Source organism: Shewanella sp. 125m-1, from assembly GCF_052977065.1.
The window spans coordinates 1-92,840 of sequence record NZ_JBRILT010000015.1 but is presented as its reverse complement, the minus strand read 5'-3'; the positions used below and the strand labels follow the sequence as shown (position 1 = coordinate 92,840).

Here is a 92,840-nt window from a genome sequence, read left to right as displayed (position 1 = left end):
CCACTGCAAACTGCCGGTATTCCACATATCAAGTATGAGCCACTGCAAACTGCCGGTATTCCACATATCAAGTATGAACCACTGCAAACTGCTGGTTTCCCACATATCAAGTACATCAACCAAGCAACGGCTTAATTGAGGATATGACTATGTTTGATTCAATCAAAAAGGCACTTGGTTTTGATAAACCTATTCGTAAAAAAGTACAGTTGCCTGAGGGCTTAAGCCATTTAGAAGTGATCCCAGCTAAAGGTTGGTGGAACTAAGCAAGCGGATAAAAATATTGAGGAGTATGATTATGTTTGATTCACTGATGAAAGCACTTGGATTAGCAAAACCTGCTCGTAAAAAGGTTCAACTGCCGGAAGGACTGAACCATTTAGAAGTTATCCCAGCTAAAGGTTGGTGGAACTAAGCAGCTTAGCTAAGTAACTTACTATGTGCTTTACTAAGTACCTCTTAGCAGAAAGGGCTGATTAGTTAAATGACAGAAAAAGGAGCATATGCTCCTTTTTTGTTATCTCAATAAACGTTAACGTCTCAATCTGAGCGCTCACAAAGCGATTGAGGTACCCTGCTTGCCCATAGCTTTACGGTATGCAAGCTGTTTATGAGAGTTAAACAGAGGATAGGCTGCGGGCCCTAATAATGCACCAGCAAACGCCCAACGCCTAACCGGAAGACCAGCTTTAAATGCTGAGTTACCTAAGAAATAGCCCGAACAGATTAATATCAATACCATAGCCAATAGCACTTATCTACACCCCACTACCAATAAGCTCGCCCTTAAAAGGCTGACAACCGATTGCCCATTATATAGACTAAATTAAACGAATGAGAGTGTTTTTTAGGCTATTTGAGTTAAGGCCTGCTTGGGGGCACTAGCTTGAGAACTCAAAATTGAAAGTTCTAAATTAAGAGTACTAAATTGATAGTGCTAAATTGATAGTGCTCTACATTACGATCTCTAGGTTGAGAGCAACGACTCGAAACAATTGACCAAAAATAGACTAGTAGAAAATATAAAAGCGGCGCACTTCTCCTTGTAACAGGGATAGTGGCCGCTTTGTAAGGCTATTATGGGGTGTAGCGCTTCAGCCTAACTGAAGAAGCGCGTTCCCTCCTGCGCCATCTGCTTCAGTTTAACAGAGGGCTCAAAACGACTACCATATCTAGACTGGTAATTTTCTAAGATCTTAACTAAGTTAGCAGCGCCTAGCGTATCAATATAATGGAAAGGTCCGCCGAGGAAAGGTGGGAAACCTATACCAAAAATCGCACCAATATCACCATCTCTTGGGCAAGCAATAATGTTCTCCTCTAAGCATCGTACCGCTTCATTTAGCATCTGTACCACACAGCGCTGCGCGACCTCAGTCGCTTCAGTATCAACGCCAGGCTTTAATCCTAGAACCGTATAAACACTTTCATCAACTTGTTTCGCTTTTTTCTTTCCACCATAGAGATAGAAACCTTTACCGTTCTTACGGCCCTTTCTATCGTCGGCTAAAAGCTTATCGAATGCTGCTGGTGCTTTAAATCGTTCACCTAGCTCTTTTTCAAGAATCGGTGAGATTTTAGCACCAACATCAATACCGACTTCATCTAAGAGCGTCATTGGTCCAACGGGGAAACCAAACTTCACTAATGCTTTATCGAGGTGCTCAACGCTCTGTCCTTCTAACAACAGCTGAGCGGCTTCGTTCATATAAAGCGCAAGAATACGGTTTACATAAAAGCCTGCGCCATCTTGAACCACAATCGGTGTTTTACCTTGCTTTTTAGCAAATGCTACTGTGGTCGCAATCGTTTCTGCCGACGTTTTCTCATGGGCAATCACTTCGACTAACGGCATTTTCTCAACCGGCGAGAAATAGTGTAGACCAATAACATTTTCTGGACGGCTAGCCGCCTCAGCAATTTGGCCAATTGGCAAAGAGGAGGTATTTGAAGCAAAAATAGTATGTTCACCACACTCACGCTCTACATTTTTAACCATTTGATGCTTCAGCGCTAAGTCTTCAAAAACAGCCTCGACAACAATATCCGCATCTTTAATGCCTTTATATTCTGTCGTGGTTGTCATCAACGCCATCAAATTATCGCGAACGGCAGGTGTCATATGGCGGCGTTTAACACCTTTGTCTAGCAGTTTGTACGCATATGCCAATGCGTTACTCAGCCCTGTTTCGCTGATATCTTTAACTCGAGCAGGGATCTTAGCCTTAGTTGTCGTCACCGAGGCAATTCCACCACCCATTAGTCCACCACCAAGTACCATGGCCTTATTGACTTGCTTAGGCTCTACATCACCGGCGCCAGTCTCTTTTTTCATCTCAGTGGTCGCAAAAAAGATACTACGCAGCGCTTCCGATTCTTTCGACATCACAAGTTCGGCAAAATGACTCGCTTCAACTTCAAGCCCTTTGACCATGCCCTTAGCCATGCCTTGGCGCACACAGTCAATTATTTTTGCCGGAGCGGGATAATTACCTTGGGTCTTTTTCGCGACTTGCTTTGCGGCTTGATCGAAAATAATGTTACGACCAGCACTTGTCCCTTCAAGCATTTTATTCATCAATGACTGTTGCTTTTTCTTCGCAGGGAGTTTGCCCGCTAAAGCCATTTCTACAGCTGTACGCAGTAAAATTGAATCAGGCACCGCATCATCCACCAAGCCCATTTTTAATGCTTGTTTAGGGCGAAGTTGCTTACCGGTTAACATCATATCAAGCGCAGTGGTTACGCCAACCAAACGCGGTAAACGCTGGGTACCGCCGCCGCCAGGAAGTAAACCTAATTGAACTTCAGGTACGCCCATCATGGTTTTTGGGTTAAGTGAACATACTCGCTTATGACAAGCTAAAGCGAGCTCTAAGCCACCACCTAAGCAAGCGCCGTTAATAGCAGCTACAACTGGGATCGATAAACTTTCAAGTTCATTAAATACCACATGGCCCTGCTGAGATAACTGCTTTGCATCTGCTGCAGTTTCACAAGCATCAAGCATAGAAATATCGGCACCAGCAACAAACGAGTCCTTTTTACCCGAGACTAATACCAAGCCTTTAATGTTAACATCAGCTTTGATTTCAGCGAGTACATCACTGATTTCAGGTCCAAATTCACTGCGCAGGGTATTCATGGTTTCGCCTGGTACATCCATAGTTAAAATGGCAATACCGTCATCGCGACGCGTTAAATTAAATGTCTTTTCCATGTGATTAATCCACCTCTACTATCATTGCTGCACCTAAGCCACCCGCAGCACATGCTGTTGCGAGACCCGTTCCACCACCACGTCGTTTAAGCTCATGACAAACTTGAGTCACCAAACGTGTGCCAGTAGCGGCAAATGGATGACCATAAGCTAACGAGCCACCAAGCACGTTAAACTTACTCATGTCGATGTCACCAATCGCACGGTTGCGCCCCAGTTTTTCTGCAGCAAATTTCTTCGAACCGAACATCTGCATATTGGCTAGCGTCTGCGCCGCAAACGCTTCATGCATCTCAATCAAGGTTAAATCTTCAAGTTCCATCCCCGCACGTTTAAGCGCGAGTGGTGTTGCATATGAAGGTCCCATTAGCATGTCTTGCCAAACATCGATGGCTGTAAAAGCATAACTCTTGATATAGCCAATCGGTGTGTAACCTAACGCTTTAGCGCGGCCTTCACTCATCAGCAATACCGCTGATGCGCCGTCTGTTAATGGTGTACTGTTAGCTGCTGTCACTGAGCCGTGTTTACGGTCAAAAGCAGGACGCAGCTTAGCGTAAGACTCAAGGGTTGAGTTCTCACGAATATTATTATCACGGTCGATAAATGACTTATAAGGCGGGACATGTGCTGCCATCACTTCTTCAGCCAATTTACCTGCATTCCAAGTTTCCGTTGCAAGTGTATGTGAACGGTGAGCTAATGCATCTTGGTCGGCGCGGCTGATATTGTAAGTCTTTGCCATTTGCTCTGCAGTTTGCCCCATAGACAAGCCAGTCGAATACTCGGCAACTGCCGGTGGCACTGGTAGTAAATCTTTGAGGCCTAAGCGGCGAAAAATAGCGAGTTTTTGGCCAAAACTGCGTGCTTTATTTAGATCAACTAAAGCGTGAGCCAGTCTTTTTGAGACGCCTATTGGTACTACAGAAGAAGAGTCTGCCCCACCAGCAATACCGATATCCATATTACCCGTCATGATCGACTCGGCCACGTTGACGGTGGATTGAAAACTGGTCGCACAAGCACGTGTGACACTATAAGCATCAGTACTGACATCCATACCGGTGCCTAGCACAATTTCACGAGCAATATTGGGCGCAGCTGGCATTAGCACAACTTGCCCATAAACAAGCTGCTGGATCTCTTTAGGATTAAGCTCTGAACGAGAAAGCAGTTCGTTAACCACCATCTTGCCCATATCTAACGCAGACACCCCATGAAAAGCCGTAGCTTGTTTTGCAAATGGTGTACGTAAACCCGAAACAATCGCGATTCTCTCGCCTCGCGCATTCGTCACCTGTTGTCTATCACTCATTTTTCGCCCTCTTATTCTGCTTGCTAACCTATGGCTGCACGCTTTCTTATATCCTTGAGAAACCTATTTGCCTTCAATTAAACAGGTCTGACCATTTAAAGTGTGATCTGATTCTAACTTCTTACTGAAAAGTTTTAAACACTTGTTTGTTTTTTTGCCTTAAATATATCCAAAACTTTTTAATTAACAAATATTAATGGATAAAAACTCAATAACTGTTGTCTATGTTTTTACTCATTAACGATTAAATGTAGCAAAAAAGGACGTTCTTAAAGGGGACTTTGGTCATGCCAATATGATGACTTATCAGCCTAACGGTAAATTGGCACTAGCCAAACCCTTAAGGAATTTTCTACTATGTCGTTGGTCTATATCTAACTAACTTTAAATAAACCGAGTAGCATCATGCCTTTGAGTCGATTTCACGCGTTACGCGAATACTTAAATACTGTCATTCTAGGACAGCCTATTCTCACCGAGAATCTACTAATTGCATTAATTGCCGATGGGCACCTATTGGTCGAAGGCCCACCAGGCCTTGCCAAGACCCGCGCAGTAAAAGCACTGTGTGATGGCGTCGAAGGGGATTTTCACCGTATTCAATTTACCCCGGATTTGTTACCAGCGGATTTAACCGGTACCGATATTTACCGTGCTCAAACGGCAACCTTTGAATTTGAAGCGGGCCCAATTTTTCATAACCTTATCTTGGCCGATGAGATTAACCGTGCGCCAGCCAAAGTACAGTCAGCTTTATTAGAAGCAATGGCTGAAGGGCAAGTCACAGTGGGTAAGCACAGCTATCAACTGCCAGAACTTTTTTTAGTGATGGCGACACAAAACCCACTAGAAAACGAAGGTACCTATCCGTTACCTGAGGCACAACTAGACCGATTCTTAATGCATTTGAATCTAGATTACCCAAGCGCAGAAACTGAATTTGAGATCATGCGTATGTCTCGTAATGAGGCGCTTAAACAAGAAATGCCCCGCGTTGAGCCCATTATTCAAGCTGATATTTTTGCCGCCAGAGAGCACGCATTACAAATTTATCTCGCTGAGCCACTAGAGAAATACATCGTCGATATCATTATGGCGACACGCAAGCCTGAGGCTTATAGCCAGGAACTTGCCAGCTGGCTTGAATACGGCGTGAGCCCTCGTGCAACCTTATCAATTGAGCGCTGCGCGCGAGCACGTGCCTACCTGTACGAACGAGACTTTGTTTCACCCGAAGATATTCAAGCCGTTGCGCCTAACGTGCTGCGCCACCGCCTGCTATTGAGCTATCAAGCACAAGCTGATGGCGTCAGTGCCGACGATGTGATCAATCATATTCTTTCTCAAGTCGCGGTCCCTTAATGGTCAATACACAGCTGCCATTGTTTAGCGATGGCATTAATATTACTGAAAAAGAGTTACTTGCTTGCCAAAGTCTAGCGAAAGCTTTGCCAGAAAAACGCTCAAAAGCCAAAGCCAGTCTATCAGGCCATCGCGCCAGCTTGATTAAGGGCCGAGGCATGGAGTTTGCGGAGGTGCGTCACTACCAAAGCGGTGATGACGTTCGCACCATTGATTGGCGTGTCACGGCAAGGACTGGCAAAGCGCACACCAAGTTATTTGTTGAAGAGCGCGAACGCCCTGTTCTGCTATTGCTCGATCTTAGCCATAGTCTCTATTTTGGCTCGAGCTTAATGTTGCAATCTGTGCAAGCCGCTCACCTTGCCACGACACTTGGTTGGAGCGCGATATTACACGGTGACCGCTTAGGAGCATTAATTGCCACCGAAGAGGAGCATATCGAGCTTAAACCAAGAAGTCGCCAACAAGGCATATTGCAAGTTATCTCTGCCATAAAAAAACTGCATGAAAATCAACTGAGAAATATTGCTGAGCAAGAACCAGAGCCCGATCATTTAGCTAAAGCTTGTCAAAGATTACGTCGGCTTGCCAAACCAGGTTCATTAATCTGGATAATCTCCGACGGTAGTCATTTTACGCCCGGATGCTTAGCTGCCCTATCGGACTTAAAACGTCACTGTGATATGGGGGCCTTTTTAGTCACCGATCCACTACGTCAAGGCCAATTGTCACTGCCTAAGCACTTTCAGCTGCCTGTGAGAGAGGGTTCAAAAGAGCTCATTATTGACAGAAACAGTTACGAGCAATGGCTAGCTAATCAACAAAATTTACAAAACCAATTTATTGAAATGATGCAAAAGCTTAATGTTGAAACCCGTATTATCGATGCAGGGCAACGCCTTAATCAGCAATTAGGGACGCTTAGATAAATGACCAATCCTGTTAATCCCGCACTTGCCTCGATGCAAGATATTCAAACACCTGTCGAAATAGGCCTCTGGCCATTAGCATACGGTTATTGGCTTGCACTGTTTAGCATCTTGGTGCTTGTTATGCTTGCCTGTGTCTGGCTAATAAAGCGTCGTCAACACCGTGCAGCAAAACGTGCTGCATTGGCTGAACTGGCCACACTCGATATTCACAATCAGCAATATGCCTCAGAGGTTAGCAGCTTGCTAAAGCGGGCCGCCATGAGCTATTGGGCTCGTAGCCAAGTTGCCCAACTCAGTGGTGATGATTGGTATCAGTGGCTTAACGCGCAAGTGACGACTCCTCAAGATGAACTGTGCCGATTACTAGCGACGCGTTTTCAGCCATCAAGCCTCAGCGATAAAGACAAGCAAGCGCTTAAGTTACATGCTCAAAACTGGTTAAAAGCCGCCTTACCGCTTACCAATAAGCAAGGTAAAACACACAATGAAATTAACAACGAGGTAAGCCCATGTTAACGCTTGCCTGGCCATTACTATTGCTACTGTTACCTCTACCGCTCATTTTTAGAAAGAAGCAGCAGACACAACAGCTTGGCGGCCATTTAATTTTGCCCGGTGCCAGCTTACCTAATCAAGTCGCTGCGAGCGAAAAAAGCCAGGGTACTCGTAAACGCTATTGGATTGTATGGTGCTTACTCGTGTTAGCCTGCGCCCGCCCTTTATGGGTTGGTGAAGCCATTGAGCTACCCAGTAAAGGCCGTGATCTAATGTTATCGGTCGATCTCTCTGGCAGTATGCAAATAGAGGATATGGTGCTGGACGGTAAAGCCGTTGACCGTTTTACCCTTATTCAACATGTGATCAGTGACTTTATTGAACGTAGAAAAGGTGACCGAATAGGGCTTATCCTGTTTGCTGACCATGCATATTTGCAATCTCCGTTAACCCAAGATAGACGCACCGTTGCGCAATACTTAAAAGAAGCGCAAATAGGCTTAGTCGGTAAGCAAACCGCTATAGGCGAAGCCATCGCACTTGGGGTGAAACGCTTTGACAAAGTCCTGCAGAGTAATCGCGTCTTAATCTTACTGACTGATGGCTCAAACAACGCTGGAGCAATTTCTCCCGAGCAAGCGACGCAAATCGCCGAGAAAAGAGGGATCACTATTTACACCATAGGAGTGGGTGCAGATGTCATGGAGCGCCGAACCCTATTTGGTAAAGAGAGGGTCAATCCATCAATGGATTTAGACGAATCTCAATTACAGAAAATTGCTAAAACAACCGGTGGCCAATATTTTAGAGCACGCAATACCCAAGAGCTTGAGCAGATCTATCAAGTGATAGATACCCTTGAACCCGTGACTCGAGATCAATTAAGTTATCGACCACAAGCAGAACTATTTTACTGGCCGCTATGTCTGGCGCTGTTAACCTCGATTTTCATATCACTGAGTCAGGTCTCATTGTTTCGAACAAAATCGATTAGAACCAAGTCTAACCCAATCAAAGGAGGACGTTAACCATGCATTTTTTACGTCCTGAATGGTTCCTTGCGCTGATCCCATTAGGCTTGCTACTGCTGTTTTTATATAGAAGTAAAACCGCAAGCTCTAGCTGGAACCATTATATTGCACCACATCTGGCTAAAGTACTGGTTGGTGGTTCGATTAAGAAAAAACACAATAACATTACTTATTTGGCTATCGCATGGCTTATCGCAGTATTTGCATTATCCGGCCCCGCCTTTGAGAAAAAAGCACTGCCGGTATTTGAGTCAGCTCAAGGGCGAGTTATCGTTATGGATATGTCACTGTCGATGTATGCTAATGACCTAGCTCCTAACCGCTTAACTCAAGCAAAGTATAGAGCAACGGATCTTATCGATGAATTGCCTGACGGTGAAACAGGTTTAATTGCCTATGCAGGTGACGCATTTACCATTAGCCCACTAACGCGAGATAAAGCGACCCTGCTTAACCTTTTACCCACACTAACCCCTAGCATTATGCCAATTAAGGGGTCAAACCTTGAAGCAGCTATCACTCAGGCGCAATCTTTATTAAGTCAGGGTGGGCATGTTCGAGGTGATATTATTTTATTTACTGACGGGATCACTAGTACTCAATTTAAGCGCGCCGAGTCGGTACTAAAAGGCAGTCCATATCGGCTAGCGATTATTGCGTTTGGTAGCCAACAGGGCTCACCGATAAAGCTACCCGATGGTCAGCTATTACGTGATAACGCCAATCAAATTGTTGTCGCTAAAACAGATTATGCCCTGCTAAAAGAGTTAGCGACCGACGCTAATGGCATACTAGTGCCAAGCCGAGCTGACGGTTCGGGGATCACTCAAATAAAGCAATGGCTCGCCACGACACAAGACACCAAAGCCAGTGATCTTGAAGGCGAAACATGGCAGGACTTAGGGCCCTATTTTGCGCTACTACTGCTATTACCTGCCCTACTGAGTTTTAGAAACGGTATGATTGCCACCTTTGCCCTTCTTCTGCTTATCCAGCCCAGTGAGCAAGCCTATGCCAGTGCATGGGACGACCTGTGGCAAACCCAAGATCAGCAAGCCATGCAGGCTTACCAAGCTGATGACTATCAAACTGCTGCAGCGCAATTTGTCGACCCACAATGGCAAGCGAGTGCGCTTTATAAGGCGGGCGAATACGAGCAAGCACTCAGCGCATTTGAGCAAGATAGCTCAGCCAATGGTTTATATAATCAAGGCAATGTCTTAATGCAACTGGGCCAATACGAGCAAGCGCAGCAGCGCTACCAGTCAGCCTTAGATAAGAAACCGCAGTTTGATGCAGCGCAGAGTAACTTAGCGTTAGCTAAAAAGCTCCAACAGCAACAAGAACAACAAAATAGTGATCAGTCTGAGCAGCAACCAAAAGATGACCAGTCGCAACAAGACCCATCTCAACAAGACAAGTCACAAGATGGCCAATCAGACAGTGAGCAATCCAAAGATGAGCAATCCAAAGATGAGCAATCCAAAGATGAGCAATCTAGTGATAATCAACCACAAGACAGCCAATCTCAAGAGCAACAGTCACAGCAGTCTGAGGATAAAGGTGAGCAAAGTTCACCTTCTCAACAAGAACAAGATCAGCAAGCGTCTGAACAACAAACCTCGAATCAAACTAAGGCTGATAACGATGCTGAGATGCAGGCTGAGGCTGAGGCAGACTCAATAACACAAAACGCTGAGGCAGATAAAGAGCAAGAGCAACAAGATCAATCAGCAAAAGCAGAGGCACAGGCCAATCAAGACGCTGGCCAGCCAGAAGCAGGATCGGAGCAAGCAGTTGCAAGCACAATCGTAACGGATGAGCCTTTACCACCAGAAATGGAACGAGCTCTTCGTGCAATCGCTGATGATCCCCAAGTCTTACTGCGTAATAAAATGCAACTTGAATACCAGAAACGTCGCCAACAAGGCATCAATTCTAAGGAAATCGAACAGTGGTAATACGGCATATTTTTCTTTTAGCGATCATCGCCATTACAACCGCTTTTCCAGCGAGCGCGATAACCCAACTGCAAGCCTCTGTTGACCGTAATCCGGTGATGGAAGGAGAGACCTTGGTACTGACTGTAACTGCTGATGACGATCTCAACAGTGGCAAACTCGATACCTCATCACTGCTGAAAGACTTTATTGTTGGCCGAACCAGTATCAGCCGCAGTAAAAAAATCATGAACTTTGATGCCAGTAACGAAACGCGTTGGCAGGTACTGCTTTCACCTAAAAACAGCGGAAACCTAGTCATTCCTGCATTTAATATCGAGGGTATTAGCTCTAACCCCATCTCTTTATCTGTATTGAAAACAGGCTCTCAGCCCCAACAGATGCAAGATATCTTTATGCGAGCAAATATCTCTAGCGATGAGGCCTATGTAGGCCAAATGCTAACGTATAAGGTGAAGCTCTATTTAGCGCTAGAGCTACAACGTGGCGTGCTAAATGCCCCTGATCTTGAAGGTGCACAAATAAAGCAGCTTGGAGAAGATAAAGACAGCACTGAAATTGTTAATGGTCGTCGTTATCGGGTGATTGAACGCTATTATGCCATTATTGCCGACCAACCTGGTGAGCTGACCATTACAGGCGCCAGTTTCTCGGGTGATGTACTAGTCCAATCAAGACAGAGCGGTGCCATGTTCTCATTTAATGAAAGCCGACCAACACAAACTCAAGCACCTAAAATGACGGTGCTGATCAACCCTATGCCAGCGGATTATCATGGTGAATGGTTGGTCTCTGATCTCGTGGTATTAAAAGAGGATTGGCCTGAGACTGCAACTGAATATAATGTTGGTGAACCAATTACTCGCACCATCACCTTGCTCGCATCAAATACCGATGAAACGAGTTTACCTGACATTGTCATGCTAACCCCGAAGGCACTGAAAACCTACCCAGAAAAAGCGCAGCGCAATACGTTCCTTCGCGACAACCAAATGGTGTCTCAACTCACTCAGACCACTGCGATTGTAGCGACAAGTCCAGGTACTTACACCCTGCCTGAAATTACAGTGCCATGGTGGAATCCACACCTCAACAAACAGCAGTTTGCCACCTTGCCTGCCCGCACGATTGTCGTAAAAGGTGATACTGCTATGGCGCCTATTGAGCAGCAAGTGATACAAACGCCGACCAATAATAGCAGTAGTGGGTTTTGGCCTTGGTTATCTCTAGCCTTAGGTACCCTTTGGCTTATAACACTTGCACTGTGGCTTAACGCCCGTAAAAATCGGAGCGAACATGCCGACACAGACGCTAAGCCAATCATCGCGAAACCAAGCAATACCTTATCTGCTCTGCAAGCAGCCTGCCGCGCAAAAGATGCCACTCAAGTCCTAAACGGCCTTACTCGCTATTACACTGAGTTATATCGACAGCCAATGTCTCTAAGTCAAATTTCGATGACTGACTCTGTGATAGCTAACGCGATTGAACAAATGCAGCGAGCTGCATACAGCCCGAGCAAACTCACTAACAATATCGATTTTGCCCAGCTGTTATCCGTTGTCAGAAAAGCAGCAGCACCGAATACTCAAGCTAAATCATCGGCGTTAGTCAAGCTCAACCCCAGTTAAATCGATTGGGTAACTGACTCCTTAAAAAGACGCTTATATATAAGCGTCTTATTGTTTTTAGCCCTAATGCTATGTCCTCATAGCTTGCTTTTACACCGTTACACATAACCATTTACACCGCTAAACTTAACCATTGGTATTCCAACTTGAACGAGGTTAAGCTGTGTTTTATTGATCCAGTTAGAAAAAATAAAAATGTTTGAGAGTTGGCGAAACAAAAAGTCGAAGTCCACGGTCTCTTCAGACATGGTTAGTAAACAACGACGATACGATAGCCTTGTCAGGGCACTTCATGCCGATATTTACCGTTTCGCCTACTGGCTATGCGGCGATAAACATATCGCAGAAGATATCACCCAAGAAACGTTTCTCCGTGCTTGGCGCTCTCTTGACTCTTTAAAAGATGAGAAAGCCGCTAAAGCTTGGTTGATCACTATTTTACGTCGAGAAAATGCTCGCCGTTTTGAGCGTAAGCAGTTTAATTACTCCGATATAGAACAAGAATTTATTGAAGATACTTTTTCGGGCAGTACCGAAGAACATGTAGAACAACATTTAATACAGCGACAAATTTCTAAGTTAGAACTTGAATATCGAGAACCACTATTACTGCAAGTTATTGGTGGCTTTAGTGGTGAGGAGATCGCAAAAATCCTCGACTTGAATAGAAATACCGTTATGACACGTTTATTTAGAGCGAGAAATCAGCTGAAAGATGTACTTGAACAACCAAAACACAGGGGTCAATCCAATGGATGAGCTTACGTTTCGTCGCCAGGCCTACAGTGAACCCAATAACCAAGATCCTGACTTTCTCGATGCTGCGATGGAGTCAGTAGAAAGGGAGGCCTTTTTAAACGATCTAAAAGGGTTAGACAATAAAATCGAGCGAGCATTAAGCATCGATGTTCCCGATGATCTAGCGGCAAAGTTACTGTTAAGACAACAGCTACAACATCATCACTCACAGCGCCGCAAAACCGGTTTTGCCTTTGCACTGGTGGCTTCGGTCGCATTTTTAGCTGGCATGACTTTTACGTTAATGAGAATGGGGCCCGTAGATCTTAGTCAACACGCCTTAGCGCATGTGCATCATGAAGATAAAGCCCTGCGTATTGATCAAAATGTACAGTTTCAAGATGTAAACTTTCAACTTGCTTCTCTTGGCGGGCAAAACGATATGAGGTTTACCCAGCAACCGGGTAAAGTCTTTTACAGCACTTACTGTGACTTTCAAGGTGTACAAAGCCTTCATTTAGTCATGCAAGGTGAACAAGGTAAAGTGACCCTGTTTATCGTACCGCTAGAAGATCGCATGGTGCTTGAAGAAGCCTTTGCAGATAACAAATACAAAGGGATGGGCTTTGCGACAGACAACGCATACATGTTACTCGTCGGTGAACAAAGCCAAGATCTTAATTACGTTAAGAACGAAATTAAGCAAACTTTCATCTAAATCTCTTCACAACCAATGATGCTCAAAGTGCATCATTGGTTAGATCTTCATCACATATCCCTCCTTTATTGAGCCTTAGCTCATAAATCTGCTAGCATAGCGCCCACATAAATAGAAAAGAAAAGAAGCGTGAACCACACATGACAATTGAATTACCCGTTTTAATTACTTTTATCGCCTATCTCGCTTTGATGATGGGCATAGGTTTATGGGCTTATAAAGCAACAGATTCTGTAGACGATTATATTTTAGGTGGTCGCGGTATGGGCCCTGCTGTAACTGCACTCAGTGTGGGTGCATCCGATATGTCTGGCTGGCTACTTCTTGGCTTACCTGGCGCGGTCTATCTAGGCGGATTAGGGGAAGCCTGGATTGGCATCGGTTTAGTTTTTGGTGCTTGGCTCAATTGGCTATTTGTCGCGAGACGTTTGCGTGTTTATACGCAATTTACTGATAACGCCCTCACGCTACCTGACTTTTTTGAAAAACGTTTCGAAGATAAGCAAGGCACATTAAAGCTGGTTTCAGCTATTACTATCTTAGTATTCTTTACCTTCTATGCTTCATCAGGCATGGTTGGCGGCGCCATTTTATTTGAAAAAGTATTTGGGCTCGATTACACCTTAGCGCTGCTGATCGGCTCTACCATTATCGTAAGCTATACCTTCATTGGTGGATTTTTAGCCGTTAGCTGGACTGACTTTGCCCAGGGCTGCTTAATGCTGGTTGCGCTCCTAATCGTTCCGGTGGCCATTTTTAGCCTTCCTGAAACACAAGTTGGTCTAGAGAACATCGATCCCGCTATGTTGTCTTTGTTTAATGAAAATACCACTTTTATTGGCTTTATATCGCTAATAGCATGGGGACTTGGCTATTTTGGTCAACCACATATTCTTTCGCGCTTTATGGCTATCGCGTCGCCTGATGATATTCCTGTATCGCGCCGCATCGCAATGAGCTGGATGCTACTAGCATTATTAGGTGCTTTAGCAACTGGTATTGCAGGTAGTCTTTACTTTGCGGCCGAGCCATTATCAAATCCTGAAACGGTATTCATTCACCTCGCGCACGCCGCCTTTAACCCATGGATTGGTGGTTTACTTATTGCCGCTATCTTGTCGGCGATTATGAGTACTATCGACTCACAGCTTCTAGTGTGCTCTAGTGTTGTCACTGAAGATTTCTATAAAAAATGGTTACGTCCTCAAGCGCAAAGCAAAGAGCTTATGTTAGTCGGTCGTATTGGCGTATTGGCCATTGCTGTTATTGCAGGTATTGTTGCCCTTAATCCAGACAGTAGCGTGCTTGGTCTTGTGAGCTATGCATGGGCCGGTTTTGGAGCCGCATTTGGTCCTGTTGTATTACTTTCACTATTTTGGCGTAACTATAGCCGCAATGGCGCTATCGCTACCATCATTGTTGGCGCGCTTACCGTTGTGATTTGGAAGCAACTCACTGGCAGCATTTTCGACATCTATGAAATTCTACCTGGATTTATTTTAGCCACACTTGCAGGTGTACTCGTCAGTAAAATGCAAAGCCCTTCAGAGGCTATTAAACAGCAGTTCGATAGCTTCGAAGCTAAGCTATAGCAGCAATAGCGAACTAAAGCAGATAAAAAGCGTACACTTGTACGCTTTTTTTATTTTAATCAACAACCTCCTAAACACCCCACCCGTTACATTCCATTAACGCACAATCAAACCAACTCATATGCCCAAGCCTATGCTAGCTATACTTTCTATAGCCAGTTTCAATTGCGCTGTTAATTTAACCGCCATAAAAACGCGCAACAATTAACTAATAATCAACAATAAAACGATTCTGGTCGGAGTTGTTAGCTTGCTCACATCTCCCTACTATGCACTGGTTTAATAAGTGGATCTTGCCGCTAATCATGAATTAGCCCCCAATAAGCAAGACCAAAATATAATAGAGATGATAATAATGAAGAATTTCAACAAGACTCTTATTGCTGTATCAGTAGCTCTAGTAAGCACGCAAACAATGGCTGCGGGCTTCCAAATTAACGCCCAATCGGCAACAGGTGTTGGCCGTGCATTCGCCGGTGACGCAGTGATAGCCGATAACGCATCAGTACTTTCACGTAACCCAGCAGCTATGGCATTGTTTGATGAGAAACAACTTTCAATGGGCTTAACTTATGCTGACGTACAAGTTGAAGTTCAAGATGTTGCTTTGGGTGATGTCCACTACGGCAGCGTAGACGATGGTGCCGAAGCGAAAATAATTCCGAACTTTTACTATGTTAGCCCAGTAAACGATAAATTCGCTTACGGTGTTGCTATGTTCAGTAACTTCGGTACAGGTACCGATACAACTGAGCTTTCAAACAACATCATTGGCGGTGTTGTACCTGCTCCAATCGACCTACTTGGTAAGACTGAAGTCACAACAATCAACTTCAATCTAAGCGCATCATACCGCTTTAACGACCATTTCAGCGTAGGTGCCGGACTTGATGTGATCTATGGCTCTGGCACGTTAACGCGTGGTGGTGCAATGCCAACACCTGAAGGACCACAACATGTAGATCTCGTTGATGTTGATGCCGATGGCGTCGCATTTGGTGGCATCCTCGGCGCTGTATATGAAATCAATGCTGACCACCGTTTTGGTATGAGCTACCGCTTCAGCCCTGATTTCAAAGCAAATGGTGATATCAGCATGACCGATCCTCAAGCAGGCCCAGTCATGTTTGATGAAATCAATATACCATTACCGGATATTTTCCAGGTTGCCGGTTTCCATCAGCTAACAGAAAAATTTGCATTGCATTACACAGCCCAGATGACAACTTGGGGTGATTTCCATGAGATTACTTTAACAGATGGCACCATTGGTGGAATTTCTGTTGCTCCAGAAGCAAGTCTAAAGACTTACGCTTGGGATGACTCTTGGTTATTCAGTGTAGGTGGTACTTATGCCCTTAATGACAGCTGGACACTGCGCGCAGGCTACATGTTTGATCAAGGTGTAGTCGGTGAAGTCAGCTCTATCTCTATTCCAGATTCAGACCGTCAGTGGTACACAATGGGTGCGACTTACAACCTCTCTAAAAACACCAGCCTAGACTTTGGTATCGCATTCGTCCGCGGTGAGGAAACACATCTTACAGAACAGAGTATTCTAGGTTTGGTCGATGCGACAACTACATCAAACGCAACGTACTACTCAATGCAATACAACTACAAGTTCTAAGCTAAACACTTAACAGTAAAACTGCTTGTGTTTTAAAAGCCGCATATTAATGCGGCTTTTTTATTGCCTTTAGTCTATCGCCCTGAGTTCTGATGAATCCCATATACTGATGAAAACTTATTCATTGTCTTAACCAGCTATTCCCTGCTAACTTAACAGTACTGGCAATCACTCTGAGTACTTTATGTCTAAGCACAACGCCCTACCCGCCCTTATTCTTGGTGGTTTACTCTGCTTTGGCCTGATAATGTCAGCGAGTACCGTTGGCGATAAACTGATTAAGATGAAAGCGATGGATCGAACGGTCACCGTAAAAGGCTTAGCCGAAAAAGAGGTGCGAGCAAACATTGCTATTTGGCCAATTCGATTCAGTGAGGTCGATAACAATCTCAATGACCTTTACCAGACAGTACAGAGCAAAACGAACAAGGTCGTCGAATTCTTACAGCAGCAAGGCTTTAGTGACAGTGAAATAACCGTTGCGTTACCTGCAATTGAAGACAGACAAGCCCAAGGTTATGTCGATCCAAATGTTAAATACCGTTACGCCGCTAAAATATCTATTTCTTTATATACTGACAAAGTCGATTTACTGCTTAAAACCCGCACTAATATGTTGAGCCTAGTTAAAGACGGCATTGCCATTTCCGATCAAGACTACAATAGTAAAGCGCAGTTTTTGTTTACAGAGCTAAACAGAGTCAAACCAGAAATGATTCAATCTGCCACTCAAAATGCACGCCAAGTCGCAGAAAAATTTGCCAAGGACTCTAATTCCAAGCTAGGTAAAATTAAAAAAGCGACGCAAGGACAATTTAGTATTAACGACAGAGACAGCAATACTCCCTACATCAAAAAAATCCGTATCGTGTCAACATTGACCTACTACCTTAACGATTAAGTTAGCAAGTTGAAAAACATCCATCGCATTTTTCTAATGAATAGTTATTGCAGTTAGCCACCTCTTCCATTAGAATTATTGCATGGATTGATTTTGACGTATAATAATTATGAAAAAAACACTAGTGGGTTATCTCTTATTAGGCTCTATCCCCTTCATCAGCATCCCTGCAGCAGCTGAAAGTAAGCAGCTCGAGTCTATAACGGTGGCTGCAAAGAGCTATGCTAATTGGGTATCTCTTGACGCAATTGTGGAGCCAACTCAATCCGCGACCGTCTCAGCCCAAACTTCTGGTCGAATTATCAATCTTAACTATGATATTAATGATTTCGTACCTGAAGGCGCGGCTTTACTCGAGATCACCAATAAAGAGCAAGGTGCACAACTTGCTGCTGCCGAAGCTGATTACGCCAAAGCCAATGCACTTAACACAGAAGCTCAACTGCAGCTTGAACGCTATCAACAGCTATTCCCCAAAGGCGCCATTTCAAAAGGGGAAATGGATGAAGCAGAGGCCAATGCCAAATCAACCAAACAGGCGGTTAGCGCGGCTAAAGCACAAATAACTCAAGCAACAGAGTCGTTAAAATACACGATTGTTAGCGCACCTTTTTCAGGCGTTGTAACCCAAAGACATGTAGAGCAAGGTGAAACCGTCAGTCCTGGACAGCCACTCTACTCTGGCTACTCAGTCAACCAAATGCGCGCCGTCACCCAAGTTCCTCAACGTTATATCGAAGCACTAAAACAGCAGCCCGTGTTCAAGTTAACCTTAGATAGCGGCCAACAGTTCGACGTAGATACCCCGACTCTGTTCAGTTTTGTTGACCCTCAAAGTCGCAGCTACAAAGTGCGTATACCACTGCCTCAAAACACTCAGGGCGCATTCCCAGGAAGCCTTATCAAAGCGCAGTTTATCAGTGGCAGTCGACAGGCTATTTTTATTCCTCAATCGGCATTACTGACCATGAATGAGCTCAGTGCCGTTTATATTCAGCAAAATGACACCTGGGTACTCAATCAAGTGAGGTTGGGCCAGACCGATAACGTAATGGTTGAGATCCTTGCGGGCTTATCCGATGGCGATATTGTCGCAAAAGATGCCTATCAGGCACTACTAATGCTTAAGCAAAGTCATAAACCATAAAACCTAATCGAATCTAGCCGAAGAGCTTTAAGGAAGACCTGTCATGCAAACTCAAACTAAATTAGGTATTTCTGGACGCATTGCTAGCGCTTTTCAATCCAGTGCTATCACGCCATTATTAGCGCTGCTGGGCTTATTGTTTGGACTTTTTGCAGTCTTAGTCACGCCCAAAGAGGAAGAACCCCAAATCGATGTGACCTTTGCCGATGTGTTTGTGCCTTTCCCCGGCGCAACACCACGCGAAGTCGAGAGCCTGGTTACTTTGCCAATCGAACAGGTGATCTCAGAAATTAAAGGTATCGATACCCTCTATTCGTTTTCACAGCCCGACGGCGCACTGTTTATTGTGGTATTTGAAGTCGGAATTGAGCGTAATGACGCCATTGTGAAATTGTACAATCAACTCCACTCTAACCTCGACAAATTCCCCCTAAAGGCGGGTGTCGGCGAGCCACAAATTAAGCCTCGTGGAATTGATGATGTGCCCATTGTCAGCCTCACGCTATGGTCCAAACAGCCTCAAGTCTCTGCTGAGCAACTCACTCATATTGCCAACGGCTTAGAAACTGAAATTAAACGTATTGCAGGCACCAGAGAGATTAACTCGGTAGGCGAGCATCAGCTGACACTAAACGTCAGAATTGACCCGCTGAAGATGAACTATTACGGTGTCTCTTTTGATGAAATAAACCAAAGTCTCAGTAGCAACAACCACATTTCGATGCCAGCCTCTCTCGTACAAGGAAACCAAGAAATTAAGGTACAGGCAGGCCAATTCTTACAAAATATTGAAGATGTAAAACAGCTAGTCGTTGCGGTTAAACAAGATAGCGGCGGTCAAGCGGCTCCTGTTTATCTTGCCGATCTGGCGGATATCACCCTTAAATCAAACATTCCGCTAAAAAGTGCCTGGCATGGCGATAAGCAAAATATTTACCCCGCGGTGACCATCGCCATCGGTAAACAGCCAGGCAAAAATGCGGTCGATGTTGCCAACGCAATTTTAGATCGCGTCAATCAAGTTGAAAATGTCCTGCTCCCTGATGGCGTAGAGATCAGCGTATCGCGCAATTATGGAGAAACCGCAGGCGACAAAGCCAATACCCTAATTTTAAAGCTACTTTTTGCTACAGCGGCTGTCGTCATCCTAGTGTTGATAACCATGGGCGTCAGAGAAGCGATGGTCGTCGGCATTGCCATTATCATCACACTAGCACTGACCTTGTTTGCTTCTTGGGCCTGGGGGTTTACCCTCAATCGCATATCGCTATTCGCGTTGATTTTCTCTATCGGGATTTTAGTCGATGACGCTATCGTGGTGGTTGAAAATATTCATCGGCATATGGCAATGGGTAAGCGTTCTTTTGCAGAGCTTATCCCTGTTGCCGTTGATGAGGTCGGAGGCCCCACCATCTTGGCCACATTTACCGTTATTGCAGCGCTACTGCCAATGGCCTTTGTATCTGGATTAATGGGGCCCTATATGAGCCCTATTCCCATCAATGCCAGTATGGGCATGCTGATCTCTCTTGCCGTCGCATTTATGATCACTCCTTGGCTCAGTAAAAAACTGCTTAAACACAAGCATACCGACCCCAATATGCCACAGCCAAGTGAAAACAGCGGTGCGATGTTTACCCTGTTTAACCGCCTTATTGGCCCATTTGTGCTAGGTAACAATGCCCGCAAAGCCCGTTTTGGCTTAGCCGCGGCCATATTTGTGCTTATCGGGGCGGCTATTGCGCTCCCCATTGGCAAACTCGTGGTGTTAAAAATGCTACCGTTTGACAATAAGTCAGAGTTTCAAGTCATGGTCGACCTGCCAGAAGGCACGCCCGTTGAACAAACCCAAAAAGCCTTGAAAGAACTCGGCCGCTACCTCAATCAAGTTGAAGAGGTGGCAAGCTATCAGCTCTATGCAGGTACAAGTGCCCCCATGAACTTTAACGGACTTGTGCGTCACTACTTCCTACGTCAAACCCAAGAGCTAGGTGATATCCAAGTGAATTTGGTCGATAAGAAACACCGCGACCGCGATAGCCACAGTATTGCCTTATCAGTGCGAGAGCCACTGCAAGCCATTGGCGCTAAATATAACGCCAATATTAAAGTGGTTGAAGTGCCACCAGGCCCACCGGTATGGTCGCCTATTCTTGCAGAAGTTTATGGTCCTAGTGAAGCGATACGTGAGCAAGCTGCAAACGAGCTGCTCGGCGTATTTAAACAGACCAAAGATGTGGTCGATATCGATATTTATCTGCCTGAGTCCGCCGCTAAATGGCAAGTCATCATCGACAGAACAAAAGCGAGTTTACTCGGCGTACCTTACAGCCACATTGTTGATTTAGTTGCTACGGCTGTTGGTGGTAAAGATATCAGCTATTTACATAAAGCGGATCAAAAGCGTCCCGTCCCAATCAACATCCAGCTACAAGAAGCTACCAAAGTTGATTTGGATCAAGTGCTTAATTTAACGTTGCGCGGCCATAAAAATCAAGCTATCGCGTTATCAGAACTGGTCCGCATCGACAAAGGTAATATTGATAGTCCTATTATCCATAAAAATATGATCCCAATGATCATGGTCGTCGCTGATATGGCGGGACCACTCGACAGCCCTTTGTACGGTATGTTTGATATGGTGGGCCAAATCAACGATGAGCAAGGCTTAGGCTTTGAGCAGCACTATGTAACCCAGCCAAATGGACTCGATAGCGTCGCGATTCTTTGGGATGGTGAGTGGAAGATCACCTACGAAACGTTCAGAGATATGGGGATTGCCTATGCCGTTGGAATGATCGCCATCTATTTCTTGGTGGTCGCCCAATTTAAATCATACATTGTACCGTTAATTATTATGGCGCCTATTCCATTGACCATTATAGGTGTCATGCCTGGGCATGCATTACTTGGTGCACAATTTACTGCAACATCAATGATAGGCATGATTGCGCTGGCAGGAATTATTGTACGTAACTCGATATTACTGGTTGATTTCATTCACCAAGAAACCGCCGCTGGCGTGCCATTTCAGCAAGCCGTTATCCACTCTGGCGCGGTAAGAGCAAAACCTATCATGCTAACCGCATTAGCAGCCATGATAGGTGCACTGTTTATTATCGATGACCCCATATTCAATGGTCTTGCGATAAGCCTTATCTTTGGAATTTTAATCTCAACCTTATTAACACTGGTTGTGATCCCCGTGCTGTATTACGCGGTGATGAAAAAGCGATACTTAAAATAGTACTAAGATGTCATTCAACGTTAGATATTGGCGCTAACAATGCGCCAATGTCCTTATCAAAATCGATAACCGCTTAGCTGGTTCTAAAAAGGAGTTTCTATGTCTATTGAACGCGCCATTATGGCATTTGCAGGGTTTATGGTTTTAGTATCTTTAGCCTTAACTGTTTGGATTAACAATAATTTTATCTGGCTCACGGTTTTTGTAGGAGCTAATTTATTTCAAAGCGCCTATACTGGATTTTGTCCGGCAGCGATGATATTGCGTAAGTTTGGCTTCAAATCAGAAGCAGAGTTAGCGACTGCCAATCAAGATTAAATAATGATAAATAAAGGTATATTGATGAGTAACGCTTTTAATTTGCAGCAAAAACAACCAAAAACAATGACATGGTTGCTAGGCCTAAGCTTACTGCTAATCATGTTTAGCACGTTGACCATGGCCGCAGACCAAGACCCTAAGGTCACTTGGCAAAAAATTGAAGCCGGCGCCTTAGTGGTGGACGTTCGTACCCCTGAAGAGTTTGCTCAAGGCCACCTACCAAACGCCATCAATATTCCTTATCAGCAAATCGATAGCGCATTTGCAAAACAACAGATCGCCAAAGATCGCTCAGTCGTTGTCTATTGCCGTAGCGGTAACCGCAGTGGCATCGCTAATAAAATGTTAGTGAGCGAAGGTTATACCAATGTCTATAATGGCGGCGGTTATCAAATGCTGATGAGTAAACAGCATTAGTTTCTAATAAATCGAAAATAACCGTTAAAGAGAGCCTTATGGCTCTCTTTTTATTGCTTAAGGATATTGTCAATTCAATCCCTAAAGATCTACCACAAATAAACTGATATAATTAGTTCATTCTAGTAAGTACGAACAAGACGGCTCCAACAAGACTATGACCCAAGCAAACAACCCACTTCACGGCATAAAGCTCGAAGATTTATTAACAGATCTTGTCGACCATTATGGTTGGGAAGAGTTAGGCAGCCGTATTGATATCCGCTGCTTTAATCATGATCCAAGCATTAAATCGAGTTTAAAGTTTTTGCGTAAAACGCAATGGGCAAGAGATAAAGTAGAATATCTTTATCTAAAAATGAATAACTTACCTTTGCCTCCACCTAGGGACTATGACGCTGTGATCTCTGTTACTAAGCCAAAGAAGTCGCAAGAGCCACTGCCTGAAGCGAATGCCAAGATTTGGGGCAAGTAACCTGTGTAACATGCAGTACAATATATCGGTTTAGTGATTAAACCGATATATTTCAATTCATAGTCCAAGCTAAGCCAAAGTCATTTGAATTTATAGCCTTAAGCCTCTATCTCTTAAATACTCTAGCCATTCCATTCGAGTGCGCTGCGCTTATCATAAGCCGCTATCTAAATGGGGAACTCAAAGATTAAGCGCCAAACCTCTATCCCATCGCCCTTACGATAACTCAAGCCAAAACGTTTAATATTAATCAGATCCCAACCTACCGGTTTAGAAAAAGCCAGAGTGGCACCAACTTCAAAACTATTCGCCACCAGCACGTCTTCTTCAAACGGGGTGGTAAACTTCAATTTATCAAAGTACCAATAGCCAGCAACAAAGAACCGCGGTTCAACCTCAACACCTTTGACTTGAAAGTAGTAGTTAGTGCCAATATCAATGCCTGACTGCACCGCAGAATATGACTCACTCGCGCCATCATGCAAGGTGTTATAACCCGCAAAGAATACCCGATTAACCCATTGTGGATGGGTATTGCCCAGCTCAAAATCAAGCAGACTCGACATCCCAGCCGAATAGATGACCACATCATTACTATTGGTAAAGTTAGTACCAAAACCGAGATCGGCATAGGTCTGGAATTCATGAGTTTCAGACGTTTTAATCCGATACTCCAGCCCAGGGGTTACGGTCAAGGTTCCCACGCTTGATGGCAACTCGCCATCAGGCAAATCACTCCAGGTAAAGTTAAAAAAACCCATGGAAACCGGCGTTCTGAGCACTAAGGACTCAGTCTCTGAGCGCTGTAGATCAAAACTAATAGGAATGTTAGCCACAGTAGCATTTTGCCCGGACGTTCGATAAAGACCGCTGCCTAGATAATTAGCGAATGCGTAATGACTGTAATCAGTCTCTGCCTGAGCAGGCACTATAATCAAAAGAGGTAGAATTGAAAGGTAACGCAAACGGGCCATAAATTGATTTTAAACTTAATTAAACTCTAATCGATAGCCCGAATATAGCGGTATAGCAGAGTAAAGCCAAGAAAATAAAGACTTTACTAAAAGGTATTAATCTTGTTTTGCTTCAGGATCCACTTCAGTAAAGTGGTACTCAGACATCATGTGACCCAACTCGGTCGACTTTGTCTTGAGGTAACCTTCGTTATAGCGGTTTTTACCCACTTGCAGTGGCACTCGCTCAACGACCTCTAAGCCAAAACTTTGCATCGCTTTCACTTTTCGAGGGTTATTGGTCATTAGACGTACTTTTGCGACACCAATTTTTTCCATCATAGGAATGATCATGTCGTATTTACGCATATCGGCTTCAAAACCTAAGCGTTCGTTCGCTTCAACCGTATTAGCACCTTGATCTTGCAGCTCATAGGCACGGATTTTATTCAGTAAACCAATACCACGCCCTTCTTGGCGTAGATAAAGAATAAAACCTTGGCCTTCTTCAGCCACGTTTTGCATCGCCGTTTGTAGCTGAAAACCACAATCGCAACGCAAACTAAATAGCGCATCACCGGTTAGACATTCTGAATGAATACGCCCGAGGATTGGCGCGTCTGGAGAAAATGTACCAAAGGTAAGCGCGACGTGCTCTTTACCTGTCTCACTATCTTCAAAACCATGCATTTCGAAAACACCCCAAGGGGTGGGTAATTTTGAAGACGCGATGTATTTAATCGACATGAAAAAACCTTAACGACAACTCTCATTCCATGAGACTGCAAACGTCCTGATAAAGAAAATAAATGCTTGAGACGATACTCTTGCTAGCTCAAATATTCAATCAGTCTATGGCTTAAAGCATTCTCTAATCGGCCATAGACTTAACTTGAGCAAGCATAAGCCCAGTGCTTAAAGATAACCTTGAAGCGGCTCACTAAATCAATAACTAAACGCGCTTAAAACTCTTTTGGCGCAAAGCCTGTGACTTGCTTAATACCCATTTCACGACCTAAAGCCGTCATTGGGTGAACCACAACCAAACCTTTAACAGACTTTTTCAACTTACCCATGTCTGCCTGCTCGGCTTTAGTTAATACACGGCTAAACTGAAGACCCGTAACCGTGCCGCCTTGCTTGCTTAACTCGCGTGTTTGCTGAGCTTTAACAGCGCTGATCCGTTTAGTCATAGCTGCAATTTCTTGCTTAAACTGTATGATAACAGTCGGATCGGTACGCTTTTCAGCTGCTGCTAGCTTACGACGAAATTTGTCTAACTTATCGTTGAGCGTTTGCAGCTCCTGCTTTAAATTCATTTACAGACCTTAAATTCAAATCTAATTTACACGTTTAGAAACAAAAACAGCCTCAGTTAACTGACGCTGTTTTGTCATTATTGCCACATTATAACAGTATATAAGCCAATTTAACCTAGGTTTATAGCTAAACAACTGACAAGTTACGTCAGTAATATGCTCAATCTACCTGAGATAATGGATCTCTTGGTTACTACTGCCCTTAAAAACTAAGCTGGGGTCGGCAAGTGACTGCTCAAACTTACCATCAATCACGACATTGACTAAGTCGACAATTTCCTGCTGCTGAGCCGTTAAACTGCCTAAAGTGTAGCCAGTCCATAGCCAAATATCTTTACCAGGGCATTGCTCCCTCACCTGCTTAACTAGCGACAAAATTGCTGTCAGGTTTGCAGGAAACAGAGGGTCGCCACCGGATAACGATAATCCACGGCGTTTAATACGTTCATCATTTAAGTCATCAATAATACGCTGTTGCATCTGTTCATCAAAAAGGTGACCAGAACAAGGGTTCCAGGTGGATTGGTTATAACAACCACGACATTGGTGCTCGCACCCCGACACGAAAAGGGTCGCACGAGTACCGGGGCCATTAATTACATCTGTCTGATAGTATTGATGATAATTCATATTAAACTCGTTTCAGCTAGAATTTTGCTTTAACTAGAAAACAAAAAGGTGCTGAACACAGCACCTTTTATGTACACAAACCCAATATCTACAGGCTAAGCCATTTGCATGCTAAGCCCCTAGTATTTTTATTATAAATGCTTAACGCGGCGCTTAACTTCTTCTTGCTTACCATAGTTAAACGGTCTTGCATCTGGGCTACCTAAGTAACCACATACACGACGCGTCACAGACACACGGCTTGGTTCATGGTTGCCACACTTAGGGCACGTAAAACCTTTACTGGTACAGCTAAACTCACCGGTATAGCCACAGTCGTAACACTCATCGATTGGGGTGTTAGTGCCGTAATATGGCACTCTGCTAAAACTGTAATCCCATACGTTCTCTAACGCTTCTACGTTATTTTGCATGTTAGGGAATTCGCCATAACAGATGAAACCACCGTTCGCTATCTCTGGGTATGGCTGTTCAAAATCAATCTTATCGTAAGGGTTCACTTGTTTTTCAACGTCCAAATGGAAGCTGTTTGTGTAGTAACCCTTTGCGGTAACGCCATCAACCACACCAAATATCTTGGTATCAAGTGCACAGAAGCGGCTACACAAGTTCTCACTTGGCGTGCTGTACAGGCTGAATGCGTAACCAGACTCTGCTTTCCAGCTGTCGGTGGCTTGTTTCATGTACTTAATAACCGCAATGGCTTTTTCACGTAGCAGTTCGCTGTCGTAAACATGCTCGTCTGTGCCATAAAGCGCATTAATAGTTTCATGCAGACCAATATAGCCTAATGAAATTGATGCACGACCATTTTTGAAGATCTCAGAAACATCATCATCAGCTTTTAGACGCACACCACACGCACCTTCCATATATAGGATAGGGGCAACGCGCGCTTTAACACCTTCAAGGCGAGAGATACGAGTGTCCAAGGCCTTACGAGACATGGCTAAACGCGCATCTAAAATACGGTAGAACTCTGCTTCATCACCTTTTGCTTCAAGCGCAATACGTGGCAAATTCAAACTCACAACACCTAAATTGTTGCGGCCTTCATGCACAAGCTCACCATCTTGCTCAAAGGTTCCTAAGAAACTACGGCAACCCATCGGCGTCTTAAATGACCCTGTCACCTTCTCAACTTGTTCATAGTTAAGAATATCTGGGTACATACGCGTGGTAGCGCATTTTAATGCCAACTGCTTAATGTCGTAGTTACAATCGCCGGTTTTATGGTTAATGCCATCGCGAATAGCAAAAACAAGTTTTGGGAATACCGCTGTTTTACGATTTTTACCTAAACCTGCAATACGCACTGTCATCATAGACTGCTGAATTAAGCGTGATTCCCAAGAGGTACCTAAACCGAAACCAAAAGTCACAAATGGGGTTTGACCATTTGCAGTATGTAGCGTGTTAACTTCATACTCTAATGACTGAAATGCATCGTGACACTCTTTTTCAGTTTGCGCAGTGGCAAACGCTTTTGCGTCGGTAATGCCCCAATTAAGCGCTACCTGGTAGTGCTTGTCGTAACTCTTCGCCACAAAGGGTGCCAATACTTCATCGATACGGTTAATCGTTGTACCGCCATAGATGTGGCTTGCCACTTGCGCAATAATTTGTGCGGTCACTGCAGTCGCGGTAGAAATTGACTTCGGGGTTTCAATTTCAGCATTACCCATCTTAAAGCCCTGAGTTAACATGCCGCTAAGATCAATAAGCATACAGTTAAACATCGGGAAGAATGGCGCGTAATCTAAATCGTGGTAGTGGATCTCACCAGACTCATGTGCGGCAACGACATCTTTAGGCAAAATGTGGCATTTTGCATAGTGCTTAGCCACGATACCCGCAAGCAGATCGCGTTGAGTTGGGATCACTTTAGAGTCTTTATTAGCGTTCTCATTCAACAAAGCCGCATTGCTTTGCTCAACTAAACCACGGATCTCTTTATTCAAGCGGCTGCTAACTTCACGATTGATATCTCTATCGTGACGGTATTCGATGTAAACGCGCGCCAAAGATTTATACGGCCCTTCCATGAGCAAGTTTTCAACGGTGTCTTGCAGATCATGGATATTAACTTCTGCTAACTGCGAAACACTTTCTCTCACATTTTCCGCAATCTGTTGTGCATATTCAGCGCACTCAATACCTGCCGAGTTAGCAGCTGCTATCACGGCGTCTTTAATCCTTGTTTCGTCAAAAGGCGTACGGTAACCATCCCGTTTAATAACCACTGGCATTGTATAAATCCTCTTCAGCTCGCTCATCAAAGCAACACTATATATAGTGCTACTTTTTCAATAAATCACAATATGTGGCGCATTAAGCTATAAAATAACGATAAGTACTTTGATCCAGATCATCATTTTAAAAGAGGAAGACAATAAGAAAACAGTTCTGTCTACAAAGCCACTGATCTCAAATTATGGCCTTGACGAACTCATGGAAGCGGGCTAGTGACAGTATAATTTAGGTATAAATTGTGGATAAAAATAGGCAGGTAAAATTCTTTATTCATTACGTGTGCCGCAACTTATTGGAAGCTTTAAAAAAGGGCGAGCGACAAGTAGCAATTGATCCTTCTCTTGCAGAAAGAATCCAGCTCAAAATGTATTCTCAACTACAAAAGTAAAATCACACATAGACAAATACTAATGCCTTTTGGCTAATGCAAGGTAGCTATTGAGCTGACCATTTTCTTGCTGATGTTCGCCAGTCATTGCAGCGAGCTGCATCAACGATTTCAACCCTTGATACTGGTTCTGTTGCACTTCCGTCAATGGCCTTTCAGATTGTAACAAGTCAGTAATTTGGCTCGAAACCCGGTTAGCCTTTTGTGCAACTAAAGGAGATTGCGATACATCCATTGCCCCCATGACCCACTTCGCGTTGTCTAGCAGCTCGGCAAGCTCTCGGTCTTGTTCGCTATTGGTTAACGTACTGCGCTGTTCATCAATAAAGTCAGATAAAGGCTGCACTTCTGCTGGCGGGATGTCGAAACCGCTATTAGATAATCGGTTGAGCTGGCCTTCGCTGAGAATGCCATCTTGATAAAGACGTTGAATAAGGGACGGTAATTGTGCCGAAGTAAATTGGCCTCCTTTGAAGAAATCGTTAGCCATCGCCTCGATTTTCTGTGCTCTTTCTGCACGGCCAGATAATACCAGCGTATTATCATTTTTTGTCAGCTCCGTCGTTTCAGCTTGAGGCGCTGTCGCTCCTAGTGCAGCGACAGCCCCTGCACCGCCAACATTTGACTGGCCACTATTAACGCCATAAGTGTCTGATACCTGAGCATTACTATTAATTGCATTGCTGATACTGCTGAGTGGATTCATCGTCAAAAAGCCGGCGTAAAGAGAGTATAGGGATCTCTAAAGCATTTAACGTGCCGACTTGTTAACTAGAAAATCAACTGGTCATTTTTGCGTCAACGCATGGGTTAAGGACAAACATAACGTTCTAAGTTGTTCAACTTGCTCCGGGTTCATATCAACCTTTGCTAACAAGGTTTGTTTGAGCGCCAAGGCTTCAAGCTTAAGGCTATGACCGGCATCGGTTAACGCTATCACCTTTTTACGCTCATCGGTTTCATCAGCCAGTCGCTTTAGAAAACCTTTAGTCTCAAGTCGCTTAACGATAGGGGTCAACGTCCCCATATCGAGCCGGGTCGATTGTGATACCAGCGTCAAGCTTACTCTGTCTTGTAGCCATAATGACTGCATGACTAAATATTGTGGGTATGTCAGCTCATATTGCTCCAATAACGGACGGTAAGCTCTCATTAAGGCGTTGTTAGCCGTATAGAGCGCAAAGCAGACGTTATCAGAAAGACAATTGTTAGACGTGTCGTTTGAGTCGTTGTTGGTCACTGCTACTACACTTAGGCAAGTCAAAATTTTACTAATTTTAACTCACATCAGGTGTCAAAACTAGCTTACACCACTTTTATTTGCGAGCAATTATTTTGCGCGCAAAGCATTTGCAATATGTGTAAAGCTTTACTATGATGCATTCAATTACTTTGCGCGCAAACAAAATAAAGGAAAGATATGAAATCTCAAATCATTCAACTTAAGTCTCGCCCTGAAGGCATGCCAACAACTGACAACTTTAACCAAGCAGAACTCACTCTAGCTGCTATTAAGCCCGGTGAATTTCTGGTGAAAAACCTTTGGATGTCTGTCGACCCCTATATGCGTGGACGCATGATTGACAGAAAGAGCTATATTGCACCTTTTGAGCTAGGTAAAGCATTAGAAGGGGGAGCGATTGGTGAGGTCATTGAATCACAACACCCTGACTTTCCTGTTGGCAGCAAAGTTAACAGCATGTTTGGCTGGCGCAGCCATTTTATCACCGACGGCACAGAGATAACTCGCCTGCCTGATACACCTATTTGTGAGTCGCATTTTCTTGGTGTCTTAGGCATGCCTGGTATGACAGCTTGGACGGGCCTTAATCGTATTGCAGCGCTAAAACAGGGTGAAACACTCTTCGTATCAGCTGCATCTGGCGCGGTAGGCAGCGTAGCGGTGCAAATAGGTAAACTGATGGGCGCACGTGTTGTTGCCTCTGTCGGTTCAGATGAAAAAGCCCAGTACCTTAAAAGCTTAGGTGTTGACGCTGTCATTAACTATAAAACCTGTGGTGATTTAGATGCCGCTCTTGGTCTGGCTGCACCTGAAGGAATTGACGTCTATTTTGAAAATGTGGGCGGTGAGCACCTCTTTGCAGCACTTAACCATATGAAAGATCATGGCCGAATTGCGGTATGCGGTATGATTGCCCAATACAATGATACAGTGCCGACACCAGGACCTAGTAACCTAGCGCAAATCATCATAAAGAAGCTAAAGATTGAAGGTTTTATCGTATTTGAGCACTGGGAGCACTACGGCGACTTCGCTGCGCAAATGGGTAAATGGCTAGCAGAAGGTAAGGTGCAAGCTGAGCAAACGATATATGAAGGTTTAGACAATGCGCCTGATGCCTTTATTGGCTTGTTTGAAGGCAAAAATCGCGGAAAAATGGTTGTTAAACTCGCTTAACGTTTTTGGTCAATAAAGCGAAATAAAACTGAGAACAAAGACTGATGAAAATGTCACAAAAAAGGCGCTAACAGCGCCTTTTTTATTTCTTTTACTTTAGCACCAAAGGCTATTAGCCCCCGTGCTGTACCAAAGCAGCTTCAATCAAATGGGCCACCTTTTCGACAGCAGCTTCACCAGCAGCAATCGCTTCTTCCGCTCGATGGAACTCCATGGTGCCTATGTTGCCCATATCTGGCACGATACAGATATCCGGTGGATCGCCCATCAAACGCGCTCGCTTATGACGCCCTTCTAAAATTTCCATCGATTGCTGCATGACTGCTAGCATACCAGGGTTAGGATTATGCGCTGCACCGCCCTTACTCCCTAATGAAAACTTATCGGTTAAGCCGGAGATATAACCACGCCCACGAGCTAACAGATCGGTAAAGCCTTTATCTTGATGCTGCTCCGCCTCTTGCTCTTCTTCCACTGTCGGCTTATTGCTTTTCATATTAATGGGTAAAACTTGCATACGACCACGGCGAAGCCCATGCAGATCGACTGCAATAACGAGATCTACGCCCATCGCGCGGCTCACCGAAACGGGCACGGGGTTGACAACAGCACCATCGACTAACCAACGTTCGCCAACTTTAACAGGAGGCAAAATACCCGGCATAGAACAAGATGCTCGAACGGCATGCCTTAAGTCCCCTTCTCTAAACCAAATTTCTTGACCAGAATAAAGGTCAGTTGCAACGGCAGCAAACGGCTTTTTTAAGTCTTCAATTTGCAGGTCGCCAATGCGCTGCTGCAACACATCAAACACACGCTCGCCACCAATAAGACCACCACGGCCCCAACTGATATCCATCAGCCCAAGTACATCCCAGCTGCTAAAACTGCGCACCCAGCTCTCAAGCTCTTCTAAATGGTCATTGGCGTAAGCTGCGCCAACTAAGGCTCCAATTGAGCAGCCTGCAATTTTATCGGGATAGATCCCCATTTTGGCTAGACCGTTAAGTACACCAATATGCGCCCAACCTTTTGCAGCTCCGCTACCTAACGCTAAACCTATTCGTACTGATTGTTTGTTTGTAGACACGTTAAAATAACTCCATAGGTCAGCTTGAAACTAGACGCTTCAACTCAATGCCAAAGCGCCTGCTATCAACTTGTAAACATCACTCGACGTCACTAAAATTTACGTCAAGCTAGATAAGTACTTAATCAATTTGTACTAGATAACACCCATCGTATAGTCAACTGAGAAAATGGTTAATCGGCGACACTAGACGAAGGTTATTCCTAGAAGGCTAAGCATTTTAGCAGAAATCTCTCCACTTGAAGAACAAAGTTGACGGGTATTCGTAGCGCATTGGTAAATCTGTAGGTTATAATGTGCGGTCGTATCATTTAAGGAGTACACCTTTGCAATTTACCGATTTCGCACTGGATCAACGTCTGTTACAAAGTCTTAAGCACATGGGCATTGACACCCCAACAGAGATCCAGGAGCAAGCCATTCCTGTCGCCCTTGCAGGCAAAGATTTAATGGCGTCGTCTAAAACAGGCTCAGGTAAAACATTAGCCTTTTTGTTGCCAGCGATGCAAAGACTGATTTCGTGTAAAGCATTGAGTAAACGTGATCCTCGCGTGGTCATTCTATTACCGACCCGAGAGCTTGCCACTCAAGTGTACAGCCAGCTGCGATTATTAGTTGCCAATACCCAGTTCAAGGCAACCAAAATCTTAGGTGGTGAGAACTTTAATGACCAAGCTAAAGCCTTAGCCCGTGATCCACATTTTGTTGTGGCAACACCAGGCCGTTTAGCTGACCACCTAAAACAACATCATCTTCACCTTAACGGCCTTGAACTGCTGATTTTAGATGAAGCTGACCGCATGCTAGATCTGGGCTTTGCTGAGCAGTTGAAGCAAATTAACAACGCGGCAGACCATAAGCGCCGTCAAACCCTAATGTTTTCTGCCACCTTAGATCACGGCGATGTAAACGACATTGCCAACGAGCTATTGAAGTTCCCAGAGCATGTCGCAATTGGTGCCAGTAACTTAGAACACAAAGATATTACTCAACGTATCTTCTTATGTGATCACTTAGATCATAAAGAAGCTATTTTGACTCGTATTCTAAAAGAAGAGCAGCAAAAGCAGATCATCATCTTTACTGCCACAAGACAAGATACTGACCGTTTAGCGACAAAGTTAGCGGCTGAAGGTTTTAAAACCGCATCGTTAAGCGGCGAGCTAAAACAAAACGCGCGTAACCAAATCATGGATGAGTTTAGCCGTGGCTTGCAGCAAATTTTGGTGACGACAGATGTAGCATCTCGTGGACTGGATCTATTAAACGTATCATTAGTGATTAACTTTGATATGCCTAAGTTTGCTGAAGAATATGTTCACCGTATTGGCCGTACTGGCCGTGCTGGCGCTAAAGGCGATGCTATTTCGCTTGTTGGACCTAAAGACTGGGTTAACTTTACTCAAGTACAAACCTTCCTAAATAAGACCTTTAGCTTCAGCGAGCTTGACGGCCTTAAAGCTAAGTTCAGTGGCTTAAAGGCTAAGGCAGTAAAAACGTCTAAAGCAAAGCCTGCTGCAACAGCGAAAAAGAAAGCCGCCACAGCTAAGAGAAAGTCGACAGCCAAAGCTGCAGCTAATCGCGATAGACGTTTTGCCACTGGCGTAGACATAGGCGATGCACCAATGCTTAGAAAACCAAAATCTAAGCTACAAGATACGCCTGAAGACTAAATTTGCTTATCTTGATGTTTAGCACTCTGATGGTGCTAAACCGTTCGCAATTCATTTAAGCTAAAAAAGCCGCATTGATGATTATCACTGCGGCTTTTTTGATCCAACATAGTCAATCCCGCCCTTCAACATCACGTTTAAAATAGCTGTTTTCAGCAAAGCACATTCTGTTCGCAATTCTGAGACCACTAGAGTGACTAAAAGTCATTTAATCGCAGCATAAACCTCATTAAAACGCTGACCGTTTCGATAAATAGCGCTACAATATGCCCAATATTGTTTTTTTAAGGTTTATCATGAGAGTTTGTGGCGTAGAGTTAAAAGGTGGCGAAGCCATCATCAGTTTATTAAGTTATGAAGGCGAAACGTATAACGTGCCGGATTGCCGTCAAAAGTCGTTCGCGATTTCAAACTCAGAAAATGCTGAAACCATGCGTGATTTTCACTTTGCTTTTGGTAAGTTGATTGAAGACTACAAAGTCGATGAAATCGTCATTATCGAACGTGAGCAAAAAGGCAAAGGCGCTGGCAGCGTAACTAGCTTTAAATTAGAAGCCCTTATTCAAATACTGCCAGTCAACGTGACATTAGTGTCACCTGTTGCTATCAAAGAGCAGTTAAAACGCAATCCACCTCAGGTAGATTTCGAAGGCCTTGAGCTTAAGCGTTTCCAAAAGAGTGCATTTGAAGCAGCTTATGCATTCCATAATATGACGATTTACAAGACTGACGAAGAATAAGCACTATCGAAGTCAATCCTAATGGGCGCACTCAGAGCGCCCTTTTTTTTATCTCCACAGTCTCGTCCTCGAATATAAGTAAAGCATGCAAAAACTAACTTACCTCGCAGGTTACTCAAGCGAAATCCAAGCTCAAGTAGGCCAATTACTTGCTCAAGATAAACTCGGTGAGTTCCTCCTTAAACGTCATCCAGCGATCCACTCGGTACGCACTGACAAAGCCCTGTATGACTATACTATTGCGATTAAGAACCAATATCTGCGTAAATCTCAGCCCTTATCGAAAGTTATCTTCGATGATAAAATCTCCCTAAGTCATCAAGCCCTAGGATTACATTCTTACGTCGCTCGTAAACAAGGGGCAAAAATAAAAGCTAAGAATGAAATTCGCATCTCTTCTCGGCTTAAAAAAGTACCAGAAGGCTTACTGCGAATGGTTGTTGTACATGAGCTTGCCCATTTAAAAGAGAAAGATCATAACAAAGCCTTTTATCAGCTTTGCTGCCATATGGACGGCGACTATCACCAACTTGAGTTTGAACTAAGATTGCTACTCACCTTAATCGACGCGAAGCAAAACCCCTACACTTAATGGCACACATCCACATAGCGTGAAACTAAATGAAAATCGTTAACGATAATGATTTTCATTTAACCAGAATTCAATTACACTCTAGTTAATCAAGTGCTTAAACATTTCTAATAGTTTGGCGAACCGTGATGAGAGACGAGAATGAGTGATGATTTAATCAACAAACAGCAGAAATGTCGCCGAAAACTGGCTAAATATCAGCTAAAGCTCAGCCATTACTCAAAGCTTAAAGACAGCGAGATCTCGCTAAAAAAACGTGCCGCAAAGCTTTGTAAAGCACGCTTAAAAATCATCAAGTACCAGCTAAAACTTAAGCGCATTGAAACAAGTATTAGCAAATTCGCCGTTTACACTAAGCTCACGCCAGCCAATGATGAATTGCTTATTGCGTCCATGCTGCCCAAGCTAAATACCCACCAGCAAGCTGTTACTCAAGCACACTTGTATCGCCCCCATAAGAGCAAGCCCTGTAAAAGTTGTCCTGCACTTCGCGGCAAAGCCTGCTTATGTGCGATTAAAGTCCAGCAACGTAAGCAAGCCTAGATATGCCCTTCGAATGAAGGCTGATTACATTTTTGTGTTGGCGTTACTAAGTAGCTCCTTTGAACAGGTAATTTAGCGGTTATCAATCGCCTGCAGCGGGCGCTGGACAGGACGTCCGAATCTCGTGATCGCATGGTCAATGATGTTCCCTACATCATAATGACATTTCCCATATCCCTATGGGTCAGATGTGAAGGAACGACCTTATGTGCAGATACTGCTGAGGCTCGCTACAAGTACAATCCCTGTACGCTCTGCGATGACAAACAACATCCATGTTTAAAGGCCAGTTCGGCATCCAGCCTCTCGTTCGAAAGCTTGATAACTTCGTTATCTCTCACCCTGTCATCGAAGCCCGCAGCTGTATCTACACGGATAATTGGTGCCTTCATTTGGGCCGTATAGCGGTTTGTTGTCTAACACGGAAATGCCACTTTGCTTGCTAGGGATACAGCTCACCAGTTAACCGCAACATTGCTTTTCTTATTGAAGCTAGGATCCTGCCCCCTGTTAAAAGGCGAAACGCTTGCGGATGACCGGCTAGGGATGCCAATTCGCCGATTTCAACTTACTGAATCATTTTCAGTCCATTTGGGTAATAAAGGTTTGCTCGTCATCCACAAAAGCCACAACGCCGCCGTGATAGATAAATACCCGACCACGCCCCTCAACTAGGCAGGCAAGCTGTGGGTTCAAATCTTCTTCGTTATCCTGGCTTTGAAAGGTGCCGGTATCGGTGATTACGCCGCTAAGTGTAGGCAAATATCCATAAGTGCGCTTGGCTTGATCAATCAGGTTCAATTCGCTGGCGGTAGAGAAGCAAAAGGGGAGCGTACCGGCTTCTTCGATAAATAAAGTTTTCAGTTCTTCAAAAGCTGTAATCACTAGCCAGTCGATGCCGTTAACATGATGGATATACATAGAGTTTCTCGGTAATTCTGATGCGGAGATTCTATCACTATCAGGGGTAGAACATAGTAGAGATTTAGTTGCTAAAGGCCGTGATTCTGTGCCATTTCCGGGCATTGACTAGGCCAACTTGAAACACGCTTTTGCCCCAAAACGAGTTTCAATCTATTGTTATAAGCATAATTAGATCTAATACATGCCACAGTTTGTTTACTTGAAAACATACAAAGCACAGGCCAGAATAACTATGCCACTTCAGGGTGAATATTCCCTAACGATTCTGAACGCAATAAAGGAGCAGGTAACCAATCTTCACTGAACATAAAAAAGAGGTTAAATACATTTAAATGTTAATTTAGCTACACCATTTACAATTAAATGAGATTCAGTTGTCTCTTCTAATATTTGTAATTTTTTTTCTTTCTTCTTACAAAAATTTTCGGCGTCCGTTTTAGCAACTTTCAATGCTCCCCCAATCCGACCAGCTAAGGGAGCGGCTTCAACTTCAATCTAATATTTATCATCGTCCAAATGCTTAACGGTACTTTCATATGTTGCTCCAACGATATTAACACCAACTTTATCTGGTTCAACGGCACATCCACATAAAGCGGATAATGCTGTAGAAATTAAAATGACGTTTTTCATATTATTCCTAATTGAGACAATTTTATTATTTTAAAAACCTTATTGGCTATTTTGCAATGCCGCTGACAAAAGTACCTATTTTTTCACCCATAGTTCTAGCTTCAACTTCTACCTGTGCCTTACTTCCTCCCCAGCCTATGCCATTTTCACAATGAGATAAAGTACCGACTACTTTACCTTGGGTATCTTTTAGTTTTCCTTCGACACATACTTCACTCTCGCCTGCGCCAAATCCTATCCATAAACGTAAATTCTGACTACCTGGATTCAATTTAGTGAAAGAGCCGACAAGACTCATGGAATTTTCCGCTGCTGCGCCTTTCGTTTCATCTAATGTAACGTTGGTAAAACCAGCATTACGCAAGGTGTAAACTATATCAGCGGCTAACAGATGTGGTGCCGATTTCGCCATAGTACGCGCGGTATCGGAGTCAAAATTTATTTGATTTGTACTGAAAAGATGAATATGAATATGGGTAGATTTAGGGATAGAAGATACACTCAGTTTACCGTGCTTTATTCCATGCTTCATGGAATGATGACTTTTTGAATTTGAATTTGAATTTTCATGGTTTGAGTTGCTTGAACATCCTGAAGCCATTAGTAGAGAGGTAGTTACTAAAAGAGCAACAATACTTTTTTTACTTTTATACATGATTAACATCCAGTTTATAATAAATAGTAGGTTAGAATTATTTTATAAAATAGCAAATGGGTCAAGTCGCTATGTTTTTTCATCCAAATAGAATGATGCTTTAAATTGTTCAACTCAATACATCAACGTCTGTACTGAGTTAACAGGTAAATTTATCTGTTATGAAGCGAAATGATTTCAAGGAATATTATAGTAATAAATGAAACGTTTATTTCTTTTTCAAATATTTCATATTCGAAGTATCAACATTCTTTACAGCATCTAAAGCAGTATGATTTAAATCACTTTTACGGTCATTATCCATTTTTTGCCATTCAATGTTCATTCTTGTTTGACGATCTAAAGCTTCTTGTTGTGTTTCACACTGTCTATATGAATCGCTCCAACCTTGAGCATATTCTTTATCTGAATTAAAACGTTTAACATCCTTCTTAAACTGATCAAAATAACTCCCACCAGCTTTACTTCCACTATGACAACCATCTTCAAAGCCATCAGCATATGATGCAGGATAACCCTCAGCTTTCATAGTTTCAGACGTAGTAGCACACCCTGCTAGCATTAAAGTACTAATAATTATTGACGTAGAAATACTAAATTTACGCATGGAGAATCCTTGTTTTATATTTTATACTGGTTTAATTATATACATAAAATTTAAAACCTGTAGTGGATGAGTAAATTTGGCCACCAGATTAGAGTTTTGCAATACCCTAGGTAATCCATGGGTTGCTAAGTAAGAAGAAGCACTGGCAAGCTTTTGTCCACTAACGAGTTAGAGCTCTATTCATAACGTTTGTGCTCACCAACAAATGAGTGGGTTAATGCGCAGAGCGGTCAAAGGGGGCTTCATAACGCCCCACAGAAGTAGTGACATGTGAGCTTACTACGAGCTGTTAACTTTCTTTGTGTCTTTTTTAGCACCAATAATTATTGGTCGACAATAAATATACCAAGCTGCTAAATTCAGATTTACCAAGGCTGTCATACCATTTGCTGCACCAGCAATTGGTTCACTTATTTAGAGGGACGTTATCAGCTAAAGGAGTTCAGTGTGATTTATAAGAATACACAGTTAGGGTCTACAATACTCACTATTATGGGGTTAGTAACAGGAGTATTAATATTTGCATCATATAGTAAACCAGAGGAATCAATCTGGTTTGCATTTATCATTGTTGGTGTCACAGCCCTTCTTTTCTCATCTTTGACGATAAAAGTTGATGGGGCCAGAATCTATTGGTTTTTTGGTCCAAAGTTTTGGCAAAAGTCGTTAGAGCTTTCAGAGATAGCATCGGTAAGAAAAATAAAGACTAAATGGTATTACGGATTTGGTATCCGTTTAATTTCAACGGGTTGGTTGTACAATGTTTCAGGTCTAACTGCCATCGAATTAAAGCTTAACGATGGAACTATGGTGAGCTTAGGCACTAATGACCCTGATAATTTAATTAACGCCATTGACATAATATGTCCAAACCCTCTAGTATAAAATACAGTCAACTAGGGATAGAGGGATATCATGGAACTTTGGACAAATTTTAGCGACTTGCTAGTACAGGCAATTGGCTTTCTAACAACGGAGGTAGGCGTAAGCCAAGGTGTTGCAATCATTCTGCTTACGCTTGTCGTGCGTTTACTATTCAGTCCACTCAGTTGTTCTGCAATGATTAATAGCTATAAAAATAAAAAGATGATGGCAGCAATAAAGCCTGAGTTAGATAAGCTAAAGTCGGTTTATAAAGATAAGCCAGACGAAATGGCGAAACAAACAATGGCGCTATATCGAAAGCACGATATAAAATTTGTTAGCAAAACCCTTGTCGCTAATGTTTCCAGCCAAGCTATATTCGGATTTGGGATGTTTCAGGTACTTCAAAAGGCTATTTTTAGCAGTAAATTCGCATGGATTTCTAATATCGCTAAGCCAGATATCGCATTAGCAATGCTTGTAGGAGCATTAACCTATTTATCTATGCTTATGATGCCTGGCAGTGCAGAACAAGCGAATACTTTGTTTTTGCTTATCCCGGCAATGGTCAGTGTTGCTGTTTTGGTTACAGCTCCTTCAGCCTTGGGCTTATACTGGGCGACGTCGAGTGCATTTGGGGCGCTGCAATCAGTGGTAATGCAAAAGTATTTTGAAAAACAGCACAGCAATGTGCCTCAGTCTCAAGCTTAAATGACTACTGAGTAATGACTGCGAAAAAATGGATATATCTACACCACGAAACGCTGCGCTTACACGAAGAACACGAAGGTAGAGATAACGGACTCCAATGGCTTGAGCGTTAGCCTTTCTTTGTGGCCTCGGTGTCCCAATAACATCCGTGTTTAACGGCCAGTTCGCTATCCCTAGCTCTCGCTTATTAGCACATGGCTTCGCCATATTCGCCGTGGTGAATAGCTTTCACCCAAAATGCTTTAGCTTAGACTTAAAACTATAAAAGCCATCCTAAGATGGCTTTTATAGTTTTAGTTTTACTTTTAGTTTTAGTTTTAGTTTTAGAAGCTTACTTTACAGGGCTTAATCTGACACGGGTTGAGTTTAAGCAATACCCATCATCATCTTTCTTATATTCACAATATGGCTAAATTCGCTCATCTCTTTAGAAGACAGTTTGCTTGCCATCGGGATCTTAGCTTTCATTGAGTCCACCGGACGACCATTGATATGGAACTCGTAATGCAAATGCGGGCCGGTTACTCGCCCTGTATTCCCTGATAGTGCGATAACCTGGCCCCGTGACACGCGCTGACCTTTATGCACCAGTGCCTTTGATAAGTGTAAATAGCGGGTACGGTACTTATTGCCGTGGTCTATCACCACGTATTTACCTGCAAATCGATGATCGGTAACCAAAGATACAATGCCATCTCCTGGTGCGACGATTTTAGTCCCTATGGGTAGCGCAAAATCAGTCCCGTTGTGTGGTGAATTTCTGCCCGTGACTGGGTGGTGACGATGAGGGTTGAATCGAGAACTTATACGATAATTTTTAGCCAGAGGAATACGCTGAAATGCACGCGCTAAACTTTGGCCTTGTTCATCATAAAAGTTACCGTCGGTATGCTGATAGGCATTAATACTGCTAGAGCCTCTATCGATGGTCACCCCCAAAACATGGCTATTACCCGTCGCTTCTCCGTCGATAAACTGATCGTTCATCAATACTGAGAACTTATCACCAGCGCGAAGATCGCGGGCGAAGTTGAGCTTCTCTTTTAGCAAGGATTCGACACGTTGGATCTCTGCGGCATTGAGTCCCATTTTTTTGGCTGAAACATAAAATGAGCCATGGATCTGGCCTGAGATGGCGCGATCTCGCCAAATACCTTCGATATTAATTTCGTCAACGTTAAATGAACCGTCATCGAAACGGGTAAAAATCACCTGCCTCGCGGCATTAAAATAAAGACTTAGTTTTTGCAGTTCACCGGCGTCATTTAACCAAAACTGAATGTTGTTACCAGGCATTAACGTATCTAACGCCAATACATTTAAGTCCGCTTCTAGTACACGGTACATGGTTTGTTGATCCACGCCGCCCTGCTCAAACAAGCCACTTAGTGTATCGCCTTTAACGATCTCTTTTTGGAATGCCGGTGCTGGTTCTAACAACTCGCTACTAGGCAGAGCCACGTTTTGAGAAAGAATCGACTCGATATCGAGCTGAACCGGAATGCGCTGAGGCAATAGCTCATGATTGCTTGGTATTAATGTGGCAGCGCCAATCACCAATACCGAACCTAAAAGGACTTTCCGATGTAAAACAGATAGCCCCGAGAAACGGTTTTTAGACATATTTGAAAAAGAAAATTTACTTGCGCGCAACCTGTGCCTCAACTTTCATTATTATGATTATCTATTTGCCCCAAAAACCCCTTCAAAACGAGGTTTGATGCCAAGTTATATCAAAAATAATTCAATTTACAAACTGTTCAACCGCACAAATTGATGACTACACCATGATAAGTTACAAACTGAGCGTGGTAAGCCTCTTGTATTTGTTCAATAAACATACCGACACAACAGGATTACGCCACTTCGCTCTAGAAGAGCTATAACTTGTGAATTAAGGCAGTACTATGCTCACTTCACTGCCGATAGCAGTCTTGTTGATATCGATACGCGTCGCTATCTGCTCCTTCATCTCAGACACATGAGAGATCACCCCTATCATGCGGCCCGATGATTGCAAATCCATCAAGGTCCGAATAGCAAGATCAAGCGAGTCTTGATCTAAACTACCAAAGCCTTCGTCGATAAATAACGTATCGAGTTTTATGCCACCAGCGTAAGCCTGTACAACATCGGACAGGCCTAGTGCCATAGACAAAGCCGCCATAAAGCTCTCACCACCACTTAAGGTCGCCACAGAGCGAACTTTTGAGGTATAGGCATCTTCGACTTCAAGTTCGAGTCCTGACGCCTTATTGCCCTTGGCGCGATCCTCTTTACGCAGCAATCGATAGCGTCCTTTACTCATCAGCTGTAGACGATGACTCGCCTCAAGCAACACATCATCAAGCAGCACGCTTAGAACGAAACGTTGTAAGCTAATTTTATTGCCCGTTTGACCATTGGCCACTTCGGATAAGGTACCGATCACCGCGTACTCATCTTCAAGCTTCTTAGCTTTGGCATCGGCATCTTTAAGCTGCTTTTGGGTTTGTTTGAGTTGCGTTACCCTACTCTGCACGTTTTGCCAGTTTGCTTCCGCCGCTTGCTGCTCAGCTTGAATGCTAGCCAAACTGGTCTCAACATCTCCAAGCTCTGGTTTAATCTGCTGTGATAACCGGTCACTCAATTGGCTCAGTGTCGTTTGATTAGCTATACAGTCTTGCTGATATGTACTGAGAGTATCGGCTATCTCTTTAAGTGCACCAGGAGATAACAAGGCCTGAATGAGCCCCTGTTGATCACTAAAGCCTGACATCGACAGTTGCTCATTTAACGCAGATAACGCCTTGTCACCTTGCTCCCTTGCCTGAGCCACATTAGTTTGAGCCCCGGCTAAAGCAGCAGTTTGAGCGGCATCATGCTCTAACGCTTGAGTATGAGACTGACGGACTGCATTGATGTTTTGTTGTAGCGTCGTCACCTGCGACTGAACGTGGTCAATCGCCTCATTGAGTGCATCTAAACTGCGATATTGCTCAGGAATGGCAGCGGATGCTTGTTCAAGCTGTCCGTGCAGGCCTGAAACGGAACTCTGTAGTTCAGAAAAGCGCTCTCGCTCAGCATCGAGTTGGGCTTGTAACTCCCTCAGCCTTGTTTGCCAGTCCTGTATTTGTTGTCTCAGTTGAGCTAATTGCTGAGCAGAGCTATTGGCTTGATTTAACTGCTGCTGTAACTGCTGCAAGTGTAACTGCAGCGCTTCGAGTGATTGATTACTGCTTTCACCCATTCTTTGCTGTAATTCAGCTAGCTGCTTCAACTGCTCTTGATGCTTAGTGTTTAAGCCGGAATATTCAGCTCTCGCTTGATTAAGCGCCTCATTTGCCGATTCCTCACGTTGCAGAGCCTGTTGTAGCTCCTCCTCTGTTGGCAATTGCTCTGCACTTTGGGCAGGATGTGGGTGCTCGGCGCTGCCACATACTGGACACGGCTGCCCCGGGGTTAACTGCAAGGCTAAACTTGCTGCTTGGCCGCGGTGCCAAACGAGCTGCAACTGTCGATGCTGAGTTTGCGCTTCGACAAAGTGCGAGCGAAGCTGTCCGCCCTTCTCTTTGGCGAGTGTTAACGCCTGTGCTGTGTTGCCAGCCTCAATGTTAGCCTGTTGCCACTGCAGGTAACGCTCAATCAAGTCACTTTGACTACTTACGGCTTGTTGAGCATTCACTTGCTCGCTAGCAGCGAGCTCTAATTGGGGAAGCTGTTGCTCTGCAAGCTGCTTTTGTGCTTCCAGCGCATCTAAAAGGCTCTTCTCTTTAATGCCCTTCTGTTTGGCTTGATCCCGCTCGAGACTTGCTTGATTGAAGCTTTTTTGCAGATGGTCTAGCCCTTGAAGTTGAGGCACCAACTGAGTTAATTTTTGCTGCTCATTCTGAGCTTGCTGCAGCTGGTCCTCCAGCTCGGGTAACGCGGCAAATTGGGTGTGACTTAAACTAAGCGCCTGTTCACTTTGCAGCTTGGCAGATTGTGCCTTTGTGACTGCAGCTTGTGCCTGTGTCACCTCGACGTCGCGGGCAAGTGACACATCTAACACAGGTTTGATTTGCTGTGCTTTTTGGCCGCTCTCAAGCCTTACTTTATCTTGCTCAATAGCGGGCTTTTGTTCATCGAGTAAGGCTGCTGTTTGTTTTAGTTTATCCAGTACATCAAAATCATTAACCAATAATTTAGCCGACTCAAACTGCTTATTGGCGTTAATCAGCGCAAGCTGGCTCTGCTCTTTAAGCACTAATGCTTGAGCAAGCTGTGGCTCGAGTGTCAGCAGTTCATCATTTAGCGCGTCATCGGACTCAAGTTCGATATTGTGCAGCATGCCATCACGTTTGTTACGGTGATCTCGCACTTCAGTTTTAATTGCTGCAGCCTGAAACTTTAATTTGTCTTCAATTTTACGATAAATCTGTGTTTGAAAGAGCTGGCTAAAAATCTTCTCTCTGTCTTTAGAGTCTGCCATTAACAGTTCGCGAAACTTGCCTTGTGGCAACACCATCACCTGACGGAACTGATCGGCATCAAGGCCGGTAAGGCTTTCTATTTCAGCGGTGGCCTCTGATACTTTACTCGCCACCAGCAAATGTTCACTACCATCGCTATCGATGCGGTACAGCTGAGCTTCTGGCTTTTGCACCGTGTATCCGTCGCCACTCTTTTTAGCCCGTTGCTGCTCTGGCACACGGCGGATGCGGTACTGTTTATCGCCCAAAGCAAAACTAAAGGTGACTTCGGTCAACAGGCTATCTGCTGCTAGGTCACAGCGCATCTGGCTGCCCTCGCGCTCATCGCCTGTGGTCTTGCCATATAGCGCAAAGCAGATTGCATCTAAAAGCGTGGTTTTGCCCGCCCCCGTTGGACCATTGATTAAAAATAACGGGTTAGAACCTAATGCGGAAAAGTCGGTCACTTGAGTCGACGCAAAGGGGCCGAACGCTGACATTTCTAAAGTAAGAGGTCTCATGAGGTACGCTCCATTTTATGTAACTCATCGATTGCACTGGTCATTGCCAGCTTTTGCGCCTCGGTCATTGGTTCACCTGACACTTGAGTAAAAAAGTCGGTAAACATGTCTAATTCGCCCTTCTTAATATGATCTCGGCTTAGCTCAACCTTGCTGCTATCGCTCATTAAGCCGGTACGCTCTAGGTGCAGTACATTCGGGTACACACTTCTGAGTTTACCCATGGCATCTAAAATGGCGGTTTTATCACTCAGTCTCACCATCAAATAATCGTCACGATTCACATCGGTTTTGCCTTGCTCTAATAAGTCTTGCAATAAGCCTTCGATAATTCGCACATCTCGCATGGCCGATAGCGGCAATAACTCAAAGCGAGCTTTGCCATCTGAATCTAATTCAACCAAGGTGACCGATTTATTTTGATGCTGCTCACTGAATGAGTACTTAAGCATTGAGCCCGAATACCTGACATGTTCAGCACCTTTATATTGCGGCCCATGTAGATGCCCCAGAGCAGTGTAATTAAAGTCATTAAACAGCTTTGGCGAGACTTTATCGGCGCCGCCAATGCTCAGTGGACGTTCAGACTCAGACTCATTGCCACCATCGAGAAAGCAGTGACTAATCACGACTTTGGGCAGTCCTTGGCTATCGTGTTCCTGCACCTGCTCAAGCAGTTTCACCATCGCCTCTTCATGAGTACTCACTTCACACTCAAACACATGACGAACAGTGGCCGGATCGGCATAAGGCAGACCATAAAACATGGCATTTCCCTGCTTACCTTTAAGCTCTATGGGCCTAATTTCTTGAGTTAGCGGGCCGACAATATGCAGGCCGCTATCGTTCATCTGCCTTGAAGCAAAACCCAAGCGTTCGTGACCATCATGGTTACCCGCTATCATAATCAGTGGGATCTCAAGCTCATTCACCAGACGATTCACGACCTCATCCAATAAAGCAACCGCTGCAGCTGGCGGAATAGATCTGTCATAGATATCACCCGCGACAACTACAGCATCAACATCATGGGTTTTAGCGAGTTCGACAATCTGGTTTAAAACAAAGCGCTGATCATCGAGCAAACTCTGGTTATGAAGTTGTCTGCCGATATGCCAGTCAGAAGTATGGATAAATTTCATGCGTTCTCGTTTAAAAATGAGGAGGATATGGGAGAGTGTCTGTGCAGACTTTCCGTTAATTTTCTGTTTAGCTTTCTACTTAGTTTTCAGCTTAGTTTTCAGCTTAGTTTTCAGCTTAGTTTTCTAAACAGTTTCAGTTTGGCTGTACGTTTTGATAATAGTAAGAAAACTGAACCATTTGCACAATAGCCTATACCTAACAGATAAGGCCTAGATCGCAGCGAATAGTGAAGTTCGGTGTATCAATAACACACCAACCCACAGGGCTCTTGTTTAAATTTAATCGAGCAATTGCACAAATAATTTACGATTTCCTCAGCAAAATATGACCTATGCCAAATTAGTCACTAAAAATTAAAAAAATGAGTGCGTTTTATTCTGAGTATTGTTACTACAGGCATACATAAGCAATAGTGGTACTAGATAGCATGCAGTTTTCAACGTTTGGTGAAAAATTTAATCGATACTCTGGCATAACTCAGTTAATGGATGATCTTAATGAGGGATTACGCACACCCGGCGCAATTATGCTCGGCGGTGGTAATCCGGCTTTTATTCCTGCCATGCAAGATTATTTTCACCAAGCGACGGCCGATATGCTGGCCAATGGCGAGCTCGTCGCGGCATTAGGTAACTACGATGGCCCTCAAGGAAAAGATACCTTCTTAAATGCCTTAGCATCGTTATTGCACGACACCTACGGCTGGGACATCAGCCCAAAGAATATCAGCCTGACCAATGGCAGCCAAAGCGCCTTCTTCTATCTGTTCAATTTGCTGGCAGGTAAGCAAACAGATGGCAGCCATAAGAAAATTTTATTACCACTGGCACCTGAATACATCGGCTACAACGATACCGGCTTAGATGATGATATTTTTGTTTCTTACCGCCCCGAGATTGAGATGCTAGAAAACCGCATGTTTAAGTACCATGTGGACTTTGAGCAGCTAGCCATCGACGACTCTGTCGCTGCGATATGCGTGTCTCGTCCAACGAATCCAACGGGTAACGTACTCACTGATGCTGAAGTAGCAAAGCTCGATGAACTAGCGCGTGCTAACGGGGTGCCGCTTATCATTGATAACGCCTATGGTACGCCTTTCCCTAATATTATTTTCGAAGACGTGACCCCGTTTTGGAACAGCAACACCATATTGTGTATGAGCCTATCTAAGCTTGGTCTACCGGGCGTTCGCTGTGGCATTGTGATAGCGAACGAAGAGATAACCCAAGCACTGTCTAACCTTAATGCCATCATTAGCCTAGCACCAGGTGGATTTGGCCCCGCTATCGCCAAGCATATGATTGAGTCTGGTGATTTGCTGCAGTTGAGCGAAAACGTCATCAAGCCTTTCTATCAACAAAAGTCTGAGTTTGCGGTCGCCTTATTGCAACAATCGATTACCGATAGCCGATTTAAAATTCATAAACCTGAAGGTGCTATGTTCCTCTGGCTCTGGTTTGATAAGTTACCTATCACCACCATGGAGCTGTATAGCCGACTAAAAGCGCGCGGTGTACTCATTGTCCCCGGCGAGTATTTTTTCTTTGGATTAGAGGAAGATTGGGAGCATGCTCATCAGTGCTTACGCATGAACTATGTGCAAGATGAAGCTAAAATGCGGGCTGGCATCGCCATTATTAGCGAAGAAGTAACAAAAGCTTACGCTGAAACCTCTCAAAACTGATCGAAAAAACGAGTCGATGGCATCTACTTATATAAAGCTGTTCATATCACAGCTTTATATAAGGCTTTCATATGACAACTTAAATATTTGGCTATTCACGCCACCATTTAAATAGATGCAGTAACGCAAAGGCGCCATGGGCAAAGAAATAAATCTGAATAAATGTCACACAGAGCTTATGAACTGACAGAAGTAATTCGCTTGGACCACTAATATTAACGACTAAAAACCACATTCCACCCGTTGTTAAAGCAAGCAGCAAAGCGAGCAGCCCTAATCCTTCTATGGTTGCAGCTAATCCTGCAGGCTTAGGCTCTGGAAGCCTTCCCTTTAACAAGCACTCAATATCTTCTTTAATCCCTTCGTAACGTCCAAAAAACCACGGATACAGATCGAGTAATTTACGCCGCATAATAACTTTTATGGCAAAAATAATGCTTAAGGGAAACAACACCAATCCGGCATAAATATGAATAAATGCAAGATCTGCAATATTATCCAGTTGGGTGTCACCATGTACATGCATTAGTGAACTAGAAATCAGCTGAAATAACACTCCAATCATGACAGCAAAGTGCAGGTACTTCTCTAGAAAAGGTAGCGACTTAAAAAGCACTTTAATCCCTTGTCTTAATTTCACATTCATTTCTATAAGCCCTCCCTCTAGCAATACTTATTAATAGATTAGTCATGAAATTCTCAAGCTGTTCGTAAAATTCGACATTTAGCTCATTTGTTTAACTGAATGTCAGTCCACTCCCCCATCGATGCTCACATACAAGTAATATATCGTATTGTTTTATGCTTAATTTCTTAAAACATCTGCCCAAAGCAATGGGTTAGCCTCACAAACAGTAACAAAAACGCCATTTAATTTAACCTATAAAATCAGTTAATTGCCACAAAAAACTATAGCTCAGTCTATTTTTTTGAGATAATAAATATTCCCTTACTTATCAATACCTCATCAACAGGCGAATCAACGAATCCATCAACTCCCCCACCAACGAGCTAACTAAATAGCGAATCAAATAACTAATCAAATAGTTAATTTTGATATTTTCCTGTCGCCTTAACCTGTAATCAATGACTCAACTTTTAAAGCCTAACAACCTTCGGGTAACACTCATACTCATCGTAAGGCCTCTTCTGTAAAACCTATTCATGGATAGATTTTACAGAAAGCAACTTTGCTTTTGGTTATGGGAAAATAAAATGAAAAAACTGATACTTGCTGTTGTTGTCAGCAATCTATTGGCAGGCTGTTTCGGCAGCGATAGCTCAAAAGACCCAAGCGTACCGAGTATTCCACCAAGCGATCTGATCCCGGCTAAAAAGACATATCAGGGTAGCTTATTACTCAGTGGCAAACGGTTATCAGGACAGGTAAGCTGTAATGGTCAACCCTTAGGTGACACTGGTATTTTCACATTTACAGATGGTGATAATGTCAGTTGCGCTTATGGCTCGATAGAGCTGCTCAATAAAGACATTCCTTTGCCAGAGGGGTGGAGCCGTGACAGTCATAACGCTATGGCATTAGACATGCAAAATGACTGGACTCATGCAATAAGCATTGCCGATGGCGCAAAGGTCATGACAAAAGTCAGTACCTGCCCCGCTATCACTAATGAGATCTGTTTAGATGAACTAGACAGCTTTGATATCGCTCCCCTTTTTTCAGGTGGCAATAGTACAGAAATTGAAGCGTTTTTAAACCCGCCTGCGGCAGAAGAAACCGATGAAATTGATAAAGCGCCTAGCTCACATGTCGACAACACGTTAACCCCAGAAGTCACTGCAGGCGCCAAACCAGATATCAATGCGGGTTTTGTGTCAGCGGCCGCTGAAGATGCCTACAGCTACAAGCCAAGTGAAGAAGGGCGCATTCTCACAGAAAGTGTGCTGTCTGATAAACAGGGAACGCCTCTTGCTGGAGTCAATTACTACAGCAAATCATCGCGCGGGATCACCGACTCAAGCGGAGTCATGTCTTACCTTTGGGGCGAGTCAATTACCCTAGGTTTAGATACCTTCACTTTCGGTTCCGTAAAAGGTAATCAAATTGAATATCAGCTGACTGATGTGTCTAATAGTGAAATCGTTAAACAAAATATTGATACATTAATAGCCCGTTATGCCACCGATAACGGTGACAGCGTTTCTTTTGGTGAGCATGTGCACCAAGTGTTTGCACAATACCCTAACGCCATTAATGAAATCATTAAACTCAATCTACCTAACGGCGCGCAAATCGAGGATACTCAGTATCGCGTGCCTAACGAATTTAACGCGCAGTTTGAAACTGGATTAGCACAAATCATTGATGCAGAGCTAAATCAGGCGCGAGCGTTAAACCATCTTGCTACGCCAGTTTTACGCAATAGCCAGTATGTGACTAAGACCTTGCAGCAACTCTATACTGACGTTGACCAGTTCCATGTTTTTCATGACAACTCGTCTTTTTATGGTGAGGTGGGTTATGCACGCTTTATGCGTTCAATGAACACATCAAATACTGCGTTTCCGGTACTGATGCCTCGCAACGATGTTAACTACTGGCTGCCATTTGGGTCAGAGCAAGCTTATCAACGTAACGATGGCTTCCCTTATGTGACTGACGCTAAAATTATTGATGCGAGCTCTAATGTGCTCCTCAAGCGACCTGAAATCGTAGGTGAAGACACCGCAACCTATAACTTGCCCGTTGTCACCGCTGGTGAAATTGGCCAAGGTAATGTCGTGTTTATGGGCAACAGCATGTACCCAAACATTTTAAGTCATCCGTCAAACTATTGGGCCGGTGGTGAAGAGGCGGGTAAAGACAACGGCAGCATGCCGCTATTTTTTAAAAACATGTTCACTTGGTTTGCCCATCAATATCAACATGGCAATACTTCAGTTAATGTCGGTTCAAACATTAATAAGGTTTGGAAATCGAACGTTAACTCTAACCAAACGTATGATTTCTTTATCGACGATTCATACAAATTAAATGTTGAGTCACTCGCTTCAGGCAGTTATGACGGACTTGAGCCACAGACTACGCCAATCTTAATTTTACAAGCCTATGAAACCGGCCTATTTGGTGATGGCATGAGCGTAAAAGTACTTGCCGACATCACTAAGCCATTACTTTCTGCGACAGATATTACGGCGTTGATTAAGTACATCAACGCAGGCGGAAATGTATTGTTCATGGACGGGATTGAGCAATTAAACCCTGAGCCCATTGCGCGCCTAGCTGATACTGCAGGGATCTCTTTAGGTGGCGCAAACCTTGCGCGCACAAGGCAAGGTTACTGCGGTGAAAGCTATTACTGTCAAGCCCCAAGCCCTAACCCACGTGCGAGCTTACAAGACACACTAGTCACTTATGAAAAGTTTGATGACATGTCAAAGTTTGTTGTTAACGCTGACGGTACGGTGACTTTTCCATCGCCTATCGATAAACCTCAGTTCGGCATTGCTCAATACAAAACCCAGGATGTTAATGGAGAAGAGCGCAATAACTTCGCATTTTTCAGCGTTAAAACTGAAGAGCAACGTTTGGCTGCCGTGGCGACAATCCAAACCGCTTTCCCAAAAGTCAAAGAGTGCACTGATGCGAGTTATGACTATGAAATAGGCTGTATCGAAACCCGTCAAGGGCATGGCTATACCACAGGAGGCACGTATTTCAGACCACGATTTACCCGTTATGAGATTAGCCCTGATGTGGTAAATACTATGGTTAAAGCCGCTAACCTTGGGGCTAACGTTGAAAAACTCTATCAACACGAAATTTACTACCGCAGTAAAGGCAGTCAAGGTACCCGTCTATCATTAAATGAGTTGAATCAAACATATGACAACTTATCCGTCTGGCTGTGGAATGACGAGCAATACTCCTATAACGCTGAAGTGCAAGATGAGCTAGGTTTTAAGAAGGCGACTGAATTCTTAAACTGTTACACCTCAAACCAGCATCAGCCTGATAATGCCTGTGCCACTGAAACCGAGGCTAAACTAAAAAGCTACCACATGCTAACGGATAGTGGTGAGCTAAACCCAAGCTACCCATTAAACTATCAAGAAAAACCACTCACCAGGATCATGCTTGGCCGTTCATATTGGGACAATGAGATAAGTGTTGATACGTCTATTTACCCTGGAAATACCAGCGCTAGTGGCGGCAATGCTAGCGTACACATTGAAACGTTCAATAATGCTGTCGTAGGTACGGCAAATAACATGCAATCCACCGGGTTATGGGCCGTTAAGCGAGGCGTTGTGACCGTCAGTGGTAATCATGACGCAACGATTACAGTGGCTCTTGTGGATGATGTCACGGGTAAGCATGAACATGAACTGGCATTAAAGCGCCCTTCTCGAGTGCAAAAGTCTTGGTCCCATACAGCAGGTGCAACAACTGAAATTATTGCCCCTTATGGCGGACTCATCTATATAAAGCCTGCATCGACACAAACTCACAATCAAGTTGAGTTTAGCTTTACAGGCGTATTAGAAGCATCTCTTTGGAAAAATGGTCTATGGCAAAATCCAATAAACCTTGATGTGCCACTTGCAGAAATCAATAGCGGCCACTTTGTTTACACAACCCCGGTTAATAATGTTACTGACACTAATATTCAAGCATTTGCCGATGGTATGAATGATTTTGCTGAAAAAGCCAGTGATTTCCACGCGCGAAATAACACCCTGGGCAATATGCGCTTTACCGGGGAGTTATTGCCTGAACACTCTCATCGCTTTGTTAATGATGTGCAAATATCAATTGGTGCTGCGCACTCTGGATACCCAGTAATGAGCACCAGCTACAATCGAGATGCCAATACCATCCCGACCCAACCTGAAAATGACTGGTTATTGTGGCATGAAGTCGGCCATAACTTGGCTGCTGCGCCGTTTAATGTCAAAGGTGCAACTGAAGTTGCCAACAACTTGCTCGCTCTGTACATGCAAAATCATCGAGATAACGGTAACGGAGAAATGGATCGGGTAAAGACTGATATTCAAAAAGCACCTATGCTGATCAGCCGAGATCACGGCCATGTATGGAGCCATGGTAATGCAGGTTCACGCCTAGTGATGTTTGCACAATTAAAAGTATGGGCTGAAACTCACTTTAACATTGCAGATTATTTTGATGGCCAAACAGTGCCATCTTACTATGGCCAAGATGAAGGCTGGAACATGATAATTATGATGCACCGTGAAGCTAGAAACAGTGACAACCAATCGTGTTCGTCGCAAAACTCTAATCGCTTAAATGAGGGTGATTTACTGATGGCTTGTGCCTCAGAGGTGTCGGGATATGACCTCTCAAGCTTCTTTGAAGCATGGAACCCAAGTGAGGTGTCGGTCGTCACTGCAGATGGAAGCCGAGATTATCAAGGTGGTATTACTGCAAAAGGCCTTAATTATGTGCAGTCTTTAGCGCTGCCAGTCCCAGAGCAAAAACCTGAAGCCATTGATAGCATTCACTTGCATTGACCATATTCATTTTCATTGATCATATTCGATCTGATTAGTCATTAATTTAAAGCCCCTTATACAACTAAGGGGCTTTTTTAAAACCTCCGCACAATACTCTGTCAATACGAGTCAGCTTACAAATAGTCAATGCAGTTACCCCATCTATTTGTTTAGATAACTTTAAGCCTAACGCGCTGCAGACAAGTTCACGTCGAAAAGAAAGTGAGATATTCGTTTTAATTAAACCACTTTCGTGATGCGGATCACCTTTTTAAATACTGATTTAACTAACAATTGTATTAACTCATTGCACTGTATTCGAAATGCAATAGAACAATGAAAAGATAAGGGTCGTTCAAGGCGCATCATTGGCCTTTAATTTTTATCGGACTTTACACGGATGAACGTAATGACTTAGAGCAAAAAAGTAATTTTCAATTCATGTGCTATTTTTTACATAGTGGTTTTTTTGTTTAAAAAACTGTAAGCCTAAAGCAAACAGAACCACTGCATAACAAATACCTAAATCACTGACTGGCTAAGTATCGTTTGTTAGCTCTACTAGAGAACAAACAACTTAGAACGATTTAATACATATTTGAGAGAAAAATATGAAACAAACAGAAAAAAAAGGGATCAGTATATTTGCCTTAGCGATGCTTAACATTGTTGCTGTGGTGAGTTTACGAGGGTTACCCGCAGAAGCTGAATATGGGTTGAGTTCAATATTTTATTATATTTTTGCCGCTATTGTTTTTTTAGTGCCTGTTTCTTTAGTCGCTGCCGAGCTAGCAACAGGTTGGTCGGAAAAAGGAGGGATATTCCGCTGGGTAGGTGAGGCATTTGGCCCCAAACTTGCCCTAATTGCCATTTTCATGCTTTGGATTGAGGTAACAGTTTGGTTCCCAACCGCGTTAACTTTTGGTTCGGTATCTCTTGCGTTTATGGGCCCAGACCAAACATGGGATCAATCCTTATCCGAAAATAAATTCTTTGTTCTTGGTATTGTGCTTGCCATTTATTGGCTAGCAACATTTGTCGCCCTACGTGGCACAGAAGCCTTCTCAAAACTTGCTAAATGGGGTGGTTTAGTCGGTACTGTTATTCCAGGTATTATCCTTATCGTATTAGGTTTTTCATATCTTTTTGCAGGTAATACGCCACAAATCGAATTAGCTTGGAAAGATGTTATTCCCGATTTTTCTAACTTTAATAACGTTGTTCTTGCAGCCAGTATTTTCCTCTTCTATGCCGGTATGGAAATGAACGCTATCCACGTTAAAGAAGTTGATAATGCTCCTCGAAATTACCCTATTGCCATTGGTATTGCGGCATTAGGTACAGTGTTAGTTTTCGTCTTAGGTACGTTGGCAATTGCTTTTGTTATTCCTCAGTCAGAGATTAACTTAACCCAGAGCTTATTAGTGGCCTATCACGACATGTTTGTTTGGGCTGGAATTGGCTGGGCTGCACCTGTGATGGCCGCCTGTTTAGCGCTTGGCGTATTAGCAGGGGTTGTTGGCTGGGTTGCAGGCCCATCTTCGGCCTTGCTTGTGGTCGCAAAAGGCGGTTACCTTCCTCGCTTTTGGCAGCAAACCAATAAGCATGGCATGGCTACGCACATCATGATGGCGCAGGCGCTGCTGGTTACATTAATTTCAACGGTTTTTGTAGTCTTACCTTCAGTGCAAGCGGCTTACCAAATCTTAAGCCAGTTAACGATTGTGCTCTATCTCATCATGTACTTAATGATGTTTGCCGCAGCCATTTACTTACGCTACAGCCAGCCTAATCGTCCTCGCCCTTATAAGATTCCAGGTGGCAGTATCGGTATGTGGTTGATTGCAGGTTTAGGCTTTATTGGCTCATTAACCGCTTTCCTGTTCTCATTCATTCCACCATCACAAATCGCAGTCGGAAGTCCCGAAACCTTTGTCGCCATTTTGGTGATACTCACTATCGTCTTTGTCTCAATCCCCTTGTTTATTTATAAAGCACGTAAACCACATTGGCGCGATCCTGAAGTCACGGACTTTGCACCTTTCACTTGGGAAATTGAAGATAAGCATCCTGGTGTGATTAATACATCCGATAAAGTGACTCACACGTTACATCAGCCTAACTAACTCGTTTGCAAGCAGTCGAATTCGAGTAGTTAAAGATAAACATTCGAGGATAAATGATGGTCTTATTAGCCGATGTTATGCAGCAAGCATACGACAAGTACAAAGACAAACATGGCGGAAAAAATGCGTCTTATATTCCGTACTTAGCACAAGTGCCTTCAGAGTTAACCGGAATCGCTTTTGTGTCTGTTAACGGTGAAATCACCTCCTTTGGTGACAGTGACTATCACTTTGCGATTGAATCAATCTCAAAAGTGATTACCTTAGCCTTAGCATTAGAAGAATCGGGCAGTGAAGCAGTCCATAGCAAAATTGGCGCAGATCCAACAGGACTACCTTTCAACTCTGTTCTTGCACTAGAGATGCATAATGGCAAGCCGCTTACGCCTCTAGTGAATGCTGGAGCGATTGCAACGGTAAGTTTAATTAAGGCGGATGACAAAGAGCAACGCTGGCAAAAAATTCTAGACTGCCAGTCACGATTCACTAACAGTGCGACGCAATTATCGGATGAGGTTAATCAGTCTGAGCAGACAACAAATACCCACAACCAAGCAATTTCTTTATTATTAAAGGCTGCGGGTAACATGTACAGTGACCCGCTTGAGGCCTGTGATGTATATACGCGTCAATGCTCAACGTTAATTAACTGCATTGAGCTTGCAACAATGGGAGCAACGCTTGCTAATAGTGGGTTTAACCCATGCAGCAAGCAAACCGTTATCCACTCAAAAAATGTCTCGCATATTCTTGCCGATATGATGATGGAGGGGCTGTATGAGCGCTCTGGTGACTGGGCTTATGATGTGGGAGTACCGGGTAAGAGTGGCGTGGGCGGCGGTCTTGTTGCTGTTATCCCAAATGTTGGTGCTCTTGCCAGCTTCTCGCCTCCTTTAGATCCTGCCGGAAACAGTGTCAAAGGACAGCTGATGATAAAACATATCTGCCGTTTAATGGGCTGGAATATGTTTCACACTCAGATTGAGCAGTAATTAGTTAAAAATACGGTATTAAACCATCCCCAAAAAAGACTCAGAGAGTGCTCAACCGGCACTCTCTGACGCTCTTAAAATTCATCGTTCCCTCAGTCACAAAAGCTAAGCTAGCAGTAAGCCTTTTGGCATTGATTAGCTATACAACTGACTAGACTTACAATTCCATCACAGTGAACACACCATTTAAATTAGCTTACAAAATCAACCCTCGCCTAGGCTGGGGTTGGGGCGTAAACAAAAAACAACAGGCAAAAATTAACAATAAAATACTCAGCAAGCAGTAAACCTACAGACTAATATCATTTACAAGCCGCGAATTAATAGACAATTTTACTGCCGCCAATTGCCGAGGAGACATCATGCCCTTATCGAACAAAGAAAAGGCCATCGCCCTGTTAAACAGTATTCAAAGTGGCAGTAACGCGCCAATTGCCTACATCAATCCGAATAAATACATCCAACATAATCTAGATATTGCTGATGGATTAGCTGGATTTGGTGCCGTCATGAAAAATGCACCCGCTGGCGGATTTAAAGTTAAGGTTGTGCGCGCCTTTGAAGATGGTGATTACGTATTTACCCATAGCGACTACGATTTTTTTGGTGAAAAAATTGGCATTGATATCTTTAGATTTGAAGATGGGCTTATTGTTGAACACTGGGATAATTTAATCGCAAAAAGTCCACAGCCCAATCCGAGCGGCCATACTCAAATCGATGGTGAAACAAAGATAACAGACTTCGATAAGACTGATGCGAACAAAGCCACTGCCAAGGGGTTCATCACCACCGTATTAGTGGGACAACAATTTGACCAGGCACCAAACTTTGTTGACGCCAATAATTACACCCAGCACCACCCCGACATTGCAGATAACCTTTCAGGGCTCGCTATGGCGCTGCAGCATATGGGCGAGAATGGGATCCACATGCTCTATGATGTTAATCATATTACCTTAGGTGAAGGCAACTTTACTTTAGCTGTGAGTGAAGGCAATTTTGCCGGTAACCCAACTGCCTACTTTGATTTGTTGCGATTAGACAATGGCAAAATTGTAGAGCATTGGGGAGTCATGTCGACGATCCCTGATAAATCTGAATGGAAAAATGATAATGGAAAATTTGGGTTTAAATAATCAAATTGACTTCATATCAAGCCGTTTATGGCTGGGCATTCATTGGCTAATAAAACGCTAAGCTGCGCTTTATATAGCAATGGATGCCCTGCGACTAACTAACACAAACAAGGTGAGTTAAAGATTTAGCTCCGACTAAAATCTGACAAACATAGCGCTGAACACTAAGGTATAAAGTGCGAATAATATTTTTGAGAATAAGTATGTTACTGACTAAATAAAACATGTGAAGCATGTGATTTATAGCCATCAAAGGGAAGTGTATATCCTTATGTTATTAAAGCATTATTTATCAACTCGCCACTACACAGAAACACTATGTGCCCCATTGGAAATTGAAGATTATGTTCCACAAGCTATTGAATATACTAGCCCGCCTAAATGGCACCTAGCCCATACAACGTGGTTTTTTGAGCGCTTAATTCTTAAGGCCTACGCTGATAATTACTGCGAATTCAATGCCGATTTTGATTTTCTATTCAACAGCTATTATCAAACGCTAGGCGAGCGCGCCATACGTTCACAGCGTGGCTTATTTACCCGCCCAACCGTTAAACAAGTCTATCTATATCGACAATATGTTGATGAGCAGATGCGTCTGTTATTGAGCCGCCCCCTCTCAGATGAGCTCTATGATCTTGTCACATTAGGCATCAATCATGAACAGCAACACCAAGAGTTATTAATAACTGATTTAAAATATATGCTGGCATTAAATCCACTCTATCCGGAGTATTCACCCGAGTTTACCCTCGTTACAGATAAGAACCAACGAGATGGCTGGACTCGAATCAAAGAAGGAATGTATGACATTGGCCATCAGCAACAATCTTTTTGCTATGACAATGAACTAGGGCTGCACAAGGTTTGGCTATCGAAGTTTCAAATCGCAAATGCATTGGTGACTAATGGCGAATATATCGCATTTATTGAAGATGGCGGCTATACTCAGTTTAGCTATTGGTTAGATGAAGGCTGGGAATGGCTCAAATCAGAACAGATTAGCGCTCCTCTTTATTGGAAAAAAATCAACGACCAATGGCATTACTACACCCTAGCAGGACTTAAGTTACTCGACCCCAATGCGATTCTTGCTCATATCTCCTTTTATGAGGCCAATGCTTTTGCCTGCTGGAAGAAGATGCGTTTACCTACAGAGTTTGAGTGGGAGGCGGCATCACAACACCTTGATTGGGGCAAACGCTGGGAGTGGACATCCTCCGCCTACCAAGCTTATCCAGGATTTCAAATAAGTGCTGGCGCTGTCGGTGAATACAACGGCAAATTCATGGTAAACCAAATGGTACTTCGCGGCGCGTCTGTTGCTACCGCTAAGAGTCACCAACGTTACACTTACCGCAATTTTTTTCATCCGCATTTGCAGTGGCAATTGTCAGGAATACGCTTGGTAAAAGATCATGATTAAACAATTTATTGATGACGTAAATAACGGCCTAAGTCAGTCACAAAAACAGCTACCCTCTAAATATTTCTATGACAAAAAAGGCGATGAGCTGTTTGTTAAAATTATGAGTTTAAAAGAGTACTATCTGACAAGATCTGAAATGGAGATCTTTAGCGAACAGGTGCACAGCATTATCGCTGCCCTAAAGCTTAATCAATCGAGCTACTTTGAACTTATCGAGCTTGGCGCTGGCGATGGCACTAAAACCCGAAAATTGCTGCAAGCGCTTTCTGATGAAGGTTACCAATATGATTATATGCCCATTGATATCTCTAAAAATGCATTAGATAAGCTTGAGCACTCACTCGCTAAGGAGTTGCCCAATGTCTGTGTTAAACAACAACATGGCGATTACTTTTCAATTCTAGAGTCATTAAAAAATAGCCATCATCCCAAGGTATTGCTGCTTTTAGGCTCCAATCTTGGCAACATGCCTGACAATACTGCGACAGAGTTTATCTATAATCTGGGTAAAAGCCTCTGTGATGGTGATAAATTACTGATTGGCCTAGATATGGTTAAGTCCGCAGATATTGTGCTACCCGCTTATAATGACCAACAAGGAGTCACCCGAGATTTTAATCTCAATCTACTTCAGCGGATCAATACCGAACTCGATGCTGACTTTAATCTTGAATTATTCGACCATAGCCCTGAATACACTGAGCAAGAAGGAATAGCAAAGAGCTACCTTAAGAGTTTATGCGATCAGAGCGTCAGCATTAAGGCCACAGGAAAGGTTTATCAATTCAGTACAGGCGAAAAAATTCATACCGAAATATCCCGTAAATACAGTGATGCGATTTTTGACCGCATTTTGTCTCCGACCGATTTCGTCATTACAAGCAAGTTCACTGACAGTCAGCAGTACTTTGCCGATTATATTTTAACTCGCGTATGTACTAAACCCAATAAATGAATATCGCAAAGCAACAGTCAAGTGCGAACAATCTCCAAGAATTGGGGTTATTGGGGCTGGGGAGTCGAACAACCCAGTTCTATTTCGAGCAATTAAATCGCCAATATCATGCTCACTTCTCTAAAGATAGCACCTGCCCTTTATTGCTGTTAAATACCAACTTTGACGAATTTAATCCCTACTTACCCGATCAACATAGCAAACTACAACCTGCCTTAATTCGCTATTTAGAACGATTGCAGCGTATTAATGTACAACGCGTCATTATTCCCAATATTACCTTGCACGAGAGTGTCGACTACATCCAATTAGATGATGGGAAGTACCCAGAGATTATTAATCCGATAGCGGCAACCATTGAGCGGCTAAAAGAGGATAAACAATGGCAAGTCGTGCTTATAGGCTCCTTTTACAGTATGAATTCCAGCAAACTTTTCAAGCAATTTAATGATGCTGGGATTGCTGTGACAGTGCCTAGCGAGCAAATAATGCGGAGGATTGATGCTATTCGTAAACGTGTATATCGCTATTGTGAACATGAGCAAGATAGTGATGAGCTATTAACCTTAATCGCAAGCTATCAAGCTCACAGCACCGTTGTAATTGCGTGCACTGAACTATCTATTGTCTCCCAAGCTAAATCGGCGTCGATTTACGATATGGTGACGATTCAATTGCACGAGGCCATCAAGCCACTTTTATAGCTCAAGCTTATGCAGACTGACGACACTAAGGAGTACACCACTATGAGTATAAAACTATGGGTATAAAACTATGAGTATGAAACTAGAAAACGCCAAAAACCTTTACCTTAAGGGGATTAGAGATGGCCACCCTAGAGAAGCCGTCACAGCTTATACCGGAGATCGCTATACTCAACACAGCACAGGGGTTGGTGATGGCATTGAGGGATTTGTTGCCTTCTTTGAGCCTTTTATTAAGCGCTGCCCTGTAAGAGATATCCAAGTTATTCGCGCTATTGTCGACGGCCAATATGTTTTTTGCCACGTTTACCAAAGCCTCAACAATGGTGAAGCAAAATGGGTCACAGCCGATCTATTTGATACCGACAGTAATGACAAGATTATTGAGCATTGGGATGTGATACAAGAATATGCAGAACATACCGTATCAGGGCGCAGTATGATAGATGGCCCCACGACAGTTGAAGACTTGCAGAAAACCGATGCAAACAAAGCTCTGGTCAGTCAGTTTTGTCAGGAGATTTTAATCGATGGCAAAGTCGATACCATCGACCAGTTTATTTCAGAACAAGACTTCCACCAACACAACCCCTATATTGCCGATAATTTACTCGGATTGGATAAACATTTAAAACTATTGGCTGAGCAAGGGGTCAGCGAAACATATCATAAAATCCACCGTATCATCGGACAGGGAAACTTTGTAGTGGCCTTTAGCCACGTAATAAAAAATGACGCTGATTGGTGCGTATTTGATCTGTTTCGAGTCAAACATGGGAAAATCGTCGAGCATTGGGATATCCAGGAAAAGATTTTACCCAAAGCGCAATGGGGTAATAGCGGTAAATTCTAAGCTTACCTCCCCGCTTATTAGGGAGTAAGTAACTAGGTGGTAGCATGGCTATTAACATTCAAGAGATCCAAGCTAAATCAATCGTATGTGCCACTAAAGTGCCGAGTGCAGATTATGTTATAAACCCTTACACTGGCTGCCAATTTGCCTGTATGTATTGTTTTGCCAGCTTTATGGGACGATTTATTGGGGAAAAGATTAACAACTGGGGCAACTATGTCTATGTAAAAACCAATGCCGTTGAATTGATGCAAAAGGAAATATTGCGCCTATTAAAAAAATCCCCACATCCAAGGATTTCAATCAGTACTGTTACCGATCCCTACCAAAGAGTAGAAAAGCAATACCGGTTAACTCGTGGAATTTTACAAGTGTTTGCAGATAAGAATTATCAAGGTCGAGTGAGTATATTAACCAAATCGCCCATGGTGTTTGACGATGTAGAGCTATTAAGAAAAATTCCGAATGCTGAGGTCGGCATTTCGATCACCACAACGGATGATAAACTAAGCCGTTTTTTAGAAGTTCAAGCTCCCTCAGCAAGCGCCCGATTAAAAACATTAAAAAAGCTCAATGATGCAGGGATAAAGACCTATGTATTTGTTGGGCCATTATTACCCCATATGACTCTGAGACCTGAACTGATCGATAAACTCTTTTTTGAAATCAAACAAACTGGCACAAACGATATAAAGATTGAATACCTAAATTTACCCAAATATGTCCGCCCGAAATTAAATGAATTATTAAAAACAGAGCCGAAAGACGTTCAGGACATTTACGCAACATCTCAACTCCAACAGTATCGAGATGAGATGGAGCCAATGTTAAGAGCTAATCTTGCTAAGCATGGATTAACATTGCGGTTTGATGAAATCATTCATCATACAACCAATCAAAACCTAAAAGAGAAATGAGCTATCAACCAAAACTTAACAACAAAATTTAATTTGAATTGATAAGATGACAGCTCAGTCTTTTAGGCATTTACTTCAGACATTTACGATGGGTTATTGGCTGAGTTAAAAACCTGCCTGACTTGGCTGAATAGAGCTATGGCTCACTCCTCACGAACAGCAAACCTGTCTCTACAGTCAGACCGTTTACACATTGGCATCAAACTTTTTTAATTAAGCTGACAACAAACAGTAATAATACCGCCCCCACTGTCGCGGTAATGATTGCACCAATAAAGCCACCGCTTTCAATACCAAATAAACCAAATACATAACCGCCGACAATCGCACCGATAATACCAATTACAATATTACCGAGTAAGCCAAAGCCACCACCTTTGATAATGTTGCCAGCTAACCACCCCGCTATCGCGCCAATGGCTAAGAAAATCAATAATGCTGTAATATCCATGATGTGTGTTCCTTTAATATATGGTTGATAAAAATCAACTATGTTTGAATAACATCAATGAGTATAGTCCAGCCGCAAATGTCAGTGCCGAGTCATTATTATATCGCTTGTTAGTGGTAGCCCATAATTGAGTAATCAGTCAGCGACTCACACGCATTTTATGCTTTAATTTGCTGGTAAGGCTTTTACGGATTGCAAGATCAGCCGTGTGATGGCCTCTCGTTTATAAAGATCCTTTATCCTATTTGGCGTATCAATATTCAACGCAAAAAACACTGGACCAGTTGGCCATTCAACCCAACCTACCCACCAGCCATATTGACCTTGCCAACCCGTTTTAGCCCGTAAAACCCAATCCCTACCCGCTTCAACAATCATAATATCTTTAACTATTAACTGTTCAGCCAAATCAAACACTAATTGATTTCGATATAAAGCCTGTAAAAATTCAATTTGTTCTGTGGCTGAGATTGCCAGTTTACCGTCTATCCAATAGCTGCCGCCGTCTGCGGTTACTACCTCAAAGCGCGGGTCAGCATTTCCGTATCCAATTCGCGATAAATATTGCTGCGCCTTTTGCTCACCTATCTGCTCAGCAAAGATGTCGTAAACCCACACCGCCGAATTACGCATGGCTGATCGCAGGTTTTGATCTTGATTATGCGGCGCAAAACTTCGTTTAACGCCATCCCATTTAAACACTTGAAACTCATCAGTGACGATCTTTGAGTCCAGTGCAAACAGGCTGTGGGGAATTTTAAACGTCGATGCTGGAGAGTAGCGTTTAGCGGCCCTTGTCTTATCATAAACCCACTTGTTAGATTGAGTCATAGGATTGACTTGACGTTCATCGACGACAACTATCGTGCCTTTAGCTTCAAATTGATTGAAATACCGCTGCCAATCTGGGCGTTCATCAAGTGCAATTTCTAGCGGGTTTGCCTCTGCAATTAACGGTAAACAAACAGAGGTGACTATAGCGAACAATATCAGACCAGACCTCATAACAGAGCACCTATTGAGTATGGCTGGCATAACAACCTTTACTGCCAGCTTTTTTAAATCAAACCCCATTACACTTAGCAAACGTTTTTTCCTTAAGTTTCTCTTCTCTTACCACTTAGACAATACCACCTAGACCATACTATCTAGGCAACACCGCTCAAAACAATTACCATAGGGTCTCTTGTTGTCGGGTCTATAACTACCTTCTCTAGACCCATCTGAACCATCTAGAATCAGGCAAACCAGTCATACTGCGCCGATAACAGCTTAACGCTCATCGCTATCGACATCACTACCACGAGTGGCTTAATGATTTTGGTGCCTTTTGTTAATACTAAGCGAGAACCCAGTGTTGCTCCTATCGCTTGACCAATTAACATCACGCCGCCTAGCATCCAAAAGACTTTACCACCAATGGCGAAGAAAATAAGCGATGCGATGTTGGTAGAAAAGTTTAAAATTTTTGCATGCGCGGTGGCTTTTGCCAGCCCATAACCCGCGAGCGATACAAACGCTAGCGCAAAGAAGCTGCCTGTTCCTGGGCCAAAAAATCCGTCATAAAAACCGACACCTAAGGCTGCAGTAAAAGCAAATACACCCGGAGTGAGTACTTGCAACTTATCCTCTTCACTGATTTTTTTCGAAAATAGAAAGTAACCTCCGATGGCTAACATCAAGAAAGGTAAAAACACCTCTAAGAATGCGGGATCGATCATCTGAACTGCAATCGTGCCTAACGCTGCACCAACAAATGCAAACGCGATACTCAACTTCATATCACTGAGCTTCACCATGCCCTTGCGCACAAAGTAAAAGCTCGCAAAAAAACTACCACCACACGCTTGCAGTTTGTTGGTCGCCAATGCAACTGTAGGAGGCAAGCCCGCCCACATTAAAGCAGGTATGGTTAACAGCCCGCCTCCCCCCGCAATAGCGTCAATAAAGCCCGCCAACATAGCCACAAAAAATAACAGTGTAATAAGCTCAACAGTAAGATCTAGAGTCATGATTTAATAACAAATAATTAGAGTGGTGTTATTAGACGTGGTTTGCAGTTAAAACACAAAGGAGTTATTGTTCATTATAAGTGAGTTTATCTCACACCAAAGACAAATAAGGCCCACCTAATGTACCTACACCTTCCTCCTTTAAATGCACTTCGAGCCTTTGAAGCCTCAGCTCGGTTAATGAGTTTTACGCTGGCAGGCAAAGAGCTATTTGTTACACATGGTGCTATTAGCAAGCAGGTTAAACTACTGGAAGAGTTTGTGGGGATGCCGCTGTTTATTAGGCAACATAGAAGTCTTAAATTAACAGATGAAGGTGAACGCTACTTTATTAATGCACAAGCTGCCCTACAAACTATTAATAATGCAACTAGCGACTTAATGACTCAACCTCTTAGAACCCAAACCCTAGCGATTAATGTTTTACCTAGCCTGACTATCAGTTGGCTTATCCCAAGAATGGAAGAGTTTAAGTCACGCTATCCTCATCTCTATGTTGACTTATCAATCGGAGATTTTGAGGTCGACTTTAACAAGGCAAACTTTGACATAGCCATACGCAGTAGCACCACCGTGCCCAAAGCGGCCAATGTATTAACCTTGATGGATGAAGATTTGTGTCTAGTCTGCTCACCAGAGTTAGCCCTTACTCTCACCAACCTTAACGACATCAACAATATGACGCTGCTGCAGCATACGACTCGACCGGGTTTATGGCAGTTGTGGGCACAAAGTGTTGGTATTACCCTCACCACAGAAAAGAAATTTGGTGTAGAACATTTCTATATGCTGAGCCAAGCAGCTGCTAGTGGTATGGGAGTGGCTCTTATTCCACGCTTTTTTATTGAAGATGAGCTTAAAAGCGGCAAACTGGTGATCCCATTTAAAGCAGATTTCACCAGTCCTTATCGCTATTACTTATTAACGCCAAAATCGAGCAACCTGCCGTTAAAAGTACAATCTTTTATCGACTGGCTACTCGAGCTTTTTAGCCCTTACCGGCAGCACTAACCCTGTTTGATAATAACCTTAACCTATTGAGTAACATTATTTTCAGCTAAATCAAACATCTCTAAGTAATTCATACCGGCATGAACACTCAAGTCGAAGTTAAGCACTTTATGACAAACATCATACAGTGCTTCGCCAAACCACTGCCTATCAAACGCTTCCAGTGCTTTAATGATGCCAGCATGGCCTAAATCCCCTTTCAAACTCTCCGGTGCCATGGCATCAACAAAGCTTGCGACTAAGCCATAAAGATCTCTCTCAGCTTCGCCTTCAACTTCCCACAGCCTTGGGTCTGCATACTGAGATGCATAATGACTCGCTGCAATATCTAGGCCAATACCAAAATTAACCAATATCGCTTTATTTGGATTACAAATGATGTTCTTAGGACAGATTGCGCCGTGATAAATATCCATTTGATGCATGTATTGCAGACCGGTTAGCAACTGAGTAAACCACATTAAGGGTTGCCCAAGACGGATCTCTTCAAGCTCGTCGATAGATACGCCATATTCCCACGCACGTGCGATAAACAGATTGTCACTCTGAGGCAATTGACCAAAGGCCAATACTTTTTCAATATGAGGGTGATAAACCTTAGCAAGTGTGCGATAGATATTGCTCAGCATCGGCCAGTTAGCTTGCACTTTACTGTAGATTGACACACCGCACTGATATTGGCCTTGCAGATGCGTGGCGCGCCAGAACTGACTGGTTTCTTTAGCCGCAATAAACTGCTCTAGCTTAAAGTGGTGATCAATAATCGCACCAGCAGTGATGTCAACTTTCTCAGGAACAGTGTCGCATACCCCATGATCGATCAATGCCGACAAGTCACTACGCAGGGCATCTAAGTCGGTTGTGCTGCCAGCTATTGCCTCGCGATACCATTGATAAATCCGAGGTTGTTGCGTTTGCTCTGCAATCGTAAGGAAACCTTCTGCATAGGCTTTAATGTCTTCGTTATTGCTAACATTATCTTTGATGTCGATAAACTCGACGTCCCCCATATCAGAGACAAAAATACAATTACTGGTCCAACCGCCTACGGTAAAGCCTCTGCGATGGATCTGTTGCAGTCCAGTTACGCTGCGCCGCAGTATTTCAAGTAATTGATAGGTGGTCATCTGCTCAGACTGGAGCACATTAAGTGGCACACCACGTGGCATACGGATAGGAAGCACTAACTGCTCACCGTCTTGGATCAGTGGTGCACAATAGGGAACACCACAACATCCAGATAGAGATTGCAGACGCAAGAACTCACTTCTGAGCTGTGCTTCATGCGCCTCTGATTGATTGCTGTCAGTAAATTGGGTGGGGATAAGCACTTTTAGTAACCAGGGGGCAGTCCATTCACCGGGATTATATTCAGCTTGCCAGACTTCAAGCCCACTTTGTATAAACAAGCATTTAAGTTTAGTGAAGTCGTGAATTTGATTATTACGTTTCTCTACCACTGCAACTTGGCCAATGGTTTCCAATACCAGCTCTTTTTGGGTATCGGTTACTTGATGCTTCCTTGGCGCAGTTAGCCCCCACTCCTTGGTTAACGCGTCGACAATTTGCTTAGGGGTATAAATACTGAGCGAGCCCTGCTGTTTTTCAAGCTCAATTTCTTCACCTTTACGGCCGGTGACAAATACCATGCCTTGGCACCAAGGCGCATATACGCCAACGGGAATTTTGTGCTTGACGTTACCCGCTAAAACACGTGCAACGTAGTTAGCTTTCGCTAAGCTGTTATCCACTTCTCGGCCATCTAATGACCATGCATGTAAACCGGCATCTAAACGGCCGATATAGCCCTTTACGTCGACCACATACACGCCCCACTCGCCAATCACCAGCGCATCAACTTCCATTGCTTGACCCGATTTGGCAGGGATCTCAACATTTGTCAGTAGGATATAATCTTCAGGGAGCTCATCAGCTAACAACGAAAAAGCCCAACGTTCCGCATCGTTAACTGGGGTTCCAAAACTTATCATTCTTGCCATTCTTGTCTCCTTCTGTGGCAATTATTTTATTTTTCTATTGGCTTCATTTTCATCTGATAGGCACAAAAAAGCCACTAATATAAGTGGCTTAATTTAAATTTGATTGTGCAGCTTGATTTAGTGTTTACAACCATCACCGCACTCATGTGCGTCATCGGCAAAATCGTCATCGCCTTCTTGATGTTGCATCACTCCCCAACCGTCGGTAATACCACCAAACTCTTGGGCAAATTCATGTAGATTCAACTCTTGCTCTACAATAGTGTCATAGGTTGGCACCATGTTTAGGCAAACGATCAGCTCCCACTTACCTGAATCATCATTCAGCAGTAGTTCAATTTCACCTTCAAGATCAGATTTACCTAGCTCTTCAAGTGCTGACTCTGCATCACGTTGATCTTCAAAAACTAAGAAGAAGTCGACATCAAGTGCTACCGATAAGTCGATACCGGCATCAGCCATGGCTTCAAGCATTTTGCCATTATCATCATCTGGAAATTGCATGTTATTCCTCTCTTGTCACTTACTCAGCGATAATTTTAACGCTTTCGCCGTTAAAACTCACAACTTCACCAGCAATCACTTTTTTACGCTTGCGGGTTTCAACTTCGCCATTTACTGTCACGAGTCCTTCAGAAATCACGTGCTTAGCTTCGCCGCCAGCACTTAACATTCCTTGAACTTTCAACACTTTGTATAATTCTATGTATTCTTCGCCTGACTTTAATGTCAACGTTGGAGTATCTGAACTCACGGTATTTCGCCTTAAATAATCAAAACTGTCAGCATTATAGCACCCTATTGAGATGCCTATGCATGCTTTCGAGTGTCGTTAAACTCTTTCTGCTGCTAAGAGTCCATAAACGCAATCATCAAACCATTGCTCACCGATTTTACAATTCTCTCGCAACAGGCCTTCACGCTTAAAGCCGCACTTTTCCAGTACCTTGATTGAAGCAATATTTTGCTCTATACAATAAGCGATAAACTTGTGGGGCCCGTAGGACAGACATGCCCAATCAACAATGGCTTTTAAGCTCTCACTGGCATAACCTCGCCCATGAGCACTTGGATGCATCATATACCCAACCTCTATTTGTCCCATTTCTGCATCACTATTATGCAGCCCAATGAAACCAATAAAGTCTTGTGTATGCACATCTTCGATAATAGTGAGTAACCACTCGCCTACATCGAAATCATTTGCTTTTAATACACGCTCGAACTTATCTCGTATAACGGCTTCAGCCTGAGGTTTACGAACATATTCATTTAGTTGTTCACTTGAATGAGTATATAAAAAACTATCCCAATCGCTTGAGATAACCGTTCTTAACCTGAGCCTATCGGTATACAGTTCGAGCATGCTAATTCCTCTAAAACAAGCTAAGCAGTATTTAGCCTCTGCTTGTTACTTCTAGAAGGTGGTAGCCAAACTGAGTCTTTACAGGCCCTTGAACTTCGTTCAATGGCGCGCTGAAAACCACTTCGTCAAACTCTTTTACCATCATACCTGGGCCAAATGAGCCTAAGTCACCACCTTGGGCAGAAGATGGGCAAGAAGAGTTTGCTTTCGCTACATCACCAAAATCAGCACCATCAAGGATCTGTTGCTTAAGTTCTAAACATTGTGCTTCATTATCAACTAGTAGATGTCTTGCAGTCGCTTGTACCATGGTTTACTCCAATAAAATAAATGTCATTGCCATTTAGGCAAAATAAAACCCTGTCAGTATATACCATTATTTATAGCCAAACGACTTGCAAATAATGACCATACCAACAGGGTTATCGCATCAGTATTAACTTACTTTTGCGCAGCTATCCAATCGTTTACTTTTAGTTCCATAACTTCCATCGGCAAAGAACCTGAAGTGAGGATTTGGTCATGGTAAGCTTTTAAATCAAACTTATCGCCAAGCTCTTTTTCTGCCTGTGCACGCAGTGACAAAATCTTTAACTGACCGACTTTGTAACTTAGTGCTTGACCTGGAATTGCCATATAACGCTCAACCTCAGCGATAATATCTGATTCCGCCATTGGCGAATTGTCTTTCATATACTGAATCGCTTGCTCACGAGTCCAGCCTTTAGCGTGCAGACCAGTATCAACCACTAAACGCATAGCTCGCAGCATTTCATCTGAAAGCTTACCAAAGTATTGGTACGGGTCATTAAACAGCCCCATCTCAATCCCTAAGTACTCAGCATAAAGTGCCCAGCCTTCTTCAAATGCCGTATAACCGCCAAAACGTTGAAATTCAGGTACACCGGTTAACTCTTGCTTGATAGCAATCTGGAAGTGGTGCCCAGGCGCCGCCTCATGCAATGATAGAGTGGTCATGCCCCACTTAGGCTGCGCCTTAAGGTTATAGGTATTAATATAAAATACACCTGGGCGAGAGCCATCAACCGCTGGCGCATCGTATGAGGCACCCGCTGCCGATTGCTCTCTAAAGCTCTCCACTGGCTTAACCACATAATCAGCTTTAGGCATGACGTTGAAATACTCTGGCATCTGACGATTGATTTGCTCTTTTAGCTCCATATAGCCATCAATCAAACCTTGGCGTTCTGTAAAGAAGTACTGCGGCTCTGATGATAATGATGCAAAAAACTCAGTTAAGTCACCTTCGAAGCCAACTTGAACACGCACTTTATCCATTTCAGATAAAATTCGCGCCACCTCGTCTAAACCAATCTTATGGATTTCATCGACAGGCATAGTCGTTGTTGTGTGAGAGTTAGCAAGGTGTTGATACCACACTTTACCGTTTGGTAGCCCCCACCAACCGTCTGTTGCGCGAGATGATTTAATATAAGTATTTTGAAAGTAATCACGAAGCGCTGTAAGCTCTGGCAACAGCTGCCCTGCAATTAACGCTGTATACTCTTGAGTCAGTGCTTGCTTGTCAGCATCTGAAAATGACTCTGGCATCAAAGTGATCGGTGTATAGAACAAGCTATCAGTCGCGTTATCGACAACCTGGGCGCTCAATTGCGGAATAATACGCTCAACCAGCACTCGTGGCAGTACTACTTTGCTCTCGATACCTTCATCCATACGCACTTGAGCAAGCTTAAGCCACTCAATAAAACCTTGAAGTCGTTTCTCCCAGTTGCGGTAGTCTTCTACAGTCTTAAAGGGCTGCGCACTTTCACCACTACCTAGCTGAACCATGCTAATCACAGTGCTATAAAACTGGTTCATCGGCATAAAGTGATTTGGGAATGTCTCATCGGCTAAAGCTACGTTACGATCATAATTAAACATGTCATAACTAAGCTTCAACTCGTTTGAGAGCTGACTGCGGTCTATTTTCTTAACGGCTTTTAAATAACGCGTATTGAGCTCGTGACGCTGCGTTAAATAGGCATCAGACAAACCATCGCCAAATTGTTCGTTATAGTCATTCACACCAACAAATGTGGCGTAGATAGGTTCGAGCTTCAATAAATCATTAAAGTAATTATCCACTAACAATAGATAAGCTTGTTCAGCTGACTGTATTTGAGCAGCCTGCTCTGCTGTTTTTTGTGCTGTAATCTCTGATTGCTGTGCCTGTTTACTTTCGCTTTCACCGCAGCCTGTTAAGCCTAAAATTGCGCCAATTGACAGCGCGAGTACCGCCTTCCTCATTTTTTATTCCTTTTTATTTATTGTTCTTTTCTATACTTAAACCAGAGGTACATAAGGAGTCTTCAATGATCTATTCATTTAGTAACTCTGGTTTTAGGGATCCTGAAACAGGTGTTTATAACCAAACCTATTTTATGGAAGTTTTCAATCGCGAATGGCATCGCCATATGCGCGACCGTCAAGGTCTTGCCTTATTGTATCTATGCCCACACATTCATGAAACTATTTCTCAACCACAATTGTTAGAATTATTCATGAAGCAAGTACAACAAGCTCTGCAACGAGCTACCGATTTAGTCGCTAGACTTGATAATCAGGCTTTTGCATTAGGTCTTTTTGAAGTGGATGCTACTGGTGCTAACGTGGTGACTAAGCGATTAGAGCTTGCAATCGCAGAGTTTAATCACAATTTGAAGTCGCAGCGCCATAATCAAATTGAGTATGAATTGGGTGGCTGTGTATGTCAGCCAAACAAAGATATTTATTTAGAAACTCTATTTAGCACTGTTGAAAAACACACCAAGCACATGAAAGAGTCCTTGGCTGATAAACATATCATTATTAACCTCTAAGAGTAGATAAGCTGAAAATAAAAAAGCCCCTAAAAAGGGGCTTTTATACAGAAGCTTAAATTAAAGAGCGACGTTATGAACGCGCGCTTTTTCTTTAATGTAAGAGATATAGCTCTTAGCTGAACGCGCAGTCTTCTCATCATTAGCAGCAAGCTTGGCATACTTATATGCTGTCTTGTACTGCTTTTGATTTAAGTAAGCAAGGGCAAGTTCGAACTGAACTTCACCAGGGCTTTTAACCCCCGCATCCAACGCTTTCTTAAGTGCTGTAATAGCAGCTTTATGCTGACCATCTAGCGACAAAATACGGCCTTGTCTGAGGTAAAGCTTACCAGCGTTATTGATTGCAGCCGCTTTACCATAAGTTTGAGCAGCATTTTTCAGCTCCTTAGCATTATGATAAAAACCAGCAAGAGTCGTTAAGCTCTTTTCATCTTCCTTAATTAACCCAGACTTCATATGCTTAGCGTAGATCTGCGATGCATTAAATGGCGCGCCATTTTGTGCAAGCAGTTGAGTCAAACGCGTAATATTACCCGCCGTCTCCAAAAATCCATTTTTATAAGCTAAGTCATATGTAGCAAGTGACTTAGTGAAGTCTTCGGTCATTAGATAAAACTGAGCTAACTGAACCCAAAGGCGCTTGTCGTCTGGAAATAATGGCACCATGACTTCAAGCACATTAACCGCTTGCTTATACTGCTTCTTATTAAAGTAAGCAGTAAGCTTCATCTGATATAAACCTTTATCAGGCTTATCAGACAGGGTTAAGCCTTTATCTGCAACCGCAATCACCTTGTCCCACTGCTTCTGCTCAGAATATGCAATACCTATACGCTTATAGACTTGTGCATCTTCTTTACAGGTAAACTCCATCCACTTGTAATACATTGGGATAGACTCTTTGAACTGCTTCTCTCCAATCAGGAGGTCTGCATAGAGTCTTAGAGTTTGCGCGTGATCCGTGCCGCCTAAGATATCAGCTTCAACCGCAGACTTAAGGTGCTTAGTCGCCCTACCCATCTGTCCTTTTTCCGCATAGAAGTTACCTAACATACGGTCGATATAAGCTTTATCAAAATCGTTATTAACATTGGCCTCTAGAAGAATGGCAATAGCTTCATCAAGATTACCTTCGGTATAGGCTTGAAAAGACTTTTGCACTTTCTTAGAGGCACTTTGGCCAACGGCTTTCGATTTACGCTTCTCAATCGGGCACTTCTCGGCAGCATAAGCAACCGGTGCTAGCGCGATACTTCCACCTAAACAAAGTAATAAAGCGGCAGCAATCGAATTAACTTTACGCATAATTATCTACCTCCTTTATCTAGAGTGAAATCAAGTTGGACCGTCATGCCAGGTTGTTTAAGGGCTTTACCGTCAACAATCTTTGGCTTGTACTTCCACTTTTTAAGTGCACGGCGCGCTTCTTTATCAAATAAACGCTTTGGCTCGGCTTTGATGACTTTAACGTCTTCAACACCACCTAGCTCATTAATGGTAAAGCTAAGTTGTACCCAACCTTCTTTTCCATCACGTGCTGCAGCAATTGGATACTGAGGCTCGATTCTCACGATAGGTGTAGCATCACCATCTCGTGTCATCATATTGCCTAGTTTAAATCCAGTGTTTGCACCACCGGCATCAACCCCACCCATGTTAAATGACATATTTGTATCAATGTCAGATGAACTATCTGGTGGCGTAGTATCCGGTTTTGGCGGCTGCTCTGGGGGTGTTGGCGGTTTAGGCTTAACCCTTGGCTTTTTCTGCGCTGATGCATCATCTTTGTTCATGGTGATTTCTATGACAGGTGTTTCTGTCGAGGAATCGTGGCGGGTTGGACCGCCACCTACCAAAAATGCCATGAAGACAAACAAAGCAAAAGTCACAGCAGCACCAATTATCAGTGATACTATTCCTCTCAGCATATTATTCGTTCCCCGCCGATACAGATATCTTATCGATACCCGCAGCTTTAACGTTATCAAGAACCTTAACCACTAAACCATGTCTAGCTTCTTGGTCTGCTTGAATCAATACTGCAGCCTCTGGTGCTTCTGCAAGCATACGCTCTACGTTTGCAGTTACACGTTCGATATCAACTTGACGGTTTTCCATCATGATGACACCCGTTTTGCTCACACCGATAAAGATGTTAGCTGAAGGCTTCTTCGTCGCTTGTGACGCTTCAGGCTTGTTATAGTCAAGGCCTGATGGCTTTACAAACGATGTTGTTACAATAAAGAAGATAAGCATGATGAACACGATGTCGAGCATCGGGGTCATATCAATCTCAGCTTCTTCTTCTACGCTTGAATGCTTTCTACGTGCCATGTTCAATCTCTCTCTAGTGGTGAGGCATGCTGTCTTTTAGCTTTGCTAAACTGATTTTCATTTTTGCATCAAGGCGAGTACTAAAGAATACTCCCGATAATGCTGCCACCATTCCCGCCATTGTCGGCATGGTCGCCATTGAAATACCAGCTGCCATCATACGAGCATTACTCGTCCCATGAACTGCCATCACATCGAATACTGAAATCATACCGGTTACGGTACCTAGTAGACCTATCATTGGACAGATTGCTACTAAAGTTTTGATAATCAGCATACGTGCCGTTAAATCTTGCTTTGCTTGGGATACCCAAGCTTCACGGATGCGGTGTGCATACCAAGAGGTTGAATCCTCTCGTGCTTCCCATGCAGCAATGATTGCTTTGTGCTCTTTTGGTGATATCCAATTTAGATACCAGTAGCGTTCAAGCATCAATACCCACATAACAAACAATACAGCTGCCACTAACCAGAGGACGTCGCCTCCGGAGGCCATGAAGCCCCTGACGGAATCCCAGATATCCATCAGGAATAACATTAGGCTTTCCTCTTCTCAGCGTGTGAAGCAACGATACCCGCACTTTGCTCTTCAAGTACTTGAACAATTGTCTTGCTACGTGCAACTACGATTGCATGCATAAGCATTAGCGGTAGTGCAGCAACTAGACCTTGAACTGTCGTCATAAGTGCCATAGAGATACCACCAGCCATTAGCTTAGGATCGCCAGTACCGAATAACTGGATGCTTTGGAAGGTTGCAATCATACCGGTTACTGTACCTAGTAGACCCATCATAGGTGCAATAGCTGCTAGAACCTTGATGATAGAGATGCGAGTTTCTAACGCTGGTGTTTCTTTCAGAATTGCTTCGTCAAGTTTCAGCTCTAGTGTTTCAACGTCAACATCTTTGTTGTCTTGGTATGCTTTAAGTACGCGACCAAGCGGGTTGTTACCTGGGTTATCTAGGTTCTTACGCTGCGCCTTAACTTTAGCACCAACAACTCCTAGCGTGATTAGACGCTCGATAGAGATGATTGCACCAAGAACAAGTAAAGCGATAATGATGTAACCGATAGTTCCACCCGCTTCAATACGCTCTTCAATCGTTGCTTTTTGCGTAAAGATGTTTAGAAGAACACCACGAACAGGGTCGATATAAAGATTAGCTGTACCTGACGTTGTATTTTCGAAAGCGGCAGCAGATTTAACTTGATAACCATCAGGTTGCTGTGACAGCTCCTGGATTAGGCCAAGATCGGCGTTGTAAACAACATACTGACCATCGGCAATAAGGTTATATGCACCAACTCGAGTAATAGTCGTGTCATTCACGCTACCGTCGATACCTGTAACAGTGCCTTCAAACTTAACAACCTTTCCAGATTCAGCCATTTCAAACAGCTGCTCTTCCCAGAAACGCTCTAGCTCGTCAATCTTTGGCAGTTGTTTGCGTGCACCAAGGTCTGCAATAAATACGTCACGACCAGGGTACTGTGCAGAGATATTAGAACCCGCTAGCTTACCAGCGAAATCACCCGCATCACCTTTAACAACACCAAACATCTCACCCAAGTCACCTTGAGCCGTTTTTAAGTCTTCTTCTAACTGACCGATTTTACGCTCGTTATCCAAAAACGCTTGGTTTAAGTCTTTACCGCGTTGGCGCTCTGCAGCTAAAGCATTTTTTTCACGCTTTAGTAGTTGAGCTTTATCGCCACGCTCATTTTTAAATTCTTGCTCACGCTTTACGTTAGTCTTAGATGCATTAGCACGATCAACTTTTACTTGATTAAGTAATTGGTCGATTGTTTTAGGCGCATCTGCAGCGCTAGCTATACCGGCCGTTAAAGACAGGCTCGCAGCAACGATTGCTGTAGTGATAAACTTCTTCATTATTGTGCAGCCTCCGCAGCAGGAATTGGTAACGAGAATAGATCCGGTGCACCCTGTTTACGTGCAATTCGAATACCTTTGGTTAGCTCACGAAGCGTACCATCTTCTAACTGATCCCAACCTTTAGTTTCATCGTTATACATCCAAGCTGTTTTACCGTCTAAGCTCATCGCATACAGTGAAACACGACCAAAGTTAAAGAAGTCTACTAACACTTCCTTGCCATCAAGATCTAGCTTGCCAGTTTTTACAGTTAATGTTGTACCGTATTCACGCTCGATTGAGTATGCATCTAAAATTAGACGATACTTTTCAGCAAGCGTTACTTCAGCACTGTTTAGGAGGTTCTTGAGGTTTTCAACGCGCTCTACACGAACTTCCTTATTAAATGGAAGATCTAAAGCCACAAACTGCTCTAATGCGTCAACCATCTTAAACATCAATGGCACTACGCCTTGACGTAATGAATCAACGCCGTTGATGTCATTTTGAATAGATTTCATAGTAGCTTCTTGGTCTGCAACCAGACCTGCTACGTAGTCGTTATAAGATTTTAGTGATTCACGTTCATCAGCAACTGAACCGTACTCGAACAACATGTCCTGAGCCTGGTCAAAATACTTATCAACTTTCTTCTGAGACGTTGCTGCTTCAGCGTGAATTTTAGCGTCAGCTTTCTGAACATCAGAAAGAGGATCGGCCATCACTAAGTTGCTGCCTGCTAAGGCTAGTGCGCCAATGAGCGCTGTAGCGATTTTTGTTTTATTGCTTACCTTGGACATAGTTCCCAACCAATTTGAAGTGATTAAAAAAGCTTTAACTTATCGACAACAGGGTGCGTGCGCTTATTTTGCTTTAGTTCCCTATTGCCTAAGCCCGTCTTTCTATTGTGATTGTTAATTATTATCTTCCCTTTTCTACACCTTCGAGGATGTAGACCCGCTGGCATCATTTCACAAAATGTTGACCTGTGTCAACATTTCGAAAGGCCTAAAACTGCTGGAAAACGAGCTTAGAGGATGGAAAACAATCAAAAGAGGCTTTTTCCATAAACGAGTGTTAAATATAATAATTTTAAAAAAATTGCAAATGCACAGGCACACCTGCAAATAGCTGATTAATAAGACTTATAGCATTACCAGTAACGAGACCTTAATTAACATTTTATTAACACGCACTAGTAAAACCTGTAAAAGATTTGCGTGAAATGGATGCAATATAAGCCTAGTCTTTCAAAACTAGCAGGTAAAAACGCTAGACTGGTAGTCAAATTATTAGATAGTAAGCCCTGTGGCAGGTTATAAGTTATTAGCAATAACTTATAAGGTTATTGTATAAAGTTTGGCGCTAAGAGATAGATGGAACAAGTCTGTACACACTCAAATCGTGACTAAATTTACACTTCGGTGCTAAATAGAAAATCATTCAAAAAATAAAAATTGATACCAGGCAAAACTAGCTCATTAACTCGATATAGCCCCCCCAATCAGCTGGCTTGCCATCAAGTAAAACAGGTGAAAACTAAATGTTATGGAAATAAAAAACCGCCAACAAGAGAACTTGTCAGCGGCTTTAGCTTAGAGAACTAACTTTACGTTAGCGAATCATTAGAACTTTTGCGTTAGACGCAATGAGTATGAACTACCAAACATACGGTATGTTGATGGATCAGTACTCGCGTTAAATCCATTATCGATATACGGTGGTTTTTCATTTGAAATATTAGTGAAATTCAAAGAAACACGTGTACCCGTCTCGAAAGAATATGCAAACGCTAAATCATGATATAGCTGAGAATCGATTTTCTGAAGGTAGCCTTCTTCCCAGAACGCTGTCGCAGCAGTTGTAGCACCAATGTACTCTGCGGCATAACTTACAGATAGATCATTCCAGTAATAATCTAGGTTGAAATTAACTTTATCTTCAGCAAACGTCTCACCAAGACTGAAGTCAAATGTTCCAACCATTTCACGAGCTTCTGCACCAACATAGTCTGTATCTTCACGCTTCAATAAGTGAGTCCAGCCAATAAATGCTTTGAAATCACCAATAGACGTATCAAAGTTATAACTAAACTCTGAGTCGATACCTGATGCAGTACGAGAAGCTAAGTTTCGGTTTGCAGCAAAAATAGCATTAATCGTTCCATCAGGGTTACGAGTAATCTGCTGACATTCATTAGTATTTAAATCGTCATAACATAGGTTAAGAACGTTCGTTGCAGACAATGAGTCGATGACGTTGTCTAACTTAATATCCCAGTAATCAACAGTTACGTTGAAGCCTTCTAAAAACTCAGGTGAATATGAGATACCGACAGTAACAGTATCACCTTCTTCAGGTTTCAAGTCTGGGTTACCACCAACACGAGCACGCAACTGTGAATCAGATTGTGTTGCACCGCCAGCTGGAACAGCTTGTGCTAAACATAGCGCTTGGCCTTCTGCAGATAAATAACCAAAACCTTTAGTATTACAAGGGTCTTGATCTGTTGGGAAGCTGTCAGACTGACCAGCATATAGTTCGCCAACGGTTGGAGCACGATACACCACCAGGGACAACCGGTAAGCTGAAGTGCACATAAGATTAAACGTACGTTTTCGACATGCAATCGAGCAACTATATAAAGCTTAACTTTTTGTATGGAATAAATTAAGCCCTCTTAAGTTTTGGCTTAAGAGGGCTTTAGGTTATTGATTAATAATTAGAACTTCAACCTTACACCAGCATAATAACGACGTCCGACAGCATCGTATGTTCCTGCATCAGTCTCAGTACCTGTATTACTTCCAGGAAGACCTGTAATAATTGGAGGTGGTGCTTGGTCAAACAAGTTATTTACGCCAACATAGAATTCAGCCATATCCCAAGGTTGGTACGCAATATTCATGTCATGATAAGTAACAGACCCAATACCTACAGATTCAGGTGCTAAGTCATAACCAGATAGCCAATCATCATCTAGGTAAGACTCACCGATAAATGTAGTGCTCCAAGAAACGGTTAAATCTTCATAATTGTAACCAAGGGTTAAATACCACTTATTCTCAGGTGCACCAATTTCACCTTTGAATGTATCTTTATCAGAACCAGGAAGCGGATTTGTATAACCTTCGATTACATGAGTATAAGCCAGTCGAGCATTCACTTGCCCAGCTAGATTATAATCCTCGAAGTCTTTAGCATAACTAACAACTAAATCTACGCCTTCTGTAACGTAACCACCACTGTTTGTATCTCCTGAATCAATATACTCAAGAGAACCAGCACTATTCGAGCCAACATCTTGTGGGCGACGAGTCACAAAAGAACACAAAGATGCATCACCACCGTAACATTGGTCAAGGATGAATTGACGCGGAGTTGATACGATTGCATCTTCAATTTCAATATCAAAGTAATCTATATTGAAGTCAAAATCTTCAATAATTGCTAGACCTTCAGGTGAAATAGCGACACCGAATGTCGTAGATTTACCTTTTTCAGGGCCCAATTCTTGGTTGCCGCGGTTAAAGCCACTAACGCCCTGCAGATCTGCCTGGTTAAGAGTAAACTCTCCGTTTGCAGCAATGTTAGCCATAACACCAGCATCGGCTCGACATGCTTCTGCTTGCGCGCCACTCGTTGTTGCCGTAACCCCTAGACATGGGTCTGTGAGGCCTGTAGGGAAAGTCTGACTAGGTGGTGAGTATAATTCATTAATATTAGGCGCTCGAGTAGATATTGCTCTAATAGCTCTAAAGCGTACCTCTTCAATTGGAGCCCAATCTAGCGCCACATTCCAGCTATCTGTGTTACCTACAGTTGAGTAATCAGAGTAACGATATGCACCACGTAAATTTAGCTGCTCAGCCATAAATACGCCATCTAAAAGAGGAACGTTAACTTCAGCAAAGTATTCAATAACATCAAATTCACCTTCTGTACGAGGAATTGCGTTACCACCGTTCAAACCTGATTGCTGAAGCGCGTCGAACTCACTACGGGAGTACTCTTCACGATACTCTGTACCTACAGAAAGCCCCACGATACCAGCAGGCATTTCGAATAAGTCACCAGAAAGATTTAAACCAGCGGTTTTTTGCGATGTAAACGTTGCTAATAAACCTGGCGCTTGGATGTAGTTTGCACCTGCAGCAGTAATTGAGTTTGCACCAAATACGCTTACAGGCACACAACCTTCAGCACGGGCATCGGCGTCACGACAAACGATGTCGCCATTTTCATCCTCAACAGCCTCTAAAGCAGAACGGAAGTTTAATGAATTAAACTGACCGCTAGAAACTTGAGATTCTAATGTTTGTCCATACCCATAATGTGCATTGACATACCAACCTTCAGTCAACTCACCATCAACTCCAGCAACAATTTGGAATGTACCACGATCAGCGACATTTCCTCGTGCTGCGACATCGGCTAGACGACGAGTGAAGAAAATATCACGTAAACCGTCGCCATCTGTATCTGTTGCTGAATTGAAAATGGCATCTGGTACAAACGCATTTCTAACAATCGTACGCTCGTACTCACCAGGATTCATTGCACTTTCAATAAATGTTTCATATTCAAGTGGCATTTGTCCGCCAGAAGCAGAAAAAACATCATCTGAAGCCATTGGGAATGGTTCTAACTGGGTCGTAGCTTGAGTTGCCGCATAAGTTCCTTCTAGGAAGGCATTCCAGCCATCTGCAAACTCATATTTGCCAGTAGCGGCTAACAAGTAACGCTCTGTAGGGATTGCAATGGTACGGTATGCACTACGATTGAAACCATTAGCTTCTTGAGTATCGCTGCCGTTAGTCGACCAACCGTTAATTAAATTACCATTACTATCGTAAGTATACTCCTCATCGCCAGCCCAGAAGTGTCCTTGTGGCGCATAGCTAGAGTAGAATGGGCGGTTAGGGGTGAAAAAATCATCAGGATCACCAGTCCACCATGCACCTAGAGACGCCTGGTCGACAGCCGAGCGGTCACGGTCACGAGAATAAACAGCTCCTTGCTTAGTGTAAGCGCCATGAACCATGACGTTACCTTTACCATCGCTAGAGTTTGTTCCCATAGTGAATTGAATTTGATCTTCTTTTGAATCACTTTCTTGGCTTTGACCAGTCTGAACATCAAATTCAATGCCTTCAAAGTCTTTCTTGTAAATAATATTAACAACACCAGCTACCGCATCAGAACCATATACAGCTGATGCACCACCGGTCATGATTTCTATACGCTCAATAAATTGAGTCGGAATTGCATTTAAATCAACAGCCGATGAACCTGGTACACCAGAAACAAAGCGGCGGCCGTTAACAAGCACTAAAGTACGTGCACTCCCCAAATTTCTTAAGTCAACAGTCGCAACACCAGCACTAGCTGTGGAAAAATTTGAGTTAGTACGACTAATACCTGGAGTACCAAATGCCGGATTTTTAAGTAATAGTTCCTGAATATTTGCAACACTTGACGTATCAATTTCTGACGCATCAATAACCTGAACAGGTGTAAACCCTTGCATATCAGTTGTACGAAGTCGTGACCCTGTCACCTCAATTTTTTCAATTGTTTCTAATTCAGACTCTTCAGCTGCGAATACTGCTGGAGCGGTAAAAGCTGCTGTCATTGCACCACTAACTAGTGCTAAACGCACTGAGTTAGATAGAAAGTTATTCTTATACATTGTAAATCTCCCTGGACTCTCTTTTATTTTTTTAGCAATTCACATCAATTAACGAAAAGTTACATAAATGAGAATTTGCACACAAATAAAAACACACTGGAAACATATTTACAACATCTGCATCTCATCAAGCTTTTTTCGATACAATTACAAAGAGATAACCTCTTAAACACTAAGCAGCTAAATTATCTTTAACGAATACTTACTGGATTACTTGATTGTTCTGAGAGGCTTTAAGTTTTACTCAACAGCCAGACCCTACTTTATAAAAATACAAATCAACTTACACAAATGACTGAAAGTCAAAGAAATAATAGAGGTGTGACATTTTTAAACAATGAAAAAACTTCACCCCGAACTGATTTTTTTTGATTATTTTTAACGCAGGTAACACAAAAGTACTGCCCACCGATTTTGATTGCTTTGCAAATAAACCAGCAGTATTTAAAGGGGGGAATAACACTAAAGATAGTTGATACGCATTATATGTAAACAATTCATTCCAGACGGCTCGACCATTACAAACACCGAGAGTGGAACGCAAAACCCTGATAAAAAAGAAATAAATCACTGGAAGTGGGAAATTAAATCTATTGAAAAATAAAAAAACATGGAAATGTGCTAACTGAGTGTTTTTCAGACAGAAAGAGAGCGCCTGTCGTTAACAATATGAATAATCATACTCATTACCTAGATTGACACCACCTCAAACCACTCCAAACCACTCCAAACACCGAACCGTAAAATACAACTTTTATAATAGTTATAACTAAATAGCATAACCAGCCAATATTAAAGCAAAAAAAAGCGCCCTTAATAAGGCGCTTTGTTCACTTTCGTGTTTTACACATTAAAGCGTGTAACGGATACCTATTGCGATACCGTCATCTTCTGATTTAGCCATTGCTGCAGCATTTACACCAGTGAAGTCGCTATAGTCTTTACGGCCTTCTAGATAAAGCACGGTATTGGTATCCCAAACATAGTGAACACCAGCAACCACAAACTGACGCTTAAATACATCACCATCATATGCCGCTTCGTATTCACTGCCCGCATCTAGGATGTTGTAAGAGATGAAAGTACGAATGCCGTTTTCAAACTTGTAAGATGCTAGAGACTCTAGACCCTTAGCTTCAGGCATCATACGACCTAGGTTATCAGTATCGTGGTACTCTTGCTTGTTTACGTTAAATGCTGCGTAAACACCTTCTGCATCCCAGTTACCCCAAGTTGCACCGACACCATAGATAGAATCAGTTTCAGTTAGACGCTTACCTGCTGAAGTAGTTGCTTCAAACTCGCCTAGGTTGAAACCTGCAGTCAACGTTAGCATATCAGTTACATTATACGTAGCTGCGCCACCGTAGGTGTAGTTGTACTCAACAGTTGTCACTGAGCTCTTAATATTTACACCAGCAGCTTTAACTGACATAAAATCAGCTGTAGGGAAAATTGGATTAGAAGCGTTTGGCACTTCATCCACTTCAAACGTATCTTGCTTTAGCTGTGCTTGCAAAGCGAAGCTGAAATCACCAAACGCATTACGGTATTGAACAGTTTTATCACCGCGACCAGTACCGTTAATCGCACCGTCTGCTTTATTATATGTGTAAGTACCTGATGCATTACCATCCCATACGAAACCGTAGTTAGTGTTGTAAACTACGTCGTACCATGCGCCCCACTGCTTACCGATAGTGATAGAACCGTAAGTATCGTGGCTAAGACCCACGTAACCTAAACGGTTATTAAGAAAATCACCACTTTCAGACTCAAAAGTACTGTTGCTATTGTAAACAATTTTACTGTCACCGAATGGGTTTACGCCCCACTCTAACTTGGTGTAGGCTTTCCAGCCATCGCTCATCTGACGGGTAAAACCGAAATTAATACGTGAAGCGCCGTTAACTACTTCCGTAGCACCCTGTGTATTGATGATGCGAGCATCGACAAAACCACCGATTTCTACTGCATTTTTATCATCTTTATAGATTTCAATCGCTGATGCTGTTGGCACAAATATAACTGCTGCCAAAGCTGATGCTACTAGAGTCTTTTTCATTTAATTTGCCTAACCTTAATGTTGTTCAGTCTGCTTCATTCAAATCGTCTTCCATTCCGTTGTTTTCTTTCTATCCTGATTACAAATGAGATTATCAAAAGATCTGCAACCACTCAAAGACGAACATCACACTATTCGCTAGATTTTGCACTTAATTAACTAGCAAACACAGAAATGACGAAGGAAAGAACCGTTTATTAACATTTTTTTAGCAGCCCATTAATGCAGCGCAAACTAAATTAACGACATTTGATTTGTGGTAACCTCAGTGAAACTGGTTTTCAAAATTGAAAGTATTGGTTCAGCAATAGGCTCTAGTTGCCGAGAAAGGTAGTAATTATAATCAATTAATGCGGATGTATGTGACACTGGTTCAGCCCCATTTAATGTCATCACATATTCAATTCTGGCCCCACGCTTACCGTACTGAGGATCCCCTGTTGTTTCACATAGTTTACGTGCTGCTTTTAAATGGGGAGCAGACTTGGCGGTGTACTCGCTTAGATCTCGTCTAAGCTGTTTTGTAAAAATGAGCTCATTATCGAGTTCACCACGATTCAACTTCTCTGCAGTGTCTCTGAGGTAAGACTCGACAGCTTGTTGCTGAAATAATCTCTCATAGAGTTCATATTGAACTCGCCTTGCCAACGGCGACCAATCACTACGGACCTGTTCCATTCCTTTAAATATCAACTCGGAATCACCTAAGCTGTTGCGTTTAGTGCCAACATAACGTTTTTTTGAGCCCTCTATGGAGCCCCTTAGTGTGGGCATAAAAAACTGTTCAAAATGAGTTTCAAACTCCAACTCTAGAAAACTCTCTAGCTCAAAATCACTGTTAAGCTTGCTGCTCCATAATTGATTCACTTTTTCTGCTAGCGATTTGCCAGTTTGTTGGACTTGTGCCAGTTCAAAGTCATTTCCCAGCCAAACAAAGGTAGAATCAGTATCACCGTAAATGACCTCATAGCCTTCAGCTTCGATCCAGAGCCGCGTTTGTTTCATGATTTCATGACCACGCATGGTAATTGAACTCGCAAGCCTTGCGTCGTGAAAAACACAGCCGCGCGAACCGAGCACACCATATAAAGAATTCATGATGATCTTTATCGCTTGTGACAAGGGGGCATTATTATGTAACTTTGCGTCTTCTCGTGCCGATGAAAGGTGCTCGATTAACCTAGGTAAAATGGGCTGCTCACGGCTAAACCATGCGCCTAAGAAGCCTTGAACGGCTTTGTCTTGCTGTTGATGACTTGCAAGATTTAGCCCCTCAACCAAGCCTTTAGGATCTATAAGGAAGGTGCGAATAATTGAAGGGTATAAGCTTTTAAAATCGAGCACTAAAATATGGCGGTACAGACCCGGTACCGAGTCCATCACATAACCACCAGGGCTTTCTATGCCATCACTAACAGGTTTACTCGGCGCAACAAAGCCCGCTCTATGCAGATGAGGAAGGTATAGATTGTTAAATGCCGCGACAGATGCACCAACACGGCCAAGCTCTAAACCTGTAAGTTTGGCGCGCTCAATGACAAAATCAAATAACTGGGTCTTCTGAAAAATATCCCAAACTAAGCGGCTATCGGTTAGGTTATAATGCGCCAACGCGGGCTTATCATTTAAAAATAGATCGTTGATTTCATCAATACGATTATCAACATTATGAATCGCTTTACCTTCATCCAGCAGTTGCTGCGCTACAAACTCCAATGAATAGCGATCAAATTGATAAAAAGCGGCCTTAAGCCAATCAATACCATCTAATACGACACGGCCAGGAAGCGACAAGGTTTCGGGTCTAAACTTATCTTCGACCTTCCAACTAAGAGTGTGGTTATCACGGCCAATATTAAGGGTGATGTTATGGTGTTTCGCTCGGCGATAAAGCAAGGCCAAATCAAAAGTGACCACTGACCAACCAATAATAATGTCGGGATCATATTCATTAAACCAGGCAATTAAGCGATGTATTAAATCGGCTTCAGTTTGTGCCCATTCAATATAATCTTGCTCACAAGCTTGGCTCTGTCCGACCATAATGACCTTTTGGTAGACGATACCCTCGACCGTTTGCCCATACAGACCAACTGAGTAGAGTTCGCCGCTAAAGCTGCACTCAAAATCTAAAGAAATTGCTTTGAGGCTTATGCTTGATTCAGTCTTACGCGCGCGGCTTGCAATAAACAGTGGTTGATGTTTAACCGGATCTAAGTCCTCAGCTGCAACTTGTTGTTTGTCTATAAAATGCTCTTGGAACTGTCCCTGAAACTCTGCATCTAATGCAATAAAGCGTTCAATTAAAAATCGATGTTCAGCTTTAACATCGGCTTCAAACAGCTCAATATCGAGATCTTTTGCAGCTCTCACTAACGTGCGTAACTGCCTAGCATCGCTACAATAAAGTCCTGATACGGGGATATTTTGAAAGCTCTTAAGTGAGAGTTCACGACGGCGGATCCCTCTGAGACCAGCGCAGTGTAATAAGCGAGATGCATCAGTCGAATGTATAAAGCAAACATGCTCCTGATGAGGGATTTCAACTGTTATAGGGCCCGTTTGGGTTTGAATAAAATACTGTAAAATAAGGCTGCCCTGCCGGTGGATGGCATGGCGAGTCAATACTCTACCTTTAATCACTTGCTGCATGCTCAACCTTGAATTCATACTTTATACTCAATTAAATACACTATTAATCACTAAACGCTTCTTAGGCTAAGTAATCACTGTTATTATGTACAGCACTATTTATTAGCTCAGTGCATTCATGTTATCCGCAGACGTTAAAACTCAAATTCGTACTATATATAAGGGCATTTCTGCATCCTTGCCTAACTTTCGTCCTCGTCGAGAGCAAAACTATATTGTTGCGGAAATATCAAAAACGCTTGCTGGAGAATATGACAAGAACCGCCGTATTATCGTGGTAGAAGCTGGCACGGGTATTGGTAAATCACTGGCTTATATTCTGGGCTCAATTCCACTGGCATTGGCCAGTAAGAAAAAGGTCTGTATTGCAACGGCGACAGTCGCACTGCAAGAGCAGCTGCTGCATAAAGACCTGCCTTTTTTTCTGCAACAATCAGGGCTCGACTTTACTTTTGGTTTAGTCAAAGGCCGTCAACGCTATGTATGTTTATCTAAGTTAGAAATGTTAGTTGGCCCAGATAACAGCACCCAAATGGCAATGTGGCAAACCAAGCCAGACCAAAGCCAAGTCGACATGTTAGATGGTTTATTAAAAGACTATCAAGCAGGCACTTGGAATGGTGAACGCGATACGTTAACTAAGCCACTACCAGATCACCTATGGCAACAGATAGCATGCGATAAACATAGCTGTCATCGCCAACTTGCTAACCATAGAAACTGTCCTTTTCATAAGGCACGTGAAGATATCGATACGTGGGATGTGCTGATTGCTAACCATAGCTTGCTATTTGCTGATCTAGAGCTCGGTGGTGGCGTAATTTTGCCTGATCCCGAAGATCTATATTACATCATCGATGAAGCGCACCACCTACCTATTGTCGCCAGAGACTTTAGTAGCGCACAGTCGACCGTGCGCGGCGCAACTGACTGGCTTGATAAACTGAGCAAGACCACCAGCAAACTGCAAAACCAGATTAAAAGCAACTATATTATCGCGCCCGCGCAGTCGATGCTCGACCATATCGGTGATATTGCGGCTCAACTTAATCAAGTGGCGCAGTTTTGTGACGCGCAATCAGCAAAATTTGATAACCCAGAAAATCGTTTCCGGTTCGAACACGGTAAATTGCCTTCTGCATTATCGGTTCAAGCTGAAAATCTAGCAACGGCATCCAATTTGGCACTAAAGCAATTTAATAAAATGCTTAGCCTGCTAAACGAAGCAATAAAAGATGGCGAGATCCCCAAGCATCAATCAGAAGCATTACTATCTGAAACAGGCTTTATGCTGCAACGGCTTGAGAATTCACAAAAGCTGTGGAAGATGATGGCCAAAGAAGACAGCCCGAAAGGTGCACCTATGGCACGTTGGATTGAGCAACTAACGGGTAAGCAAGCCGATTACCTCTTTAGCGCCTCGCCAATAGAGGTCGGATTTATGCTAGAAAACCTGTTATGGAATAAGGCCGCTGGTGTCGTACTTTGTAGTGCCACATTGCGCGCGTTAAACAACTTCAATCACTTTACTCATCAAGTCGGGCTATCGATTAATGACGGCAGTCGCTATTTAGCTTTAGACTCGCCTTTTGATTTTGAGCAAAACGCGACCCTATTTTTACCTAGAATGGACTGCGAGCCAACGGATGACAAGTATACCGATGAGTTAGCCAAGCATATCATCGCACTGGTCGAAGACGAGATGGCAAGCTTAGTCTTGTTCGCCTCTTATTGGCAGATGGAAAAAGTCGCCGACTTAGTCGAAAGTAAAATTAAAACAGGACTACTGATCCAAGGAACCCTGCCAAGACAAGAAATTCTGAAGCAGCATAAGGCCCGATGTGATGAAGGCAAACCAAGCATTATATTTGGCACAGGCAGCTTTTCTGAGGGTCTCGATCTGCCAGGCGACTATTTAACTAACCTTATTATTACCAAGCTTCCTTTTGCCGTGCCGACCTCTCCCGTAGAGCAAGCACACTCAGAATACATCAAGATTAAGGGTGGTAACCCATTTCTGCAGCTTACGATCCCAGATGCTTCACGCAAACTGGTGCAAAGCTGTGGTAGATTGTTACGTAAAGAACAGGATTATGGCCGGATTTCAATCTTAGACAGACGTTTAGTGACTAAACGCTACGGAAAATCTCTGCTCGACGCCCTGCCACCTTTTCGCCGTGTAATTGAATAGGACGACCATTGGATTTATTTCTCGACCCAAGTAGTTGGGCCATACTCGCATTAGTCGGTTTTATTGCCGGGTTTATCGACGCTGTTTCAGGCGGCGGCGGACTGTTGTCGATCCCGGCATTGCTAACCATGGGCGTGTCACCCCATATGGCACTAGGTACCAATAAGCTAGCCGCGAGTTTTGGCTCCTCAATGGCAGCTTACACCTACTATAAGCAACGCCTATTTTCACCATCATTGTGGTATCACACTTTTATTGCCACCTTTATAGGCGCAGTAATCGGTACCTTTATCGTCTATTTAATAGATAATCAATGGCTTGAAAAATGGCTGCCTATCATGATTATCGCTATCGCGCTTTATACCCTATTTCAGCCTAATGCCATGGGCGATAACAACCACAAGATCCCGACTAAAGCTAAGAGTAAACTAAAACAATGGCTACAAGGCTTGCCATTAGGCTTTTACGATGGTTTTGCAGGTCCTGGTATTGGCGCTTTTTGGACAGTATCAAGCACTGGTCTGCACAAATTGCCTCTACTCTATAGCTGTGGACTCGCCAGAGCCATGACCTTTACCAGTAACCTCACCTCACTGATTATTTTTATTATGTTAGGCAAGGTTCACTTGGTCATAGGTTTATCTATGGGGCTGTGTATGATGGTAGGCTCATATATCGGCGCGCACTCAGCCATTAAATTTGGCCTGCCGTTTATCCGCCCTGTTTTTATCACCGTTATACTCTTAATAGCGGCGCAGTTAGTTTGGAGTGCTTGGTTATGACCACAGATGAGCTCATCAAAAAACTCAAGTTACAGCTAAAACAGTTGGAGCAAGAGGTATTACAGCATGATTCTCGCCTGCCACCAGGGCAGCGTAAAATGATGCAAGATATTGAACGTTTTAATAACGAACTATTTATTCAAGCGGGTGGCCAACTCCAGCCCTGTATCGATCAACTTTCAAAAAGCATTGCCCAACTTGAACAGCTATTAAAAGCGAAGCGCTCGCCTCAAACGATTGTCTCTAGCTGCGAGAAAATTCAAGATAGATTTAGTGCACTCAGACGTGCGCTATTAACAACCGGTATTAATGTTAAGTCAATTGAACAGCAAAAACGCAGCCGAAGAGCTTATGCCATTAAGCGAGGAATTCAGTCCCACAATCAAAGTGGCTTTAGCTGGATAGCCTCAAATGTGATGCAAAATAGCCATCAACTCTATGAAGAACTTAACAAACATTTGAACTGGGCTAAGATTATTGAACAAAAAATTGAAAATTTGCAATCTTCACTTGAAAACTGTCATAGTGCTGACAAAATCAAGCTGCAGAATGAGATCCTTTCGCTGCACAGTCGGCTAGGAAAATGTCGACAAGCTACGAGTTATATCGAAGATCGCATCCAATTATTCGAGCGACCTTTTAAGAGTCAAAATCGTTAAGGAACAAAAATGAAACCACGTCTAACCATTACCGCACTTCTTGCTCTCTGTGGTTCTTCAGCAGCTTTTGCCGCTGACTTCAACATCCCAATGGCTTTTGAATACATCGCAGTTGATGGACAAGAGATAAAGAGTAGCCTATTTAATCATAAGTCAGAGATTGAACTTGATAAAGGCACTCACAAAATCGCTATTCGCTATAACGACTTAGTTGAAGATGATTTTAGCGACAGTGAATCTAATATTAAATCAAATGCATTTATCGTCACGATTGATGTGGATGGTGATTACAGCTACCAATTAAAACCAGCCGATGGTGAGTTTGTTAAAAACCCAAAAAGCTTTGCGAAAGCGCCACAAGTCATTATTACTCGTGAAGACAAAGGCAATGTGAGTTACAAAGTCACTCAAACCGACATCACCGAAGAATCATTCGTGTCCCGATTTTTTAGTGGTAACGACGCCACAGACATAGACGCTGAAGCGGCGATAGTAACGAGTGCCGCGGTAGCCGTCGCATCAACACCTAGCGCCCCAGTTAGCAAACCATCTCCAGCTGCCACGGCAACAATGCCAGCAGTTGTAGGCGCTGCACCAGCGACTTCAGCAGAAGACGCCGCTAAAGCAGAGCAAATGCTACAATACTGGTGGCTACATGCTGATGAACAAACACGTAAAGAGTTCATGAGCTGGGCCATTAAACAGCTTTAACCTTGGTTTTGATCCTACATTGAGTATGATCCCATTGGTATATCACGCCAGCTACTCTAAGCTGGCGTTGCCATCACAGCATCAATTTCCTATTACCAAATACGGCGCTTTATACGAGTACCTACTCAATCAGGGAATTGCAGCACCAGCGCAATTTAACTCACCAACAAAAGCCGATTTCAAATATCTCACGCAATTACACCATCAAAGCTATGTTAAAGACTTTATTTCAGGTGAACTAGACAGCAAACTGATGCGTCGCATCGGCTTTCCGTGGAGCAATTCTTTAGTTGAACGCACCCTCTACTCCGTTGCAGGAACCGCACTTACTTGTAAGCTCGCAATAGAGCACGGCTGCGCAATACATCTAAGTGGAGGTTACCATCATGCCCACCAGCAATTTGGTAGTGGATACTGTATTTTTAATGATCTGACTTTAGCTGCTAATGCTAGCTTACAGCTGGACAATATTGAGACCGTGCTTATTTTTGACTGTGATGTGCACCAGGGTGATGGCACAGCCACTATGGCTCAATCATCAAGCCAGATAATCACTTGCTCTATTCACTGCCAAGAGAATTTTCCAGCACGCAAACAATCGTCCGACTATGACGTAGAGCTCCCCCGCGGCGCGCAAGATAAGCAATACCTAGAAACCGTCAACCAAACACTTGCTTACCTTATACGGCTACATAAACCCGATCTCATTATTTACGACGCTGGCGTTGATATACATAGTGATGACAATCTCGGCCATTTAAATATCAGCATCGATGGCATTTACGCGCGAGACAAAGAAGTTATTGCTCAAGCTAAAACAGCACAAATTCCCATTGCTTGTGTCATCGGTGGCGGCTACAGTAAAGAACCACAACAGCTTAACCTTCGTCATAGTCAGCTATTTATTGCCGCTAATACAATGTGGTAATGTCAGGGTTATCAAGATTCAAATCTGTTTAACACAAGGGGTGTTATATGCAATTAGAAATAAGAAACTACTATGAAGTCTTATTGCTCGAACTATTGTCAGATGAAGGTCTATTGGATGAACTCCCCGAAGATTATCTCGCCGATCTCTGCTGTATTACACTCAATCAACTTCCAGTACGTTATATCAGACACTTAGTCGATACCTACTTTTTTGAAGATTACAACGAACTACAACAGATGAAGGCTGAAATACAGCAAGCGCTAGAAAAGTCGCGGGTGTTTTTAAAAGAGTCTAATAAGCAGTAGTCGCTTCGCAGAGTTTAAGTCACGACTATTCGCACGTATCAAAATATCACAAAATTATCTGAGGTCTTTTAATAATATGGCCTCAGCGAGTTTCCCCCAGCCCCCTCAAATACAACACAAAGACAAGCCTTTAGCTTTAGCCCTATTCCTTTAACCTGTGAACATAAACACTAAAGCAACCAAAGCCAAGCCCTAAGAATCATTAGTCTCATCAAACCACCGTTAGATGACACCATCGTAAGTGACCGCAAGCAGGTATCAACAAATTATCCATTGGCTTTAGTAAGCCTCATTATCGTTCATGACGCTTTATAAAAGGCAGGCTATTACAGCTCAATAAGGAGCAGCTAGATATTGAACGAGCAAGACTCTGCAGCATGGATAATGGAATGGACCCATCCACTTTTAATCGGCCTCGCAATGGGCCACGATGTATTTGCTTAAACTCATCAG

Annotated in this window: 79 protein-coding genes; 41 read left to right on the top strand and 38 right to left on the bottom strand. The window is 43.2% G+C overall.

Annotated features, from left to right (window positions below; all coding sequences use genetic code 11):
* Positions 1–553 precede the first annotated feature (553 nt).
* The 3 genes from ACVBIK_RS09215 to fadI all read right to left on the bottom strand — a co-directional run bounded on the left by ACVBIK_RS09215 (position 554) and on the right by fadI (position 4,535).
* Entirely contained in the window at positions 554–742 is a 189-nt protein-coding gene (locus ACVBIK_RS09215; RefSeq protein ID WP_447161298.1) for a hypothetical protein, read from the bottom strand.
* Positions 743–1,099: 357 nt separating this feature from the next.
* The gene (gene fadJ, locus ACVBIK_RS09210; RefSeq protein ID WP_447169524.1) at positions 1,100–3,220 is read right to left on the bottom strand and encodes a fatty acid oxidation complex subunit alpha FadJ; all 2,121 of its coding nucleotides are present in this window, start codon (positions 3,218–3,220) and stop codon (positions 1,100–1,102) included.
* A 4-nt stretch (positions 3,221–3,224) separates the two neighbouring features.
* A complete protein-coding gene (fadI, locus tag ACVBIK_RS09205; RefSeq protein ID WP_447161296.1) occupies positions 3,225–4,535 on the bottom strand; it encodes an acetyl-CoA C-acyltransferase FadI in 1,311 nt (436 codons plus the stop codon).
* Positions 4,536–4,940: 405 nt separating this feature from the next.
* Between fadI and ACVBIK_RS09200 the strand changes: the two genes are divergently transcribed.
* The 16 genes from ACVBIK_RS09200 to ACVBIK_RS09125 all read left to right on the top strand — a co-directional run bounded on the left by ACVBIK_RS09200 (position 4,941) and on the right by ACVBIK_RS09125 (position 23,133).
* A complete protein-coding gene (locus ACVBIK_RS09200) occupies positions 4,941–5,897 on the top strand; it encodes an AAA family ATPase (protein ID WP_447161295.1) in 957 nt (318 codons plus the stop codon).
* Positions 5,897–6,826 (top strand): DUF58 domain-containing protein, encoded by a 930-nt coding sequence (locus tag ACVBIK_RS09195; protein ID WP_447161294.1) that lies wholly within the window; start codon positions 5,897–5,899, stop codon positions 6,824–6,826. The genes ACVBIK_RS09200 and ACVBIK_RS09195 overlap by 1 nt, the downstream gene beginning before the upstream one ends.
* Entirely contained in the window at positions 6,827–7,345 is a 519-nt protein-coding gene (locus ACVBIK_RS09190; RefSeq protein WP_447161293.1) for a DUF4381 domain-containing protein, read from the top strand.
* Complete coding sequence (locus ACVBIK_RS09185) at positions 7,339–8,352, top strand: vWA domain-containing protein (protein WP_447169523.1); 1,014 nt, start codon at positions 7,339–7,341, stop codon at positions 8,350–8,352. The genes ACVBIK_RS09190 and ACVBIK_RS09185 overlap by 7 nt, the downstream gene beginning before the upstream one ends.
* Positions 8,353–8,354: 2 nt before the next feature.
* The gene (locus ACVBIK_RS09180) at positions 8,355–10,316 is read left to right on the top strand and encodes a VWA domain-containing protein (protein WP_447169522.1); all 1,962 of its coding nucleotides are present in this window, start codon (positions 8,355–8,357) and stop codon (positions 10,314–10,316) included.
* A complete protein-coding gene (locus ACVBIK_RS09175; RefSeq protein WP_447169521.1) occupies positions 10,310–11,947 on the top strand; it encodes a BatD family protein in 1,638 nt (545 codons plus the stop codon). The genes ACVBIK_RS09180 and ACVBIK_RS09175 overlap by 7 nt, the downstream gene beginning before the upstream one ends.
* A 195-nt stretch (positions 11,948–12,142) precedes the next feature.
* The gene (locus ACVBIK_RS09170; RefSeq protein WP_447161289.1) at positions 12,143–12,706 is read left to right on the top strand and encodes a sigma-70 family RNA polymerase sigma factor; all 564 of its coding nucleotides are present in this window, start codon (positions 12,143–12,145) and stop codon (positions 12,704–12,706) included.
* A complete protein-coding gene (locus ACVBIK_RS09165; RefSeq protein WP_447161288.1) occupies positions 12,699–13,403 on the top strand; it encodes a DUF3379 domain-containing protein in 705 nt (234 codons plus the stop codon). Before ACVBIK_RS09170 ends, ACVBIK_RS09165 begins: the two co-directional genes overlap by 8 nt.
* A gap of 140 nt (positions 13,404–13,543) precedes the next feature.
* Positions 13,544–14,995 (top strand): sodium/proline symporter PutP, encoded by a 1,452-nt coding sequence (gene putP / locus ACVBIK_RS09160; RefSeq protein WP_447169520.1) that lies wholly within the window; start codon positions 13,544–13,546, stop codon positions 14,993–14,995.
* Positions 14,996–15,350: 355 nt separating this feature from the next.
* Positions 15,351–16,625: an OmpP1/FadL family transporter gene (locus ACVBIK_RS09155; RefSeq protein ID WP_447169519.1), complete on the top strand. Its 1,275-nt coding sequence runs from the start codon at positions 15,351–15,353 to the stop codon at positions 16,623–16,625.
* Between the two features lie 184 nt (positions 16,626–16,809).
* Positions 16,810–17,526, top strand: coding sequence for an SIMPL domain-containing protein (locus tag ACVBIK_RS09150; protein WP_447161285.1), 717 nt, complete (start codon positions 16,810–16,812; stop codon positions 17,524–17,526).
* A 109-nt stretch (positions 17,527–17,635) separates the two neighbouring features.
* A complete protein-coding gene (locus tag ACVBIK_RS09145; RefSeq protein WP_447169518.1) occupies positions 17,636–18,673 on the top strand; it encodes an efflux RND transporter periplasmic adaptor subunit in 1,038 nt (345 codons plus the stop codon).
* Between the two features lie 43 nt (positions 18,674–18,716).
* The gene (locus ACVBIK_RS09140; RefSeq protein ID WP_447169517.1) at positions 18,717–21,920 is read left to right on the top strand and encodes an efflux RND transporter permease subunit; all 3,204 of its coding nucleotides are present in this window, start codon (positions 18,717–18,719) and stop codon (positions 21,918–21,920) included.
* Between the two features lie 99 nt (positions 21,921–22,019).
* On the top strand, positions 22,020–22,238 hold the full coding sequence (locus tag ACVBIK_RS09135) for a YgaP family membrane protein (RefSeq protein ID WP_447161282.1): 219 nt from the start codon (positions 22,020–22,022) through the stop codon (positions 22,236–22,238).
* Positions 22,239–22,262: 24 nt separating this feature from the next.
* Positions 22,263–22,658 (top strand): rhodanese-like domain-containing protein, encoded by a 396-nt coding sequence (locus tag ACVBIK_RS09130; RefSeq protein WP_447161281.1) that lies wholly within the window; start codon positions 22,263–22,265, stop codon positions 22,656–22,658.
* A gap of 157 nt (positions 22,659–22,815) precedes the next feature.
* Entirely contained in the window at positions 22,816–23,133 is a 318-nt protein-coding gene (locus tag ACVBIK_RS09125; protein WP_447161280.1) for a VF530 family protein, read from the top strand.
* Between the two features lie 167 nt (positions 23,134–23,300).
* Here ACVBIK_RS09125 and ACVBIK_RS09120 read toward each other — a convergent pair whose 3' ends face one another.
* From ACVBIK_RS09120 to ACVBIK_RS09090, 7 genes are all read right to left on the bottom strand, one after another.
* Complete coding sequence (locus ACVBIK_RS09120) at positions 23,301–24,107, bottom strand: hypothetical protein (protein ID WP_447161279.1); 807 nt, start codon at positions 24,105–24,107, stop codon at positions 23,301–23,303.
* Between the two features lie 96 nt (positions 24,108–24,203).
* Positions 24,204–24,833: a GTP cyclohydrolase II gene (ribA, locus tag ACVBIK_RS09115; RefSeq protein WP_447161278.1), complete on the bottom strand. Its 630-nt coding sequence runs from the start codon at positions 24,831–24,833 to the stop codon at positions 24,204–24,206.
* Between the two features lie 215 nt (positions 24,834–25,048).
* The gene (locus ACVBIK_RS09110) at positions 25,049–25,405 is read right to left on the bottom strand and encodes a YibL family ribosome-associated protein (protein ID WP_447161277.1); all 357 of its coding nucleotides are present in this window, start codon (positions 25,403–25,405) and stop codon (positions 25,049–25,051) included.
* Positions 25,406–25,570: 165 nt separating this feature from the next.
* The gene (gene nrdG, locus ACVBIK_RS09105; RefSeq protein WP_447161276.1) at positions 25,571–26,035 is read right to left on the bottom strand and encodes an anaerobic ribonucleoside-triphosphate reductase-activating protein; all 465 of its coding nucleotides are present in this window, start codon (positions 26,033–26,035) and stop codon (positions 25,571–25,573) included.
* A 131-nt stretch (positions 26,036–26,166) separates the two neighbouring features.
* Positions 26,167–28,284 carry an anaerobic ribonucleoside-triphosphate reductase gene (gene nrdD, locus ACVBIK_RS09100; protein WP_447161275.1) on the bottom strand — a complete coding sequence of 706 codons (2,118 nt, stop codon included), beginning with the start codon at positions 28,282–28,284 and terminating at the stop codon, positions 26,167–26,169.
* A gap of 411 nt (positions 28,285–28,695) precedes the next feature.
* The gene (locus ACVBIK_RS09095) at positions 28,696–29,382 is read right to left on the bottom strand and encodes a hypothetical protein (RefSeq protein ID WP_447164089.1); all 687 of its coding nucleotides are present in this window, start codon (positions 29,380–29,382) and stop codon (positions 28,696–28,698) included.
* An 81-nt stretch (positions 29,383–29,463) separates the two neighbouring features.
* The gene (locus tag ACVBIK_RS09090) at positions 29,464–29,916 is read right to left on the bottom strand and encodes a MarR family winged helix-turn-helix transcriptional regulator (RefSeq protein ID WP_447161273.1); all 453 of its coding nucleotides are present in this window, start codon (positions 29,914–29,916) and stop codon (positions 29,464–29,466) included.
* Positions 29,917–30,096: 180 nt separating this feature from the next.
* On the opposite strand from ACVBIK_RS09090, the gene ACVBIK_RS09085 reads away from it, so the two are divergent.
* Positions 30,097–31,095, top strand: a complete 999-nt coding sequence (locus ACVBIK_RS09085) for an NADP-dependent oxidoreductase (RefSeq protein ID WP_447161272.1) — start codon at positions 30,097–30,099, stop codon at positions 31,093–31,095.
* Between the two features lie 112 nt (positions 31,096–31,207).
* Here ACVBIK_RS09085 and rssA read toward each other — a convergent pair whose 3' ends face one another.
* Entirely contained in the window at positions 31,208–32,185 is a 978-nt protein-coding gene (gene rssA, locus ACVBIK_RS09080; RefSeq protein ID WP_447164091.1) for a patatin-like phospholipase RssA, read from the bottom strand.
* Positions 32,186–32,511: 326 nt separating this feature from the next.
* Here rssA and ACVBIK_RS09075 point away from each other — a divergent pair, with 326 nt between their 5' ends.
* From ACVBIK_RS09075 to ACVBIK_RS09060, 4 genes are all read left to right on the top strand, one after another.
* Positions 32,512–33,858: a DEAD/DEAH box helicase gene (locus tag ACVBIK_RS09075; protein ID WP_447161270.1), complete on the top strand. Its 1,347-nt coding sequence runs from the start codon at positions 32,512–32,514 to the stop codon at positions 33,856–33,858.
* Positions 33,859–34,154: 296 nt separating this feature from the next.
* Positions 34,155–34,598 (top strand): DUF3010 family protein, encoded by a 444-nt coding sequence (locus ACVBIK_RS09070; RefSeq protein WP_447161301.1) that lies wholly within the window; start codon positions 34,155–34,157, stop codon positions 34,596–34,598.
* An 85-nt stretch (positions 34,599–34,683) separates the two neighbouring features.
* Entirely contained in the window at positions 34,684–35,190 is a 507-nt protein-coding gene (locus ACVBIK_RS09065; RefSeq protein WP_447161269.1) for a M48 metallopeptidase family protein, read from the top strand.
* Positions 35,191–35,331: 141 nt separating this feature from the next.
* Positions 35,332–35,733, top strand: coding sequence for a hypothetical protein (locus ACVBIK_RS09060; RefSeq protein WP_447169516.1), 402 nt, complete (start codon positions 35,332–35,334; stop codon positions 35,731–35,733).
* 582 nt (positions 35,734–36,315) lie between these two features.
* Here ACVBIK_RS09060 and ACVBIK_RS09055 read toward each other — a convergent pair.
* The 4 genes from ACVBIK_RS09055 to ACVBIK_RS09040 form a co-directional block, all read right to left on the bottom strand.
* The gene (locus tag ACVBIK_RS09055; RefSeq protein ID WP_447161267.1) at positions 36,316–36,654 is read right to left on the bottom strand and encodes a cytosolic protein; all 339 of its coding nucleotides are present in this window, start codon (positions 36,652–36,654) and stop codon (positions 36,316–36,318) included.
* A gap of 498 nt (positions 36,655–37,152) precedes the next feature.
* Positions 37,153–37,290, bottom strand: coding sequence for a hypothetical protein (locus tag ACVBIK_RS09050; protein WP_447169515.1), 138 nt, complete (start codon positions 37,288–37,290; stop codon positions 37,153–37,155).
* A gap of 46 nt (positions 37,291–37,336) precedes the next feature.
* On the bottom strand, positions 37,337–37,945 hold the full coding sequence (locus ACVBIK_RS09045; RefSeq protein WP_447169514.1) for a DUF4410 domain-containing protein: 609 nt from the start codon (positions 37,943–37,945) through the stop codon (positions 37,337–37,339).
* A 208-nt stretch (positions 37,946–38,153) separates the two neighbouring features.
* On the bottom strand, positions 38,154–38,552 hold the full coding sequence (locus tag ACVBIK_RS09040) for a hypothetical protein (protein ID WP_447160556.1): 399 nt from the start codon (positions 38,550–38,552) through the stop codon (positions 38,154–38,156).
* Positions 38,553–38,999: 447 nt separating this feature from the next.
* On the opposite strand from ACVBIK_RS09040, the gene ACVBIK_RS09035 reads away from it, so the two are divergent.
* Complete coding sequence (locus ACVBIK_RS09035; protein ID WP_447161260.1) at positions 39,000–39,437, top strand: hypothetical protein; 438 nt, start codon at positions 39,000–39,002, stop codon at positions 39,435–39,437.
* A gap of 30 nt (positions 39,438–39,467) precedes the next feature.
* Positions 39,468–40,127: a YidC/Oxa1 family membrane protein insertase gene (locus tag ACVBIK_RS09030; protein ID WP_447169513.1), complete on the top strand. Its 660-nt coding sequence runs from the start codon at positions 39,468–39,470 to the stop codon at positions 40,125–40,127.
* Positions 40,128–40,493: 366 nt separating this feature from the next.
* On the opposite strand, the gene ACVBIK_RS09025 is transcribed toward ACVBIK_RS09030, so the two are convergent.
* The 3 genes from ACVBIK_RS09025 to ACVBIK_RS09015 all read right to left on the bottom strand — a co-directional run bounded on the left by ACVBIK_RS09025 (position 40,494) and on the right by ACVBIK_RS09015 (position 46,220).
* On the bottom strand, positions 40,494–41,780 hold the full coding sequence (locus ACVBIK_RS09025; protein WP_447164096.1) for a peptidoglycan DD-metalloendopeptidase family protein: 1,287 nt from the start codon (positions 41,778–41,780) through the stop codon (positions 40,494–40,496).
* A gap of 241 nt (positions 41,781–42,021) precedes the next feature.
* Positions 42,022–45,078: an AAA family ATPase gene (locus tag ACVBIK_RS09020; protein WP_447169512.1), complete on the bottom strand. Its 3,057-nt coding sequence runs from the start codon at positions 45,076–45,078 to the stop codon at positions 42,022–42,024.
* A complete protein-coding gene (locus ACVBIK_RS09015; protein WP_447169511.1) occupies positions 45,075–46,220 on the bottom strand; it encodes an exonuclease SbcCD subunit D in 1,146 nt (381 codons plus the stop codon). The genes ACVBIK_RS09020 and ACVBIK_RS09015 overlap by 4 nt, the downstream gene beginning before the upstream one ends.
* A 428-nt stretch (positions 46,221–46,648) precedes the next feature.
* Here ACVBIK_RS09015 and ACVBIK_RS09010 point away from each other — a divergent pair, with 428 nt between their 5' ends.
* A complete protein-coding gene (locus ACVBIK_RS09010) occupies positions 46,649–47,908 on the top strand; it encodes a valine--pyruvate transaminase (protein WP_447169510.1) in 1,260 nt (419 codons plus the stop codon).
* Positions 47,909–47,999: 91 nt separating this feature from the next.
* Here the strand turns inward: ACVBIK_RS09010 and ACVBIK_RS09005 are convergent, their stop codons facing one another.
* Positions 48,000–48,554, bottom strand: coding sequence for a cytochrome b/b6 domain-containing protein (locus ACVBIK_RS09005; RefSeq protein WP_447169509.1), 555 nt, complete (start codon positions 48,552–48,554; stop codon positions 48,000–48,002).
* Between the two features lie 569 nt (positions 48,555–49,123).
* On the opposite strand from ACVBIK_RS09005, the gene ACVBIK_RS09000 reads away from it, so the two are divergent.
* The 9 genes from ACVBIK_RS09000 to ACVBIK_RS08960 all read left to right on the top strand — a co-directional run bounded on the left by ACVBIK_RS09000 (position 49,124) and on the right by ACVBIK_RS08960 (position 62,501).
* The gene (locus tag ACVBIK_RS09000) at positions 49,124–53,404 is read left to right on the top strand and encodes an SslE/AcfD family lipoprotein zinc metalloprotease (protein WP_447169508.1); all 4,281 of its coding nucleotides are present in this window, start codon (positions 49,124–49,126) and stop codon (positions 53,402–53,404) included.
* A gap of 593 nt (positions 53,405–53,997) precedes the next feature.
* Complete coding sequence (gene gadC / locus ACVBIK_RS08995) at positions 53,998–55,512, top strand: putative glutamine/gamma-aminobutyrate antiporter GadC (protein ID WP_447164099.1); 1,515 nt, start codon at positions 53,998–54,000, stop codon at positions 55,510–55,512.
* Positions 55,513–55,565: 53 nt separating this feature from the next.
* Positions 55,566–56,504, top strand: coding sequence for a glutaminase A (gene glsA, locus ACVBIK_RS08990; RefSeq protein WP_447169507.1), 939 nt, complete (start codon positions 55,566–55,568; stop codon positions 56,502–56,504).
* A 362-nt stretch (positions 56,505–56,866) separates the two neighbouring features.
* The gene (locus ACVBIK_RS08985) at positions 56,867–57,643 is read left to right on the top strand and encodes a nuclear transport factor 2 family protein (protein ID WP_447169506.1); all 777 of its coding nucleotides are present in this window, start codon (positions 56,867–56,869) and stop codon (positions 57,641–57,643) included.
* 271 nt (positions 57,644–57,914) lie between these two features.
* Complete coding sequence (gene egtB, locus ACVBIK_RS08980) at positions 57,915–59,069, top strand: ergothioneine biosynthesis protein EgtB (RefSeq protein ID WP_447169505.1); 1,155 nt, start codon at positions 57,915–57,917, stop codon at positions 59,067–59,069.
* Complete coding sequence (locus ACVBIK_RS08975; protein WP_447169504.1) at positions 59,062–60,027, top strand: L-histidine N(alpha)-methyltransferase; 966 nt, start codon at positions 59,062–59,064, stop codon at positions 60,025–60,027. The genes egtB and ACVBIK_RS08975 overlap by 8 nt, the downstream gene beginning before the upstream one ends.
* On the top strand, positions 60,024–60,731 hold the full coding sequence (locus tag ACVBIK_RS08970; protein WP_447164102.1) for an aspartate/glutamate racemase family protein: 708 nt from the start codon (positions 60,024–60,026) through the stop codon (positions 60,729–60,731). Before ACVBIK_RS08975 ends, ACVBIK_RS08970 begins: the two co-directional genes overlap by 4 nt.
* A gap of 70 nt (positions 60,732–60,801) precedes the next feature.
* The gene (locus tag ACVBIK_RS08965) at positions 60,802–61,584 is read left to right on the top strand and encodes a nuclear transport factor 2 family protein (protein WP_447161246.1); all 783 of its coding nucleotides are present in this window, start codon (positions 60,802–60,804) and stop codon (positions 61,582–61,584) included.
* A gap of 44 nt (positions 61,585–61,628) precedes the next feature.
* Entirely contained in the window at positions 61,629–62,501 is an 873-nt protein-coding gene (locus ACVBIK_RS08960) for a spore photoproduct lyase family protein (RefSeq protein ID WP_447164103.1), read from the top strand.
* A 199-nt stretch (positions 62,502–62,700) separates the two neighbouring features.
* Here ACVBIK_RS08960 and ACVBIK_RS08955 read toward each other — a convergent pair whose 3' ends face one another.
* The 3 genes from ACVBIK_RS08955 to ACVBIK_RS08945 all read right to left on the bottom strand — a co-directional run bounded on the left by ACVBIK_RS08955 (position 62,701) and on the right by ACVBIK_RS08945 (position 64,964).
* Positions 62,701–62,952, bottom strand: coding sequence for a GlsB/YeaQ/YmgE family stress response membrane protein (locus tag ACVBIK_RS08955; RefSeq protein WP_447161244.1), 252 nt, complete (start codon positions 62,950–62,952; stop codon positions 62,701–62,703).
* A gap of 165 nt (positions 62,953–63,117) precedes the next feature.
* Positions 63,118–63,987 carry a class D beta-lactamase gene (blaOXA, locus tag ACVBIK_RS08950; RefSeq protein ID WP_447169525.1) on the bottom strand — a complete coding sequence of 290 codons (870 nt, stop codon included), beginning with the start codon at positions 63,985–63,987 and terminating at the stop codon, positions 63,118–63,120.
* Between the two features lie 203 nt (positions 63,988–64,190).
* The gene (locus ACVBIK_RS08945; protein ID WP_447164104.1) at positions 64,191–64,964 is read right to left on the bottom strand and encodes a TSUP family transporter; all 774 of its coding nucleotides are present in this window, start codon (positions 64,962–64,964) and stop codon (positions 64,191–64,193) included.
* Between the two features lie 120 nt (positions 64,965–65,084).
* Here ACVBIK_RS08945 and gcvA point away from each other — a divergent pair, with 120 nt between their 5' ends.
* Positions 65,085–65,975, top strand: a complete 891-nt coding sequence (gene gcvA / locus ACVBIK_RS08940) for a transcriptional regulator GcvA (protein ID WP_447164105.1) — start codon at positions 65,085–65,087, stop codon at positions 65,973–65,975.
* A 23-nt stretch (positions 65,976–65,998) separates the two neighbouring features.
* Here gcvA and ACVBIK_RS08935 read toward each other — a convergent pair whose 3' ends face one another.
* The 6 genes from ACVBIK_RS08935 to ACVBIK_RS08910 form a co-directional block, all read right to left on the bottom strand.
* Entirely contained in the window at positions 65,999–67,975 is a 1,977-nt protein-coding gene (locus tag ACVBIK_RS08935) for an NERD domain-containing protein kinase family protein (RefSeq protein ID WP_447164106.1), read from the bottom strand.
* Between the two features lie 117 nt (positions 67,976–68,092).
* Positions 68,093–68,479, bottom strand: coding sequence for a ribonuclease E inhibitor RraB (locus tag ACVBIK_RS08930; protein ID WP_447161240.1), 387 nt, complete (start codon positions 68,477–68,479; stop codon positions 68,093–68,095).
* A 19-nt stretch (positions 68,480–68,498) separates the two neighbouring features.
* Positions 68,499–68,729, bottom strand: a complete 231-nt coding sequence (locus ACVBIK_RS08925; protein WP_447161239.1) for an RNA-binding S4 domain-containing protein — start codon at positions 68,727–68,729, stop codon at positions 68,499–68,501.
* Between the two features lie 78 nt (positions 68,730–68,807).
* Positions 68,808–69,341, bottom strand: a complete 534-nt coding sequence (locus ACVBIK_RS08920) for a GNAT family N-acetyltransferase (RefSeq protein ID WP_447161238.1) — start codon at positions 69,339–69,341, stop codon at positions 68,808–68,810.
* A gap of 31 nt (positions 69,342–69,372) precedes the next feature.
* On the bottom strand, positions 69,373–69,651 hold the full coding sequence (locus ACVBIK_RS08915; protein ID WP_447161237.1) for a peptidylprolyl isomerase: 279 nt from the start codon (positions 69,649–69,651) through the stop codon (positions 69,373–69,375).
* A 131-nt stretch (positions 69,652–69,782) separates the two neighbouring features.
* A complete protein-coding gene (locus ACVBIK_RS08910; RefSeq protein ID WP_447169503.1) occupies positions 69,783–71,615 on the bottom strand; it encodes a DUF885 domain-containing protein in 1,833 nt (610 codons plus the stop codon).
* A 65-nt stretch (positions 71,616–71,680) separates the two neighbouring features.
* On the opposite strand from ACVBIK_RS08910, the gene ACVBIK_RS08905 reads away from it, so the two are divergent.
* A complete protein-coding gene (locus ACVBIK_RS08905; protein ID WP_447169502.1) occupies positions 71,681–72,187 on the top strand; it encodes a GGDEF domain-containing protein in 507 nt (168 codons plus the stop codon).
* Positions 72,188–72,247: 60 nt separating this feature from the next.
* Here the strand turns inward: ACVBIK_RS08905 and ACVBIK_RS08900 are convergent, their stop codons facing one another.
* The 10 genes from ACVBIK_RS08900 to ACVBIK_RS08855 all read right to left on the bottom strand — a co-directional run bounded on the left by ACVBIK_RS08900 (position 72,248) and on the right by ACVBIK_RS08855 (position 86,826).
* Positions 72,248–73,495 carry a tetratricopeptide repeat protein gene (locus tag ACVBIK_RS08900; protein ID WP_447169501.1) on the bottom strand — a complete coding sequence of 416 codons (1,248 nt, stop codon included), beginning with the start codon at positions 73,493–73,495 and terminating at the stop codon, positions 72,248–72,250.
* A gap of 2 nt (positions 73,496–73,497) precedes the next feature.
* Positions 73,498–74,118, bottom strand: coding sequence for an energy transducer TonB (locus tag ACVBIK_RS08895; protein WP_447161233.1), 621 nt, complete (start codon positions 74,116–74,118; stop codon positions 73,498–73,500).
* 1 nt (position 74,119) lies between these two features.
* Complete coding sequence (locus tag ACVBIK_RS08890) at positions 74,120–74,524, bottom strand: ExbD/TolR family protein (protein ID WP_220759443.1); 405 nt, start codon at positions 74,522–74,524, stop codon at positions 74,120–74,122.
* A 13-nt stretch (positions 74,525–74,537) separates the two neighbouring features.
* Positions 74,538–75,062: a MotA/TolQ/ExbB proton channel family protein gene (locus tag ACVBIK_RS08885; RefSeq protein ID WP_447161232.1), complete on the bottom strand. Its 525-nt coding sequence runs from the start codon at positions 75,060–75,062 to the stop codon at positions 74,538–74,540.
* Complete coding sequence (locus tag ACVBIK_RS08880) at positions 75,062–76,417, bottom strand: MotA/TolQ/ExbB proton channel family protein (protein ID WP_447161231.1); 1,356 nt, start codon at positions 76,415–76,417, stop codon at positions 75,062–75,064. Before ACVBIK_RS08880 ends, ACVBIK_RS08885 begins: the two co-directional genes overlap by 1 nt.
* Entirely contained in the window at positions 76,417–77,199 is a 783-nt protein-coding gene (locus ACVBIK_RS08875; protein ID WP_447161230.1) for a DUF3450 domain-containing protein, read from the bottom strand. The genes ACVBIK_RS08880 and ACVBIK_RS08875 overlap by 1 nt, the downstream gene beginning before the upstream one ends.
* 825 nt (positions 77,200–78,024) lie before the next feature.
* Positions 78,025–78,999: a TonB-dependent receptor domain-containing protein gene (locus tag ACVBIK_RS08870; RefSeq protein ID WP_447169500.1), complete on the bottom strand. Its 975-nt coding sequence runs from the start codon at positions 78,997–78,999 to the stop codon at positions 78,025–78,027.
* Positions 79,000–79,121: 122 nt separating this feature from the next.
* The gene (locus ACVBIK_RS08865; RefSeq protein WP_447161227.1) at positions 79,122–82,091 is read right to left on the bottom strand and encodes a TonB-dependent receptor domain-containing protein; all 2,970 of its coding nucleotides are present in this window, start codon (positions 82,089–82,091) and stop codon (positions 79,122–79,124) included.
* Between the two features lie 850 nt (positions 82,092–82,941).
* Positions 82,942–84,156: a porin gene (locus ACVBIK_RS08860; protein WP_447161226.1), complete on the bottom strand. Its 1,215-nt coding sequence runs from the start codon at positions 84,154–84,156 to the stop codon at positions 82,942–82,944.
* Positions 84,157–84,390: 234 nt separating this feature from the next.
* The gene (locus ACVBIK_RS08855; protein ID WP_447169499.1) at positions 84,391–86,826 is read right to left on the bottom strand and encodes a DNA polymerase II; all 2,436 of its coding nucleotides are present in this window, start codon (positions 86,824–86,826) and stop codon (positions 84,391–84,393) included.
* Positions 86,827–86,926: 100 nt separating this feature from the next.
* Between ACVBIK_RS08855 and dinG the strand changes: the two genes are divergently transcribed.
* Genes dinG through ACVBIK_RS08825 form a run of 6 tightly spaced genes read left to right on the top strand, consistent with a single transcriptional unit; the run spans position 86,927 to position 92,387 of the window.
* A complete protein-coding gene (gene dinG / locus ACVBIK_RS08850; RefSeq protein WP_447169498.1) occupies positions 86,927–88,999 on the top strand; it encodes an ATP-dependent DNA helicase DinG in 2,073 nt (690 codons plus the stop codon).
* An 8-nt stretch (positions 89,000–89,007) separates the two neighbouring features.
* The gene (locus ACVBIK_RS08845) at positions 89,008–89,781 is read left to right on the top strand and encodes a sulfite exporter TauE/SafE family protein (RefSeq protein ID WP_447161223.1); all 774 of its coding nucleotides are present in this window, start codon (positions 89,008–89,010) and stop codon (positions 89,779–89,781) included.
* Entirely contained in the window at positions 89,778–90,440 is a 663-nt protein-coding gene (locus ACVBIK_RS08840) for a primosomal replication protein (RefSeq protein ID WP_447161222.1), read from the top strand. The genes ACVBIK_RS08845 and ACVBIK_RS08840 overlap by 4 nt, the downstream gene beginning before the upstream one ends.
* 9 nt (positions 90,441–90,449) lie before the next feature.
* Positions 90,450–91,151 carry a DUF2057 domain-containing protein gene (locus tag ACVBIK_RS08835; RefSeq protein WP_447161221.1) on the top strand — a complete coding sequence of 234 codons (702 nt, stop codon included), beginning with the start codon at positions 90,450–90,452 and terminating at the stop codon, positions 91,149–91,151.
* A gap of 25 nt (positions 91,152–91,176) precedes the next feature.
* On the top strand, positions 91,177–92,079 hold the full coding sequence (locus ACVBIK_RS08830) for a histone deacetylase family protein (protein ID WP_447161220.1): 903 nt from the start codon (positions 91,177–91,179) through the stop codon (positions 92,077–92,079).
* Positions 92,080–92,126: 47 nt separating this feature from the next.
* Complete coding sequence (locus ACVBIK_RS08825; RefSeq protein WP_447161219.1) at positions 92,127–92,387, top strand: late competence development ComFB family protein; 261 nt, start codon at positions 92,127–92,129, stop codon at positions 92,385–92,387.
* The last annotated feature ends 453 nt before the right edge of the window (positions 92,388–92,840 follow it).

Excerpts from the sequence above, each read along its gene's own strand:
- ACVBIK_RS08895 (WP_447161233.1), bottom strand. The coding sequence starts at position 74,118 with ATGCTGAGAGGAATAGTATCACTGATAATTGGTGCTGCTGTGACTTTT.
- ACVBIK_RS09140 (WP_447169517.1), top strand. The coding sequence starts at position 18,717 with ATGCAAACTCAAACTAAATTAGGTATTTCTGGACGCATTGCTAGCGCT.
- ACVBIK_RS09030 (WP_447169513.1), top strand. The coding sequence starts at position 39,468 with ATGGAACTTTGGACAAATTTTAGCGACTTGCTAGTACAGGCAATTGGC.
- ACVBIK_RS08890 (WP_220759443.1), bottom strand. The coding sequence starts at position 74,524 with ATGGCACGTAGAAAGCATTCAAGCGTAGAAGAAGAAGCTGAGATTGAT.
- putP (WP_447169520.1), top strand. The coding sequence starts at position 13,544 with ATGACAATTGAATTACCCGTTTTAATTACTTTTATCGCCTATCTCGCT.
- ACVBIK_RS09150 (WP_447161285.1), top strand. The coding sequence starts at position 16,810 with ATGTCTAAGCACAACGCCCTACCCGCCCTTATTCTTGGTGGTTTACTC.
- ACVBIK_RS09010 (WP_447169510.1), top strand. The coding sequence starts at position 46,649 with ATGCAGTTTTCAACGTTTGGTGAAAAATTTAATCGATACTCTGGCATA.
- ACVBIK_RS08935 (WP_447164106.1), bottom strand. The coding sequence starts at position 67,975 with ATGGCAAGAATGATAAGTTTTGGAACCCCAGTTAACGATGCGGAACGT.
- ACVBIK_RS09195 (WP_447161294.1), top strand. The coding sequence starts at position 5,897 with ATGGTCAATACACAGCTGCCATTGTTTAGCGATGGCATTAATATTACT.
- ACVBIK_RS08835 (WP_447161221.1), top strand. The coding sequence starts at position 90,450 with ATGAAACCACGTCTAACCATTACCGCACTTCTTGCTCTCTGTGGTTCT.
- ACVBIK_RS08900 (WP_447169501.1), bottom strand. The coding sequence starts at position 73,495 with ATGCGTAAAGTTAATTCGATTGCTGCCGCTTTATTACTTTGTTTAGGT.
- fadI (WP_447161296.1), bottom strand. The coding sequence starts at position 4,535 with ATGAGTGATAGACAACAGGTGACGAATGCGCGAGGCGAGAGAATCGCG.
- ACVBIK_RS08855 (WP_447169499.1), bottom strand. The coding sequence starts at position 86,826 with ATGAATTCAAGGTTGAGCATGCAGCAAGTGATTAAAGGTAGAGTATTG.
- ACVBIK_RS09125 (WP_447161280.1), top strand. The coding sequence starts at position 22,816 with ATGACCCAAGCAAACAACCCACTTCACGGCATAAAGCTCGAAGATTTA.
- ACVBIK_RS08825 (WP_447161219.1), top strand. The coding sequence starts at position 92,127 with ATGCAATTAGAAATAAGAAACTACTATGAAGTCTTATTGCTCGAACTA.
- ACVBIK_RS08830 (WP_447161220.1), top strand. The coding sequence starts at position 91,177 with ATGATCCCATTGGTATATCACGCCAGCTACTCTAAGCTGGCGTTGCCA.
- ACVBIK_RS09200 (WP_447161295.1), top strand. The coding sequence starts at position 4,941 with ATGCCTTTGAGTCGATTTCACGCGTTACGCGAATACTTAAATACTGTC.
- ACVBIK_RS09020 (WP_447169512.1), bottom strand. The coding sequence starts at position 45,078 with ATGAGACCTCTTACTTTAGAAATGTCAGCGTTCGGCCCCTTTGCGTCG.
- ACVBIK_RS08985 (WP_447169506.1), top strand. The coding sequence starts at position 56,867 with ATGCCCTTATCGAACAAAGAAAAGGCCATCGCCCTGTTAAACAGTATT.
- ACVBIK_RS09155 (WP_447169519.1), top strand. The coding sequence starts at position 15,351 with ATGAAGAATTTCAACAAGACTCTTATTGCTGTATCAGTAGCTCTAGTA.
- ACVBIK_RS08965 (WP_447161246.1), top strand. The coding sequence starts at position 60,802 with ATGAGTATGAAACTAGAAAACGCCAAAAACCTTTACCTTAAGGGGATT.
- glsA (WP_447169507.1), top strand. The coding sequence starts at position 55,566 with ATGATGGTCTTATTAGCCGATGTTATGCAGCAAGCATACGACAAGTAC.
- ACVBIK_RS09130 (WP_447161281.1), top strand. The coding sequence starts at position 22,263 with ATGAGTAACGCTTTTAATTTGCAGCAAAAACAACCAAAAACAATGACA.
- nrdD (WP_447161275.1), bottom strand. The coding sequence starts at position 28,284 with ATGCCAGTGGTTATTAAACGGGATGGTTACCGTACGCCTTTTGACGAA.
- ACVBIK_RS08870 (WP_447169500.1), bottom strand. The coding sequence starts at position 78,999 with ATGTGCACTTCAGCTTACCGGTTGTCCCTGGTGGTGTATCGTGCTCCA.
- egtB (WP_447169505.1), top strand. The coding sequence starts at position 57,915 with ATGTTATTAAAGCATTATTTATCAACTCGCCACTACACAGAAACACTA.
- ACVBIK_RS09070 (WP_447161301.1), top strand. The coding sequence starts at position 34,155 with ATGAGAGTTTGTGGCGTAGAGTTAAAAGGTGGCGAAGCCATCATCAGT.
- ACVBIK_RS09180 (WP_447169522.1), top strand. The coding sequence starts at position 8,355 with ATGCATTTTTTACGTCCTGAATGGTTCCTTGCGCTGATCCCATTAGGC.
- ACVBIK_RS08920 (WP_447161238.1), bottom strand. The coding sequence starts at position 69,341 with ATGCTCGAACTGTATACCGATAGGCTCAGGTTAAGAACGGTTATCTCA.
- ACVBIK_RS08915 (WP_447161237.1), bottom strand. The coding sequence starts at position 69,651 with ATGGTACAAGCGACTGCAAGACATCTACTAGTTGATAATGAAGCACAA.
- ACVBIK_RS09120 (WP_447161279.1), bottom strand. The coding sequence starts at position 24,107 with ATGGCCCGTTTGCGTTACCTTTCAATTCTACCTCTTTTGATTATAGTG.
- ACVBIK_RS08880 (WP_447161231.1), bottom strand. The coding sequence starts at position 76,417 with ATGAAGAAGTTTATCACTACAGCAATCGTTGCTGCGAGCCTGTCTTTA.
- ACVBIK_RS09170 (WP_447161289.1), top strand. The coding sequence starts at position 12,143 with ATGTTTGAGAGTTGGCGAAACAAAAAGTCGAAGTCCACGGTCTCTTCA.
- ACVBIK_RS08945 (WP_447164104.1), bottom strand. The coding sequence starts at position 64,964 with ATGACTCTAGATCTTACTGTTGAGCTTATTACACTGTTATTTTTTGTG.
- ACVBIK_RS08875 (WP_447161230.1), bottom strand. The coding sequence starts at position 77,199 with ATGTCCAAGGTAAGCAATAAAACAAAAATCGCTACAGCGCTCATTGGC.
- gadC (WP_447164099.1), top strand. The coding sequence starts at position 53,998 with ATGAAACAAACAGAAAAAAAAGGGATCAGTATATTTGCCTTAGCGATG.
- ACVBIK_RS09065 (WP_447161269.1), top strand. The coding sequence starts at position 34,684 with ATGCAAAAACTAACTTACCTCGCAGGTTACTCAAGCGAAATCCAAGCT.
- ACVBIK_RS09045 (WP_447169514.1), bottom strand. The coding sequence starts at position 37,945 with ATGTATAAAAGTAAAAAAAGTATTGTTGCTCTTTTAGTAACTACCTCT.
- ACVBIK_RS08960 (WP_447164103.1), top strand. The coding sequence starts at position 61,629 with ATGGCTATTAACATTCAAGAGATCCAAGCTAAATCAATCGTATGTGCC.
- blaOXA (WP_447169525.1), bottom strand. The coding sequence starts at position 63,987 with ATGCCAGCCATACTCAATAGGTGCTCTGTTATGAGGTCTGGTCTGATA.
- ACVBIK_RS09165 (WP_447161288.1), top strand. The coding sequence starts at position 12,699 with ATGGATGAGCTTACGTTTCGTCGCCAGGCCTACAGTGAACCCAATAAC.
- ACVBIK_RS08860 (WP_447161226.1), bottom strand. The coding sequence starts at position 84,156 with ATGAAAAAGACTCTAGTAGCATCAGCTTTGGCAGCAGTTATATTTGTG.
- ribA (WP_447161278.1), bottom strand. The coding sequence starts at position 24,833 with ATGTCGATTAAATACATCGCGTCTTCAAAATTACCCACCCCTTGGGGT.
- ACVBIK_RS08970 (WP_447164102.1), top strand. The coding sequence starts at position 60,024 with ATGAATATCGCAAAGCAACAGTCAAGTGCGAACAATCTCCAAGAATTG.
- ACVBIK_RS08955 (WP_447161244.1), bottom strand. The coding sequence starts at position 62,952 with ATGGATATTACAGCATTATTGATTTTCTTAGCCATTGGCGCGATAGCG.
- ACVBIK_RS08865 (WP_447161227.1), bottom strand. The coding sequence starts at position 82,091 with ATGTATAAGAATAACTTTCTATCTAACTCAGTGCGTTTAGCACTAGTT.
- ACVBIK_RS09185 (WP_447169523.1), top strand. The coding sequence starts at position 7,339 with ATGTTAACGCTTGCCTGGCCATTACTATTGCTACTGTTACCTCTACCG.
- ACVBIK_RS09015 (WP_447169511.1), bottom strand. The coding sequence starts at position 46,220 with ATGAAATTTATCCATACTTCTGACTGGCATATCGGCAGACAACTTCAT.
- ACVBIK_RS09145 (WP_447169518.1), top strand. The coding sequence starts at position 17,636 with ATGAAAAAAACACTAGTGGGTTATCTCTTATTAGGCTCTATCCCCTTC.
- ACVBIK_RS09055 (WP_447161267.1), bottom strand. The coding sequence starts at position 36,654 with ATGTATATCCATCATGTTAACGGCATCGACTGGCTAGTGATTACAGCT.
- ACVBIK_RS09085 (WP_447161272.1), top strand. The coding sequence starts at position 30,097 with ATGAAATCTCAAATCATTCAACTTAAGTCTCGCCCTGAAGGCATGCCA.
- ACVBIK_RS09060 (WP_447169516.1), top strand. The coding sequence starts at position 35,332 with ATGAGTGATGATTTAATCAACAAACAGCAGAAATGTCGCCGAAAACTG.
- ACVBIK_RS09040 (WP_447160556.1), bottom strand. The coding sequence starts at position 38,552 with ATGCGTAAATTTAGTATTTCTACGTCAATAATTATTAGTACTTTAATG.
- ACVBIK_RS08910 (WP_447169503.1), bottom strand. The coding sequence starts at position 71,615 with ATGAGGAAGGCGGTACTCGCGCTGTCAATTGGCGCAATTTTAGGCTTA.
- ACVBIK_RS09000 (WP_447169508.1), top strand. The coding sequence starts at position 49,124 with ATGAAAAAACTGATACTTGCTGTTGTTGTCAGCAATCTATTGGCAGGC.
- ACVBIK_RS09050 (WP_447169515.1), bottom strand. The coding sequence starts at position 37,290 with ATGAAAAACGTCATTTTAATTTCTACAGCATTATCCGCTTTATGTGGA.
- dinG (WP_447169498.1), top strand. The coding sequence starts at position 86,927 with ATGTTATCCGCAGACGTTAAAACTCAAATTCGTACTATATATAAGGGC.
- ACVBIK_RS08975 (WP_447169504.1), top strand. The coding sequence starts at position 59,062 with ATGATTAAACAATTTATTGATGACGTAAATAACGGCCTAAGTCAGTCA.
- ACVBIK_RS09005 (WP_447169509.1), bottom strand. The coding sequence starts at position 48,554 with ATGAATGTGAAATTAAGACAAGGGATTAAAGTGCTTTTTAAGTCGCTA.
- ACVBIK_RS09135 (WP_447161282.1), top strand. The coding sequence starts at position 22,020 with ATGTCTATTGAACGCGCCATTATGGCATTTGCAGGGTTTATGGTTTTA.
- ACVBIK_RS09215 (WP_447161298.1), bottom strand. The coding sequence starts at position 742 with ATGGTATTGATATTAATCTGTTCGGGCTATTTCTTAGGTAACTCAGCA.
- fadJ (WP_447169524.1), bottom strand. The coding sequence starts at position 3,220 with ATGGAAAAGACATTTAATTTAACGCGTCGCGATGACGGTATTGCCATT.
- ACVBIK_RS08885 (WP_447161232.1), bottom strand. The coding sequence starts at position 75,062 with ATGTTATTCCTGATGGATATCTGGGATTCCGTCAGGGGCTTCATGGCC.
- gcvA (WP_447164105.1), top strand. The coding sequence starts at position 65,085 with ATGTACCTACACCTTCCTCCTTTAAATGCACTTCGAGCCTTTGAAGCC.
- ACVBIK_RS08930 (WP_447161240.1), bottom strand. The coding sequence starts at position 68,479 with ATGCAATTTCCAGATGATGATAATGGCAAAATGCTTGAAGCCATGGCT.
- ACVBIK_RS08840 (WP_447161222.1), top strand. The coding sequence starts at position 89,778 with ATGACCACAGATGAGCTCATCAAAAAACTCAAGTTACAGCTAAAACAG.
- nrdG (WP_447161276.1), bottom strand. The coding sequence starts at position 26,035 with ATGAATTATCATCAATACTATCAGACAGATGTAATTAATGGCCCCGGT.
- ACVBIK_RS08905 (WP_447169502.1), top strand. The coding sequence starts at position 71,681 with ATGATCTATTCATTTAGTAACTCTGGTTTTAGGGATCCTGAAACAGGT.
- ACVBIK_RS09095 (WP_447164089.1), bottom strand. The coding sequence starts at position 29,382 with ATGAATCCACTCAGCAGTATCAGCAATGCAATTAATAGTAATGCTCAG.
- ACVBIK_RS09190 (WP_447161293.1), top strand. The coding sequence starts at position 6,827 with ATGACCAATCCTGTTAATCCCGCACTTGCCTCGATGCAAGATATTCAA.
- ACVBIK_RS09110 (WP_447161277.1), bottom strand. The coding sequence starts at position 25,405 with ATGAATTTAAAGCAGGAGCTGCAAACGCTCAACGATAAGTTAGACAAA.